The sequence below is a fragment of the Bacteroides sp. D1 genome (assembly GCF_000157095.2).
Classification (GTDB): Bacteria; Bacteroidota; Bacteroidia; order Bacteroidales; family Bacteroidaceae; genus Bacteroides; species Bacteroides xylanisolvens.
This window is the reverse complement of the sequence record NZ_JH114330.1, coordinates 58,050-140,627: the sequence shown is the minus strand read 5'-3', so window position 1 is coordinate 140,627 and position 82,578 is coordinate 58,050. Positions and strand designations below refer to the sequence as shown.

Annotated in this window: 55 protein-coding genes, 1 tRNA gene, 5 pseudogenes and 1 riboswitch (1 of these 62 cut by a window edge); of the genes and pseudogenes, 28 read left to right on the top strand and 33 right to left on the bottom strand. The window is 40.8% G+C overall.

Features of this window, described 5'->3' with window-relative positions:
• Positions 1-338: 338 nt before the first annotated feature.
• Together BSAG_RS21970 and asnA are read right to left on the bottom strand one after the other, a co-directional pair.
• Positions 339-1,001 (bottom strand): uracil-DNA glycosylase, encoded by a 663-nt coding sequence (locus tag BSAG_RS21970; RefSeq protein ID WP_004313495.1) that lies wholly within the window; start codon positions 999-1,001, stop codon positions 339-341.
• A 6-nt stretch (positions 1,002-1,007) separates the two neighbouring features.
• A complete protein-coding gene (gene asnA / locus BSAG_RS21975; protein WP_004299370.1) occupies positions 1,008-2,045 on the bottom strand; it encodes an aspartate--ammonia ligase in 1,038 nt (345 codons plus the stop codon).
• Positions 2,046-2,321: 276 nt separating this feature from the next.
• Here asnA and BSAG_RS21980 point away from each other — a divergent pair.
• Positions 2,322-2,393 (top strand) — tRNA-Arg (locus tag BSAG_RS21980).
• 654 nt (positions 2,394-3,047) lie between these two features.
• On the opposite strand, the pseudogene BSAG_RS21985 reads toward BSAG_RS21980, so the two are convergent.
• The 3 genes and pseudogenes from BSAG_RS21985 to BSAG_RS21995 form a co-directional block, all read right to left on the bottom strand.
• Positions 3,048-5,903, bottom strand: a pseudogene (locus BSAG_RS21985) (bifunctional fucokinase/fucose-1-phosphate guanylyltransferase); the annotation flags it as partial.
• A gap of 119 nt (positions 5,904-6,022) precedes the next feature.
• On the bottom strand, positions 6,023-6,706 hold the full coding sequence (locus BSAG_RS21990; RefSeq protein ID WP_004313493.1) for an HAD family hydrolase: 684 nt from the start codon (positions 6,704-6,706) through the stop codon (positions 6,023-6,025).
• Between the two features lie 37 nt (positions 6,707-6,743).
• On the bottom strand, positions 6,744-7,553 hold the full coding sequence (locus tag BSAG_RS21995; protein ID WP_008024965.1) for a hypothetical protein: 810 nt from the start codon (positions 7,551-7,553) through the stop codon (positions 6,744-6,746).
• Between the two features lie 247 nt (positions 7,554-7,800).
• Here BSAG_RS21995 and BSAG_RS22000 point away from each other — a divergent pair, with 247 nt between their 5' ends.
• The gene (locus BSAG_RS22000) at positions 7,801-8,307 is read left to right on the top strand and encodes a DUF5035 domain-containing protein (RefSeq protein ID WP_004313491.1); all 507 of its coding nucleotides are present in this window, start codon (positions 7,801-7,803) and stop codon (positions 8,305-8,307) included.
• Between the two features lie 179 nt (positions 8,308-8,486).
• Here BSAG_RS22000 and BSAG_RS22005 read toward each other — a convergent pair whose 3' ends face one another.
• The 3 genes from BSAG_RS22005 to lysS form a co-directional block, all read right to left on the bottom strand.
• Positions 8,487-9,824 (bottom strand): glucose-6-phosphate isomerase, encoded by a 1,338-nt coding sequence (locus tag BSAG_RS22005; protein ID WP_004299377.1) that lies wholly within the window; start codon positions 9,822-9,824, stop codon positions 8,487-8,489.
• 114 nt (positions 9,825-9,938) lie between these two features.
• Positions 9,939-10,934 (bottom strand): NAD(P)H-dependent glycerol-3-phosphate dehydrogenase, encoded by a 996-nt coding sequence (locus tag BSAG_RS22010; RefSeq protein ID WP_004299378.1) that lies wholly within the window; start codon positions 10,932-10,934, stop codon positions 9,939-9,941.
• Between the two features lie 26 nt (positions 10,935-10,960).
• A complete protein-coding gene (gene lysS, locus BSAG_RS22015; RefSeq protein WP_004299379.1) occupies positions 10,961-12,688 on the bottom strand; it encodes a lysine--tRNA ligase in 1,728 nt (575 codons plus the stop codon).
• 75 nt (positions 12,689-12,763) lie between these two features.
• Here lysS and BSAG_RS22020 point away from each other — a divergent pair, with 75 nt between their 5' ends.
• Positions 12,764-14,155 (top strand): MATE family efflux transporter, encoded by a 1,392-nt coding sequence (locus BSAG_RS22020; RefSeq protein ID WP_008997277.1) that lies wholly within the window; start codon positions 12,764-12,766, stop codon positions 14,153-14,155.
• A gap of 10 nt (positions 14,156-14,165) precedes the next feature.
• Complete coding sequence (locus tag BSAG_RS22025) at positions 14,166-14,915, top strand: hypothetical protein (protein ID WP_008770726.1); 750 nt, start codon at positions 14,166-14,168, stop codon at positions 14,913-14,915.
• Positions 14,916-15,091: 176 nt separating this feature from the next.
• Here BSAG_RS22025 and BSAG_RS22030 read toward each other — a convergent pair whose 3' ends face one another.
• The 3 genes from BSAG_RS22030 to BSAG_RS22040 form a co-directional block, all read right to left on the bottom strand.
• Positions 15,092-15,526: a DUF6078 family protein gene (locus BSAG_RS22030; protein ID WP_008024954.1), complete on the bottom strand. Its 435-nt coding sequence runs from the start codon at positions 15,524-15,526 to the stop codon at positions 15,092-15,094.
• Positions 15,527-15,705: 179 nt separating this feature from the next.
• Positions 15,706-16,110 (bottom strand): DUF86 domain-containing protein, encoded by a 405-nt coding sequence (locus BSAG_RS22035; protein WP_004313488.1) that lies wholly within the window; start codon positions 16,108-16,110, stop codon positions 15,706-15,708.
• Entirely contained in the window at positions 16,094-16,387 is a 294-nt protein-coding gene (locus BSAG_RS22040) for a nucleotidyltransferase family protein (RefSeq protein WP_004313487.1), read from the bottom strand. The genes BSAG_RS22035 and BSAG_RS22040 overlap by 17 nt, the downstream gene beginning before the upstream one ends.
• A gap of 273 nt (positions 16,388-16,660) precedes the next feature.
• Between BSAG_RS22040 and BSAG_RS22045 the strand changes: the two are divergent.
• Positions 16,661-17,074 (top strand): annotated as a pseudogene (locus tag BSAG_RS22045) (hypothetical protein); the annotation flags it as partial.
• Between the two features lie 36 nt (positions 17,075-17,110).
• Here the strand turns inward: BSAG_RS22045 and BSAG_RS22050 are convergent.
• The 16 genes and pseudogenes from BSAG_RS22050 to BSAG_RS22110 all read right to left on the bottom strand — a co-directional run bounded on the left by BSAG_RS22050 (position 17,111) and on the right by BSAG_RS22110 (position 47,310).
• Positions 17,111-18,220, bottom strand: coding sequence for a glycoside hydrolase family 105 protein (locus tag BSAG_RS22050; RefSeq protein ID WP_004313485.1), 1,110 nt, complete (start codon positions 18,218-18,220; stop codon positions 17,111-17,113).
• A 22-nt stretch (positions 18,221-18,242) separates the two neighbouring features.
• Positions 18,243-19,466, bottom strand: a complete 1,224-nt coding sequence (locus BSAG_RS22055) for a DUF2264 domain-containing protein (protein WP_004313484.1) — start codon at positions 19,464-19,466, stop codon at positions 18,243-18,245.
• A gap of 9 nt (positions 19,467-19,475) precedes the next feature.
• Positions 19,476-20,654 (bottom strand): DUF2264 domain-containing protein, encoded by a 1,179-nt coding sequence (locus tag BSAG_RS25995; RefSeq protein WP_032811222.1) that lies wholly within the window; start codon positions 20,652-20,654, stop codon positions 19,476-19,478.
• 78 nt (positions 20,655-20,732) lie between these two features.
• Positions 20,733-22,037 (bottom strand): annotated as a pseudogene (locus BSAG_RS25990) (sulfatase); the annotation flags it as partial.
• 6 nt (positions 22,038-22,043) lie between these two features.
• On the bottom strand, positions 22,044-23,846 hold the full coding sequence (locus tag BSAG_RS22060; RefSeq protein ID WP_004313497.1) for a family 43 glycosylhydrolase: 1,803 nt from the start codon (positions 23,844-23,846) through the stop codon (positions 22,044-22,046).
• 19 nt (positions 23,847-23,865) lie between these two features.
• Positions 23,866-26,250, bottom strand: a complete 2,385-nt coding sequence (locus BSAG_RS22065; RefSeq protein ID WP_008997276.1) for a DUF2264 domain-containing protein — start codon at positions 26,248-26,250, stop codon at positions 23,866-23,868.
• Between the two features lie 44 nt (positions 26,251-26,294).
• Complete coding sequence (locus BSAG_RS22070; protein WP_004313499.1) at positions 26,295-27,842, bottom strand: hypothetical protein; 1,548 nt, start codon at positions 27,840-27,842, stop codon at positions 26,295-26,297.
• A gap of 21 nt (positions 27,843-27,863) precedes the next feature.
• Positions 27,864-29,690: a BACON domain-containing protein gene (locus tag BSAG_RS22075; protein WP_004313500.1), complete on the bottom strand. Its 1,827-nt coding sequence runs from the start codon at positions 29,688-29,690 to the stop codon at positions 27,864-27,866.
• A 44-nt stretch (positions 29,691-29,734) separates the two neighbouring features.
• Positions 29,735-31,348 carry a RagB/SusD family nutrient uptake outer membrane protein gene (locus BSAG_RS22080; RefSeq protein WP_008770729.1) on the bottom strand — a complete coding sequence of 538 codons (1,614 nt, stop codon included), beginning with the start codon at positions 31,346-31,348 and terminating at the stop codon, positions 29,735-29,737.
• Between the two features lie 16 nt (positions 31,349-31,364).
• On the bottom strand, positions 31,365-34,424 hold the full coding sequence (locus tag BSAG_RS22085) for a SusC/RagA family TonB-linked outer membrane protein (protein ID WP_004313503.1): 3,060 nt from the start codon (positions 34,422-34,424) through the stop codon (positions 31,365-31,367).
• 114 nt (positions 34,425-34,538) lie between these two features.
• A complete protein-coding gene (locus tag BSAG_RS22090) occupies positions 34,539-37,559 on the bottom strand; it encodes a DNRLRE domain-containing protein (protein ID WP_008770731.1) in 3,021 nt (1,006 codons plus the stop codon).
• A gap of 49 nt (positions 37,560-37,608) precedes the next feature.
• A pseudogene (locus tag BSAG_RS25985) lies at positions 37,609-39,180 on the bottom strand (sialate O-acetylesterase).
• A 95-nt stretch (positions 39,181-39,275) separates the two neighbouring features.
• Complete coding sequence (locus tag BSAG_RS22095) at positions 39,276-42,143, bottom strand: glycoside hydrolase family 2 TIM barrel-domain containing protein (RefSeq protein WP_004313508.1); 2,868 nt, start codon at positions 42,141-42,143, stop codon at positions 39,276-39,278.
• Positions 42,144-42,176: 33 nt separating this feature from the next.
• Positions 42,177-46,178, bottom strand: coding sequence for a two-component regulator propeller domain-containing protein (locus BSAG_RS22100; protein WP_008015562.1), 4,002 nt, complete (start codon positions 46,176-46,178; stop codon positions 42,177-42,179).
• A 264-nt stretch (positions 46,179-46,442) separates the two neighbouring features.
• A complete protein-coding gene (locus BSAG_RS22105) occupies positions 46,443-46,688 on the bottom strand; it encodes a DUF4248 domain-containing protein (protein WP_004313513.1) in 246 nt (81 codons plus the stop codon).
• A gap of 142 nt (positions 46,689-46,830) precedes the next feature.
• Positions 46,831-47,310, bottom strand: a complete 480-nt coding sequence (locus tag BSAG_RS22110) for an HU family DNA-binding protein (RefSeq protein WP_004313515.1) — start codon at positions 47,308-47,310, stop codon at positions 46,831-46,833.
• 330 nt (positions 47,311-47,640) lie between these two features.
• Here BSAG_RS22110 and BSAG_RS22115 point away from each other — a divergent pair, with 330 nt between their 5' ends.
• Genes BSAG_RS22115 through BSAG_RS22125 form a run of 3 tightly spaced genes read left to right on the top strand, consistent with a single transcriptional unit; the run spans position 47,641 to position 48,608 of the window.
• On the top strand, positions 47,641-47,907 hold the full coding sequence (locus tag BSAG_RS22115; RefSeq protein WP_004313517.1) for a DUF3791 domain-containing protein: 267 nt from the start codon (positions 47,641-47,643) through the stop codon (positions 47,905-47,907).
• Positions 47,904-48,395, top strand: a complete 492-nt coding sequence (locus BSAG_RS22120) for a DUF3990 domain-containing protein (RefSeq protein WP_004313519.1) — start codon at positions 47,904-47,906, stop codon at positions 48,393-48,395. The genes BSAG_RS22115 and BSAG_RS22120 overlap by 4 nt, the downstream gene beginning before the upstream one ends.
• A gap of 9 nt (positions 48,396-48,404) precedes the next feature.
• Positions 48,405-48,608, top strand: coding sequence for a DUF3791 domain-containing protein (locus BSAG_RS22125; RefSeq protein ID WP_004299389.1), 204 nt, complete (start codon positions 48,405-48,407; stop codon positions 48,606-48,608).
• Positions 48,609-48,645: 37 nt separating this feature from the next.
• Here BSAG_RS22125 and BSAG_RS22130 read toward each other — a convergent pair whose 3' ends face one another.
• A complete protein-coding gene (locus BSAG_RS22130; RefSeq protein ID WP_004313520.1) occupies positions 48,646-49,245 on the bottom strand; it encodes a DsbA family protein in 600 nt (199 codons plus the stop codon).
• 286 nt (positions 49,246-49,531) lie between these two features.
• Here BSAG_RS22130 and BSAG_RS25110 point away from each other — a divergent pair, with 286 nt between their 5' ends.
• The 4 genes and pseudogenes from BSAG_RS25110 (at position 49,532) to BSAG_RS22140 (ending at position 51,688) form a co-directional block, all read left to right on the top strand.
• The gene (locus BSAG_RS25110) at positions 49,532-49,684 is read left to right on the top strand and encodes a hypothetical protein (protein WP_004313522.1); all 153 of its coding nucleotides are present in this window, start codon (positions 49,532-49,534) and stop codon (positions 49,682-49,684) included.
• Between the two features lie 3 nt (positions 49,685-49,687).
• A pseudogene (locus BSAG_RS24725) lies at positions 49,688-49,819 on the top strand (GNAT family N-acetyltransferase); the annotation flags it as partial.
• A 277-nt stretch (positions 49,820-50,096) separates the two neighbouring features.
• On the top strand, positions 50,097-50,426 hold the full coding sequence (locus BSAG_RS22135; RefSeq protein WP_032811209.1) for a helix-turn-helix domain-containing protein: 330 nt from the start codon (positions 50,097-50,099) through the stop codon (positions 50,424-50,426).
• Positions 50,423-51,688 (top strand): type II toxin-antitoxin system HipA family toxin, encoded by a 1,266-nt coding sequence (locus BSAG_RS22140; protein WP_004313526.1) that lies wholly within the window; start codon positions 50,423-50,425, stop codon positions 51,686-51,688. Before BSAG_RS22135 ends, BSAG_RS22140 begins: the two co-directional genes overlap by 4 nt.
• 21 nt (positions 51,689-51,709) lie before the next feature.
• Here the strand turns inward: BSAG_RS22140 and BSAG_RS22145 are convergent, their stop codons facing one another.
• Positions 51,710-52,438, bottom strand: coding sequence for a GntR family transcriptional regulator (locus BSAG_RS22145; RefSeq protein ID WP_004313528.1), 729 nt, complete (start codon positions 52,436-52,438; stop codon positions 51,710-51,712).
• 142 nt (positions 52,439-52,580) lie between these two features.
• Between BSAG_RS22145 and BSAG_RS22150 the strand changes: the two genes are divergently transcribed.
• From BSAG_RS22150 to BSAG_RS22190, 9 genes are all read left to right on the top strand, one after another.
• On the top strand, positions 52,581-54,311 hold the full coding sequence (locus tag BSAG_RS22150) for a class I mannose-6-phosphate isomerase (RefSeq protein ID WP_008997274.1): 1,731 nt from the start codon (positions 52,581-52,583) through the stop codon (positions 54,309-54,311).
• 33 nt (positions 54,312-54,344) lie between these two features.
• Positions 54,345-55,445, top strand: a complete 1,101-nt coding sequence (locus BSAG_RS22155) for an ROK family protein (RefSeq protein ID WP_008015568.1) — start codon at positions 54,345-54,347, stop codon at positions 55,443-55,445.
• 39 nt (positions 55,446-55,484) lie between these two features.
• The gene (locus tag BSAG_RS22160; RefSeq protein WP_004313536.1) at positions 55,485-58,532 is read left to right on the top strand and encodes a SusC/RagA family TonB-linked outer membrane protein; all 3,048 of its coding nucleotides are present in this window, start codon (positions 55,485-55,487) and stop codon (positions 58,530-58,532) included.
• 11 nt (positions 58,533-58,543) lie between these two features.
• Positions 58,544-60,148 carry a RagB/SusD family nutrient uptake outer membrane protein gene (locus BSAG_RS22165; protein ID WP_004313538.1) on the top strand — a complete coding sequence of 535 codons (1,605 nt, stop codon included), beginning with the start codon at positions 58,544-58,546 and terminating at the stop codon, positions 60,146-60,148.
• 30 nt (positions 60,149-60,178) lie between these two features.
• Positions 60,179-61,318 (top strand): SusE domain-containing protein, encoded by a 1,140-nt coding sequence (locus BSAG_RS22170; protein WP_008770736.1) that lies wholly within the window; start codon positions 60,179-60,181, stop codon positions 61,316-61,318.
• 12 nt (positions 61,319-61,330) lie between these two features.
• Positions 61,331-62,557: a glycoside hydrolase family 76 protein gene (locus BSAG_RS22175; protein WP_004313542.1), complete on the top strand. Its 1,227-nt coding sequence runs from the start codon at positions 61,331-61,333 to the stop codon at positions 62,555-62,557.
• Between the two features lie 3 nt (positions 62,558-62,560).
• Positions 62,561-63,760, top strand: coding sequence for a glycoside hydrolase family 76 protein (locus BSAG_RS22180; RefSeq protein ID WP_004313543.1), 1,200 nt, complete (start codon positions 62,561-62,563; stop codon positions 63,758-63,760).
• The gene (locus BSAG_RS22185; RefSeq protein ID WP_004313544.1) at positions 63,757-66,132 is read left to right on the top strand and encodes a GH92 family glycosyl hydrolase; all 2,376 of its coding nucleotides are present in this window, start codon (positions 63,757-63,759) and stop codon (positions 66,130-66,132) included. The genes BSAG_RS22180 and BSAG_RS22185 overlap by 4 nt, the downstream gene beginning before the upstream one ends.
• Positions 66,133-66,211: 79 nt before the next feature.
• Positions 66,212-67,381 (top strand): MFS transporter, encoded by a 1,170-nt coding sequence (locus BSAG_RS22190; RefSeq protein ID WP_004313545.1) that lies wholly within the window; start codon positions 66,212-66,214, stop codon positions 67,379-67,381.
• Between the two features lie 103 nt (positions 67,382-67,484).
• Here BSAG_RS22190 and BSAG_RS22195 read toward each other — a convergent pair whose 3' ends face one another.
• Genes BSAG_RS22195 through BSAG_RS22205 form a run of 3 tightly spaced genes read right to left on the bottom strand, consistent with a single transcriptional unit; the run spans position 67,485 to position 70,383 of the window.
• On the bottom strand, positions 67,485-68,240 hold the full coding sequence (locus tag BSAG_RS22195) for an ABC transporter ATP-binding protein (RefSeq protein WP_004313546.1): 756 nt from the start codon (positions 68,238-68,240) through the stop codon (positions 67,485-67,487).
• Positions 68,237-69,253, bottom strand: coding sequence for a FecCD family ABC transporter permease (locus BSAG_RS22200; RefSeq protein ID WP_008015575.1), 1,017 nt, complete (start codon positions 69,251-69,253; stop codon positions 68,237-68,239). The genes BSAG_RS22195 and BSAG_RS22200 overlap by 4 nt, the downstream gene beginning before the upstream one ends.
• On the bottom strand, positions 69,250-70,383 hold the full coding sequence (locus BSAG_RS22205) for an ABC transporter substrate-binding protein (protein WP_004313549.1): 1,134 nt from the start codon (positions 70,381-70,383) through the stop codon (positions 69,250-69,252). Before BSAG_RS22205 ends, BSAG_RS22200 begins: the two co-directional genes overlap by 4 nt.
• A gap of 125 nt (positions 70,384-70,508) precedes the next feature.
• Positions 70,509-70,720, top strand: a riboswitch (cobalamin riboswitch).
• Between the two features lie 210 nt (positions 70,721-70,930).
• On the opposite strand from BSAG_RS22205, the gene BSAG_RS22210 reads away from it, so the two are divergent.
• The 6 genes from BSAG_RS22210 to BSAG_RS22235 all read left to right on the top strand — a co-directional run bounded on the left by BSAG_RS22210 (position 70,931) and on the right by BSAG_RS22235 (position 80,458).
• Positions 70,931-72,937: a TonB-dependent receptor gene (locus tag BSAG_RS22210; RefSeq protein ID WP_004313551.1), complete on the top strand. Its 2,007-nt coding sequence runs from the start codon at positions 70,931-70,933 to the stop codon at positions 72,935-72,937.
• A complete protein-coding gene (locus tag BSAG_RS22215) occupies positions 72,934-74,094 on the top strand; it encodes a DUF5074 domain-containing protein (protein ID WP_004313552.1) in 1,161 nt (386 codons plus the stop codon). Before BSAG_RS22210 ends, BSAG_RS22215 begins: the two co-directional genes overlap by 4 nt.
• Before the next feature lie 20 nt (positions 74,095-74,114).
• A complete protein-coding gene (locus tag BSAG_RS22220) occupies positions 74,115-75,431 on the top strand; it encodes a PKD-like domain-containing protein (protein WP_004313553.1) in 1,317 nt (438 codons plus the stop codon).
• A 30-nt stretch (positions 75,432-75,461) separates the two neighbouring features.
• Entirely contained in the window at positions 75,462-76,763 is a 1,302-nt protein-coding gene (locus tag BSAG_RS22225; protein ID WP_004313554.1) for a DUF5074 domain-containing protein, read from the top strand.
• A 253-nt stretch (positions 76,764-77,016) separates the two neighbouring features.
• Positions 77,017-79,773, top strand: a complete 2,757-nt coding sequence (locus BSAG_RS22230) for an outer membrane beta-barrel protein (protein ID WP_008997273.1) — start codon at positions 77,017-77,019, stop codon at positions 79,771-79,773.
• Between the two features lie 52 nt (positions 79,774-79,825).
• A complete protein-coding gene (locus BSAG_RS22235) occupies positions 79,826-80,458 on the top strand; it encodes an AAA family ATPase (RefSeq protein WP_004313556.1) in 633 nt (210 codons plus the stop codon).
• Positions 80,459-80,552: 94 nt separating this feature from the next.
• Here BSAG_RS22235 and BSAG_RS22240 read toward each other — a convergent pair whose 3' ends face one another.
• Positions 80,553-82,217 (bottom strand): putative transporter, encoded by a 1,665-nt coding sequence (locus BSAG_RS22240; RefSeq protein WP_004313557.1) that lies wholly within the window; start codon positions 82,215-82,217, stop codon positions 80,553-80,555.
• Positions 82,218-82,486: 269 nt separating this feature from the next.
• Here BSAG_RS22240 and mutA point away from each other — a divergent pair, with 269 nt between their 5' ends.
• On the top strand, positions 82,487-82,578 hold the beginning of the coding sequence (gene mutA, locus BSAG_RS22245) for a methylmalonyl-CoA mutase small subunit (RefSeq protein WP_008770738.1). Its footprint extends 1,810 nt past the window's final position; the window shows 92 of its 1,902 coding nt (coding positions 1-92); the start codon lies at positions 82,487-82,489; its stop codon lies beyond the right edge, outside the window.

Below are 82,578 nucleotides of genomic sequence, written 5' to 3'. Positions count from 1 at the left end.
CAGCATAATCTAACTAAAATAACAGGAAAAACAGGAGAGGTTTTAACTTCCCCTAAAAAAGACATGTACATAATGCATGGGTGGGAAGGAAAAAATAAGAATATGTAAACAATATTCTACAAAAAAGATAGAAGACTGGGAGAGTTGAACGAAAAAATCAAGAGAAAAGCTCACGTAAAGCAAAGCTTTTCTCTTGATTTTTTAGAAAGAGGAACATTTACTGAATATCCCTAGAAAAAGAAAAATGGCTGCGCTATCATTCGACGAATAGTGCAGCCATTTTTTTACTCTTTACTCTTTATTCTTAACTCTCAACTCTCCACTCTCAACTTCTCCAACTACCATGCGATTTCTGTTTTTCCATGGGTTTTCAGGTAATCGTTTGTACGGCTGAAATGTTTGTTTCCGAAGAAGCCGTTGTAAGCTGAAAGAGGAGAGGGGTGGGCAGAGGTGAGCACCAGATGCTTGTTGCGGTCGATAAACGCTCCTTTCTTTTGAGCGTATGATCCCCATAAGATAAATACCAGGTTTTCTTTTTCTTCTGCCAGGGCACGGATTGCAGCATCGGTAAATGTTTCCCAGCCACGATTCTGATGTGAACCTGCTTGGTGGGCACGTACCGTCAGGGTTGCGTTGAGTAATAAAACTCCTTGTTCTGCCCAGCGAGTCAGGTTTCCCGTGGTTGGGGCGTCTGAACTGATGTCGGCTTTGATTTCTTTGAATATGTTCACTAATGAAGGGGGAAAAGGCACTCCATCGTTTACAGAGAAACAGAGACCATGTGCTTGTCCCGGTCCATGGTAAGGATCTTGTCCTATAATTACAACTTTCACTTTGTCGAAAGGACAAAGGTTGAAAGCATTGAAGATCAGTTTTCCCGGAGGGAAGATCTGATACTGGCTATATTCGCTTTTGACGAAATCGGTCAGTGTGCGAAAGTAGTCTTTGTCGAATTCGGGTTTTAAATGTGCTTTCCAGCTTTCTTCAATTTGTACGTTCATAGTTTGTTATATAAGGTGTATATCAAGTTCTTCACATTCTTTGCGCATATCTTCGGGCCAGATGCTGGCTTGTATCTCTCCGATGTGAGCTTTGCGAAGGTAGAACATACACAAGCGGGATTGTCCGATACCTCCTCCGATGGATAGTGGAAGGGTATCATTCATCAATCGCTTGTGGAAATAAAGTTCCAGTCTTTTTTCTTCTTTTTCTTCTTTCAATTGACGTTGCAAGGCTTCTTTGTCAACACGGATTCCCATAGATGACAATTCGATGGAGCGTTGCAGTACATTGTCCCACAGAAGGAGGTCGCCGTTTAGTCCGGGCAAGTCGTTCAATCCTTTGGTTGTGTAGTCGTCATAGTCCGGTGCGCGTCCGTCGTGTTTCTTGCCGTCGCTAAGTTTGCAGCCTATGCCTATGATAAACACAGCTCCGTATTTCTGACAGATGGCATGTTCGCGACATTTGGGTTCCAGATCCGGATAAAGTTGGCGCAATTCTTCTGAATGGATGAAATGTAGCTTTTGTGGCAGGCACGGCTTGATTTGCGGATACATTTCGTATACCATATATTCTGTACGGATCATAGCCGCATAAATACGGTTGACGATCTCTTTCAGGAAGTTTACGTTCCGGTCTTCATTGGTGATGACACGTTCCCAGTCCCACTGGTCTACGTAGAGAGAATGCAGGTTGCCCAGTTCTTCGTCTGAACGGATTGCGTTCATATCCGTATAAATACCATATCCGGGTTCGATATGATAGTCAGCTAAGGTCAACCTTTTCCATTTAGCCAATGAATGAACCACTTCGGCTTGTGCATCGCCCAGATCTTTAATAGGGAAAGAAACGGGTCGTTCTATTCCGTTCAAATCGTCATTGATACCCATTCCTTTCAATACGAAAAGGGGGGCAGTCACACGTCTAAGGCGTAGCTCGGATGACAAGTTTAATTGGAAGAACTCTTTTATTTGCTTGATTCCCAGCTCGGTCTGTTTGAGGTCGAGTAGCGGATTATAGTTCTTAGGTTTTATCAAGTAACTCATAGGTTTGTTAAATGTTAATTGTCGGCAAAGATAGGAATAAAATTGATATATGTAATGGATATTCTCTAAAAGATTGTCAATTTGATAAAGTAAATGCTCTAAAGCATTTCAAAATAACAGTGTCTTAACATGGGGAAGTACCTTAAGAACTATAAAAAAAGAAGAATCATTAGGAAGATGAGAAGATTTTTTATACTTTTGTCCTCGCATTTAGAAAGAATGGCTTCTTTATTTAAGCGGATGAAGCGTTTTTTCTAACCTGATAAATTTGTATAAGCACCTGTAGTTCAATGGATAGAATGGAGGTTTCCGGTACCTCAGATAAGGGTTCGATTCCCTTCGGGTGTACTTTAAAGCTGTACTTGCAGAGAGTACGGCTTTTTATTATTGTATTTTCAGCCCATGTATGGTATATGATGTTACAGCGCAGAGCTTTTTATCTTCGAATATTTTTATAGCGTCCTTTTTAGTCATGACCTTTTGTGTTTTGATTCTTTTCCTTGTTCAACCAGAATTGTCGATTATGCAAATATACAACTTTCACATGATAAAAAAACAGTAATAGATAAAATCTTGTGTTCCATATTATTATCCGTAGTTGCATAATTTAGTCTAAAGAGAATGAAAAGTTGTTTTAGATGATTGAAATCTCATAGAAAATGCTAACTTTGTAACGATGAAGAAGTAAAAAAATGATGTTGATATAGTGTATTTATAGCTTTCCGGAAGTAGATATCTGACGATAAATTATATTAATCCCATAAATATAAATTAGAATGGAAGAAGCTAGAAAAAAGAAATGGGCTAGTGTAGCGCTGATTATCGGAGCTATTGGTTTTATCATTATTATGATTTACTTTACAGTTATTTCAAGTCTCAACATGTAAAACAGATCATTATGGCATTGAAAAATTGAAGCTTGGACATTTCGTTTGAATCTGTCCAAGCTTGTTTTTTGTGGTTCTGAATGAGATTGACCGGTAATCTGGCAATGCCTCTTCTTTAGCTTCTTGAAACCTGAAGTCCCTTGTCAGAAAGCGTCATTTCTACAAAACGAGCGCGTGGGTTGGGAGCTTGTTCTGTCAATATCCGTCGGATCTGTCCGGCTGCTTGAGGGTCTTTGGCTACCATATATAAATAACCGCCACCACCTGCTCCGGGGAGTTTGTATCCCAGGGTGTAATCTTTGATTTTCTCGATAATGGCTGCTACTGCCGGCGGATTGGTTCCGCAATCTAATGCCTGGTTTTGTATCCAGGTTTTGCTGACCAATCGACCGAAACTATCGAAGTTGCTGCGCAGGATAGCTTCACTCATATCCATTGCATGGGCTTTCATCTCGGCTAGCATACTTAGATGTGGACCGGAATTGAGGAACATGGAACTGACAATTTCCGCCAGAATACTTTTGGCAGTGCGGGTTATTCCTGTATAATATAACAGATGACAGTCGCGGTAGTCGGGATGAATAAAGAGTTGGTCGGGCAACCAGCGCACTAATGGATGCTGTTCGAAACCTGCTTCGGATTGCAGTAGTTTAATGCCGGAAAAAACACCGCCATATTGATCCTGCCAACCTCCTCCTGTGGTCAGTAGTTGTTCCAATACTAATGTGTAACTACATATATCATTCTTGTCCCAAGCCAGTCCGCAGAAATCATTGATTGCTCCGAGCACGGTGGATGCCAGGATAGAACTGGTGCCCAAACCCGAGCCAGCAGGAATAGCAGCCAACAGGGTAATTTCAATTCCCGAGCCGAAAGCTTCCAGCTGTTTGGCTAAAGAAGGGTAGGATTCTGTTGAGAATGCCGGCGCGAAACCTGCCAACGTAAGGGCGGCTTTGGGGATGGAAAATGGAGAACCCACTTTTTTGTAATCTTGCAGTTCCTCGTAATTTCGTATCACTTCCATTGCGCCCATATCAATGGAGCGAAGGGTAATATGATATTCTTTGCAAGGTTTAACGTATACTTGCAGCGGCGGTTGGCCGTTCAGTTCGATGGCAAGATTGACAACGCTTCCTCCTGAATAAAGAGAGTAGGGAGGAGTGTCCGTCCATCCTCCTGCCACATCAATGCGTACAGGGCTGCGGCTCCATACAATCTGATCGGAATAAACGTTGAGTGTGGGATGACTTTTACGTTCGTTCATCACTCCCAATAAACCGTCACGAAGCAGTTGAAAGGCTACCTGTTCTTCTTTTGCGCAATCTTTGTCTTCACGTAGTTTCATGATGCGTGCACGAAGCATTCGGTTGTGTATCCGTAGCATGGGTGCGGCATCTTCTTGCAGGACATCGGGAGTATCCAGGTTGAAACGTACAAATTCGTTTGCGGCATCCAGTAAGTTAAGTTGATAGAATACGCTTTTTTCATAATTAGCCGCCAGTCCTTTCCAGTTCTCTTTACGGAAAGCGTTGCGCTGTTCATAAAGACGCTTGAGGTTGGCGCCTGCCGAGATTTCGTCGGCAGAAACTTTCTCTGCTTTCAGCCAACGTTTTTTCCCTTCTTCCAGTTGGGGTTCCGATGTCATCCAGCGCACTAATATGCCTAAATCTTCAACAGAAGTTACTTTGGGGAAGATAGATGCTGATTGTAAATCATCGGTGCGTCCTTTTATATCCTCCCAGGTAATTCCTCTTTCTTCCATCCAGCGGGTGAAAGGGATATTAAGATAGGTAGTCGTTGATTTGTCCAACGCTCCTTTGAACACATCATCCAAGCCATACGGACGTGCAACAAAGTCATTGTCGCCGATAGGGATAATGTCGATGCAGACTCCATCCGGCAGGTTGATGTTCCATTGGTTTTCGGGAACTCCTGTTATTATTTGGCGGGAACCCAGTTTCCAGCCTTTTCCCACATGACTATTCTCAATCCATAAGTTGGCATTGTCTGCAGAAAGGGAAACTTGTGTGATAGAGTTCTGGATAAAGATGGCCGGATTCGGTTTTACTTTCCGGTGCATGATCCTTCTTTGATCGCGTACCTTGTCTTGTATGGCTAAAGTAGAAGAAATCAGTTCATGGCTTGTGCCATAATGATAGAATTCTCCACCGGGCAAAGGCAATATGGCTACGGATAACTGATTGATTTCTTCATCTTCCGTTTTGGGATGCTCTCCCAAAGCCAAGCCGTAGTCCGAGTATAAGTCATAATAATTAATATCATTGGTTCCTTCTTTTAATGACCGTTTCATCAATACTTCGATGGCGCGGTCACTCAAAATCCAGATACCGATGTCCATCAGGAAAAGATGAGTTTTCGATAATCCTTCTAATTCTTCAAGAGAAGGTTTCTGTAACATGAAGTCGAGAACCTCCGGCTTTTTCCGGTCGGAAACAAATACACCATGATGGGTTGCCAAGGAAGGATTTACCCATAAGCCGTAGCATACTACGTCTGCATTCGGAATATCCTGAAGTGGCTTTTCCGAACGGATATATACATCTCCGCTTGCGATCAGCGTATTCAGACCGGCCGGAGCCTGATTCATAATCCTTTCATAGAGCGGGAGCTGCAATGATAATAGATTCTGTCCGAGTTTTTGTCCTCTTTCCCAACTGAAGATCGGGATCGGAGTCAATATTTTGCCGGAAGGTCCGTAGCTGGGCAGGCGACGGCTTTGTCCGCCTGCATGTAGCAATATTCTTTTTTCATCTCCTATCCAGTTGCCGAAAGATTTTTGTGGCGCGAATGCCTGATGGCAGGCCTGCAATAACCATGTCGTTCCGCCGCCGGAGCCTAGTTTGCTCCCAATGGGGTCTGATGTACAAAACCAATCGGTATGGTTGACTTCTTCCAGTTCGTGGAAGCAATGGATCAAATTGGGTGGTAAGGATAATAACTTTTGCATAGTAGAATCTGCGTTGGCTTAGATGGAATCTAAGTGAATTAAACTCCTGTAAAAATACGATTTATATTCCTTCTTTTCAATGTTTTTCTCCTGTTTTGAAGAATAAATTATCTTTTCAGCTTTTAGGTGTTCTTTTCAAACAGCGTATCCCAATGGTCGCTTAGTGCTTGCATGGATGGCAGTAGCAGATCGGCTCCGGCATCCAGCAATACTTGTCCGTCCAAAGGACCTGTATTTACGGCTATTGTAAAGATACCCGCATTGTATCCGGCTTCCACTCCTAACGGGGCATTTTCTATTACGATGGCTTCATCAGCTTTAAGTCCGCCTTTTTTCAATGCCATCAGATACGGTTCGGGATTGGGCTTACCATATTTTACATCGAACGCTGTAACCATCAATTCTTTACGAAACATTCCCGGATAGTTGTGCTCTAACCGTTCGAGCAGGGATAGTTGGCCGGAACCAGTGACCACCATCGGAATCAGTCCGTCCTTTTTTACTTTTTGTAGCAACTCCCATGCACCGGGCATACGTTTTGCTTCGGGATACGAATTGAACAAAACACTTTTCTCCTGATAGATACTTTCTATTTCTTCCTGGGTAGCTTCTCTGCCCAGTTCACGTTGGAAAACAATATTGATAGTGGAGGCTCCTGTCCGTCCTTCGTGCATATATGCTTCTTCGCGGCTAAGAGTGAGTCCATGAGATTTCATTACTGTATGCCAGGCTTCCGAATGATAGGGCATAGAGTCAAAAAGTACGCCGTCCATGTCAAACAGGACGGCTTTCAGTTTCTTTTTCATACTTTGGTACGTTGCAGAATCTTTTTAAGATGATATTTTATTTTTCTATAAGCATTTTCTTCAGATCAGACAGAGGAATAATCACATCGTATTGCTGACCGGATTCCTTGCCGATATATCTGTAAGCTATGCTTTTATTGTTATCTACACAGGTTTTGATGAATATCTGGGTGGCGGGATCGGTCTGACTTGCCAGTGTTGATACAATACCCTCTTTCACTTCTGCTGCGTTTTCTTCAATCTGGCTGATGGGACACAATTCTTCGTCCACACTGCATATATAAACAACCGATTCGCCTATGACCTCGATTTTTTCGACAATGACTTCTTCGCTGGCTTGCATCGGGAATTGCAGGTTCGCCATTTTCAGTTGTGCTTCAAGCTTTGTTTGTCCGCTTTGTGCCGGGTCGGCATTTGTATTAATCACTTCTTTCAGTTCTTCGGCGGTAAGTTCGCAAACCGCTTGTTCGCCCGACTTATTCCCTACAAATATCATGTGTAATCCGGAATTGCATTTTGCCATCAACTTGAGCATCTCTTTTACATCTGCTGCCGGATTTTGAAACATCATTGTGATAGATGATTTCATGCTTTCCGGATTGTCTTTCAATATCTTTATATTGGTAATCTCTTCGTTCATGTTCAGCGTGTACACTACGTTATTCCCGTCGTAGATGATGCTGGTGATCGTACCGACTGCTCCCATGTCTATCGGACACTGTTTGTTGGCTACTCCGATCACTGTCTTGAGTTTGGCTTCCTGGCAACCGGTCATTACGAGCATTAGCAATGATATGCTACATAATAATATGAATCCACTGGATTTCTTTAATAAATTTCCTGTCATTTTATTTGTTCTTTTTAGTTTGATTCGCTTAATCTACAGTTGTATACGAGGCAAAGATAACGATAAAAAACGAGAGATAAGTTAGAACGGGAAGATAGTTTAGTGATTACTTGCCATGTGGTATGTACTGCCAACTCTTGTCGCATAGACTGTTCGGCACTACTGAATTGCGGCGTATTACTTGTATAATTATTTGTTGTTTAGAAGAATATGTGTATTTTTGTAACGTTATAAACTCGACGATAGCATGAAAAAGAGAGTATTATTGTTGCTACCATTGTTTTTAGGCGCCTGCTCTGATAGCGGGGAAAGTCCTGTTATCAAGATAGAAAAGCTTTATGCAAAGGTTGAATCGGAGGATGAAAGTTCCGGTTCCGGTGAAAAAGACTATGCGAATCAGAGGGACGAATTGCCGGCCTTGAAGGTGGGGGACGAAGTGAAAGCTCTTCTGCTTTTGGATGGAAATGGAGCTGAACTGAAAACCTTTAGACTTCAGAATGATGATGAAGTGGATACTAAACTCATCTTTGAGAAAACAGAAGTATCTACAGAGGGAAATCTGACAGATGTGGAAAAGGGACAGCTTCGTTTTAAGGATGGTGTGTCAAAAGCTAAAATTATGGTGATTGCAACCATCAAACAAGTAGATAAGAACGGCGATGTAAAATTAGAGTTCTATCTTTCTTCCAAAGCCGAATGTGAAGGAGCACAGGAAGAAATCGGTTTGAAGACGAAAGCGGAGGATGATAAGTGAAAATTGACGAGTGGTAGCAACTAGCAAAGTAAGTCGGTAAATTGTAACTAAATAGGGACATTTAGGAATGTCTCCATTTTGGATTTCAATGAATAATGAACGGTGAACAAATCTATGCATATAGCATAGCTGTTCACCGTTCATTGTTTATAGTTTACCGTTTATAAAAACGTTCTTGATTACAGTTTTGCACGGATTGCTTTAGATTCTTCTTCATACCCCGGTTTGTCAAGCAACGCAAACATATTCTTTTTGTATGCTTCCACACCCGGTTGGTTGAATGGATTCACGCCTAGCAAGTAACCGCTGATACCGCAAGCCTTTTCGAAGAAATAGAGCAGACCACCGATGTTGTATTCGCTCAATTCCGGAAGTACGATACGCATATTAGGTACACCACCGTCTACGTGAGCCAACTGTGTTCCCAATTCGGCCATCTTGTTCACTTCGTCCACACGTTTGCCGGCTAAGAAGTTCAAACCGTCCAGATTTGCTTCATCAGAAGGAACTTCCAGTTTGTGGTTAACCTTTTCTACTGAAATCACCGTTTCGAAGATAGAACGTTCGCCTTCCTGAATCCATTGACCCATAGAGTGGAGGTCTGTTGAGAAATCTACCGATGCAGGGAAGATACCTTTATTGTCTTTTCCTTCAGATTCTCCGTAAAGCTGTTTCCACCATTCACTTACATAGTGCAGTTTCGGGCAGAAGTTAACGAGGATTTCGATCTTCTTACCGTTTCTGTACAACTCATTGCGGGTAGCAGCGTAGATAGCAGCAGGGTTTTCAGCAAATGCAACGTCCGAACCACATACTTTTTCCATGTCGGCAGCACCGGCAACCAGTTTGTCGATATCGAACCCGGCCACTGCAATAGGCAGCAAACCAACCGGAGTCAGGACAGAGAAACGTCCGCCTACGTTATCGGGGATGATGAATGTTTTGTATCCTTCTTTGTCGGCTGTTACACGGGCAGCACCTTTCTTGGCATCCGTCACGGCAACGATTACTTTCTTTGCAGTTTCTTTGCCGCGCTGATCTTCACATTGCTTTTTCAGCAAACGGAAAGCAAGCGCTGTTTCAGTAGTAGTTCCTGATTTGGAGATATTGATGACACCGAATTTCTTGTCTTTCAGATATTCAGTCAGTTCATACAGATAATCTTCGCTGATATTGTGTCCTGCATAGATCATGACAGGAGCTGTTTTCTTTTCCTGCAACCAAGTGAAGCTGTTAGACAAGGCTTCGATGACGGCACGGGCACCCAGATAGCTACCACCGATACCGGCTACGATTACTACTTCACAATTGTCTCTTAATACTTTTGCAGTAGCGTTCAGGTCGGCCAGGTGTTCTTTAGTGATAGAAGAAGGCAAATGCAACCATCCTAAAAAGTCGTTACCTTTGCCTGTACCTTTTTCAAGCATTTCCTGTGCGGCTTTTACTTCAGCTTCGTAAGCAAAAACCTTTTCTTTGGAGATGAATCCAAATGTTTTTTCAATGTTTAAACTAATCATATTTTTTAAGTATTAAGTTTTAAGTATTAAGTATTAGTCATCAAGTATGGATTGTCAAGTATGAGTACCTGCGGGTAATACTTAAATGCCTAATACTTAATACTTAATATTTTTTTATCTAAAAGAGTCAGTCAACAGTTTAATCTCGATCATTGGTGAGATACGTTCGTACAGAATGTTGTATACTGCGTCCAGTATCGGCATATTGACATGATGATGCTTATTGATTTCTTTGATACATTTCGTACCATAGTAACCTTCCGCAATCATTTCCATTTCAATTTGCGCACTCTTAACGGAATACCCTTTACCTATCATCGTTCCGAAAGTTCGGTTGCGGCTGAAGTTGGAGTAACCGGTCACCAATAAATCCCCCAGATAAACAGATTCATCCACGTTTCTGTTCAACGGATGCACCGTATTCAAGAAACGGTTCATCTCCTGAATGGCGTTGGAGATCAAAACAGCCTGGAAGTTGTCGCCATATTTCAGACCGCTACAGATACCGGCAGCGATGGCATATACGTTTTTGAGTACCGAACTGTATTCGATACCCGCTACGTCATCACTGACAGATGTTTTGATGAAGCTGCTTCCCAGACGACGTGCGAAGATACGTGCTTTGTCTTTGTCAGGGCAGGCGATAGTCAGGTAGGAGAGGCGTTCCAAGGCTACTTCTTCTGCGTGGCAGGGGCCTGCAAGGACTGCTATGTTTTCTGGTGGTACACCATATTCTTTTGTGAAGTATTCCGATACAATAACGTTGTCATCGGGTACGATTCCTTTGATAGCGGTGATGATAAACTTATCTTTTATCTTGGTTTTCAGTTTTTTCAGATGCGCCTTCAGATAAGGAGAGGGAGTGACGAAAATCAGTGTATCCGATTCTTTCACCACATCGTTGATGTTGGAACTGAACGTGATGCGTCTTGTATCGAATTTCACTCCTGTCAGATAAGCCGGATTGTGCCCTAATCGTTTAAAATCGGCAATGCGGTCGTCTCGCCGCATATACCAATTGATAGAGTCTTCCTGGGCCAGACACATCTTTGCGATGGCTGTAGCCCAACTTCCTCCGCCCATTATCGCTATCTTGCCGGGTAATTTCATTTGTATGGATTTGGATGAAGAACTTATTAAATTTTCTGTATCCACTCAGTTACGTCGTTTACCGACGGATTGGTCAGTTCTAATTTATATTTCTTGTTAATGCCACAGATGTCCTGGTGCAACTTCTGCGGATTGACATCTTTCATGTCAGCTACAGTGTTGTAACCGGCTTTTTGGATCACCGGAACCCAGTCTTCTGCGATTCCCAATTCCATATATTTAGCGGCAGCGTCTTTTTTCACTACTTTTTCCGGACGCATTTGCGGGAAGAATAATACTTCCTGAATAGTGGTCTGTCCGGTCATTAACATTACCAGGCGGTCGATACCGATACCGATACCCGATGTAGGAGGCATACCATATTGTAAAGCGCGCAAGAAGTCCTGATCGATAATCATCGCTTCATCGTCTCCCTTGTCGGCCAAACGCATCTGCTCTTTGAAACGTTCTTCCTGATCCAGCGGGTCATTCAATTCCGAGTAAGCATTAGCCAGCTCTTTACCGTTCACCATTAACTCGAAACGTTCGGTTAGTCCCGGTTTAGAACGATGCATCTTGGTCAGCGGAGACATTTCAACCGGATAATCGGTGATGAAAGTCGGCTGGATATACGTACCTTCGCAGAATTCTCCGAAGATTTCATCAATCAGCTTGCCTTTACCCATTGTCTCGTCGATTTCCTCCATTTTCAGTTCCTTGCAAACTTGGCGGATTTCTTCTTCGCTCTTGCCGTTCAGGTCGTATCCTGTCTTTTCTTTGATAGCGTCCAGGATAGGCAGGCGGCGGTAAGGAGCTTTGAAACTGATCGTTTTTCCGTCGACAACGCTTTCCGTACAGCCGTTTACAGCGATACAGATACGTTCCAGCAGTTTTTCGGTGAAATTCATCATCCAGTTGTAATCCTTATACTGAACATAAAGTTCCATACAGGTAAATTCCGGATTGTGAGTTTTATCCATACCCTCGTTACGGAAGTTCTTACCTATTTCGTATACACCTTCAAAACCACCTACGATCAGTCGCTTCAGATAAAGCTCTGTTGCGATACGTAGGTAAAGGTCTATATCCAGTGAGTTATGGTGAGTGATGAACGGGCGTGCACTGGCTCCACCGGCAATAGATTGCAGGATAGGAGTTTCCACTTCCGTGTAACCAGCCTCATCCAAAACGTTGCGCAATGTTTTCACTACAGTGGCGCGTTTCAGGAATGTTTCTTTGATGCCGTCATTTACTACCAGGTCCACATAGCGTTGGCGATAACGGAGTTCGGGGTCTTCAAAAGAGTCGTAAGCTACTCCGTCTTTGTATTTAACGATTGGCAACGGTTTAATAGACTTTGCCAGTACAGTCAGTTTCTTTGCATGGATACTGATTTCACCCATTTGTGTGCGGAACACGAAACCTTCGATACCGATAAAGTCACCTAAGTCGAGCAGGCGTTTGAATACAGCGTTGTACAGTTCCTTGTCTTCTCCCGGACAGATATCATCGCGGGTGATGTACACCTGGATGCGACCTTTAGAGTCCTGCAATTCGATGAAAGATGCTTTACCCATCACGCGGCGGCTCATGATACGGCCGGCTACGGAAACCTGCCGTGGCTCTTCGTCGTCTTTAAATTCAGCTTTAATATCTGTAGAGAAAGCATTGGTTACATACTCTGCTGCAGGGTATGGATCAATACCCATTGCACGAAGCTCATTCAGACTGTTACGTCGAATAATTTCCTGTTCACTTAGTTCTAATATATTCATTTCGTTACGTATTAACTCAATTTTGTGGGCAAAAATACGAAACTTTTCTCATATATCCTGTAATCCGTCTCTTTTTTGTATCTTTGCACCCTCAAACTAATAGGTATGACAGGACAAAAGACACCCACTGCGTTGGGTACGGAAAAGATTGGAAAGCTTTTAATGCAGTATGCCATTCCGGCAATTATCGCCATGACGGCGTCTTCTCTTTATAATATGGTAGATAGTATTTTCATTGGTCATGGAGTAGGGGCGATGGCTATCTCCGGGTTGGCATTAACCTTTCCGCTAATGAATCTTGCCGCGGCTTTCGGCTCTTTGGTGGGGGTAGGTGCGGCTACATTGGTTTCGGTGAAATTGGGACAGAAAGATTACGATACCGCACAGCGGGTACTTGGCAATGTACTGGTATTGAATATTATCATCGGGCTTGCTTTTACAGTCGTCACATTGTTGTTTCTCGACCCTATTCTTTATTTCTTCGGTGGTAGTGATGCTACGGTAGGTTATGCCCGCGATTATATGGTTGTTATCTTGTTGGGTAATGTCGTCACCCACCTTTATTTAGGTCTGAATGCTGTACTGCGTTCGGCGGGACATCCGCAGAAGGCGATGTATGCCACGATTGCTACGGTAGTGATTAACACAATACTCGACCCTGTTTTTATTTATGGCTTTGGTTGGGGAATACAAGGAGCGGCAATCGCTACCATTACTGCACAGGTTATCGCATTGGCATGGCAGTTCAAACTATTTTCTAATAGAGAGGAACTGTTACATTTTCATAAAGGTATTTTCCGGTTAAAAAAGAAGATTGTGTTTGATTCTTTAGCAATTGGTATGGCCCCTTTTCTGATGAATCTGGCAGCTTGTTTTATCGTGATTTTGATTAATAAAGGATTGAAACAGTATGGAGGTGATTTGGCTATTGGAGCTTTTGGAATTGTCAACCGCCTGGTATTCCTTTTTGTCATGATTGTGATGGGATTGAATCAGGGGATGCAGCCCATTGCCGGGTATAATTATGGTGCCAAGCAATATCCCCGTGTGACGAAAGTCTTGAAAATTACGATTTATGTAGCCACCCTTATCACTACTGTCGGTTTCTTGATGGGGATGCTGATACCTGATTTGGCAGTTTCTATTTTCACCACGGATGAAGAACTGGTTCGTATTTCTGCTAAAGGACTGCGTATTGTGGTCATGTTCTTTCCCATTGTCGGTTTTCAGATGGTGACTTCCAACTTTTTTCAGAGTATAGGTATGGCAAGCAAGGCTATATTTTTGTCTGTCTCCCGTCAGGTTCTAATTCTGATACCTTGTCTGCTGATCCTTCCACACTTCTACGGACAACTAGGAGTTTGGATCAGTATGCCGATTTCCGACCTGATAGCAAGTATGATTGCCGGAACGATGCTTTGGTATCAGTTTCGCCAGTTCTCATTATCGAGTAATTTAAAACATTAAAAAAGAAAATATGATAACTTCACAAATGTCCTACGAGGAATTGGCGAATGAAGTAGCAAAGGACTATATGGACGTGAGCATAATCATGCAGAAAAAAATGCCGGATGCTCTAAAATATTTCCGCAGGCAAAGCAAATTTCCGATGTTTCTTTTCTCTACAGTCACTTCACCCAGGAAGAACAAATGGATTTTGATATTCTTCGCCAAGAGTAAGCGACGTTTGAAACAGTATGTTGATAGTTTTCTTGTTTGTGTTAGAGAAACAGATCATGGTAAGTATGTTTATCGATACGATTTACCGGCTAAAGAAGGTTCTCTCCCCGGTGTGACTTTTTATCCACCTCATTTTTTTAGCAGATATGCTCTACGGATGGGATTGGAACTCACCGGAGAGGATCTGATAAAAAGATATTTTAAAACGAACACTGCTATGCACTATAATGCCGATCATTTATTCTTGAGTGAAGAAGAAATGAAAGATTTGCTGAATCCTGTGTGGTACACTAGTCCGGATGGTATTTCGCTCGGGTCGGCTACGATGGTGTCCGGCATGGAACTTTTTATCTGCAAGACTTTCGTTCCCTGGAATATGTGTAAAAAGGATCAACTGATAACGTGTGGAAAAGAGGAAATGTTTCGATTGCAAGAGGATCTTGCACTGGATACTCATGAGGAGGACGTTGTGAGTCAATCAGAGAATCATAAGATTGTTGAAGAGTTTGCACGAATGATAATGGAACTTATAGAGAAGGCTGGTTAAACTAGTCAACCATTATCAGGGAAGTACAAATTCTCAACTACACTCACGCCTATGAGAAAAAATACTCATACCTATGAGAATATATTCCCATTGGTATGAGTATTTTTCTCATAGGCGTGAGTATTACCCCTTGTCAGAATGTCTGGAAACGGCAATTTTATAGCCTGATAAAGGTTTTACCAATCGAATAAATCGATATATTTGTCGAATTCAGGTTTGTTTTCGATACCATGTTTTAGAAAGACGGCGGTAATCTGCTTTTGTTCGTCAGGATGTAGCATCCGTTCTTTGTTGCGGATGCGGTAAAACATACTGCGCCCCATCAAAGAATATAATTCTTTGCGGATGGTGATAGCCGTAGAATATGGTATGTTGTCCAATATATGGTCAATTCCGCATGCAAAGCGTGAAGTGCAGTATGGATTGAAAAATCTGCAGTTATTCTCGTTTCCTATTATGTGGTTGGGATTGACTGTTCGGAAATCAGGAACATTTTGCGGTATATAGAGTGTCGCTTGATGGCGTAGGCATTCATTGCGGCGCGGACATTTGTTGTGGGTGCAGTATAGATAATTCTTAGGAATGTCATTAAAGTCAATTTTTTGGTTCATGATTCTCAATGCTTTTATAGTTTGTTGTTGTTTTCATATTCTGTTTACTGGTGGCAAACTTACGAAAAATCTCCGGAATAGACGAATGAAAATGGAAGAAATGGTATGCTGCACCAAGCTATTAATGAATACTAAGAGACGTAGACAAACAGAACAGAGTTGCTAGATAAATTACTGTTTTAAAATAAAGAGTTATGCTTGCCGTTTTCTATGTCTGCAATAATGCTATTTATAGTGGCTAATAGAGGTGGAATTCCTATTTTTATGGTATTGAATATTGCTTCGGGGTCGATAGCAGCATATTCATGGGATAATATATTGCGTAAGCCTATAATTCGTTTCCAAGGAATTTCTTTATAATTTTCGACTAGCAATGCTTCTTCTGTAAGATTGTCTATTTGCCTCACTGTTTCTCCTATTGTTTGAAGGCACATGCAAGTAGAATTAAATAGGACCATGGCAGAGTCAGAGATTAAAAAGTCATGGTATGAATTTAGATGTTTCGTTGTTCTTTCTATAAAAGAGCTTTGTTCTTCAACGAAATGCAGCATGCCTACTATTTTTTCTTTAGATATAGATCGCATCTTCTTCTAAACTTTTCTTGAAAAAATTGCGCATGATAGCCCCTAGTGAGATGATGTCCACTTTTGTACGGAATATTTTTTCTAAATCTTCCTTTATGTCCTGTATCGTAAAATAGTTAGGCTCTTGTAATTTTATACAAATATCAATATCACTTGTTTCATCATGCTCTCCTCTGGCGGCAGAGCCAAACAACCCTAAAGTGATTATTCCGTATTTCTCAGCATAGTGTGCTTTGAAATCGCGTAATATATCAAGTATCTCAGCAGTTGTTTTCATTTTCTATTTATATTCTGTTTATAGGAACAAAGGTAGCAATAATTTTGATATAAAGAAAAGTTAGAGACTATAACTTGACCTGATTTGTAGTATGTTAGAAAATAGTGACAAGCGATAAAGAATCCTGTGTCCTTGATTTTTCCTAAACATTTATGACTCTCTCTTGTTATTTTCCGAAAAGTATTTGTACCTTATGTCATTGGAACGTAGCACGCCTTTGTGGTGTGCGATTGTGCGTTTCCTCGGCTAACAGAAAAATGTAGCGATTTTTTTATACGTGCCGGGAAGACATTACAAATGTATAATTCTATACTTAAAGGGCTGAAATTGAAGAAAGATATATTGGCTACTTATCGAAAGCGTGCTATCGATGCTCGTTTTTTATCCTTGGCAGACAATAATAAGAATATAAATGTTGGGCAGGAAGAGTGGATACTTCAATTGCCTGTTTGTAAAGTAGCTGATACTCGGCTGGCTAATGTCTTGTATAATCAAGATGTTCGAACGGTAAAGGACTTATTGGAAATCGTATCGGGAAGAGGTTGGAAAAGTCTGTTGAGAATAGAAGGAGTAGGAAAAACTTCCTACTATCATTTATTATCCAAACTTCAGATGATAGGTGTTGTGGATGAAAGTCTGGACAGGATTCTTGCCAGACATTCTGTTGGTCAGTTTGATAATAAATGACGGTAGGACATAATGATAAAGGGAGATGATATCACATCAATGGTAAGTACATGACAATTTATATAATTCGCTTCCTGCCAATAAGAAAGCACCTACGCCATATACATCTGTTGCATCGAATCCGGCAGCTTTGGGTGCAGCACCAACAGGTTGTATATATCCCAACTTTCCATCAGAATGAACAGCTTTTACCAACGATTGCCAACCTTTTTCAATAACCGGCTTGTAAGTTCGTTGAGGCAGGTAACCATTGCGAATTCCCCAGGCAATACCAAAACACATAAAGGCGGAACAACTATTCTCTGGCATTTTGTATGAATCAGGATCTAGTAAGCTGGTACGCCAATCCCCGTCTTTGCATTGAGTCTTGCGAACTGCTTCTGCCATTTCTGTAAATAACCGGATATAGTAGTTACGTGAAGGGCAGTTGAGAGGTAGATTATCGATAATGAGAGGAAGGCCGGCAAATACCCAACCATTGCCTCTTCCCCAGAATTGTTTACTACCATTTTTTTCACGGAGAGGAATTCGTTTATTGTCTCTATAAAAGAGATGATCTTCTTTGTCGTATAGTGAATCTACACATTCTTTATATTCACTGTCCATATAATTTAGATAGATTTTATCTCCGGTTATTGTATATAGAGCCGCATAAACCGGAGGTGCCATAAACAAGGCATCCGACCATGACCAGCGTTCCGTTGTTCCTACAGCATCCGTTTTTTGTAATGTAGCTTTTGAAGGATGCGAAGCTACGTAATAAGCCCGTTCCATTACAGGTTGTAGCATACGTTTGTCATCAAATCTGCGGTACATCTCGATGAATGCTTGCCCCACACAAATATCATCGGCATGATATACACGGTCCCACATATTCCACTTATGCTTTTCGCCGATAGTACGGACAAAGTCATAGCAAGATTGATTTCCCGAGACTTTTCCCCATTCTGTCATTCCACGATACAGAGCGCCGTTTGTCCAGTCCAGTGGATTATGTTTTACTTCGTTGTGATGGGTAATTTGCCACTCGGATACGGCATTACAAACTTTGGTAATATCTTCTTTCTCCATCTTTGATGAAAAAAGTTGTTGAGCATTCAGGCTACAACTTATTGATACTAAAAATAAGGAGAGAATCTTTTTCATATATAATCTGTTTTAGAGGGTTTTATAGTTTTATAGCCTTGTCCAGTTTTACATTGGGATTACCTGACCATATTTTTTTTTCTGTCCATTCTTCATAAGGGGCACTCCAGAATTCATCGGTGACCGGAAGCCCTAATGCTGTGAATACAGTAGAGCATAAATACAGGCTGCCGGTAGAAATGTATCTTTCAGCTATTTGTGGTTGATGTCCTGCAAACCCTAAAGTCAGCCATCCATGTTCGTCGAAATTCCCTTTTATAGCCATGTGCCTTTTTATAACAGCAGTTAGGCCGCATCGGACTTGTGACTTGGTAATGGTAGTTGGTAGCAAATCTTTTAGAGCTGCTGTTGAAAGTACATGGAACGTTCCAAAACGGTATGCTATAGAACGGCCGATTACAGGGTATGCTCCATCCGGAGAAATCATTCTTTCTTGTTGTTCGGCATATCTGGAGAAACGTAGCTGTTCTTTTTTATAAAAGTCGGTTTCGCCTTTGTTATGTTTCTGCATGATTTCCAGAATATCCAGGAGCATTGGATGAATGACAAAACTGTTATAATAATCCATATGTAAGTTTATTCCGTCACCATACCAACTATCGCCTTTATACCACTCTTTGAACCGCATAATGGCATACTCTATGGGATGCATATTACATTTACCAGTCAATTCCAGCAGGGTAGCTTCAACCATAGCAGAAAAGAGTAACCAGTTACTTTCTACCGGCTTAATCTTACTTACTTGTTGTAAAGCGTTCAGGATATTCTTTTGGGTTTCAGCTGATAGTTTACTCCATATTTGTTTCGGGGAACGCAGCAGTCCTTGGCAAAAGAACGCAGTATCTACCAGAGGTTGCCGGGTGACTGTAAAATTCAGATAATCCGGAGATTGGGGATTGAATCCGTGATTGATGGACTCAATCATCAGGCGGATGTATTTCTCACGTATTTGTCCTTCTTGTGTATTGTCCGGGCCGAGTTCCAGCCAAGGAGCTATTCCTACAAACAAGCGTCCTAAAGCTTCCAGATGAGTGGTACGTGCATTGGATGGATTAGGCACACCGGAGATCGTTTCTACAGGCATGTTCTTCTTTAGTTCTCCCTTACTCATGCTATTCAATAATGGGTCGGCAATTTGAGATAATATGTTGACCCAATATATCCTGTCTTCCTGCCCTGAAGTTGTTTGTGAATAACCTGTGAGATTAAACATCAGAAAGGCAACAATTAAAATACTATATCTCATGATTTTATTTTATGGTTTAATAAACTTGTCTATTGGGAAATCTATACCGCCAAATGCTTTTATACTTGTCCATGGTTCAACTGGATTACACCAAAAAGGGTCATTGGCAGGGAGTCCTAAGGGCAGGAAGCCTAATGAGCACAGATAAACGCAAGGAGTAGACAGATAAATATCTCCTAGTTCCGGTTGTTCACCACAAACTCCGATCGTCAGCCAACCTTCTTTATCGAAAGTCCCCGGCTGTTCAAAAAGACGCTTAAGCATGGCTGTCATGGCTCCACGTACTTGTCCGGGCTTCAATGATTCCGGAAGTTTTCCGAATAAGGCGCATGCTCCCAAAACTTGGAATGCTGCTGAACGGTAACTGACAGAACGGCCTAGTACCGGATAGCTGCCATCGGGAGCTATCATGCGCTCTTGAATTTCGGCATAACGAATAAATCGTATCCATTCTTCATTCAGAAATGACTGGAAGGACGGCCTCTGTTTTACTGTCACTTTCAGGATTTGCAGTAACATAGGATGGATAACATAGCTATTATAATAATCTAAATGAAAATCTGGCCCATCTCCATAAACGCCATCTCCTTTATACCATTCTCTATGAGAAGTCAAGGCTTTTTCTATTGTCGGAAAATTCCATTCTCCGGAAAATTCTTTTAATCCGCACTCCACCATGGCAGAAAATAACAACCAATTGTTATTTCCCGGTTTCATCGTACGGGTCGATTTCCACTGTTCAATGAGTCTTTTGCGGGTGGTGTCATCCAGATTTCCCCATAACTGTGTAGGTGCTTGCAATAACCCTTGTATTAAGAATGCACTGTTTACTAATATCTGACGGGTAGCTGTGCTGTTGAAATAATCATTAGATTCCGGGTTTACAGAGTTTGCCAGCGCCTTGCACGTCATTTTAATATATTTTTCACGTAGCTTGCCTTCCGGAGTATTGTCCGGTCCGAGTTCCAACCACGGTGCTATTCCTGCGATGGTTCTGCCTACAGCCTCCATGTGAGTGATAAACTCCCGACTGCTGGCTAAAGCTGATGACGAACGCCCGACAGGAATATTTTTTTTCAGTTGGTCTTTGCTAAGATTGCTTATCACCGGATCAGCTATTTTTACGAGTGTCTGAATCCAATATTGTCTGTCATTATTAAGAGTATCACGTATTTGTGAATATGGCATAGTAGAAGTTGATTGATACTTCTTCATCACTTCCTGCAGCTCTTTTACTTTGTTCGGATATTGTAGATGAAGGTTATTCGATTCTCCGATATCTTGTTTTAGATTAAACAATTCGGGGACATCTCCTTTTTTGAACTTACTATTACCTGTTTTAGGCAAATAGACCCAATCACCTTTGCGTATACCATGAACTTCACCACCTTTTACATAAACATATTCGTCACGTAACCGTAGAGAAGGATTTTTGAGAAAGGATGAAATATTTATACCGTCAATCTTTTGTTTGAAAGATTGGCAACCTGCATAGTGCATGATTGTAGGGAAAAGGTCGATGCTGGCAACTATTGCGTCACTAGTTACACCAGCAGGTATACTCCCTTTCCAACGGATGATACAAGGAACTCTGACGCCTCCTTCATAATAAGAGAACTTACCGCCTCGTAATGGCTCAGCGGAACCTCCGTCTTCTTTGAAAGACAACCACGGTCCGTTATCCGATGCGAAAATAACTAAAGTGTTTTCTGCTAATTTCTTTTTGTCAAGGTAATCGATTAAACGGCCTACATTCCAATCAATTTCTTCTACAACATCACCGTAGAGTCCTCGTTTGCTTTTACCTTTAAATTGCTCGGAGGCAAATAACGGTACATGAGGCATTGATGGGGTGATATAGACGAAGAAAGGTTGCTCCGGATTATTTTCTATAAAATCTATGGCATGATCAAAATAACGTCGGGTGGTAGTAGACTGGTCGCAGGGATACTCAATAATTTTATCTCCTTCAAATAGTGGAGAAGCGTTGTTCAACCTTTTTTTTATATCTGCTCTACTGGAAGTTCTCACAAATTCTTGGTCTTCTTTCGCTTTTGACAAATTATATCCTTCTCTGAAGGTTACATTGGAAGCAAATTGCTGGGAAGGGCCGATATACATATCATTACTGTATGGTATCCCATAGTAGTAGTCAAATCCTTGATCTGTGGGTAAATGTCCCTTTAAATCACCTAAATGCCATTTGCCAAAGCAACCGGTTGTGTAACCTTGCTCTTTCAATGCTTCGGCTAAAGTGATTTCTTCCGAAGGCATGCCTTCAGATTCGGGAAAAAATACCCCCTTTACTCCATTCCGTGTGTTTAATCTGCCGGTCAGAAGTCCTGCACGTGAAGCGCTTGATACGGAAGATGATACGTAAAAGTCTGTCAACTTTATGCCTTCCTTTGCCATGCGGTCAATAAAGGGTGTCTGTATCAATGGCGAACCATAACAACCAAGATCCTGGTAACCCTGATCGTCTGTGAAGATAATCACAACATTAGGTTTCTGCCGGGCTTGCAATAGCCCGGCAGAAAAGAGTAGGGGATAAATAAGCAGTTTTTTGTCCATATCTTTTTATTCAGAGATAACGATGCCTTCTGTAATTCCACTGTCATTATAGCTGTCAACTCGGTAATGATACTGTACGCCTTTGGTAAGAATGTGGAGCTGTAAATCGGTCGTTTCTTTATCTTTGACCTGGATACATTGATTAAGAAAATCGGGCTGATAACCAAAGCGAACAAGATAACCATCAGCATCGGATACTTTATTCCAGCTAAGCGAAGCATATCTTTCGTCGTCTTTGTTTCTTTTTACTGAAAGTTCTTTAACTATTTCCGGTTTGTCCGAATAGCCGAAACCGAACACACGCAAATCCAATAAAGCAAACTTGCCTTCTTTGGGAGTATGGACATTCTCTATTTTAACAAAGGAAGTTTCTATCGGCTTAGGGAATTCAACATATTCATGTGGTATGGCAACCATGTTCTTTGATTTATCCACTATTAGTTTCCAATCTCTTCCATTGTCGGATACGTACAGCTTATAAGCGTGATAATCTGTTTCTTTGGGAGCATCAGGGTTTATGTCTTGTTCAGCAAAGTTTATCTGAACGGAATTCATACGAATCTTCTTGCCTAAGTCCATTATGAAATATTCACCTGCTTTGCCACTTGTAGCCGACCACCAGGTACGAACATTTTCATCCACTGCCTTTTCCGGTTCGAAACCCGGTAATGAAGAAGACGCCGTACTCTTTTTATGATAGGATTGGAGCATCCAGTCAAAAGCGGAAATATCTTGAGGATTGAATTTCTTTTGAGGTAGTGACATGGGATAATCCCCTAAAACAGTATGGGTTCTCATTCTTCCTTTATCATCAAAAGAAACAGGGAATAAACCTATTCTTCTTTCAAATTCGTCATGATTACCTACCCACATGGAGGTAACTTGCCACCAATTTTCGTATTTGTCTTTAAATACACAACTATGTCCGGCTCCTCCGATAAAACCACCGACTTTTAGAGATACAGGATTATAAGGTTGTTCTACAAAACCACCATTTACACTATCACTTTCCAGAACCACATCACAATACCAATTGCAGATAGTACCTGGAGTGGCATATTGCAGGTAGTATTTATTTTGGTTCTTCACAATCCATGCACCTTCAGGACATGGTACTTTGGAAAATTTTCCCAGCCAGGCAGAGGCGTCAATTTCATCATACAACTCTCTACGTCCAAAATGATAGCCCGATTTGCACTGATTGATATCTGTTACATATTCTCTCAAGACCTTTTTGGAGCCTTCTATCTCTTTGAATGTGGCAGGATCTACTTCGAAGAAAGTAGTAGATTGAGTTCCACCTAAACCATAATAGAAAAAGAAGCGTCCATTGTCAATAAATAAACAAGGATCGGCCATCCGTCTTACTTCACCACATTTTTCCCATTTCCCATTTTCCGGATCGGATGAGCGAATGACATCTACCGTTTTCTTGGTACGGTCTCTGGTGAAATTAACGAAGTATACATAGTTTTCGTCGGCTGCCACGGCTGGTGCTACATAATGATCGACATCAAGAGCGGACGTCTTTACCTCCGGATTAAAGTATATATTCTTCCATGTGATTAAATCGTCAGATACGCGATAGCCACCAATGTCCATCGTGGTAAACAAGTAGTATTTGTTTTTAAACAATACGATAACAGGATCGGCTGCGGAACGGGCTTTCTTTTCTTTTGTCTGAAAGTTTCCCCAACCATAATCCAGATTCATCGGATTACAGAAGGTAGTTTGTTTTTTTACTGATTTATTTTCTGAGCAGGAAAACAAAACTACTGCAACAAATAAAATAGATAATATATTTTTCATGAATTTCCTTCTTTTTATCCTATTTTTTTAAGGCTTTGTCTACATTTAAATCAACACCGGCCCAGCCTTTTTTACAGGTCCAATCTGCAGAAGGAGAAGACCAAAACTCGTCAGACTCCGGTAAACCAAGAGCGATAAATACGGCTGTACATAGATACAGACTGCCTGTCGATATGTATGTCTCACCGATATGGGGTTGATATCCGGCAAAACCTACTCGTAGCCAGCCTTCAGGATTAAATGTTCCGGGTGCATTAACCTGACGATTGATGATAGCGGATAAAGCGGATCTTACTTGAGCCGGCTTTACCCTTTCAGGAAGCAGTTTTCTGTAGGCAACATCAGACAATGCATGAAAAGCACCGAATCGATAAGCCAATGAACGACCTACTATTGGAAATGTACCTTCGGGTGATATCAGTCTTTCTTGTTGTTCGGCATAGCGTGCATAACGTTCGAGTTCAAGGTCATAAGGTATAGAGCTTTCTATACCGTTTTTTTTCATTATTTCCAAAACTTCGACCATCATGGGATGTATGACGAAGCTATTGTAATAATCCAGGTGAAAATCAGCGCCATCACCATACCAACCGTCCCCTTTATACCATTGTGCAAAACGATCGCAAGCGTATTTTACACGCTCATATTCCCATTCACCGGTAAATTCTTTCAAGGCAGCCTCCACCATTGCTGAGAAAAATAACCAATTGGTTTCAGAAGGCTTTATCACTCTCGATGATTTAAGTTCCTTAATGACTCGTTCTTGAGTCGTTTTATCAAGTTTGTCCCATAATTGCGTGCGTGCTCTTAGCAAGCCGTGAGCAAGAAATGCAGCATCGACTAATGGTTGGCGTCCGTTATTGAAGTTCAGATAATCAGGAGATTGTGGATTTACTCCATTAGAAATGGATTTCAAAGCTAAATCAATATATTCAGCACGTAGTTTGCCTTCTATTGTATTGTCTGGTCCTAATTCCAGCCATGTTGAGATCCCGGTAATTAATCTTCCTAAAGCCTCCAAATGCGTAACTTCTTTTCTTTTTTGCATATCAGCAGCGATAGATTCAACCGGCATATTCTTCCGAAGTTCCCCTTTTGCCATATTCGTTAACAGCGGGTAAGAAATGCGATGGAGTGAACTTAACCAGAGAGAACGGTCCGAATTCTCCGAAAAAGCTGTTATTGTTTCAACTACCGGACGATTTTCCAGTAGTTTTTTATATCTGATTAATGCCTCTATAAAATAATAGTCTGCATAAGTCAGAGGGGCATCAATTTCATATTGTTTAGCCATGAAGCCCGTACAATGTTTGATAATATAATGGTTATTATCACCTACTTTTTTTGCGCGATAAGCAGGGGAAGCTAACGATTTTATCTGTTGTTCGGCTATTGTGAGGAACTGTTTGCTTAGTTCCCCTTCTACATAAGTGCTCAATTCTACATAGGCTGATGCCATGATGGCACCAGCAGAGGCATCACGGTCTTCTTTGGGAATATTGGGAGCATCGAAATCCCAATAAGGAATCTTATCCTTAGGCAGACGCGGATGATTCATAATGAACTTACCAATCTTAATAGCGTGGTCCAAATACTCCTTTTTACCAGTCTGCCGATACATCATTGTAAAGCCATATAATCCCCATGCTTGTCCACGTGACCAAGAAGATTGATTGTTTACTCCTTGGTGTGTCACCTGATTCAGAACTTTTCCCGTAATCGTGTCATAGCTTACCACGTGGTATGAACTTCCATCAGGGCGGAAATGATTAATCATTGTCCGGTCTGCATGCGATTTGGCCATATTATAATAGGTGTTGTCTCCGGTTAGGGAAGAGGCTACGTTGAGTAGTTCCAAATTCATCATATTATCAATGATAACAGAGAATTGCCATTTTTTACTATTCCAGGAACGGGTGCATCCTGTTACCGGATGAAAACGGGTCGACAATGATTTTGCAGCAGTCTCTATTACTTTCCTATATGTTTCATTGTGCGTGAGACGATATCCATTTCCAAAGCTGCAATTGATGATAAAACCAACATCATGGTTACTGGTTGTATATTTCTGTTTTTCTACACGTGAAGTCATCTCTTCTGCGGCAGCCCTTATCTGCGGGTCATTACTATATTCGTAACAATACCAAAGGGTACCCGGATAAAAGCCACTTGTCCACCAGGCAGATTCGCATGTAATCATCTTGCCATTTTCCGCTGTTCTCGGAAGTATGCCTTTTTGATCTTTCATCTCATAGAACATGGACATTGATTGTTTGACAGAAAAATCAAGAGCGTCATCAATGACTTTCTTCATGCCCTTTGTCACTGTCTCTGCCGCACAAGTAAAACTGGCTAGCAGAGTCAGACTTATAATTAATATTTTCTTTCTATTTTTCATTACCATCACTTTAAAGGATTTATACTTGTTCCTTTTATTATAAACTTATTCTATTTGTCGAAATACTCAATTAGATTATAGACATTGTAATTCACTTCCTGCATAAACTTGCCCAAGTAAGGATACATCTCATAATGATTGTCATACACTCCTTTATTAGCCGGTTTTCCGCTGTTATCTGTACCGTCGTCATCCTGATACTTGAACCAATGCCATCCCACGCAATTTTTTGCTTCAAGCAATCCCAGCGTAAAATGTTGATAAGCATATGCGCGATCGTTCTGAGTCGGAACCGTGAATCCGGCTCCTGATAGATTATTCAAATCGGAATCTTGTCCTTTTGTATAAAATTCGGTAACTAGGAATGGGGCATCTGTCCATTCTCCCCAATTTTTAACATATGAGTCCAGTTCCGGGCTCCAACGACTGTAGTAATTGATGGATATGATGTCACAGTATTTACCTGCGGCGGCCACTACATCTTTCATATATTTGGGAGTACCGTGCAGGCGTGTGCCTAGATACATCATGTCCGGGTCAGCTTCCTTAATGGCATCCTTTACTCCTTTATAGTAAATTTCGGCTAACCGACCTGCAAATTCACTGTTCAGGTTATCAGTCACCCCCGTTGCCCCTTTCTCATCCATAAATTTCTTTGCTGCTAGATAGGCTACGTCAGTTTTATCTGTAAGTGCCAGAAAACGGTCTAAAATTCTGGAATTCTGTGATGAGAAGTTGATTTCATTGTCTGAGAAGAAACCTAATACGTTGGCATCATGCAAGTAAGGAGCTAAAGACGTATTTACATATTTCTTACAAAAATCTGCCCAGTCATCATAAAGCACCAGTCCCAATTCATTATCCGAAGTGTTGCCTGGATAAGTATGACCATTTTGCGACCTGAATTGTCCTAAAAATCCGAATGAAGGAGTCAACGTTAACGGAGAATTAGGAATGGAAGAATTATGAGTTTGGATCTTTCCATATGTATTCGTGCAAAAGGCTCCTGTACCGTGAAAACCGATACTAGCCAATTCGGCTTGTGATGTTGCTATCCATTTGGCGTCAGTGCCAAAACGTTTGTTCCATGCTTCCTTATTGCGTGCCGAAGAACCGTAACGCATGGAAGTGACACTTCTCTCATAATGTGGATAACCTTCAGGGTCGATAATCCACCAACGACCGTTCACCTTTTTTACATAAAAACGCCCTGTGGCCTGTTGTTTGGTTCCTGAAATGAAACTGCCATACTTATTTGTAATGGCTTTGTAGTCACTTTCAGATTTAATGGTAGGTTTGTATTCTCCCATGTATGCGACAATACGGGTATTACTCTCCGTCCATTTAGTCACTGGTGGAAATTCATTGGAATACTTAACTTTTATCGGACGATAAGGTTTGCCTAAGAGTGAAGGACTGTAAGGCTGCATTTCTCCGGGAGTCGGTAATCCTTCAATGATGTCATTGTTACCTGTGTCGTCATTAATAACAACATCCGGCGGCATAAAATTAGGATCTTTCACTACATAATCCGTACATGAAGCGAGTATGGCATGGCAAACTAACAATGCTTTGATATAGAATGAATAAACTTTCATAATTGTCTTCTTTAAGGGATTTTACTTGGAAATTTTTCGAATACAACGTACATATCGTGCAGGAGATTTGGCATATTTGGCACCAGTCAAACCGGGATTCCACTGTCCGAAACGTACATAGAATACTTTTGAAGCATCATCCGCTTCCGTACTGGTGAAATAGCTGTCACCAGCGGTATTGTCAGCCTTTACATTCATAACATCACCTCCATTATCAGTGAGGATTTTATCCCAGGCTGCCCGAGCATCTTTTTCTTCCTGTTTGATAGCATCAGGCTTCAGCCCGATACTTTGTGAAGGCCTGCCGTTATATGCATTAAATACCGCTTCCATTTCATTTCTTGCAGGTAGATACCAACCGTCTTTACAATATTCCAGAATCGGAATATTAGCAGCTATGCCACTCTCTCTCATCTTTTGAGTATTAGCTTCACCATCTTCCTGATCTGTTAAACCTAATGCGTCTGTAAATCCTTCGTTAGCCCAATTTATGGCAGTGGCGCTACGCTTTAAAGACAGAATTTTAGCATTGTTACCCTCTACCCAAAATACGATACCGCCTTCAGCCAGTTCTGTACCACCATCCATTTTTACAAAATCTCCTATTTGAAAAGCAGCAACTTCCGTCTGTTCTTTTTGTTGTCTTATGGTTACTGTCGCTGTAGCTTGAGCATCACCATTGCCGGCTGTTATTGTTACGATGGCTGTACGAGTCTCGTCACTGTTGTTCTTAGACAAAGCTGTAAATTTAATTTTATCTCCATTTTGTTCTGCAGAAAGCCATGTATTGCCGTTACCTTCAATGACGTATGCAAACGACGGTTTGTTTGTACTAACTGTGACATCTGCTGTAGCCCCTTTTTCACTTGTCAGTTCTATCTGCATTGGTGAAACAGATAAGGTCGCTGGTTCTTCGGGGAATTTATAGTCACCGATTATTTTCATGGCACGTACAAAACGGCTTGTACCTGTCTTGGCACCATAATCCATTCCATATTTTCCAAAACGTACATAGCGTGCTTTCTGTCCGTCTTCGTTTTCCGTACTCGACCAGTAACTTTCTCCGTTACCGTTTTCTGCGGCTGCGTTTATTACTGCTCCTCCAAGGTCGGTTAAATTTTTATCGAATGTAGCACGGGAAGCCTTTTCTGCATCACTGATTTGATTTGGGGTAGCATTTGTAAATCCATTGTCGCGTGCTATTCCGTTATAGATATCAAACAAATGTCCTAATTCTTCAGATGCAGGCAGATACCATCCCTCTCCCAGATTTGTGCATAGAGCAGCTGCGTCATTGTTGCCGGCATCAGTATACAGAGCTGTATTTTCGATACCATTTATCGTGGAGAAAGCATTGTGCAATTTAATGGATGCTTCAAACGGATTACCGCCCCAACGTTCTAGTGAAATGGCCTTCCCTGCTTCTTGATTATCCGGATCAACCCAGAATATCATTCCAAGGCCATCTTCCGTTAATTGTCCGACTTTTAATGTCTTCACTTCCGACTCGTCTTTCGCTAACTGGTTTACCGTCACCTCCATAGAGAATTCTCCGGCATTTAACTTGACGGTGGTAGAACGCACTTCACCGGTTTCGTTAGTCGTAAGGGCTGTATAGATGATACGTTGTTTATTGGCATCTACCGAGAGCCAGCTGGCATTGTAGTCAGCTGTCACTTCATTTGCTGTAGTGGATATTACCACTGTTTTTGAGGAACCTTCATTTTTGTAGAGTTCAACCTCTGTTCCGCTATTATTAAATTCAGGCATGATTCTTACTTCACCATACTCTTTACAAGAGGTTAATATCATACTCAGAATCAATGAAATCAATGTTAGTCTTTTCATACTACGATTCTTTTACAGATTTATAAATTAAAATCAGTTTCTTTTTATTTCCAAGGATCACTTTGCGGAAAGACATTAGTTCCCATCAAGTCAATCTGCGTTTGTGGAATAGGCCATGTTTCATGCTTGCCTAATACAAAGTTCTGACGACATTCGGCATAGTCTTTATCCAGATACGGGTCTTCCAGCATAAGGTCACCTCCATGTTGACGAACACGTTCTCCCAAAATACCAAGACGTTTTAACAATGACCAGCGTACTCCTTCGAAGTGTAGTTCGCGGGCATATTCATCCAGGAGCATATTGAGGGTTAATGGACCGTTTTCATGAGTATTACCTGCTCTTTCCCAAGTTTTGTTGTAGTATTCTATAGCTTTGGGACTGTCGCCACCATCACGGTGGAAATAGGCTTCACTACACATTAAATAAGTTTCGGCTAAGCGATAAACAATCAGGTCCTTGAAACTGGTTGTTCGGTCTGGTTGTGTTGCATTGGTCCATTGGTCAAAGTGTTTCTTTGACATCGGGTGCAGTCTTTCCATATAACCTGCCGCCTTACCATATAAATCTTTAGGGATTTCCTGTCCATAATTAGGTTTACTTTGGTCATTATAGTAAAAAGTATGGATGAAAAGATCTTTATAACGATTGTCTTTTTCTTTATCATACAGACTGAACAAATAGGTGTTTGGATAAACACGTCCCCATCCATATCCTCCTTGGGCAGCTTCAAATGTACAATCCGGATTAGCCTGGGAACGGGTAGTGGTAATAATTGCGGCACGGTGTCCCATCAATGGGGTACCGGTTCCGCCTCCACCCATATTTTCAGAGAACTGATAAGACCATAAAACTTCGGCGGAACGCATGTCCGCACTGTTGAATACATCCCCTGTTTTGGACATCATAGAGTACATTGTTCCATCTCTGAATATATCCTCGCACTCTTCAATTGCCTTGTCATAGTCTTTTTCCCACATGGCCACCTGTGCTCTCACGTGTTTGGCTGTAGCTTTGGTAACACGACCATAGTCATTATTAGGTATTCCCCATTCGAGTGCATTGACAGCATCATCCAAATCTGTCTTGATCTGAGTAAATATCTGTTCTGTGGAAACCGGATGAAAATCACGTTCCAAATTATCTACTGTAGTAGGAATTGTATTCAAATAGAGACGTTCAAAACGTTTCCATAGTTCAAAATATGCACGTCCACGGAAGAATTTAGCTTCACCCCATGCTCGGGTAGTCACAGGATCGTCAAATCCTAGTTGTTCGGCTCCGGTGATAATCTCATTGGCTTTGCCAATGATGAAATAATAGTGTTGCCAGAATGATTCTACATCACTGTTATTGGGCATGAAATTCTGCAGTTTTGCGATTGCGGTACTTGTTCCTGCGCGAAAAGCCATAATATCAGTGCTGTAATCACACATCGTTACTATATAGAGGTTGCTACCACCGCTTCCGTCTCCTTTGGCTAATTCTCTGTCCAAGCTATACAAACCTATCGCTGCGCGATACAATCCGTCAGGGGAGGTGGTCAGATAATCAGTAGTAATATCTGTTTTTGATTTGAGGTTCAGGAAATCTTCACAAGAAGACAATAGCGTAATGGAATATACTGCCAAAGCTGCTATATATAATTTATTTTTCATATTCTGCGGGATTTTATTAGAATGAAACATTAATTCCAAATACATACTGTTTTGATTCAGGATATGCACCCGGTGTCAACTCCGGACTATAAGACAAAAAGTCTGTAAATGTCAGAAGATTGGTTGCTGTAGCATATACTCTTAATTTCTGTAGCTGGAGTTTCTTTATCCAAGTTGTCGGGAAAGTATATCCCAGCTGCAAGGTGCGTAAGCGGATATAAGAAGCATCCTGAATTGCCAGGGAACCATGATAAGTGACATTTGTGTTATGACTAGGTCGCGGAAATTCGTTTGAAGGGTTGAATGGAGTCCAGTAATTTACCTTCACGCCGTTTAGTTTTCCCTGTAAAGAACCACCGCTATTGGATTCGGAGAGATAGCCATTTCTGATTTTACGACCGGACACACCATACCAATCCATATAGAAATCAAAACCTTTCCATTTGAGAGTTGTATTTAGGGAGAGTGTGAAGTCCGGATCTCTGGAGATAGGTGTACGGTCATCTGCATTTATTTTTCCATCGCCATTTACATCTTTTATCTTTACAGATCCCGGAGCGACATTATCTTCGCGTGTCAAGGCTTTATCAGCTATACCATCGCCATCGGTATCAATTGTCGGTTTCAATGTATATTCCAATTTGCCATAAGCATTTCGTTTGATATCGAAATCTTCATACTGATAGATACCGTCCGGTAAATAGTCATAATAAACATGTATAGGTTTACCTACAAACCAACTATTACCCGGTTGGCTCAACGGTTTACCGTTTTCATCGACCTGATTGTCAATCTTTACTATTTCATTAGCATACTGACTGAAATTAGCTCCTAAACTCCATGTGAAATTCTTTGTACGGAAGACGTCGCCGTTGATACTGATATCAATACCATGTGATTTGGTTTCTCCCAAATTATCAAGCATCTGTTCATATCCTAAGACGGAGTTTATTTCACGCTTAACGATCAAGTCTGTCGTTCGGGTATTATAGTATTCAATTGTACCTGACAAACGATTGTTGAAGAAGCCAAAATCAAGACCTATATTGGCTGTGCGTGATTGTTCCCACTTTAAATTAGGGTTTGAAAGCTCTTTTCCGGGAAGATAACCCATGTATGAGTTGTCACCGAATTCATAGCGTTCTTGATCAGTTAATCCAAGTGTTGTATAGTTGCCAATTCCATTTTGGTTACCTACAATACCATAACTCAAACGAAGTTTTAAATTATCGATCCATGACACATTACGCAGGAAACTTTCTTCGTTTGCACGCCATGCCAGGGCGACAGAAGGGAATGTACCCCATTTGTTGTTCTTGCCGAAGCGGCTTGATCCATCTCGTCTGATAGCTACATTCATAATGTATCTATCCATAAAGATGTAAGAAGCACGTCCCATGAAAGATACCAAGTTATTTTCAGAGAATGTTCTCGTAGGTGTGCCGGAAAATTGGCCGTTGGATATAAAATCCCAATCCATGTCTACAGGTAAGTCACTGGTGGCATATCCCAGTCCTTTCGTTTGAGAATGGTCTACTGACTGTACGGCAGTAAGCGTCAGTTTATGCTGTTGTTTTTTTATCGGAACCTCATAAGTGAAGATGTTTTCTATCAGATAATTTCTCTGTTCGTTATTGGTTAGTTTGGCAGTTGCTCCTCCACCGGGATAATTGACACCTTTCACTTCTCCATCTTCCTGCTGTCTGTTATAGAAAGAAGTATTTAAACGATAATTAAATCCTTTGAAAGGTTTCAATTCCAGGAAGATATTGACACGGTAGCTGTTATTCGTTATTTCGCGTGCATAATTCTGTGCTCTGTAAAGTGGGTTAACATCGTTGGCAGTGTCGATATATTTAGTATAACTACCATCTGCATTATATACTTTAGCCAGCGGAGTACGGGTAATGAACTCCGTAAAATTTCCATCTTCACGTTCACTTTTGGATAATGCGTAGGAAGTATTCACTCCGAAACTAGCCCATTTGTTCACTTTATAGTCTACATTTAGGCGGAAAGCAGCTTTTTTATATCCCGAGCCGGTCGTTACCATACCGTCTTGATCAAAGTAATTGAGGCCGGCTGAAACACGGAGTTTGTCAGTTCCGCCACGTACGGTTAAATCATGGTTCTGGTAAAGAGCATTCTTCAACATCAGATCTTCCCAGTTGACAAACTCTCCGTTCGCCCAGACTTCACTCATTATTTCGTCGCTCAAAGCCTCTGCAACAGAGATTTCGCGGGCGTCAATAATGCCTTTATCGTTTGCCATTGCTTCTCTTCGAAGCATCATATATTCTTGTGGAGAATAAAAATCGAAGTTCCGCCATAAAGACTGAATACCTACATAACCGTTATAATTCACTTCCATTTTACCTTGCATACCACGTTTGGTTGTTACAAGAATTACACCGTCGCTGGCCCGTGCACCATAAATGGCTTGAGAAGCTGCATCTTTCAGAATTTCGATAGACTCAATGCTTTCCGCACTTAAAGTACTGAATTCTTCACTACTTGATACTGAACCGTCAATAACATACAATGGTGTGTTTTGTGCACTGATAGAACGGTTTCCACGGATGGTGATGGTAGGAGCAGATCCGGGTCTGCCTGATGAACTTGTTACATTAACTCCCGCCACACGTCCACGGAGCATATCTCCCACATTCCCTGCTGGGAAACTTTTCATCTCATCAGTTTTAACGGAAGCAACGGAAGTAGCGATATCGCTTTTCTTTTGATAACCGTAACCCACTACCACGATTTCTTCCAGTAATTTAGAGTCTTCGGACATGGTTACATCGATAATTTTCCGATTGCCTACTTTATGCTCTTGATCTGCATAACCTATATAGGAGAATACAAGTGTGGCATTAGAAGGTACCTCAATAGAATATTTTCCATTCATATCGGTAATCACACCGGTGGTACCTCCTTTCACATGGACATTCACTCCAATCAATGGGCTTTGTGCGTCAGACACAACACCTGTCACTCGTACATTTTGCGCATGTATGCCTACCATAATCATTAGGAAAATAGCCGGCAAGATTAGTTTTAATTGATTGTTTTTCATTTATACATAAGATTTAATTATTGAATAAGCTGAACAAAAGTCTTCAAAAAAAGAAATATAATATAAGAGGATTGTACGAAAAGAGAGTAAAATCATACGGTTACCTGGTTTATGTTACCAAATCGATAATATCGGCTTATGGTTAGACTCTTTCGTATCCAAATAGCAACTTTTACCATTGTCCGAATCATCGCCCAATTGCCGGAGCTCTCTTATCAGTACGAAAGTGATCTCTTTCTGCTTACACTTACGTATCAGTTTAGTAACATCGAGCTGATGATATGAAGCATTTTTATCGACTATGATTTCTCCTGCTACATGTGCGGTGTTCCCTACTTGGGTTATACGCATCTGTTTCCTATCCAGATTAGGAGCGTTATTCCAATTTAAAGACATTTCATTCCAATCGCAGTTGTCTAAGGCATAGACATGGAAACGATATGAATACTTGTCCGACGAATTACCATAAATTTGCAGTAGCGCCGCATTTATATTATCTACTTTGGACAAGTCGAATTTGATGTAGCTGACCTGATTGTGATTAATCTGTGAAGCGTTCATTTCTACACTCATCTTTTTTATTTTGCCAAAGTTCTTTTCGCTATTACTGCCACTTTTTATAGTAGCATCTGCTGTAGCAGTCAAAGTGTAGGGTGTACTTTGGCAAGCGGGGATAGTAAGAAGCATCACACTTTGAGCCGGTAGTTCGAACGATAGTTGTCCGTTTTCGGAAATTTCTTTTGACCACACCACTTCGCCATAGGCATCCGCACTTACTTCTTCGGCAAATACCTTTGTACCGGTGGGGAGGTTTAATGATTTTAAATTCAAAGTCAGTGTGTTTGGCGAGAGTTTACGTTGTACAAGCCATATATAATATCGCATTTCTTCCGGGTTGTAAGAGGTTAATGCATCTACCTCATTATCGGGGACTGATTTCACTGTTTCCAATAGCGGTCGTTCGTCCTTAAAACCTTTTGCAAAAAGCCGGACTACCTGGCCCGTCCGCTGAATACCACTTATATCATAAGATTCCGGGATGTTTTTTACTGATTCTTCATCAAACAATTTTATCTCCCTCACCTTGATACTGCCCTTATCGGTAGCAATAAAACGAATTCTCGAACTTGTCACAGGAGTCTTAAATAGAAAGAAAGATTGCGTATAGCGAGCATTGTTTTCAATAGTTTCTTCAATATCTTTCCAACCGGTGCCCTCCCAATATTGCAACCGGAAATTCTTCACGCGGTCCGGACCTGTGTAGACTCCGTATTCCGAGCCGGTATAAACCACGGCCGCACCCAAAGAATAACTCTTTCCCAAATCTATTTCGAGGCATTTCTTTTCGTCTGTATTCACAGATGTCCACATGGAGGCATCAGTCTTGTTGCCGTCGGTGATCACTTTCACTTGTGCAGGATGTGAAGAAGTCAAATCAATGACTTTCTTCCCCAATGCTACGTTGTTGTAAGCATCTTCTACGATTCTCTTGCCTTGCCAGATAAAATGATGTCCCGATTTAATGCCACGCGGATAGGTGTTGCTGGTTGTGTTAGCAAATTTGAAGGCCCACATACCATGCCCCTGGTTAAGAGTATTGTTGGTGTATTCACCTGCCCATTCGGTAAATAGGGAAGGGGAGTCCATCGTCTCGTATTTGTCAATGAGATAGGCATTCATCCAACGCCCGGTTTCAGTATACACTATCGGAAGAGAGCGTTTTAAAGGATGATTATCTACTATGATCTTCCGTATGTCTGAAACCTTGGATACATATCCTGCTGCCGGAAGATTATAAGAGTGTGTTGAGAATATGTCCAGCAAGTCTCTGTCAGAAGGGAATCCCCGATAATCAATACGCAGGCTTTTCACAACTTCCGCCCACCAGTTAGCGTTGGAGCCTGCCGTGACAGGACTTACAAAACGTGATTTCAGATGCTTTCCATAGAGTTTGTTTACATCCTGTATTGCACAATATATAGCATCTGACACAATTTTCATGGCATCTACATATTGCGTGATTTTCATCGGACCGGAATGTCGGTGATTAGGTTCGTTTTGCATGGCGAACATTGTCACGTCACCCGTTTTGGCTGCATAAAATGCCAGGGCATAAAAGCGTTGCCATTGTTTCCATTTATTGCTCCATGTATGGTCAAAATCTGTTGAATTCATCTGTAGGACTACATCTATGTTCAAGCGTTTCAATTCAAGTAAAGCATATTCAAATACCATTGAATTGGTGGAGAATTGTTGCTTACGGCATCTTTCTAAAATCAGTTTCCATTTGATGAAGTTATTTTTTTCCGGACTACTTCGTAATTCATGTTTGTACGCTTCAAACTCTTCTAGTGTATTCAAGTTCTTCTGATAATTTACTGCCTCTTCGGGTACGTAATCATTCATGGATGTCCATACGCGTAAACTGTTTACATTAGAATATTCAAGCCAGCCTGAGATGTTGCTGCCGGGCATATAATATCCTTGATTGTAAGCTACGTATTTCATGGTATTGCCTATCACATCTTTATTGACCGTTACAAGCATGTCTTTAGGAAATTCTTTATGAACTCTATCTGGCAATTCATTCTGTATAACAGGAACAATCATATTTTTCTTTTCTTTGCCATATACTTCAAACTCATTGATGGTAACAGGTTCCCCATCAGTAGAGATTAGTCGAAGCTGGAAAGTAGTAAGCTGTGGGGTAAATGTAAATTCGATTTTATCTAATCGGTTCTCCGTACATTCCGTATTAGGCAAGTCTGTCCAGTTGGCATCGTCCCAATACTGAATTTTGAAGTTCTTCATCGCCCAGAAGCCGGGAGCTTGTCCTTTCTCTTGTTCCGTCTTTTCCGGTTCAGGAATTCCCGTGTAGATAACTATCCTGTCGATATCATAATATTTTTGCAATTTAAGATCCAGAATATGCGGGGTACGAGCACCTTTGGCACTTGTCCAGGAAGAAGTACGCGAAATAACTCCGTCAGTTACATTGGATGCTGGAAATTCTTTTTGTTGTGAAGAAGCTATTACTGGTTTGTGCAATGCCACATTCACATTATCAGCAGATATACCCACGAAAGGTATAACCATGGCTCCGTAAACTAAAACCAAACATTTTCTTAGGTACATAAATCTTTTGTATTTTATGGTATGTATTTATTCTTCAGAGTAACAAGCCTTATAAGCTGCTTCTGCATATTTTCGGTTCCGGATTAACATATACGCTTTCTGTTGCTAACCGATACTTGTCTGTACGGAAGGGAAATGCCGGAAAGCCTTCTTTATTAAATAAGTTCATATCGCCACTATTCACCCAGAGGTAACGGACATCTACGGGATTTGTCACCAGATTATTTTTCACCTTTACTTGATTTTTGCCTACGATGATTGCTTCAGCGGGATAGAATTTACCATCTTTACCCGCAACAGCGAAACCTGAAAGTGTTGCTGCATTGTCTTTGCTAACGAGCCCTGTACCGGCATTGGTAAAATCAAGTAACAAAGATCCATCGGCAGTTTTCGTCATTTTCTTGAATTCCGGCCCCTGGCAAACAACTTTTTTACCATAAACTTTTCCTAGTGCTAATTGAGACAATCGCCAGCCTACTGTGTCTTTCACTATGGGATGAATGTCTTTCGGATTACCCTGATCGAAAGCGACAACCATTGCTGTATTTTTTACATGGTGCGAGGTGAGGTATTGCGCTTCACGTAGCTCATACCAATAACGTGTTTTCGTTTCGAATCTGGGTAACTGAATAAAGAGAAAAGGAATATCTCCCTGTCCCCAAGCAGTTCTCCATTCATTTATCATGGCGGGAAACAATTTGCGGTATTGCGCTCCGCGGGCTGTGTTCGATTCTCCCTGATAAAAGAGGAAACCTTTCAATGTGTAAGGAATAACAGTGTTTAGCATTGTCTCGGACAATCCTATCGGTCTATGGAAATTCTTTCTTCCCATAGGTTCCACCGGTTTGTCTATATACTTCTTTTGTTCCGCGTTCAACTGGTTATATTCTGCCAGACTTGAAACATAACGGTTGTATAGTTTTTCGTACCCGTCCGATCCGTAAGAATTCACTATACTGTCATAATGCTGTACTATCGGCCGGAAGTCTTTGTCCGACATCAGCAGTGTCCTGCTTGTCTAGGCCTCCACCGTGGTTCCTCCTACCGGAGTTTGGATGATACCGATAGGAATATTCAACTCTTTATGTATGTTTCTGGAAAAATAATAAGCGATTGCAGAAAACTCCGGTGCTGTCTGCGGCGAACATACCCTCCATGATGCTTTGGACACTTCATGTTCCGGGTAGAATTTCCTCGGCACTTTATAATAACGTATTTGTGGATAGTCGGCCGAACTAATCTCCTTTTGAGCATCTTTTACTCTGCGCAAAGCGAATTCCATGTTCGACTGACCACCCGCCAACCATACATCACCTATTAAAACATCCTGAAAACTAACCTTATTATTACCGTTTATAATATCTAATTTATAGGGCCCTCCGGCTTCTCCGGTCTTCAATGTCACTTGCCATTTTCCCTGAATGGCTTTTACTTTCCGAAGCTGCCCTGCAAACCGGACCTCAACCAGTGAACCGTTTTGGGCTTCTCCCCATATCTTTATTATGGCATTTCGCTGCAATACCATGTGGTCCGTAAAGACATCTGCTACCGTAAATTTGTCAGTTGCAAAGGATAGTATTGTTATCAGTGATAAAAAGGAAGAAAATAATATGCGTTTCATAGTTTGCCTGATTATAAATTCATTGGCAAATATCCTGCTTTTGTATATGATAAGATATAAAAATCGTTCTTTTAAGAAGCAACATTGTACGGAAGTTACTTTTGTTTTTTCTTTATTATAGTCTTTAATAATATGGTACGTCTGTCTCCTTTCAGCGTCACTTTCATCTTGTTTTTCAGATGAGAGATATTCGTTCTGATAATCAACTGTTGTTTGGGGTGGATGATATACTTTTCCCATGTTCCATCCGTGACCGAAAGACTGATGTTAAGAGGCTCGTCTACCGGATTCTCCAATACAGTAACCATCGTCTTTGCCTTTCGGGGAAGTGCCAGATAAAAGTAACCTTCGCCAACGGTTGAAGATGTATCGACAATGGGGCTACCTCCACGTGAGAAAGTAAATGGAGCCATCGGACGTCTGCCGTATGTGACATATTGCACTCCCGGTTTCGAATTCCAGCCTCCGTAGGAGCCTGCATATTGATATCCATATTCATCAATCTGCACTTTATACTTCGGCAGTTCTTCCTGTCCTTTTGGAATGATAGGAATCGTATTCACCATCAAACCGTTACATGGAGCATTAACTATCCCTCGTTCAGAGGCATAGTCTCCCCAAATAATGGAATCGTTTATGGCTACATACTGTTCATGCTTCTTATTGACAGCCATATACAGAATCATGTTGGAAAGAAGTTTGTCGGCTACAGGATCTACTTCGCAATGGTCTATCAAGTCAAATCCGGATAAAAGGATGGAACCTTTCCCCATAAACAATTCGGATAAAGCTGTACCAGCCAGGGCACGGCTATAGTTGGCGAGAGTTGCCACATCCTCTATTGAGGACGATTGCAGCTCATAACCCGTATTTACAGGATAGATGGCCGGGAAGCCATTCTTCGACTCATCATAAGAAGTATAGTCAGCCCATAGCCTGAACATACGTGGATTCAATCCACTGAAAATCGGATGATAAGGACGTTCCAAATTGATATTCATGCCATCTTTGTATGCCAGAGACGGTGACAGATAAACCGGATCGTTATTACTATGTTCCAGAAATTTTACTTTTACGGGCAACCAGGATGAGTTGAAAGTGGTTTGATTCTGTTCAAGGCAAATAATGCGGCCGCCTTTATTGACATACGCTTTCAATTCTTCGGTTTGTCTGTCAAGGTTATCATCCCACGAATCTTTACCGATGACAAATGTGGAGTGCATAGGGAGTTTTGTCAATGAGGATGCTGTTTTCACGGAATATCCCTTTCTTTGTAAACAGTTTAATGTTTGTTGTTCCGGGGTAGTGTCATATACAAAAACTGTTGTTTCTGTATCAGCCGGGTTGTTCCAATCCTTTCCGGCAATAAATAATTCGCTTTCGTTATATGACACCTTTTTGTCTTTGGAATAAATCTCTCCTTTTAATAGATAATCTCCCGTGGGTAGATTCTGTGGGATATTGATAGTGAGAGGTAATTTGTCGGTTCCATAATAAGGGACAAACGGGAATTCATTTTCTCCCGATATTACTTTCTTGCCTTCATGCTCAATCCACCAATGCAGGCGGGCATTGCTCAATCCATTACCGTAATCATCGTCATTCACTACGTGTGCCACTACCGATAGCTTCTTTCCTGCATATACTTGTGATTGCCAGTTTTCCCAACTCAATAATATAGGCTGATAGCTAAGCTGATACTGCCTGGCGACCGGTTTGGGCTTCATTTCGGCAAAAGAACTTACTCCGTCCCAATGGTGAAATACAATGGTGAAAGGCATGGTGCCAGCCAGACAATCATTCTGGCTTCTTAAGCGGCGGAATAGCTCTGTCGCATTTTTCAGAACAAATGCCTGATAGGCCATGGCGGCTTCTGCTTGTTTCGCATCAGGCAAATGTCCTGTCCAGCACTTTTGAGAACCGGGTTGCTTGGTTCTCGAACAAAGGTTAAAGCGTCCGTCTATACCAGTATAGTTACCCACACATTCTGTGAAGGTAATGGGCTGTACTTTTCCCGGATTTTGCCACATAGCCTTGTCGCGCATATTCAGGTAGGTGAGGAAAGAGTTATAGTACCATCCCCAATACCTGTGTACGTCATAGATATCTGCTGATTTCCCTAGACCATAGCCGGCATTACAAATATACAAACGGGTACTATCCCATTTTTTAAGTTCTTGATACATTCGAGTAAGAAAATCCCTGTATAAGTCACCTACCTTTCCTTCGTAGGGCATTTCATTGGATAAAATATAAATTACGACAGAAGGATGGGAGGTAAACGGACCTAAATCTATTTCCTTATAGGTTTTAAGTGATAATTCAAAATCTGTTGGAGGAGCTGTTTTTGTTGCGTGTTTAGGACGTCCGTACCGACCGGCGAATATCATCATTCCTTCTTCGTCGCATACATCCATCCAGTTTTGGTTGTCGGGGATACGAATGATATTGATATGAAGGCTTTTCATATATCGAACATAGTCACGGGCAAAGTCTTTACTTTGCTCCAGTTGTTCCGGTATGCCACGTTCCGGTGGGTTTATGGCATTGCCTCGCAGGTAGATTGGTTTGTCGTTTAAATAGAATACACCGTTATGCATCTCAAATTTTCTGAATCCTATTCTCTTCTGAAAAGTCTGCTTTCCTGCTTTTAGTGTAAGGTCATAAAGTACAGGCGAAACCGGACTCCATAATTTCGGAGTTAATTGATCTGTAGCCAGTATAACTGTCGTATCGGTTTTATGATTAAAGAGATATTCTTTTGAAAAGTTGCATAGTTTCTCTTTATTCTGTGAGCCGACAATGGTGGCATCAAGCAATAAATGTTCACCCGCTTCTGCCGATAAAGTAACTTCTATTTTGACACTATTGTCAGAAGTAATAGGAGTTATTCTTTGAATATCGGCAGCAACCGATAATAATGGGAATAACAGACAAAAAGCACCTAATAGTTTTGTTCTCATAGTATTCTTATTGTATTAAAATAGATTATAAATTTATTCCGTGATTCCCTTTTGGAACTGTGCTGGTGTTATCCCGAACAGTTCTCTGAATCGTTTAATGAAATAACTTGGAGAGTTGAAACCTACTTCATAAGCTATTTCCGAAATCGTCTTAGTATCTGACTGAATCAGCAGCATTTGTGCTTTTTTCAACCTGACGTTTAAAATAAAATCATTCGGCGTCTGTCCTGTTATTCCTTTTAGTTTCAGGAATAACTTGGTACGTCCGATGTTTAAAGCCTGCGCGAACATGTTCACATCAAAGTTAGGATTATCGATGTTCTGTTCAATACAGATCACACATTGTTCCATAAATTGCTGGTCTGCACCATTGGTTGCCAAAATATCTACATTGTTATCCATTTGTTTAGCATATTTTTTCTGTAACAGCTTTCTGCCGTTCACCAGGTTATTACAACGCATAAACAAATGTTTCACATTAAAAGGTTTAGTGATATAGTCATCCGCACCCATTTTTAACCCTTGTATAGTAAATTCTTCCGCAGTCTGTGCTGTGAGCAGTATGACAGGTATGTGTGAAGTTTCAAAATTACTTTTTATCATCCGGCACATTTCTATTCCGGACATCTTGGGCATCATGATGTCACTAAGCACAATATCAGGTTGCACTTCTTTGGTTTTTTCAAAACCTTCTTCACCGTCTTGGGCTTCATAAACCGAGTATACTTTGGAGAATAAACGTACTAACAGCTCTCGTAATTCTTCGTTATCTTCGACAATCAGTATTTTACTCGAAGGTTCTTCTGTCCTGTCAGAATTTTCATCCTCCGGTATCTCTTCCGTTATTTTTTCATCATCCATCTTCAGTAATGAAATGCAGTATGAATCAATATCAGGAGTCTCCACTTTTTGTGAAACCGAAATATGGCTGTCTCCCAAAGGTAGCTCAACGACAAATGTTGTCCCTTTCCCTTCCCGGCTTCGGGCACCGATTTTTCCTTTATGCGCTTCGATAATACTTTTTGCAAGCGCTAGGCCAATGCCTGTGCCTTTCTGGTTGTCCAAACTGTCTACTTGATAGAAACGGTCGAATATCTTATTCAGATTTTCTTCGGCAATGCCTATTCCCGTATCTGAAATAAGTATCATAACGCTGTTTTCATACTCTTGTACCGATAATGAAACCGTACCTCCCAAAGGTGTATATTTAAAAGCGTTCGACAACAAGTTATAAATAACCTTTTCCAGTTGCACTACATCAAACCATACATCCAGCGAACGATCTTTATTAAAGTATTCGAAAATAATCTGTTTGCCTCTGGCGTATTCTTTGAAGGACAAATAGATTTCATCCAGAAACGAATAAATATCCTGCTTGCTGTATTTAAACTTCTCGAATCCCTGTTCTTGTTTTCTAAAATCAAGAAGTTCGGTAATTAAACGTTTCATACGTAGTGTATTTCTATGTATGCCTACTAATTTGCCGTATACTAACGGTTGAATATCATTCCGTTCCATTAGCATTTCCAACTGACTTACAATCAGAGTAAGCGGAGTACGGAATTCATGTGATATATTGGTAAAAAAGCGGAGCTTTGACTGGTTCAGTTCTTCTATCTGCTTTTTTTCTTTCTTCTCATATTCGAGCGAGGCCCTCAATTTTAGTTTGGAAGAATAGAAACTTACTATTATGTATATAGAAATAATTATTATAATGCCATAAAGGCAGTACGCCCATGTCGATTTATAGAAAGGTGGTTTTATCACAATATCTATCTCCTTACAAATACTTTCCCTTCCGGAGTATTCTTCAGAGCTTTTTATTATTAGCTTGTATTTACCCGGATTCAGGTTTGTGTAAGTGATTCCTTTGCGATAACCGGCACTCATCCATTCTTTATCAAACCCTTCCAGTTTATAGTAAATCCGATTTCTTAATACTGATACATAGTTTGATAACGAAAAATTAACTGTGATGATGGAGTGATTATGGTTCAGGGTGATTTGCGGTTGATATAAGATTGACTCGGAAAGGATGCCGGAGCCGTCATTGGGTAGTATGAGTTTATTGTTAACTTCCAATGAAGTAAAGTTCAGCTGATAAGGTTTAACATAAGAATTCAGTTCTTTTTCGAAGAAAGAGATCATCATCTTAGGTCCGGATAGGAATATTTCATTATCATGGGCGACAAACAATCCGTAAGGATTCAATGCTGTCATCGGAAAACCATTTTGTTTGTTATAGTTATAAAACCGTTCGTTTTCCATGTCAAACCGTGAAAAGCCCTGATTGCTTGCTATCAAAAGATAACCTGAAAGAGATTCGTTTATATCCAGAATATAATCGTTAATCAAATCTGAGTTTTGTGAGTTGAACGATTTGAATGTATTCGTTTCAGGTTGGTATAGAAATATCCCGTCTCCGGAAGAACCAGCCCATATATTCCCTTTTTTATCCTCGAAAAGCACGTTTATAAGGTTACTTCCTATAACTTTTTCGGAAGTGTTGGGAACAAAATATTCATCCCGTTTATGAGTTGCTATATTATATTTTACCAGTCCCAAATAATAGGAAAACCATAAATTGTTATGCTTGTCGAGATGCATATCAATGATTTGCCTGTTGTTGAGTTTGCTATCCGTTAATAGTTTGGTACATTCTCCGGTTTCCGGATTAAATAAACCGATGCCGTTGTGGGTAGCCAGCAGCAAGTTCCCTTTATATGGAATAATTTTTCGGATTATATCATTAATCAATGTGTTCTTTATGCTGGGAACATGTCTGTAGTTGGTAAACTTCTGTGTTTTCAAGTTTAACTTATCCAATCCTCCTTTTAACGTTCCTATCCATAGTATCTGATTCTTTTCATCCAGATATAAAGCTTGAATTGTATTGGATGCAAGTGAATTACTTTGATTACTGTGTTTATATTCGATAAAGCTCTTGGTCTTTCTATCGAGATAATTCACTCCTCCGCCTTCTGTTGCAATCCAAATACCACCTTTGGAGTCCTCTTTCATTCTTCCGGCAAAAGGGGATGTCAATTTACCTTTTTGTGATTCATCGGGATAATAGTAGGTGTAGATTTCATAATCGGGATTGAATAGATTGATTCCACCGTAGTAGGTACCTATCCAGAAAGTGCCCTGCTGATCTTTCATCATACAAATGATGGAAGAATTGCTTAGGCTATAAGGCTTGTTGTCTTCACTGTAATGAGTAATATTGTTGGTGGTATCCAGTTTGTCCAAACCTTTAAAAGTGCCTATCCAATAATTGCCCTGGTTGTCTTCAACAATACAACGGATATAATTGCTGGAAAGTCTGTTTTTATAAGGTCCGTCCTTATAGTTGATTTGTACGCCATTTCTGTCCAGGCGGAAAAGTCCGTCATCCTTAGTTCCTACCCAAATATTCTTTTTGGAATCTTCATAAATACAGGTTATATCTTTCTCGGGAAGATAATTAAGCCATTTCTTATTACTATCTATTATGTACAAGCCTTTATTCATCGTTCCTACATACAGGTTGCCTTCATGATCTTCAGTGATGCATGATATGCGTACACTGTCCAGGTGGTAATAATACTCTAGTTTATCTTCTTTTCGGTTGTATGTAAACAATGAATCTCTCGTACAAACCCATAACCGGGAGTTGCCGTAGTCAATGGCCTGGATATTGTTGTTACGGATAGTATGGAAAATGTTTTTCCTGATATCGTATTCTACTACAGCATACTTGCAACGGATATAAATATGACCGTTTTTATCGCCACAGATAGTGCCTATGTTATTATTGTACAAGCTGTTTTTATCATTCTCAATCGGGCGGAATATATGGAAATCAGTACCGTTGTATCGATTCAGACCATCTTTGGTTCCTATCCAGATAATACCGAATTCATCTTGATAAATAGACGTGACTGTGGGTTGTGAAATGCCATTTTCTACTCCGATCGCTTGGAAGTGTATATTTTGTCCAAACGAAAGAGTAGAAATTAATAATAAAAGAAATGGAATATACTTCTTATACATACAATGGACTCCTTTAATACAAAACAAACTTATGAATTATTTTCGGAGTATACCAAGTAAAACAGCTTGTTTAACTAATGCAATCTTCCTGAAATAATCGGTTGGTAACAAAGGTAGTGTTGGGTAGTCGTTTTTAATATAAGAATAGGACGATTATATATCAATATTGTACGCAATCGGTGAATAATCCTTTTCTATTGATTATGTGGCTTATTTAAAAGCGGCAGGACAGCTGTAATGATAAAACCAGTATTCTGGACATCCTTATGGAATGTCCAGAATACTGGTGATGATTTGTACCTGCCGGGGAGTAAACGTTCGTGTACGCGGATGATAACCTGTGGCAGTCAATAACTGAAGCAGTTCTTTATTTATTTTAATCCATTTGGTGAATATGCGTATGGCGCAACGGGGTGTAATGTTCGGATTGTACATACAAGCCAATTCCTTTTTCTTATAAGTTTTAATGCGAAACGGAATTTCTTCCTCTTCTGATGGCAATTCTTTCATGTTGATATTTTAATGTTTTAAGATGTGGTAAAGATACAAAATAAAAAAGGCGTTGTCAAGTCTTTTGCAGGAATACTTTGGGAAACAGTATCCGCCCGTGGGCGGGTACTGTTTCCCTGCTTTTAAAGGCTGATGATTAATCTTATGCTGCCGGGTCCGGTGCTTCTCCTTTGCCGTCATCCGGGTTTGGATTCGGGTTGGGGTCCGGTTGTTCTGGGCTGATGGAACCATCATCGGAAGCTACCGCTTTTTGAACACTGACTTTACTTAGCATCTCTTTGAATTTGTAGCCCGGAGTGAAAATGATTTTCACTCTGCGTATCGTATCGCTATCTACCTCTTTTTCAGTATCCTGACTTTCGCAATTCATACCAGGACGGAAGCATCCGAAATCTCCTAATTGAACAGAGATGCCTTTTCTAAGGTTGAGATTTAATGTATCGATCAAAGCATCGAGTACAAATTTTACCGCTCCACTGGGGACCATTCCGACTTTGGTGATTTCCTCGCACAAATCTCTGAAATCTACCGTATTGGTGATTACATTTTGTGCTACATACTTTTCAGCTTTAGTTTTATCAAAGCCGAATGTTCTTTTTTTAATGACGTATCTAAGTGCCATAGTTTTTTGTTTTTTAAATTAGTTACTTTATTTATCAATTCTCTTTGTGATCACGATGCAAAGATACTATGGGCACTTTCCGGGGAGGTGCTTTAACGGTCCTAGATGTACGTACTTTGATTCACTTTTATTTATTTTGTTTGTATGCCTCTGATTTATAGATTCTTATGTCTTCTACTTTAATAGCCATTTCCAAATAGGGAGTATTTCAATCAGTTTCACGATACTCAAATGTTCTTGATAATCATAAAATATGCCGAAAAACGATGAACGTTGCAAGAATAAACACTATATTTGTACATATTACACTAAGATAATAGAGGTATAGCTATGCTACATTCAAGCCAATCAGCCCCCGTTGTTGATGGCAAAGTCATGGAGTTTGTGATTTTTGCCATTGAGAGTGCCGCCCAGAAGTTGGGTATTCCGGCTCCTACTCTCTATAACCGTTTGGAAAAACTGAATCTTATCCGTCAATACCTGATAAGTGGATATGACATGCTTCACACCCAGAGTCGTGAGTACATAGCCGATACGTTGGTAGAAGCTCTTGAAAACTGGGAAGCCTACTATAAAGAAAAAGGAGAATTTGTATGAAAGTCTATCATGGTAGTACGCAGGCCGTAGAATATCCTTTGGTCGGTGTCGGACGCGAAAACCTCGACTTTGGTAAAGGATTCTATGTAACAGATATCTATGCCCAGGCTGAACGTTGGGGAGCTGTCATGGCATTACGCCATCCTGGTAGCACATCTGTAGTAAACATATACGAGCTTGATGTTGAAAAGATAAATTCATCCGGATACAAATGGCTTCACTTTGACGGGTATAACAATGATTGGTTGGAATTTATTGTCAGTAGCCGTTTAGGAAAACAGCCATGGTTGGAGTACGACATTGTGGAAGGCGGTATTGCTAATGATCGGGTTTTCGACACAATAGAAAATTTCATGGAAAACCAGATTACTAAAGAAGTAGCTTTAGGACGTTTGCGTTTTGAGCAGCCCAACAATCAGTTATGCATTCTCAATCAACGTCTCATTGACGAGTGTCTCTCTTTCAAAGAATATGTAACAATAAAATAAACTACGTTTATGATAGATGTATTAGTATGGAATAAATACACTCGTGTGGTGATGCAATTAGCGGAGCGTTTGAATATTTCTCCCGAAAAAGCATTGCACTTGTTCTATAATAGTAAGGTATACGCATTGCTTCTTAATAAACAATACCCGCTTATAACATTGAGTGATGCCTACATCACTGATGAAATCATACTTGAGTTACAACAGCAATAATCCTGTTGTAACTCTTAATTCTACTTGTTCCAAAAGTTTATACCTTTATATATACAGTCAACTTTCCAACCCCTTCTTTCCCTATTATTCCGTCAGTGATAAAGGAATTTAATTCTTCAATAGCTACTTTTTTATTTCGTCCTGTCAGATGGCTATAATCTGTCCGGCTGATGAATAGATGATTTTCCAAGTATGTGTTGAGGCGGTCGCGACACGTCTCACGGGAGATACTATTTTTCTTAGGGCGTGTAATAGATTCTCCTCGTTGCAGCCTCATTTTGTCGCCTACTTCTTTCTTGAATGGACGACTTGCGCGGAAATTAATATTTTTCATTTGGACAGACGCTGCCCGAATTTCTTTTTTATCTTTAACCGGCGGACATTGCAACGATGTAGAGAAGAATCCGAAGTTTCCCATTTCTACATTCCAACCGTCGGCTAGTAAATCCCGTGCTTCATTGGCAAAGGCTTCCATGGCTCCTGCCAATAAACTTCTGCTGATACCGGTAAATTTGTGGACACGATCCAGAAACTCTTCTTTATCTACGGTTCCTTTGGAGACAATACGGGCATGTAGCGGTTGTTTCTCTCCGTCAGGTGACGGTGGATTTTCAAATAAGTCATATAAAGCACTCATATTCTATTATTAATGGATTAATTACTACTATTAATTCGTTCTACCAAGGTTATTCTTTAGTTCTACCTTGGTTATCGTTTGGTTCGACCATGGTATTTGTTTAGTTCTACCTAGGTGGAACGAATTGTTATTTGCTACAAAAGTAGGTAGTTTATGTAAGAGAGAGGTGCTTTAATTGTAGAGTGGTTTCTTATTTGAATAAGATAACTTCGTAATAACTTGCACTTCCTGATTTATTCAATTACGTTTTGTAACGTATAAACCCAAAGAAAGGAGTTGTATAAGTATGGCAAGACCAATTAAGGAAACTCCGGTACTTTTCGGAGAAGATGCTCGGCGATTTGAAGAACGGATGAAAGAGAAGCGTAGTGAAACGCCGGAGCAGCGGGAAAAAAGGTTGAAAGACTATGAACTGGCAATGAAAATCTTTAAGAAATAAAATATGAATCGTCAGTTGATAGAGGAAACGTATGAGATGCGTAAATTAAATATCTCAGAAAAAATAAAATCGTTCGATTGTGGAGATACCGATCTGAACGATTTTATTTTGAATGAATCTTTTCTTTATCGGGAAGAGGTTGGAAAAGTCTGTTGAGAATAGAAGGAGTAGGAAAAACTTCCTACTATCATTTATTATCCAAACTTCAGATGATAGGTGTGGTGGATGAAAGTTTGGAACGGATTCTCTCCGGCCATTCCGCTTATAAATTAAGGTAAGAAATGATAGATGAAATGATAGAAAGAATCTGATACTATTGGATCGTATCGGATAATCTAATCTTTTTCTTGTCAACCAATCATATAATAAATAATAAATGCTATCTTTGTATATTATATGATAGGTTATAGGTATGACAAAGAGTACGATGGGAACTAAACTTCCCCGCAAGTTGGTTCAAAAAATGCAGATTGTAGGCGAACAAATAAAATTAGCTCGTTTGAGGCGAAATTTGAGTATTGCGCAGGTAGCAGAACGTGCAACTTGTTCAGAACTTACAGTTTCACGGGTAGAAAAGGGGTTACCTACTGTTTCTATTGGTATTTATTTGAGAGTGCTTTATGCTTTACAGTTAGATGATGATATTCTTTTGTTGGCAAAAGAGGATAGTTTGGGTAAGGCATTGCAGGATTTAAACTTGAAACAACGGGAAAGAGCTTCTAAAAAAAGAGATAGTTTATGAAAAAGGTATGGGTATATGCAGATTTTGATTGGCTGAAAGATATTGAACTGATTGGCGAATTGAGTTGTGAACTGCTTCGTGGTTCAGAAACGTACGGATTTCAGTTTAGTAATGATTGGCTGAAAAAATATGGAGAATTGTTTTTAAGTGAAGATTTAAACAATTATCCGGGATCACAATATACCCGGCAGGGTAGAGATATTTTCGGTTGTTTTTCCGATGCTTTACCTGATCGATGGGGGCGTGTTTTGCTTAATAGGCGTGAGCAGTTGATGGCTGCTGAAGAAAAGCGTCCTGTAAATAGGCTGAATTCATTTGACTATTTGGTGGGCATTGATGATTTCTCCCGAATGGGTGGTTTTCGGTTTAAAGAGAATCCGGAGGGGGAATTCATTAATACCAGTAATAAGTTACGGATTCCTCCACTAACGGCTATCCGGGATCTTATGTATGCCAGTCAGGAGATAGAGAAAAGTGAAGAATCGAATCTTTTACCTGATAAAAAATGGTTGATTCAGTTGATTCAGCCGGGGACTTCTCTTGGAGGCGCACGCCCGAAAGCCAGTGTTACTGATGAGCGGGGAATATTGTATATAGCCAAGTTTCCGTCCCGTAAAGATGATTATGATGTGGGCTTGTGGGAACACTTTTGTCATCTGCTCGCAGCAAAAGCAGGGATTAGAGTTGCTTCGACCCGTGTGCTTGTTACTGAAAATAAGTATCATACTCTACTGTCAGAACGTTTTGATCGGAGAAATGACGGTAAACGTATTCATTTTGCTTCTGCTATGACTTTGACGGGGTTGACCGATGGAGCCAATGCTGCCACTGGTAATGGTTATTTGGATATTGTCGATTTTATAATACAAGGTTGCACGAATGTAGAAGCCAATCTTCAGGAACTTTATCGTAGAGTAGCATTTAATATCTGTGTGGGCAATACGGATGATCATTTCCGCAATCATGGTTTCTTGTTAACTCCCAAGGGATGGACGTTGTCTCCTGCGTATGACATGAATCCTACTTTAAATAATCAACAAAGTCTGTTGATTTCTGAATCCTCTTGTGAATCGGATTTGATGATTCTGATAGATGCTTGTGAAAATTACATGCTAAGCAGGGATACAGCTGAAAAAATCATTTCGGAAGTAGTTGATGCAATGAAAGATTGGAGGCGAATTGCTATCAGGCTTAATATATCGAAGCGTGAGATTGATTTATTTTCCCAACGCTTCGATACATATAGTTCTTTTGGTTGTTGAGTGTATGTATGAACATATACTTTATCTCTCTGCCTCTATTGTATAAGTAAAGCTGTCTGCCCGGTAATATCCGACGTTGTATTCAATAGGTACTCCGTTCACATCATAAACAAATCTTTTCCTTATTAATATAGGGTCATTGGATTTTATCTCCAGTTTCTCTGCAATAAATTCTCCTGCAAGTCTGGCTGAAATCTCCTCCTTGCTGGTTTTTACCACTATATTATATTGGGTTTCCAGCATTTCGTATAATGGGCGTGTATAATCTTCTTCTCCGGTCAGTGGAATATTGGGGTTGAAATAAGAGATGAAGTAAACAAACGGATATTCTTTTTTTCCTCTGACGCGCTCCATCACTACACAGCGAGTGTCGGGACTGGAACCTAAATCAAAGAACGTACCGATTTCTTCGGTTGCACGCTTTAAACTGATATGTAGCTCGAAATTGCGAATCTCTATACCTAACATCTTCATTTCCTGTGAGAAACTAAGCCAGTTCTTTACTCCGCCTACGATACCTTTCTTTACTACCTTCGTGCCGTAGCCTTTCTTGCGCACCAAAAGCCCCTCAAACACGAGTTTGTTGATAGCTTGTCTCAATGTGTTCCTTGAAATATGTAATTGTTCAGACAATTCGACCTCATTGGGAAATAGCTTCCCGTTTTTGTACTCTTCAGATTCTATGAGTCTTCTTAGTATCTCTTCTGCCTGAATATGAAGCGGTTTATCACTATTATGATCTAATTTCATATCTATCCTGATTGGTTTATTTTCAGCAAATATAAGATTTATCAAAAAATAATCCAAGTTTTGTTTGGAATAAAAATAAAATCTATATATTTGCACAATTGAAAGTATGTATGAACATATAAAATTTAAAAACGCTATAAACATGAGAAAAGCTAATTATGATAAATTTCCTTCTACGAAGCTGACAGGGATGCTTGTTCAGGGGTGGGATTCTATCATTTCTATGTTAAAAGAGAAAATGGATGCAAGAAAAGTGCTGGCTGTGGATTTATATACAGGAGTATATGAAGAAGAAGTGCTGGATGCTTTTTCAAAAGAATTCTCCGGAAGAGTGATGAATGTACGTGATTTGATGAAACCGGAAAAAGAAATTCAAGCGTTGACAGAACGCTTCATGACTGAAGATGTATTATTCGGCTATGTCACCAATTTGAAGCTGGAAGATTATTTGGATGCGGATAAGGTGGCTGCTGCACGGAAGCAAATCAGTGAAGCAAAAGAAACCATTGTAATCATAGGTACGGGTGCTGCTGTTGTTGCTCCACAGGACGCAATGGTGGTTTATGCGGATATGGCACGTTGGGAAATCCAACAACGTTTCCGCCGGCATGAGGTAAAAGCTTTAGGTATAGACAATCGGAACGATGCCGTTTCTTTGCAATACAAGAGAGGGTATTTCAACGATTGGAGAGTATGTGATAGGTATAAGGAAAGATTGTTTGACAGGGTAGAATTCTGGATTGACACCCATGTGGCCGGGACACCGAAGATGATTGATAAGGATACTTTCTTTAAAGGGGTAGAGGCAACGGTGAACACACCGTTCCGGGTAGTTCCTTTCTTCGATCCGGCTCCCTGGGGTGGTCAATGGATGAAAGAGGTTTGCGATCTGGATCGTGAACGCGAAAATTTCGGCTGGTGCTTTGACTGTGTACCTGAAGAGAACAGCCTTTATTTTGAAGTGAACGGAGTGCGCTTTGAACTGCCTTCGGTTGATTTGGTTTTGCTGAAAAGTAAAGAGTTGCTTGGTGAACCGGTGGAGGCACGCTTTGGAAAAGACTTCCCTATTCGTTTCGACTTTTTGGATACGATGGGCGGAGGTAATTTGAGTTTGCAGGTGCATCCTACTACTCAATTTATCCGTGACAGTTTCGGTATGTACTACACGCAGGATGAAAGTTACTACATGGTAGACGCGGAAGAAGATGCCGTCGTTTATCTGGGAGTGAAGACAGGAGTGGACAAAGAAGCGATGATCGGCGATTTGCGTAAAGCACAAAAAGGTGAACTGGTGTTTGACGCAGAAAAATACGTAAATAAGATTCCGACGAAGAAACACGACCACTTTCTGATCCCGGGAGGAACCGTTCATTGTTCCGGTGCCAACAGTATGGTGCTTGAAATCAGTTCGACTCCGAACCTCTTTACTTTCAAACTATGGGATTGGCAACGCTTGGGACTGGATGGAAAACCGCGTCCAATCAATGTGGAACGTGGTAAATGCGTTATCAACTGGAATCGCGATACGGAATATGTGAATGAACACCTTCGCAATCAGTTTAAGGAAGTTGCTTCCGGAGAAGGTTGGGTGGAAGAACGTACCGGACTGCATCCGAACGAATTTATCGAAACTCGTCGCCACCGTTTCTCATCACCGGTGTTGCATCACACAAACGATAGTGTAAATGTACTGAATCTGTTGGAGGGAGAAGAGGCCGTAGTTGAGAGTCCTACTCATGCTTTTGAACCTTTCGTGGTGCATTATGCTGAAACATTTATCATTCCTGCCGGGGTGAAAGAATATACCATTGCCCCGTATGGTAAATCTGCAGGAAAAGAATGTGTAACGATTAAAGCTTACGTACGCTTTTAATAATGAAATAATTCATCTAATATCTTGAAAACTATGTATGAACATGATGAACGAATCGTAATGACGCTCGATGCGGGAGGCACTAATTTCGTGTTTTCAGCCATACAAGGCTGTCGCGAAATAGTGGAACCTATTTGCCTTCCGGCAGCGTCCGACGACTTGGAACGTTGCTTGTCTGTTCTTGTAGAAGGCTTCCTGGAAGTTGAAAAGCGATTGCCGAAACTTCCGGTAGCTATCAGTTTTGCTTTCCCCGGGCCTGCTGACTATGAGCATGGAATTATTGGTGACTTGCCTAACTTCCCGGCCTTCAGGGGAGGAGTGGCACTTGGACCTTATTTGAGGGAACAGTTTGGTATTCCGGTTTTTATTAATAATGACGGTAATTTGTTTGCTTATGGCGAAGCCTTGGCAGGCACTTTGCCCGAAGTGAATAAACGCCTGAAAGAAGCAGGCAGCAGTAAGGTATATAAGAACCTGCTCGGAATTACGCTGGGTACGGGATTTGGTGCCGGAGTGGTGATTGACAGCCGGTTACTGACCGGAGACAATGGTTGCGGTGGCGACGTCTGGATTATGCGGAATAAGAAATATCCCGAAATGATCGCGGAAGAAAGTGTCAGCATCAGGGCTGTCAGGCGAGTATATCAGGAATTGACCGGAAAGGATGCTTCTTCTTTGACTCCTAAAGATATATATGATATTGCCGAAGGGACCGCAGAGGGAGATCAGCAGGCTGCTGTCCGGAGTTTTTACGAACTGGGAGAGATGGCCGGTGATGCTATCATCCGTGCATTGAATATTGTTGATGGCTTGGTAGTGATTGGCGGAGGAGTGGCCGGAGCGGCTAAATACATACTTCCGGGAATTATGAATGAGATGAATCGGCAGATCGGCACATTTGCAGGAGCTTCTTTCCCTTGTTTGCAGATGGAGGTGTTCAATCTGTCCGAAAAAGAGGCATTTGATAAATTTCTGGAGGAAAAAGACAAGATGGTGAAAATACCATTTTCGGAGAGAGAGGTGCATTATGCCTGTCACAAGAAAATAGGCATTGCTGTTTCTACATTAGGAGCAAGCAGAGCCGTTGCTTTAGGGGCTTATTCCTTTGCTTTGTCCCAACTTAATATCTTATAATATATGATAACTCTTCTATTAATTCAAATATAAAATGTTATGAAACAATCTAATCTATTGAACGCGCAATTTGCCCGCCGGCTTTTCAGAACGGCATTTTCGAGTTGGCAATTATTGGCTGTTATGTTGATTGTTTGTATGAATGTGGCTGTTGGTTCCAAACTGTATGCGCAATCTAATACAATCGCAGTGAAAGGTAAAGTAATGGCAGACGGGGAACCCGTGATTGGGGCTACCGTGCTGGTGAAAGGTGTATCTACGGGTACGGCTACGGATATGGATGGAAATTTTTCACTGAATGTTGCTTCAAAAGCGGTATTGGTAGTTTCCTCAATTGGATATGAAACACAGGAAGTTCCGGTGAACGGCCGCCAGTTTATCAATGTGGTGTTGAAGTCGGATGTGGTTACTTTGAAAGATGTGGTAGTGGTAGGCTACGGCGTGCAGAAGAAAGTCAACCTGACAGGAGCTGTGTCTTCTGTTTCTACGGATGAATTGGAAGGAAAGCCGATTTCCAATGTATTGGAAGCGATGCAGGGAACGACTCCCGGTTTGGTTATTCAGCAGGGAAGTTCTACTCCGGGTAGTGTACCTTCTATTAATATCCGTGGATTGAATACGATGAACAACAATGATCCGTTGGTGATTATTGACGGAATTGAAGGATCGCTGGGCAATTTGAATCCGGCTGATATTGAGCAGATTTCTATTTTGAAAGATGCTTCTTCTACTGCTATTTATGGTTCACGTGCTTCCAATGGTGTGGTACTTGTTACTACCAAGAAAGGAAAAGCCGGTAAGGTGGAAATCTCTTATGATTTTATGTATGGTGTTCAGCAGCCTACTTCATTGCCTAAGATAGCAGACTCGTGGGTATATGCTGAACTGTATAATGAAGCGGCTGTTAATTCGGGAAGAGCTGCAAAATTCACTCCCGAGCAGATTGCGCAATTTAGAAATGGCGGTCCGAATGTAAATTGGGTGAAAGAACTGTATCACCGTAATTCTCCTCAAAGTTCACACAATGTTTCGATGACAGGAGGTAACGACCAGTTGTCTTACATGGCTTCTTTGGGTTATATGGATCAGAACAGTATGTTCAAGGGACCTGATTATGGTTATAAACGCTACAATGCACGTCTGAATGTAAGCCATAAGGTGACGAATAACTTTACATTGAATTTGACTTCTCAATTTGCCCGTAATGATATTAAAGAACATGCTTACTGGACGGAATGGATTATCGAGCAGGCAAACCGTATGCCGCCGATTTACCCGATCAAGAATGAGGATGGCAGTTATAATTATCCTGCCGGAAGTAACTCAAACGGTTTGCAGCGTTTGGAAGAAGGCGGTTATCGCCAGAATGTGAATGATGAATTATTGGGAACCATACAAGCCGAATGGGAAGTATATAAAGGACTGAAACTGATCGGAAGTGCCGGTGGACGTGTTTGGAATAATAATTTGCATGAGAACCGGAAGGCCTTCGAAGGTACGGGAGATAGTGAAAATAAGTTGACCGAGCAATTCTATCGTTCTAAGAATATCACTACCAATCTTATGGTGACTTATAATACGAAAATAGGGAAACACTCTATCGGTGGATTATTAGGATATGCTTATGAGGGTTTCTCTGAAAAGCAGTTCTCTACCAGTCGTTTGACGGAGGATTCTAAATATGATATTTTTGTAGGTGATTTGAGTGGGGATAAAGTTAGCAATGGTGGTTCGGCAAGTGACTGGGCTATCTATTCTGGTTTTGCTAGAGCCACTTACAACTATGATGAAAAATATCTGCTGGAATTTAATATCCGTAATGACTATTCTTCTTATTTTGCGAAAGGAAACCGTTCGGGAGTCTTTCCGTCTTTCTCGGCAGGATGGCGTATCTCGGAAGAAAAATTCTGGTCTGTACTGAAACCGTATGTTCCTTCTCTAAAAATCAGAGGTTCCTGGGGATTGGTTGGTAATAACCGCATTGGTGCTTATCAATACATGCAGACCGTGTCTGTAAAGAACGGTATCAGTTTCGGCGACAAGCTGGCGCAGACGGCTGAATTCGCTTCTACAAACCCTGATCTCAAATGGGAAACTACCCGTATGGCTAATATCGGCTTCGAATTGGGATTGTTGAATAATGATTTGAATATTACTTTTGATTGCTTCAATAATCGTACAAAAGATATTTTGGTAAATTTACCGGTTCCCGGATTGTTTGGTAATGGTGCCCCGATTCAGAACGCTGGTAAGGTAGAGACGAGAGGATGGGAATTATCAGTAAGTTATCGTTTGAAGACCGGTCCGGTAGTGCATAACTTCGCCGGAAATATTTCGGATAGCTTTAATGAAGTAATAGATACACGCGGTACGGAAATTATCGGTGGCTCGGATGTACAGACAATTATCAAGGAAGGTTATCCGTTGTACTCTTACTATGCATATCGTTCGGATGGATTTTTCCAGAATGAGGAAGAATGTCAGAAAGGACCGCACTTGGAAGGTATTACACCGAAACCGGGAGATATCCGTTATCTGGATAAAAATGGCGATGGTGTGATTAAACCGGACGATGACCGTTTTATTGTTGGTAATGACTTCCCAAGATATACTTTCGGCTTCACCTATGGTTTGGAATATAAAGGTTTTGATTTCTCGATGATGTGGCAAGGAGTAGGAAAACGTAACAAGTGGATGCGTGGTGAATCTGTAGAGGCTTTCCATAATAACAATGAAGGTCCTGTAATGGATTTCCATCAAGACCGCTGGACTCCGAATAATCCGGATGCTACTTATCCTCGTCTGACAATGGGTGCGGAATCTGCTAATAATGCAGCGAAATCAGATTTCTGGATCCAGGATGCTAAATACTTGCGTTTGAAAAATGCGCAGATCGGATATACTTTCCCGCAACAATGGATGAAAAAACTCTATGTCAAGAATTTAAGAATCTTTGCCAGTGTGCAGAATCCGTTGACTTTCACAAAGATGAAAGGCGGATGGGACCCGGAATATACCGGAGACGGCAGTGGTCGTTCTTATCCTGTGGCAAGAGTATATTCATTTGGACTTAATGTTAAATTTTAAACTGTACCGTGATGAAAACAACTATAAAGAATTTGATTTTATCTGCTGTCTTGGTAGTGGGCGGTGCCTCTTGTGTTGACTTGGATACGGCACCGTATGACAGAGAAACGGACTTGACTTATTGGGAAGAGGACCCTGAAGCAGCTGTCAAGGCGTTGAATACTTGCTATACTTATTTGGGAAATATGGACGAACAGCTTTATTGTGAAGCAATGACGGACAATGCTTATACCAAGCAACCGAACGATGCTACACAGAATATCGGTAATGGCTCATATTCTACAGCAGACCCTTACGTGAAAAAGGTTTGGGACGGACGTTATACGGGGATTCGTATGTGTAATGAACTATTGGAGAATATTGATCGCGTACCGGATTTGGATCCTGAATTGAAGAAACGTTATATTGGCGAGGCAAAAGTGCTTCGTGCTTATAATTATTATGAGTTGTATACGAAATTCGGAGATGTTCCTTATACTACCAAAGTGCTTTCTATTAAAGAAAGTATGTCTATTGCACGTACGGCCAAAGCCACTGTAATAGCAAATGTTTTGGCCGATCTGGATGAAGTGATTAATGGTAACTATTTGCCGACTTCTTATGATGCGGATAATAAAGGTCGGATTACCCGTTGGGCGGCAATGGCGATTAAAGCTAAAATCTATTTGTTTGAAGGTAATTGGACGCAAGTGAAAAATATCACTTCTACCATTATGACAGAGGGAGGCTTTAAACTCTTTGGAAGTTATGCAGGATTGTTTGAGATCGCTAATGAATACAACTCTGAAGTAATTTTGGATGCACAGTATCGTCCGACCAGTCGTGAACATCAGATGATGTATGTTTTCCTGCCGCCCACTTTGGGTGGATATTCCCAGCTTTCTCCTTTGCAGGAGTTGGTAGACAGTTATATTATGCTGGATGGAAAAACAATTAAGGAAACAGGAACATCGTTTGATGAAAGTCATCCGTATGCTAATCGTGACCCACGTTTGAAGGCAACGGTGATGTACACTGGAAACTCATATACGTTGGCCGACGGAACAGAAGTTGTTATCAACTGTGAGAAAGGTGAAGGCAAAGATGGTTATGGGGTAGGTTCAGACTGTTCGGCTACCGGTTACTATATTAAGAAATATTGGGATAACACTTATCGTGCTACTCTTTATTCTGGTTTGAATCCGATTCTGATTCGTTATGCTGATATTTTATTGATGAATGCGGAAGCATTGGCAGAATTAGGAGAACTGGATAAGACGGCTTGGGATGCAACTATTAAACCAATTCGTGATAGGGCCGGATTTACACTTGCTTCAGCACTGGAATTCCCGGAAGGAGCTTCTAAAGATAAACTGATTGAGATTGTACGAAACGAACGTCGTTCGGAATTGGCATTGGAAGGACATCGCCATAAAGATATTATCCGTTGGAGAATTGCGGACAATGTATTGAATGGATGGTGTCACGGACTAAAGACAAATGATGTGGTAGGTACGGATGATGGATACGTTCGGGTTGAAAACAGAACCTTTAATGCAAATAAACATTATTTGTGGCCTATACCACAGGCTGAACGTGACTTGAATGGTAATTTGGAGCAGAATCCGAATTGGTAATTGGTTAAAACGACTCAAAAAGGAATGATTATGAAAAAGATATTATGGATATGTTCAGTACTTCTGGCAATGGTTTCATGTCAGGAAGATTATGAATTGAACACGGATTTTGCAGTCCCTACAGAATTAAGTTCCCCTGCTTCTATCCAGTTGAATGTGTCATCTCCAACGCTTGTTGTGTTGTCGTGGTCAGGAGGTGGTGCGGCAGATGGCGGAATTGTATTGTACGAGGTGCTGTTTGATAAGGCAGACGGTGATTTTTCAAAGCCGCTGGCTACGGTGAAAAGTGATTTGGGAGCTGCGACCAGTTTGTCAATCACTCATGCAGCTATTAATACGATTGCTAGAAATGCAGGCATTTATCCTTTGGAAACCGGAGATATAAAATGGACGGTAAATGCTTCGAAAGGTGGAGTGGTGAAGAGAACCGACAAGGTGGCTACTATCACAGTAACTCGTGGAGAGGGAATTGATAATATTCCGGCGGAATTGTATTTATATGGTTCGGCTACGGAGAACAGTGGACAGGGTGGAATTCCGTTCCGTTGTGTAGAAGAGGGAATTTTCCAGATTTATACGAAGTTATCTGCAGGAAATATATCATTTAAGTCTGCTACTACAGGTGAAACATTCAGCTATTATATTGATGATAGCTCGAAGTTAAGAGAAGGGGAGGGCGAAACGGCAGTCGCTGCTTCCGAAGAAGTAACCCGTCTGACAGTGAACTTTAATACAATGGCAATGACCACGGAAAAAATCGGTTCTTCTGTTCGTTGTATTTGGGGAGCAACATTTGGAGATATAGCTGTATTAGAGTATGCGGGTGATGGTAAATTTGTGGGAGAGGGCGATATCCGATTCCTTGATCCGTCCAAACCGGAAACCGGTGCTCCTGATTGGTTAAGTTGGATAGAAGAACGTTACTACTTTTTAGCAAAAGTAAATGGTGGTGATATGTGTTGGGGTAGAGGTGATGACGTGAGTGCCGAACGTCCGGTAGGTGGAGAACCTGCTTCTTTCTATGCTTTGTATGAATTCCAATGGAGTCAGTGGGATCATCTTTGGAAAATGAAAGGTAGTCTGGATTATACGCATGCGACTATCACTATCGATACGAATTCGGATGGATTGATGATACATACATTTACTAATGTGACTCCGATTAATTAATAAAACTAAGTTATGAAAAAGATAAAGACTATTTTAGCTATTCTTCCGGCACTATTATTCTCCTGTGCCGGAGATGACGTAGAGAAATATATCCCGCCTACACCGATTGCTCCGTCAGAACCCGGAGAGGAGGTCGTTTATCATAAACGTGCCAAAGAGCAGTTTGACTTGATTAATCAGTGCTACCGGAACAATAGTGGGGCAACAGAAGGACTGTATAATGAAAATTATCCTAAGAAAGACGGGGATAATTCCGCTTCTTTCTTGTGGCCGTATGACGGACTGGTTTCCGGAGCAGCAGCTTTGCATGCCTTAGGTTATGATGTGAATTATGCAGATATGGTAGACCGGTTTGAAGTTTATTATCGTACTCCTAGTGGAACTGTGGGTGGTTATGGTTCTCAAACCAATGGTACTACCGGTAGTGGAACACGTTTTTATGATGATAATTCTATTGTGGGGATTGAATTGGTAGAGGCTTTTAATTTGCTAAATAATCAAGATTATGTGACGAAAGCTAAAAGAATCGTTGAGTTCCTGCAAGCTGGTGAAGATGATACGTTTGGAGGAGGTCTTTGGTGGAATGAAGACCAGAAAGGGCAGCAGGGAGTTGGTGATTCGAATAAACCGACATGCGCTAATGGATATGCAACGCTATTCTTGCTTGAATATTATTCTGTATGTCCTCAAGAGGAAAAAGCGGATGTGTTGGCTCTGGCAAAACGTTTATATGCTTGGACGTTGACTAACTTGCGTGATCCGGAAGATGGCTGTTACTGGAATGATAAACAAGCAGACGGATCCATTAATAAAACAAAATGGACTTACAATACAGGTGTGATGATTTCTAACGGAGTCCGTTTATACAAAATAACGGGTGAGCAGACTTATCTGGACAGTGCCATTGCTTCTTCCGAAGGTGCGTATAATTATTTTGTACGTCCGCTTAATGGGTTGGCGTTGGCTTATCCCGATCATGATCCTTGGTTCACAACAAAACTGATCCGTGCATTTATTGATATTGAGCCTTATTATAAAAATGCAGGCAATTATATCAAAACATTCATCAACTTCCTGGATTATGCATACGAAAATGCCCGTTTATCAAACGGACTGTTCTATGAAGACTGGACAGGAGCAACTCCAAAACGTGCTGAACAGTTGTTGATGCAGGATGCTGCGCTCGAATCTTTGGGAATGATTGCTTTGTACAAAGGAGAAACAGTGACAGAGGAATAGGATATGAATAGTAAAATTAGAAATATAGTTTTATTTGTATCGACGGTATTCGTGCTTCTTTCTTGTGCCGGAGAATCAAAAACGACTCCGAATAAAGATAAGGCAGAAGAAATGTTTCAGCGTGTTTGGGAACTCTACCGGGTTCCCAAACACGGTCTCTTCTCTGAATATTACCCAAGCAGTCATCGTCCTGATCTGACTTATTTTAATGATTCCACCCGGCAAGCGCAGGAAGTTTCTTATCTGTGGCCTATGAGTGGTGTCTTTTCTTCGGCAGTGGTGATGGCTGCCATCGAACCGGAGAAATATACGGTTTATGTCGATTCGATGGTGATGGCGATGGAACGTTACTATGATACAACGCGTGTTCCTTTTGGTTATCAGGCTTATCCTGTTCAGTTTGGAAAGGTAGACCGCTATTATGATGACAATGGTTTAGTGGGTATTGATTATATTGATTCTTACTTGGTAACTAAAAATCCTCATTATCTGGAGAAAGCGAAACAGGTATTAACCTTTATTTTAAGTGGCTGGGATGAGAACTTTGAAGGAGCTGTTTCTTGGTTGGAAGGAGTGAAAGATCAGAAACCTGCCTGTTCTAACGGAAAAGCGATGGTGTTGGCTTTAAAACTTTATGAAGCAACTAAAGATGAGTATTATCTGGAGGTGGGAAAGAAGTTCTATCATTGGATTGATAAATATCTGAAAGATCCGGAAAGAGGAGTCGTTTGGAATTCATGGTTAACAACGACTTCGGCAGTATGCCCGGATTTGTATACTTACAATACAGGTACTTTATTACAAGCAGCTGTAGCTTTATATAATTATACGGGTGAGCAGGCGTATCTGGATAATGCTAAATTTCTGGCAGAAGGAAGCTACAAAGTGTTTTTTAAGTATACGGAAGACGGTATTCCTTATATTGCAGATTTGCCTTGGTTTAATTTGGTTTTGTTTAGAGGTTATCACGATCTGTACAATGTTACGGGGGATTCAAAGTATGTGGATACGATGATAAAAGGACTGGATTATGCTTGGGAACATGCACGTGACCAGGCGGGACTGATGTATCATGACTGGACAGGGCGGACTGATGAAAAACGTAAGCCGAAATGGTTATTGGATGCTTCGTGTGTGCCGGAGTATTATGCACGTGTGGCGATGATTAAAGGAGAAGTTACAAACAGAAAAATAAATAAATGATGAAATTAAAATGGATAGGTAGCCTGTTGATTCTGGCAGGTGTTGTAGGGTGCAAAACACCTGATCGTCCCAATCTGGTAGAGTATGTGAATCCTAATATTGGAACTGTACATAGTCGTTGGTTTTTCTATACTCCGGCTGCGGAGCCTTTCGGCTTGGCTAAGTTAGGTGCATCTACAAATGGTACGTATGGAAACAATCAAGGTTGGGAGGCTGTAGGTTATGAAGACGGTCATACTTCTATTGATGGCTTTCCTTGTCTGCATGAGTTTCAGATAGGTGGCATTGCATTAATGCCTGTAACGGGAGAAGTAAAAACAAATCCCGGAAAACTGGAAGACCCTGATAAAGGTTTCCGTTCCCGTTTTGATAAGAAAGATGAAATGGCGCGTCCGGGATATTACTCTGTATTATTAAAGGATTATCAGGTAAAGGCAGAACTTACCGCTACGGCTCGTGTCGGATTTCAGCGGTATACATTTCTCGAGTCGGAGAATGCTCATATTTTGTTTAATATAGGTAATCGTCAGGGAGAAAGTGGAGCAGTGCGTGATGCGTATATCAAACAGATAGATGGAAATACAATTGAAGGTTACGTGATTACGGAGCCAGAATACGTGAAGAAATATCAGGCAGGCGCTTCCGTTGCCATGTATTTTTATGCTAAATTGGATCGTGCGCCGGAATCTGTCGAGGTATTCTATCAGGATAGTACTTTAACGGCTCGTAACGAAATAAAAGGGCCCGGGGCTATCATGTGTCTGAATTATAAAACAAAGAAAGATGAGGTAGTCAATGTAAAAATAGGTCTGTCGTATACTTCCATCGAAAATGCCAAAGTGAATTTGGAATCAGAAGCGAAAGACCTTACTTTTGATGAGGCTATGAAAGCGACCACAGATAAATGGAATGAGTCTTTGAGCCGCATATTGGTTTCCGGTGGTACGGAAGATAGCAAAATCAAATTTTACACTGGGTTGTATCATGCATTATTAGGTAGAGGACTCGCGAGTGATGTGAACGGGGCTTATCCTAAAAATGACGGTACTATCGGTCAGATACCTTTAAATAAAGATGGCAAACCGGAACATAATCATTATAATACGGATGCGGTTTGGGGAGCTTACTGGAATCTTACTTCTCTTTGGGCATTGGCATATCCGGAATATTATAATGACTTTGTAAACAGTCAGTTGCTGGTGTATAAAGATGCTGGTTGGCTGGGTGATGGTATTGCAACCAGTAAGTATGTTTCCGGGGTAGGAACCAACATGGTGAGTATCACTCTGGCAGGTGCTTATAACAGTGGAATTCGCAATTTTGATGTGGAAACAGCTTATCAGGCAGCATTGAAGAATGAACTGGGCTGGGAAGGACGTATTGAAGGTGCGGGCAAAATGGACGTAAAACAGTTTGTTGAAAAAGGTTATGTGCCTTATGAGAATAGTGTTCATTTCGGCACCCATCCGGAAGGTTCCAGTTTCTCCGTATCTCATACATTGGAATATAGTTTTAGTGCTTATGCGGTGGCTCAATGGGCAAAAGCCTTGGGACGTACGGAGGATTATAAACGTTTGATGGAACTTTCTGCCGGTTGGGAGAAGTTATTCGATGATTCGTTGAAGATGATTCGTCCGAGAGTGCCTAGTGGTGAGTTCATTGATAACTTTAATCCATTGGAATCATGGAGAGGATTTCAGGAAGGAAACGCGATGCAATATACTTTCTTTGTTCCACAAAATCCGGCTCGTTTGATTGAAAAGGTTGGAAAGGATGAATTTAACAACCGGTTGGATTCTATCTTTACGGAAGCTCGTAAGTCGATCTTTGGCGGTGGAAAGGTTGTAAATGCCTTCTCGGGTTTACAGAGCCCTTATAATCATGGAAATCAGCCTAGTCTTCATATTTCCTGGTTATTCAATTTTTCCGGTAAACCTTACTTGACACAGAAATGGACGCGTTTGATTTGTGATGAGTTTTACGGAACAAACGGAGAGCATGGTTATGGCTACGGTCAGGATGAAGATCAGGGACAGTTGGGAGCTTGGTATGTGATGGCGGCAATGGGATTGTTCGATGTACAGGGCGGTTCTTGTGAACGGCCGACTTTCCAGATTGGCAGTCCGTTGTTTGATAAGATTGAAATCAAACTTAGCCCGATGAATGCGACGGGAAAAACGTTTGTGATTGAAACGACTGGTAATACACCGGATGCCTATTATGTACAGTCTGCTACGTTGAACGGTAAACCGCTGGAACAATGTTGGATGTACCGGGATGAACTCTATAAAGGTGGAACATTGAAACTCACAATGGGTAATCAACCGAATGAAAAATGGGGAGTGGAAAATCCGCCTCATTGTTCTGAATAAACAGCTTATTTACCTCGGTGCCGATGTCGCTTGACAATGGCACCGGGGATTCTACATTTTATAATATAGTGAGTTAAACATGAAAACACAAAACTCTATTTATGCCGCCCTTCCCGTTCTCTTCGGGTTCTTTGTAATGGGCTTCTGTGATATAGTCGGTATTTCGTCCGATTATGTTCAACGTACTTTCAACTGGTCTCCTGTGATGACGGGATTTGTTCCTTCATTAGTATTTATCTGGTTCCTGTTTTTGGGTATTCCTATTGGAAATCAGATGAACAAATGGGGACGTAAAAATACGGTTCTGCTTAGTATGGGAATAACGGTAGTGGGTATGTTATTACCATTGGTCGTTTATAATAGCGCGACTTGTATGATAGCTTATGCTCTCTTGGGAATTGGTAACGCTATTCTGCAAGTTTCACTGAATCCATTGTTGAGTAATGTAGTGACCAGTCAACGTTTGTTGACAAGCAGTTTGACGGCAGGGCAAGTAATCAAAGCTGTGTCTTCTCTTGTTGGGCCGGAGATTGTATTGTTGGCTGTAGCTCACTTTGGAGACGACAAATGGTATTATTGCTTCCCGATATTAGGTTTTATTACATTATTATCCGCTGTTTGGCTGATGGCTACCCCTGTTAAGCGAGAAGATTCCAGTGCTGCAACCCAACAACTTTCTATCAGTGATACTTTTTCTTTGTTGAAGGATAAAACGATTCTGTTGTTATTTTTGGGTATCTTCTTTATTGTGGGGGTAGATGTTGCCACTAACTTTATCAGTTCTAAGCTGATGGCAGAACGTTTTGACTGGACGACAGAACAAGTGAAGTTTGCTCCACAAGTTTATTTTTTAAGTCGTACGGTAGGTGCTTTATTGGGTGCTTTCTTGTTGGCCCGTATCGCTGAAATAAAATATTTCCGTGTGAATATTGTTGCCTGTATTTTCTCTTTGCTTATTCTGGCTTTTGTGAAAAACGATATGGTAAATCTGATTTGTATCGGTGCTGTCGGTTTCTTTGCGTCATCCGTATTTTCTATCATTTATTCGATGGCTTTGCAGGCAAGACCGGAAAAAGCAAATCAAATTTCAGGGTTGATGATTACTGCTGTTGCCGGTGGCGGAGTAGTTACTCCAGTTATTGGGTTTGCGATTGGAACAGTAGGTGTTATCGGAGGCGTTTTTGTCACTTTAGCTTGTGTGTTTTATTTGACTTATTGTGCTTTTGGAGTGAAAACAGCCAAAGCATAGTTTTATTGAGAGGAGGAAGCTATCTTTGCCCGAATCCTGCTCAATGACATGGAGGTTCTTAGACGGAGAAGTTGCTTTCTCCGTCTGAAGTAAACTTTTGTTTTTATTTGATGATTATCTTCATAGCTTGTGCATCAAATGTCACAGACTCGTTCCGGAATAGTCTTTCTATATGTCCGCTCGTTATCATCTCATTTGTGGGGAGACTATACAATTGTGGGTTGTCAATCAGCATGATCGTGTCGCAGAGAGACAGGGCAATGTCCAGGTCGTGTGTGGAAAACAGGATACATTTTCCTTCCGTTTGTGCGAGTTTTTTCAGTAGCAGACAGAGTTCGTAGCGATTAGGCAAATCCAGAAAAGCAGTAGGTTCATCAAGAAGAATGATAGGTGTGTCTTGTGCAAGTGCGCGTGCTATCATGATTCGTTGGCACTCTCCGTCGGACATCTTATCCATTGTCTTTTCTGCATAATCGGACATTCCTACCAGGTGCATGGCGGTAACCACTCTTTTCTCATCTTCCGCCTGTAACTGTCCGATCCAGTTGGTATAAGGAGCACGTCCCAATGCGACTACATCTTTACAACGTAGGTTGGCGATGCGTACTTTGTCGGTAGTTACAAAACTAATCTTCCGGGCTAATTTCTCCGGTTTCAGTGAAGCAATGTTTTTCCCATGCAGGATGATTTCTCCGTTTTTAGGTGTTTCTAGCCCCATGATGGCACGGAGAAGCGTGCTTTTTCCTGTACCATTCCGTCCGAGCAGTGCGACAAGTTGCCCACCCGTGATATGGGTGGAAACTTTCTCCAGCAATATACGTTGTTCGTATCCTAATGTCAGATCTTTTAGTTGAATCATTTGAATATACGCAAGTTTTTACCTATTACCCATAAAATAACCGGAACACCCAATAGCGCAGTGATGCAATTCACCGGCAACAGAAACTTCTTGGCTATGATGTCACAAATCAGCATCCCGATCAACCCTGTCAGCATTGTACCTGGCATCAATATCCGGTGATTGGCGTTGTCAAACAGAATCCGTGTGATATGTGGGATAGCCAGCCCGATGAATCCTACCGGACCGCAAAAGGCTGTGACCGTTCCTGTCAGTAACGCTGTAGATATAAAAATAAGCGTTCTTGAGCGCTTGATATTCATTCCCATGGTGCGTGCGTAATTTTCACCAAGCAACAACAGATTCAGTGATTTGATGCAGGCGATGGATAGTAGTAATCCTATGCATATTACTGGTAGCATAATCGTTAATTGCCCTGTCGTGATGTGGCTAAGTGAGCCCAAAGACCAGAGTGTGAACATTTTCAGTTGTTCTGCAGAACTTAGGTATTGTAATATCTGGATGATAGCTCCCGCCACATAACCTATCATGACTCCCATAATCAGTACACCTAATATATTCTTTACTTTTCGACTGATGATGGCTACTCCTAGCAGTATGGCGGAAGTCCCTATCCACCCCGAACCTACAATACCGACTGATTGCAGAAAGGGAAAATCTGTCCAACCGAGAAGCGGGGCGCCTAGTATAAACAATGCCACTCCAAGACCCGCCCCGGAGCTTACTCCCAACAGGTAAGGATCTGCCAGCGGATTCTGGAAAATTGTCTGCATTTGCAGACCGCTAACCGAAAGCGCTATACCTATTAATGCAGCCACTATGACGCGGATAAAGCGGATGGAGAGAATTATATTGCGGGTGGTTTCGTCACATTCCCCCCCGGTGAGTACTGTCCATATCTTTGATATAGGGATGAAAGTATCTCCCGTTGCCATATCTATTAATAGTAATAAAATGGCAACTATTCCTAATGCGATGAATAATAGAGCGGTACGTCTGCGGGATTGTTTCATTCCAGGTGTCTGTAATAATAAGGTGAATCGGAAACGAGTTCCGGATGGAAAATATGAATCAGATCACGCAACACCACGTCAGGACGAACAACTGCCGATTCCCAATAATCATTGCCTCCTGTCGATGTCAGTCGCAGGTTATTGTTGTAGACTGTCTTTTCTCGGACGGCTTTAGCATCTGCAAATTTAGGATTGACCGCTTTTAATTCATCTAATGTGGTGACTGAACCTACATTGATCCAATAATCTGCCTTCTGTATCAGTCCGTAGGCTGTTTCCAATCCGATAGGAGTTGAACTGTTGGAATTGTTCTCTTTGTAAATGTAGTCTGCACCCGCGTCTGCGATTAACTGTGCCATGTAACTTTGGGTGGAAGGCATTACCCAACTGTCGTTCCATGGAGTGTTGAACATGACGGTAGGGTGTTGGCTGATGGAGTCGGTGAGAGCTTTTAAAGCATGGTAGCGTTTCGGGATTTCCCGGAACACTTCAATCCCTTTCTCCCGGTTGTCAATCAATTCGGAAAGAACAACCATCCACTCGGCTTTTCCCAGTGGAGATTCTTCCAGATATTCTCCCATATATATATAAGGTATGGCTAATTCTTTCAATTTATCTGTAACAGCTGTTTGAGCATCACCAATACCATATAATAGTACGACGTCCGGCTTTAATCCCAGCAACAACTCGTAATTCATTTCCGCTCCCATATCTTTGATTGAATCTTTGTGGGCGAGAATGTAAGGATTAGACACGTAATTGATGCCGGATACTCCGACAATACGTTTGAGTTCTCCCAATGCATCGAGCATGGCGATGTAGGAAGAAGACATACATACGATATTTCTGGCTCCGGCAGGAATGACAGGACCATTAAAACCTGCAGGAGCTTGCTCTCCGTTGCGCGAAATGAAATAGGACATTTTCACGTCCTGTGCTCCTTGCCATGGATTGGAAACTTGAATGAGGGTACTGGCCGCATTGTCTGCCCCCAGGATTTTAAATCCGGAAGCGTATTCGGGAGTATATATATCCTGATTGAATCTCTCCAGAGATGTTTTATTACGTGATATACAGCTTGCCAAAAAGAAGAGGCATAGTAGCGCGATGGTTAAGATTGGAGATTTCACTTTTATACAGATTTTAATTAGAAAAAAGATTAGTGGATGCTCTCGAGTGGCAAAGATAGGACTAATTATTAGTTTGTTTTTATTTTCATTAGAATTTTCTTCTGATTTGTTTCTATTTGATGTATCTTTGCCGCAGAAATTTTGGTGTCATTCGTCCGATGCTACGGAAGAATGGTGAAAAGGGAATCAGGTGTAAATCCTGAACAGACCCGCTGCTGTAAGCTCCGCCAGAAGTTTTCCTACAATACTCAAATCCACTGTCTCGCTTTGGAGAGATGGGAAGGGCGTTAGGAAAATGGAGTAAGTCAGAAGACCTGCCAAAATTGAATTCTTGAAACTTTCCGGGATTAGAGTTTGAAGAGTGCAGTTTTTAATTCAAAATACATCTTTAATTGCTGATGTGAAGTTTCAGAAAGGAGAAATATGCCTTTTTGAATGTACCATTATACGGGGGAGAAGTACGTATATTGGTTTGAGTATGTAGAAAATTGCATCCTTGCTGTAACCTTATGAAAGTTTATTATTTAAATTAATAAACAGGAGGATTATGTTCAGGCAGATTCATTTTAGAGTATTTTGGATAGGATGCTTTTCGAGCATGTTTTTATTACTATCAGCACAAAGTAAACTGGATAGCTTACACCATCTTCATGAAGTAGTAATTACTGCTAAAATTAATAAGGAAGTGATTCCGGTACAGTCTTTATCTGGTGATAAGTTAGAAAAATTAGCCGTACATTCGGTTGCAGATGCCATACGCTATTTTTCGGGAGTGCAAATAAAGGATTACGGTGGAATAGGAGGATTGAAGACCGTAAATATCCGAAGTATGGGGACGAATCATGTCGGAGTGTTCTATGATGGCATTGAATTGGGGAATGCACAGAATGGAGTGATTGATTTGGGACGCTTTTCTTTGGATAATATGGAGGCCGTTACTTTATATAATGGGCAGAAAAGTGCTATTTTCCAGCCGGCGAAAGATTTCGGTTCTGCCGGTTCTATTTATCTTCAGTCGAGAACGCCTGTTTTTCAGGCGAATAAGGCTTATCATGTAAAAGCTGCTTTTAAAACAGGTTCCTTTGGCGTTGTCAATCCATCTCTACTTTGGGAACAGAAACTAAGTGAGAATGTAAGTGCGTCACTTAGTACTGAATATATGTATACCACCGGAAAGTATAAATTTACTTATGCAGTAGCTGGGGGATACGATACTACGGCAGTCCGCCGTAATGGCGATGTGAATGCTTTACGCACGGAAGGTGGTTTATATGGTAAAATAAAAGGCGGTTACTGGCGCACAAAAGCTTATTTTTATAATTCAGAACGTGGGTATCCCGGTGCTGTTGTGCGGAATCGTTTTTCACATGAAGATCGCCAATGGGATACCAATTTCTTTCTTCAGTCTTCTTTCAAGAAAGATTTTGGTGAAGCATATAGTCTGTTGTTGAATACCAAATATGCATATGATTATTTACACTATTTGGCAGATCCCAGAAAAGAGGAGGCTACTATGTATGTAAATAATACATATCGTCAACAGGAGGTTTACTTGTCAATGGCTAATAGAGTCACTGTTCTTCCTTTTTGGGATATAAATCTTTCAGTGGACTACCAGTGGAATAAGTTGAATGCCAATCTGACTGATTTCCCTTATCCACGGCGAAATACGACGTTGGTGGCAGCGGCTACCTCTTTGCATTTTGATCGTTTTAAGTTTCAGGCTAGTGTCTTGGGAACTTTCGTGCATGAGAACGTTGCTTCGGATACTACTTCAGCTGGGAATAAAATGGAATTTACTCCTACTGCCATCGCTTCCTATAAACCTTTCAAGAATATTGATTTTAATTTGCGTGCCTTTTATAAGCGGATATTTCGTATGCCGACTTTAAATGATTTGTATTATACATTCATAGGAAATATCAAATTAAAACCAGAATATACAAATCAGTATAATATTGGATTCACTTATCAGAAGTTATTTACCGGAACATGGTTGCAAGCCTTGAATGTTCAGTTGGATGCATATTATAATGAAGTGGAAAATAAAATAATAGCTACTCCTACCAATAATTTCTTTCGTTGGACAATGATTAATTTGGGGTTTGTTGAAATAAAAGGAGTGGATGTTGTTTTACAAGGAGGCTGGAAATTAGGTGATAATTGGACCTTTGACAGCCGCTTATCATATACTTATCAGAAAGCACAGGATTTTACTGATAAGTTGGATGAGGATACATATGGAGGACAAATATCGTATATACCTTGGCATAGTGGCTCGGCTATACTAAATACTGAATATAAATCATGGGAACTAAACTATAGTTTTATATATATAGGTGAGCGCTATGGTATTTCGGCCAATACTCCGCATAATTATTATCTTCCCTGGTATACAAGTGACGTGTCTCTGGCAAAGAAATTCAATTGGAAAAAGAAGGATTTCAAGTTGGCTTTGGAAGTCAATAATATTTTAAATCAACAATATGAAGTGGTGAGGGCTTATCCGATGCCAGGAACTAACTTTAAATTCATTTTAAACTTAACTATATGATTGTGAATAATATTTTTTCACGCATCTTGTTTGGAATATTAGCAAGTTGCTGTTTGCTGGCTTGTCGGGGGGAGCTTCCGGTTTTACCGTCTGATGAGATAGAAGTCGGTAAGGATCCTTTAGGGGGTGTTCATATTAAAGGAATGTATCTTCTCAATGAAGGAAATATGGGTAGTAATAAGTGTACACTTGATTTTTATGACAGTACTACCGGTAAGTATCATCGTAATATTTATGCTGAACGGAATCCATCTGTAGTGAAGGAGCTGGGAGATGTTGGAAATGATTTGCAGATTTATGGAGACAAGTTGTATGCTGTAATCAATTGTTCCAATTTTATAGAGGTGATGGATGTGGAAACTGCACAACATTTGGGGCAAATAGATGTGGTTAATTGCCGTTATATCACTTTTAGTAATGGAAAGGCGTATGTCAGTTCGTACGCGGGGCCTGTTGGGATAGATCCCAATGCGCGTCCGGGAAAAGTGGTTGAAGTGGATACGACAAATTTAGCTATCACCCGTGAAGTGGTAGTCGGTTATCAACCGGAAGAGATGGTGATAAAGGATGGAAAACTTTATGTTGCCAATTCTGGCGGATATCGTTTCCCTGATTATGACCGGACTGTATCGGTTATTGATTTGAAGACTTTTCAGGTTATTAAAACAATTGATGTAGCTATTAATCTTCACCATATGAAGTTGGATCGTTATGGACGTATATATGTTAGCTCGCGAGGGGATTATTATGGAACCGGATCAAATGTCTTTGTTATAGATACTCAAACGGATTGTGTGACAGGAAGCTTGGGTATTGCCGCGAGTGAAATGTGTTTAAGTGGGGACTCTATTTACATGACTAGTGTAGAATGGAGTTACGTTACAGAAAGTAATACAATTACTTATGCTCTCTATGACGTGAAACAAAATAAAATGGTCTCTCGCAATTTTATAACCGATGGAACAGAGGCGGAAATAGCAATTCCGTATGGGGTGACTGTGAACCCGGAGACGAAAGAAATATTTGTAACAGATGCAAAAAGTTATGTTGTGCCTGGTTATCTCTATTGTTTTAGTCCTGAAGGAAAGAAAAGATGGAAAGTCAGGGCAGGCGATATACCGGCTCATTTTGCTTTTACAACAAAAACATTTCAATAACTAACTGATATTTAATAAAAATGGACAAAAAGATTTTAAGACTAACATTAGTCATTGCAGTTTCTTTATTTTGGGGAACTGCATTTACAGGGTGTAGTGATGAAGAAGATACTCCGGTGGCTTATCAACTAAAGAAGGAGGATATTCGTGTATCACAACCGGAGGGTGGTTTTGCGGTTGTGATAGATCAACTACTAAAAGTGCAGGTTGAAAGTGAATCAGACGAAGGAATCTCTTATGTGTGGTTGTTGGATGGTACTGAAATTGCTCAGACGAAAAGCTTGGAGTATATGTTTGAAGAGGTGGGAGAATACGAATTGACATTACGTGTGTCACAGGGAGAGAGTCGTTTTGATTATCCCTTTACGGTTACTGTAACTTTTGAAAACATAGAACCTGCTCCTGAAGGAGCGACAGCTTATGTTACTAAAGTTTTTGATTTTGTTCCGGCTGTCGGACAATTTACTAATACATTGCCGGTATATAAAGAAGGTGATACACAGGAGGCTATGAATGAAAAAGTATTGGCAGCCATTGGCAATAATAAAAAAGGGATGATTTCGTTAGGGGGATTCGGAGGATATGTTGTAGTCGGTTTTGACCATACGATAACCAATGTTACTGGGAAACGTGATTTTCGGGTACTTGGCAATGCTTTTTATTCTGCGGCTAATCCAGACTCTGGCGCGCCAGAAGGAGGAAGTTGTGAACCGGGAGTTATCATGGTGGCTTATGATAAAAATCAGAATGGGAGACCGGATGATGATGAATGGTATGAAATTGCTGGTAGTGCTCATGAAGATGTTACATTAGAATTATGGTATGATAAGGCTGTTGCTGCCGGGAATGATGTGAAGACTTATCGAAATTATGAAATTACTTACTATCGGCCGGAAAAAGAACCGACAACTGCGGAAGAAAGAGAAATGTATATTCGCTGGGAAGATAACCAGGGAAAATCTGGATATAAAGTGAAGAATACATTTCATAATCAATGCTATTACCCAGAATGGATAAAGGAAGATAAAGTAACATTTAAGGGAACTTGTTTGCCTCAAAATGCTGTTGATGAGAGTGGACAAGGAAGTTATTTTGTTTTGTATAAATTCCGATATGGTTATGCTGATAATGAATTGAATAGTAAGGATGAATCTGCTATTGATATAGATTGGGCAGTAAATTCGAAAGGTCAAAAAGTACACCTGCCAGGAGTCGATTTCATAAAGATATATACTGGTGTCAATCAGGAAAACGGTTGGCTGGGTGAATGTTCTACTGAAATATCAGGGGTTGAGGATTTACATGTTTTAGGAGTTGATATTGATGCTCGCAAATAAGCTAAGAAATAATTGAAAATAAAAGTAAGAATGAGAAAGTTTTTAGTATTGGCAACTGTTGCCTTGGGATTTGTTTTTACAGCGTGTGATGATGAAGATAATTTGAATTCGTCTGTATTAATCGGAAATAAGTCGGGAAGTAATGTGATAGTGCAATTAGATACCTTGTATCTGGATGCCCGGGCTGAAAATCTGTCCGGAACGATGGAGTATTTATGGACAGTAGATGGGAAAGAAGTCTCAACCGCTTCAACATATAAGTTTTCACAACCTAAGACTGGAGAGTATGTTATAGGGTTGACTGTGTCGGATGGCAATGGAGAAACTCTTCAAACGAATATAACTGCCAAGGTAGAAGGTCGGTTTGGAAAAGGAACTTTTATTTTGAATGAAGGAAATATGAGTAATGAAACCGGAACTTTGACCTTTGTGGATTCAAAAGGAACAGCGATGGATAGTGCATACTATCGGGTAAATCAAACTTTACTCGGTAATGTCTGCCAGGATTTGTTCATTAGTGATAGTAAAATTTATGTACTTTCTCAAAATGGAGCAAAGAATGGTGGCGAGGGATTACTGACTATTGCTAATGCGGATAATTTAGAGAAAGAAAGAATTTATGATAATGCTACTTTGTCTTGGCCTACTAATTTAGCGGTAATAAAAGAGGCTCTTTATATTCGTGATAATAAAGGTGTCTATATGCTAAATACTTCTACAGATGCTTTGACTTTTGTCGAGGGTACTGGCGGAGCCTTGAAAAATCGTATGGCTGTGGTTGGAGAAAAAGTTTTTGTGATGGGTAGTAAGAAGCTTTTTGTTATTCAGAATGGAACAGTTATACATACTATTCCTTTTGAAAGTGCCTTGTCTGGTATCGCGAAGGCATATGATGAAAACTTATGGGTATCATGTACAAATCCGGCAAGTATTAATAAAGTTAATCCTCTTGATTATACGGTTGAGTCTCATGCTTTAGATGTTAGTATTGGCGCCGGTTGGGGTGTTGCTCCTGCTTTTTCTGCGAAAGATGATATTGTTTATTTCAGTAATGCAGGCTTTAATCTGTATCGACATATTTTCTCTCAAAATAAGACGGAAAAAGTTGCTAATATCAAAGATTATGTAGAAGATGCCGGAACATATTACAATAGCTTAGGTGTTGATCCGGTAAGTGGAGAGGTTTATTTTGCGACTTTAAAGGGATTTTCAGAGTACAAAATAAATGATATTGCCATATTTGATTTTACTAAAACACCAGCTTTACAGGCTGACATTAAAAATAAGAATAGTTTTCCGGCAGGAGTTTTCTTTACGGAGAATTTTAAGTGATAGATTTAACTCTATAATCTATCATTTTTATTGATGAGGACTTTCTCATTCAATCAAAAAATGTCCTTTTAAAAAGAGTATGTTTTTTGATTGATGGGAAAGTCTTTTTTTTTAGATTATACTGTGACCTTGTGTGATTGGAATGTAATAAGTTTTAATAAAATGAATAAAGTGATATACTTTCAGGAAAACTCCTTAAATTTACCTCCACAATTCTGACTCAATTAAAAAACAGACTTATACTGCTATTGACATGAAAACTTGTAGACTATGTGGACTACTTTTGCTGTTACTTTGCATACATACTATATTATATGCTCAACAAACAAGAACTGTCAAAGGCAGAGTGCAGACGTTGGAGCCTGGGAGTAATAAACGACAACCTTTACCTTCGGCTAGTGTTGTTGTTTTGCAAAAGAATGACTCTACTTTCATAAAAGGAATAACAAGCGATAAAAATGGTCGTTTTACTCTTAGTTACCAGCCGCAGAAGAAAAAACAGTATCTGTTGAAAGTCTCTTTTATGGGAATGCAATCCGTATATCATGTATTGGGGGATTCGGCATTAGTGAATGTTGGTACACTTACATTGAAGGATGATGATATTCAGATTGGGGAAGTGATAGTGACCGGGAAATTGCAAGAGGTAGTGATGGAAGGAGATACTACCGTTATTAATGCTGCAGCTTATAAAACTCCCGATGGAGCTTATTTGGAGGATTTGGTGAAGCGTGTTCCTGGATTGGTGTATAATAAGAAAGATCAATCGCTGACATATAACGGACAACCTATCAGTGAAATCAATGTGAATGGTGAATCCTTTTTCTCCGGAGATAAAAAGACGGCACTCGAAAATCTGCCGGCAGATTTGATTAGTAAGTTGAAAGTGTACGATAAAAAATCAAAAGAAGAAGAATTTACCGGAATTGGTTCAGGAGAAAAGAAATATGTACTTGACTTGCAGACTAAGGATGAATTGAATAAAACCTGGCTGACGAATGCCACTGTGGGATATGGAAACAATCAAAAGAAGGATTTAGAAGGGCAGGTGAATTATTTTAGCAAAGACGGGGAAAATCTTTCTTTCATAGGACGTTCCACCAACCGATATCAGAATAGCACTTACAAGGATAATATTAATAATTCGGTGGGAATGAATATGACTCATAAATTCGGAAAGAAGTTTTCTTTGACCGGAAGCATGAACTATAATCTCAATCGGAACGGAAATATTTCTTCCATGTATCAGGAGCAATATTTAACTGCTGGTAACCAATATTCTGCGTCCACTAATGAGGGTAACTCTAAAAGTCGGTCGTTCAATTCTAATATCATGGGTAGTTGGGAAGTGGATAAACGTACACGCATACATTTTAACGGTGGTTTCAGCTTTTCTCCTAACCGGAATGAAAGTAATAGCCAGAATGCTTCTTTTGACGCTCCTCCTAACGTCAATCATGAAAGCTTGTTCGATGATTTTGAATCGATTTCCCAAGATATCAAAGTAAATCGTAGTGAAAACCGGTCGCGTTCGGAAGGGCAATCGAACCGTTATAATTGGATGATGGGGATTATGAGGCGGCTGAATGAAAAAGGTACAACTTTAGGATTGAACATTCAAAGTTCGGATTCTTGGGGGGATAATGAAAGTTTTTCGCTTTCAAAAACTACTTATTTCCGTCTCAAAGATAAGCAAGGCAACGATTCATTGCTTTATCGTAACCAGTATTTGAAGTCACCCCAGAAAAATAATTCGTGGCGGGTAGGGATTAACTTCACCCAACCTATCGGTAAGAAAATGCATATTCGTGCAGCGTATAACTGGAACACTCATTATGAACGCGATAACCGCGACACTTATGAATTGTCTTCTTTGGCGAAGTCGGATGTTTTTGGTGAGTTGCCTCCTGACTATGAAACGGGGTATGTAGATAGTTTGAGTAATCGAAGTCATAGTCGTACTAATGGACATGATCTGAATGTAGGCTTCAATTACTCTGATGATACATGGATGGTGAATGCATCATTAGGGATTACTCCGCAAAGGCGAACCATTGAACGGAAAATGGGGAAATTGTATGCGGATACCACTGTGCATACTATCGACTTTCAGCCTATGATATGGCTGGCCTGGAAAAAGAAAGAGGCACGAATTACTTTTAATTATGACGGTAGAACCCGGCAACCTTCTTTATCGGACTTAATGCCACTTACAGATAATAGCAATCCATTATATATTACTCGAGGGAATCCGGATTTGAAGCAAATGTTTGCTCATAGTATGCGTATAAGCTTTCAACATTCTAAAAAAGGCATATCTGCGAATCTTGGAGGACAGTTGGAACAGAATAGCGTTACACAGGTAATGATATATGATGCACAGACTGGCGGACGTGAGACATATCCTGTCAATATAAACGGTAACTGGAATGTGTATGGAAGTGCTAACTGGTGGAAACGTTTAGGACATTTCTCTTTACGGTTGGATATGAACGGTAATCATAGTAATAGTGTCAGCATGATTAATGAAGATAGAAGTCTTGAGCCGGTGAAAAGTACAACGCGTGACACCGGCTTGAATTGTGAAGCGAATGTTTCTTATCAGCCTGCCTGGGGAGGTATTGACTTCTCTACTTCCTGGAATTATCAGTATTCGCTCAACTCTGTGAATGATAACAATACATATACTCGTTATTATAATTTCCGTTTGGAAGGATATGTTGATCTTCCTTTGGGCATACAATTACGGACGGATGGGGCTTATACTTTCCGTAATGGTACGAATATCCGTAAAGGAGAAGATGATGAGATGTTATGGAATGCGAGTGCTACCTGGAGATTCTTGAAAAAGAAAGAAGCAGAACTGTCTGCTTATTGGGTAGACATTTTAGGAAAGAGGAAAAGTTATAACCGTATGGCAACTTCCGACGGCTTTTATGAGTATCGTACGCAGGAAATAAAAGGGTATTTCATCGTTACTTTCAAATATAACTTTCGTTTGATGATGTGATTTTTAGAAAAAAGTCGTATGTTTGCTACAGAACCATAAAACAAAATGTACTATGAGCGGTAATTATGTTATCAACATCGGTCGGCAACTAGGTAGCGGCGGAAAAGAAATAGGAGAGAAGTTGGCAGCCCGTTTGGGGATTGACTTCTACGATAAAGAATTGATTAATCTGGCTTCTGAAGAAAGCGGGTTGTGCAAAGAATTTTTTGAAAAAGCGGATGAGAAAGCTTCGCAAGGTATTATTGGCGGATTGTTCGGCATGCGTTTTCCTTTTATCAGTGAAGGAGCTATGCCATGTAATAACTGTTTGAGTAATGATGCCCTGTTTAAAGTGCAAAGTGATGTGATTCGTCATCTGGCGGCAGAAAAATCTTGCGTCTTTGTCGGACGCTGTGCGGACTATATTCTGCGTGAACATCCCCGTTGTGCGAATGTTTTTATTTCGGCCTCTAAGGAAGATCGTATTGCGCGATTATGCGCCATGCATCATATTGATGCGGAAGCTGCAGAAGAAATGATAGAAAAAGCGGATAAGAGACGTTCGGAGTATTATAATTATTATAGTTATAAAACGTGGGGAGCAGCTGCTACTTATCACTTATGTGTCGATTCTTCTTCTTTGGGAGTTGAAGAGACAGTTCGGTTTATAGAAGAATTTGTAGTGAAGAAACTACAGCTTATATAATAGGCGTAGAAGAAGTCTATAAGAAAACGAAATAAAGCCGGTATATTCCATTGAAGGATATGACCGGCTTTATTATTTATAAGCTAAATATGATTTACATCATCGTTAATAATATCATCTGCCCCGTCAGAATACGGAGGAACATGGATAATGGGTAAACTGTAGAATACCCTACTGCCGGAGCATCTCCGGATGTTGTTTGATTGGCATAAGCCAATGCGGGCGGGTCGGTATTACTACCGGCTATCAATCCCATCAGGGTGAAGTAGTTTACCTTATAATATAATCTTGCGATAGCACCGATTATAAGCAACGGGATAACGGTGATAAGGAAACCACAACCTACGTATAGTAATCCGTCACCTTCGACTACCGTTTGCACAAAGTTGGCTCCGGCATCTATACCGACACTGGCAAGGAAGAGCACGATACCGATTTCGCGAAGCATCAGGTTGGCACTCATGGTGGTATAAGTCACTAAATGGAGCTTATGACCGAAACGTCCGATAAGAATAGCTACTACCAGCGGTCCGCCTGCCAAACCTAATTTCAGAGGAGTCGGCATACCGGGGAATGCTATAGGAAGGCTACCCAGAAGAATTCCTAAGAAGATACCAACGAAAATAGTCACAATGTTCGGTGTGTCCAGACGTTTTAACTGATTACCCAAAACACCTGCTACACGTTCAACTGCATCTTGCTGACCTACCACCATTACACGGTCACCTACCTGAAGTACCAGATTTGGATCGGCAAACAAGTCCATACCGGAACGGTTGATGCGGGTAACGTTCACTCCGTACATACTGCGAAAATGCATAGATCCTAAAGTCTTTCCGTTGATTTCCGGTTTAGTCACCAGAATACGGCGGGAAACCATGGGAAGGTCTTGTTTCTCCCAGTCGAGTTCCACTTCTTTACCGATAAATACGGTAATTGCAGGAGCATCTTCTTCTGAACAGACAATGAATAATTGATCCCCCATATTGAATATGGTTTCATGGTTAGGGATACTTACATGACCCTCATGACGAATACGGGAACAAACGAACTGACGGCCTAAAAACTCTTTGATTTCAATCAAAGTTTTTCCGCTGATTGATTCATTGCGTACTTCCAGACTCATCATGTGAGGTTTGTGATGTGCATCTCCACTTTGGATTTTCAGACTTTCTTCCTCTTTAGCCATATTGACACGGAAGATGTAGCGGATAGCAATGATTGAACCGATAATACCTACTACCCCTAGCGGATAAGCACACGCATATCCCAGTGCGATTTGTGGACCAGTGTAATTAAGCTGGTTCAATGCTTCATTGGCGGCACCAAGTCCCGGAGTGTTTGTGACAGCTCCATAGAGGATACCTACCATCATCGGCAGTTCTACTCGGCCGTTCCAGAGGTAGTAAAGCCCCAGTGCAACGGCAATATTTAACACTACGATGCCTACAGCCAACAGGTTCAATGTCATTCCTCCTTTTTTGAAAGAAGAGAAGAAAGATGGCCCCACCTGAAGACCGATACAGAATACGAACAAGATCAATCCGAATTCACGGATGAAATGTAGGATGTGTGTATCGGCTGTGAAGCCGAAATGTCCCATTAGGATGCCGGCAAACAAAACAAATGTGACGCCCAAAGATACTCCGAATATCTTTATCTTGCCCAAATACACTCCGGCTGCCACTACAAATGCGTAGAGAAGCACGATGTGAGCTACGGAGCTGGGGGCCCACAATAAACTTTGTAACCAATCCATAATATAGCAGTTTTTATAATGTTTTTCTAAAAACGGGTGCAAAATTACTCATAACATTGGAGCAAATCAAATAAATGGAGAACTAAAAAAATAAAGAATGAAGAATTTCTATGCAGATTCTATGCGAGAGTGAGAGGTGTGCGAATTTTCTATAAAAAGAAGTTTTGTTTTAACTTATTGGTTATATTTGCATGTCGAACAACAGACAATTAGAAAGAGATAGATAAAAATAAAGACAATATTAATCTTGTTTTAATTTTAGATAAACTATGGCAGACAAAAAAGAAAAACTCTTCTCAGACTTTTCTCCTGTCTCTACCGAACAATGGATGGAGAAGGTTACAGCCGACTTGAAAGGTGC

Excerpts from the sequence above, each read along its gene's own strand:
- BSAG_RS22070 (WP_004313499.1), bottom strand. The coding sequence starts at position 27,842 with ATGAAAGTTTATTCATTCTATATCAAAGCATTGTTAGTTTGCCATGCC.
- BSAG_RS22055 (WP_004313484.1), bottom strand. The coding sequence starts at position 19,466 with ATGAGATATAGTATTTTAATTGTTGCCTTTCTGATGTTTAATCTCACA.
- BSAG_RS22240 (WP_004313557.1), bottom strand. The coding sequence starts at position 82,217 with ATGGATTGGTTACAAAGTTTATTGTGGGCCCCCAGCTCCGTAGCTCAC.
- BSAG_RS22180 (WP_004313543.1), top strand. The coding sequence starts at position 62,561 with ATGAATAGTAAAATTAGAAATATAGTTTTATTTGTATCGACGGTATTC.
- BSAG_RS22115 (WP_004313517.1), top strand. The coding sequence starts at position 47,641 with ATGCTACATTCAAGCCAATCAGCCCCCGTTGTTGATGGCAAAGTCATG.
- BSAG_RS22040 (WP_004313487.1), bottom strand. The coding sequence starts at position 16,387 with ATGAAAACAACTGCTGAGATACTTGATATATTACGCGATTTCAAAGCA.
- BSAG_RS21990 (WP_004313493.1), bottom strand. The coding sequence starts at position 6,706 with ATGAAAAAGAAACTGAAAGCCGTCCTGTTTGACATGGACGGCGTACTT.
- BSAG_RS22050 (WP_004313485.1), bottom strand. The coding sequence starts at position 18,220 with ATGAAAAAGATTCTCTCCTTATTTTTAGTATCAATAAGTTGTAGCCTG.
- BSAG_RS22210 (WP_004313551.1), top strand. The coding sequence starts at position 70,931 with ATGTTCAGGCAGATTCATTTTAGAGTATTTTGGATAGGATGCTTTTCG.
- BSAG_RS22160 (WP_004313536.1), top strand. The coding sequence starts at position 55,485 with ATGAAACAATCTAATCTATTGAACGCGCAATTTGCCCGCCGGCTTTTC.
- BSAG_RS22135 (WP_032811209.1), top strand. The coding sequence starts at position 50,097 with ATGACAAAGAGTACGATGGGAACTAAACTTCCCCGCAAGTTGGTTCAA.
- BSAG_RS22125 (WP_004299389.1), top strand. The coding sequence starts at position 48,405 with ATGATAGATGTATTAGTATGGAATAAATACACTCGTGTGGTGATGCAA.
- BSAG_RS22220 (WP_004313553.1), top strand. The coding sequence starts at position 74,115 with ATGGACAAAAAGATTTTAAGACTAACATTAGTCATTGCAGTTTCTTTA.
- BSAG_RS22095 (WP_004313508.1), bottom strand. The coding sequence starts at position 42,143 with ATGAGAACAAAACTATTAGGTGCTTTTTGTCTGTTATTCCCATTATTA.
- BSAG_RS22190 (WP_004313545.1), top strand. The coding sequence starts at position 66,212 with ATGAAAACACAAAACTCTATTTATGCCGCCCTTCCCGTTCTCTTCGGG.
- asnA (WP_004299370.1), bottom strand. The coding sequence starts at position 2,045 with ATGAGTTACTTGATAAAACCTAAGAACTATAATCCGCTACTCGACCTC.
- BSAG_RS22035 (WP_004313488.1), bottom strand. The coding sequence starts at position 16,110 with ATGCGATCTATATCTAAAGAAAAAATAGTAGGCATGCTGCATTTCGTT.
- BSAG_RS22105 (WP_004313513.1), bottom strand. The coding sequence starts at position 46,688 with ATGAAAGAATTGCCATCAGAAGAGGAAGAAATTCCGTTTCGCATTAAA.
- BSAG_RS21970 (WP_004313495.1), bottom strand. The coding sequence starts at position 1,001 with ATGAACGTACAAATTGAAGAAAGCTGGAAAGCACATTTAAAACCCGAA.
- BSAG_RS22090 (WP_008770731.1), bottom strand. The coding sequence starts at position 37,559 with ATGTACCTAAGAAAATGTTTGGTTTTAGTTTACGGAGCCATGGTTATA.
- BSAG_RS22150 (WP_008997274.1), top strand. The coding sequence starts at position 52,581 with ATGAGAAAAGCTAATTATGATAAATTTCCTTCTACGAAGCTGACAGGG.
- BSAG_RS22060 (WP_004313497.1), bottom strand. The coding sequence starts at position 23,846 with ATGAAAAATATATTATCTATTTTATTTGTTGCAGTAGTTTTGTTTTCC.
- BSAG_RS22030 (WP_008024954.1), bottom strand. The coding sequence starts at position 15,526 with ATGAACCAAAAAATTGACTTTAATGACATTCCTAAGAATTATCTATAC.
- BSAG_RS22085 (WP_004313503.1), bottom strand. The coding sequence starts at position 34,424 with ATGAAAAACAATCAATTAAAACTAATCTTGCCGGCTATTTTCCTAATG.
- BSAG_RS22230 (WP_008997273.1), top strand. The coding sequence starts at position 77,017 with ATGAAAACTTGTAGACTATGTGGACTACTTTTGCTGTTACTTTGCATA.
- BSAG_RS22185 (WP_004313544.1), top strand. The coding sequence starts at position 63,757 with ATGATGAAATTAAAATGGATAGGTAGCCTGTTGATTCTGGCAGGTGTT.
- BSAG_RS22155 (WP_008015568.1), top strand. The coding sequence starts at position 54,345 with ATGTATGAACATGATGAACGAATCGTAATGACGCTCGATGCGGGAGGC.
- BSAG_RS22080 (WP_008770729.1), bottom strand. The coding sequence starts at position 31,348 with ATGAAAAATAAATTATATATAGCAGCTTTGGCAGTATATTCCATTACG.
- BSAG_RS22130 (WP_004313520.1), bottom strand. The coding sequence starts at position 49,245 with ATGAGTGCTTTATATGACTTATTTGAAAATCCACCGTCACCTGACGGA.
- BSAG_RS22140 (WP_004313526.1), top strand. The coding sequence starts at position 50,423 with ATGAAAAAGGTATGGGTATATGCAGATTTTGATTGGCTGAAAGATATT.
- BSAG_RS22100 (WP_008015562.1), bottom strand. The coding sequence starts at position 46,178 with ATGTATAAGAAGTATATTCCATTTCTTTTATTATTAATTTCTACTCTT.
- BSAG_RS22110 (WP_004313515.1), bottom strand. The coding sequence starts at position 47,310 with ATGGCACTTAGATACGTCATTAAAAAAAGAACATTCGGCTTTGATAAA.
- BSAG_RS22225 (WP_004313554.1), top strand. The coding sequence starts at position 75,462 with ATGAGAAAGTTTTTAGTATTGGCAACTGTTGCCTTGGGATTTGTTTTT.
- BSAG_RS22200 (WP_008015575.1), bottom strand. The coding sequence starts at position 69,253 with ATGAAACAATCCCGCAGACGTACCGCTCTATTATTCATCGCATTAGGA.
- BSAG_RS22065 (WP_008997276.1), bottom strand. The coding sequence starts at position 26,250 with ATGGTAATGAAAAATAGAAAGAAAATATTAATTATAAGTCTGACTCTG.
- BSAG_RS22235 (WP_004313556.1), top strand. The coding sequence starts at position 79,826 with ATGAGCGGTAATTATGTTATCAACATCGGTCGGCAACTAGGTAGCGGC.
- BSAG_RS22120 (WP_004313519.1), top strand. The coding sequence starts at position 47,904 with ATGAAAGTCTATCATGGTAGTACGCAGGCCGTAGAATATCCTTTGGTC.
- BSAG_RS22075 (WP_004313500.1), bottom strand. The coding sequence starts at position 29,690 with ATGAAAAGACTAACATTGATTTCATTGATTCTGAGTATGATATTAACC.
- BSAG_RS22165 (WP_004313538.1), top strand. The coding sequence starts at position 58,544 with ATGAAAACAACTATAAAGAATTTGATTTTATCTGCTGTCTTGGTAGTG.
- BSAG_RS22005 (WP_004299377.1), bottom strand. The coding sequence starts at position 9,824 with ATGATTAGTTTAAACATTGAAAAAACATTTGGATTCATCTCCAAAGAA.
- lysS (WP_004299379.1), bottom strand. The coding sequence starts at position 12,688 with ATGAATATATTAGAACTAAGTGAACAGGAAATTATTCGACGTAACAGT.
- BSAG_RS22215 (WP_004313552.1), top strand. The coding sequence starts at position 72,934 with ATGATTGTGAATAATATTTTTTCACGCATCTTGTTTGGAATATTAGCA.
- BSAG_RS22025 (WP_008770726.1), top strand. The coding sequence starts at position 14,166 with ATGATAACTTCACAAATGTCCTACGAGGAATTGGCGAATGAAGTAGCA.
- BSAG_RS22175 (WP_004313542.1), top strand. The coding sequence starts at position 61,331 with ATGAAAAAGATAAAGACTATTTTAGCTATTCTTCCGGCACTATTATTC.
- BSAG_RS22195 (WP_004313546.1), bottom strand. The coding sequence starts at position 68,240 with ATGATTCAACTAAAAGATCTGACATTAGGATACGAACAACGTATATTG.
- BSAG_RS22010 (WP_004299378.1), bottom strand. The coding sequence starts at position 10,934 with ATGAAATTACCCGGCAAGATAGCGATAATGGGCGGAGGAAGTTGGGCT.
- BSAG_RS22145 (WP_004313528.1), bottom strand. The coding sequence starts at position 52,438 with ATGAAATTAGATCATAATAGTGATAAACCGCTTCATATTCAGGCAGAA.
- BSAG_RS21995 (WP_008024965.1), bottom strand. The coding sequence starts at position 7,553 with ATGACAGGAAATTTATTAAAGAAATCCAGTGGATTCATATTATTATGT.
- BSAG_RS22170 (WP_008770736.1), top strand. The coding sequence starts at position 60,179 with ATGAAAAAGATATTATGGATATGTTCAGTACTTCTGGCAATGGTTTCA.
- BSAG_RS22000 (WP_004313491.1), top strand. The coding sequence starts at position 7,801 with ATGAAAAAGAGAGTATTATTGTTGCTACCATTGTTTTTAGGCGCCTGC.
- BSAG_RS25995 (WP_032811222.1), bottom strand. The coding sequence starts at position 20,654 with ATGCCATATTCACAAATACGTGATACTCTTAATAATGACAGACAATAT.
- BSAG_RS25110 (WP_004313522.1), top strand. The coding sequence starts at position 49,532 with ATGGCAAGACCAATTAAGGAAACTCCGGTACTTTTCGGAGAAGATGCT.